General features: G+C 67.5%; 108 protein-coding genes, 2 tRNA genes and 1 pseudogene (1 of these 111 cut by a window edge). 64 read left to right on the top strand and 47 right to left on the bottom strand.

The genetic code is table 11. The features are described 5' to 3' along the window. The 5 genes in view from J0J01_RS19630 to J0J01_RS19610 are tightly spaced (at most 14 nt apart) and all read left to right on the top strand, a layout consistent with a single transcriptional unit that may run on beyond the window. Positions 1 to 697: the 3' portion of a Cof-type HAD-IIB family hydrolase gene (locus tag J0J01_RS19630; protein WP_296383654.1), read on the top strand. It extends 119 nt beyond the left edge of the window; the window shows 697 of its 816 coding nt (coding positions 120-816); the start codon falls outside the window, past its left edge; it ends in the stop codon at positions 695 to 697. Beyond that, on the top strand, positions 694 to 1410 hold the full coding sequence (gene pgl / locus J0J01_RS19625) for a 6-phosphogluconolactonase (protein ID WP_296383653.1): 717 nt from the start codon (positions 694 to 696) through the stop codon (positions 1408 to 1410). Before J0J01_RS19630 ends, pgl begins: the two co-directional genes overlap by 4 nt. 4 nt (positions 1411 to 1414) lie before the next feature. Further along, positions 1415 to 2152 (top strand): ribose-5-phosphate isomerase RpiA, encoded by a 738-nt coding sequence (rpiA, locus tag J0J01_RS19620; RefSeq protein ID WP_296383651.1) that lies wholly within the window; start codon positions 1415 to 1417, stop codon positions 2150 to 2152. Positions 2153 to 2166: 14 nt separating this feature from the next. Next, positions 2167 to 4800, top strand: coding sequence for a glucosidase (locus tag J0J01_RS19615; RefSeq protein ID WP_296383649.1), 2634 nt, complete (start codon positions 2167 to 2169; stop codon positions 4798 to 4800). Continuing rightward, positions 4793 to 6298 carry an alpha-amylase family glycosyl hydrolase gene (locus tag J0J01_RS19610; protein ID WP_296383648.1) on the top strand — a complete coding sequence of 502 codons (1506 nt, stop codon included), beginning with the start codon at positions 4793 to 4795 and terminating at the stop codon, positions 6296 to 6298. Before J0J01_RS19615 ends, J0J01_RS19610 begins: the two co-directional genes overlap by 8 nt. Here the strand turns inward: J0J01_RS19610 and J0J01_RS19605 are convergent. Then, positions 6264 to 6339, bottom strand: a tRNA-Glu gene (locus J0J01_RS19605). The genes J0J01_RS19610 and J0J01_RS19605 overlap by 35 nt on opposite strands. Positions 6340 to 6388: 49 nt before the next feature. Further along, positions 6389 to 7393 carry a methyltransferase gene (locus J0J01_RS19600; protein ID WP_296383645.1) on the bottom strand — a complete coding sequence of 335 codons (1005 nt, stop codon included), beginning with the start codon at positions 7391 to 7393 and terminating at the stop codon, positions 6389 to 6391. Between the two features lie 63 nt (positions 7394 to 7456). Between J0J01_RS19600 and J0J01_RS19595 the strand changes: the two genes are divergently transcribed. After that, positions 7457 to 8260 carry a class II aldolase/adducin family protein gene (locus J0J01_RS19595; protein WP_296383643.1) on the top strand — a complete coding sequence of 268 codons (804 nt, stop codon included), beginning with the start codon at positions 7457 to 7459 and terminating at the stop codon, positions 8258 to 8260. 15 nt (positions 8261 to 8275) lie between these two features. On the opposite strand, the gene J0J01_RS19590 is transcribed toward J0J01_RS19595, so the two are convergent. From J0J01_RS19590 to J0J01_RS19580, 3 genes are all read right to left on the bottom strand, one after another. Then, positions 8276 to 8485, bottom strand: coding sequence for a hypothetical protein (locus tag J0J01_RS19590; RefSeq protein WP_296383641.1), 210 nt, complete (start codon positions 8483 to 8485; stop codon positions 8276 to 8278). A gap of 121 nt (positions 8486 to 8606) precedes the next feature. Then, positions 8607 to 9923 carry an ATP-binding protein gene (locus J0J01_RS19585; protein WP_296383639.1) on the bottom strand — a complete coding sequence of 439 codons (1317 nt, stop codon included), beginning with the start codon at positions 9921 to 9923 and terminating at the stop codon, positions 8607 to 8609. Continuing rightward, positions 9899 to 10561, bottom strand: a complete 663-nt coding sequence (locus tag J0J01_RS19580) for a response regulator transcription factor (RefSeq protein ID WP_296383637.1) — start codon at positions 10559 to 10561, stop codon at positions 9899 to 9901. Before J0J01_RS19580 ends, J0J01_RS19585 begins: the two co-directional genes overlap by 25 nt. 437 nt (positions 10562 to 10998) lie before the next feature. On the opposite strand from J0J01_RS19580, the gene J0J01_RS19575 reads away from it, so the two are divergent. Further along, positions 10999 to 11139, top strand: a complete 141-nt coding sequence (locus tag J0J01_RS19575; RefSeq protein ID WP_296383635.1) for a Flp family type IVb pilin — start codon at positions 10999 to 11001, stop codon at positions 11137 to 11139. Between the two features lie 190 nt (positions 11140 to 11329). Here the strand turns inward: J0J01_RS19575 and J0J01_RS19570 are convergent, their stop codons facing one another. Next, entirely contained in the window at positions 11330 to 12085 is a 756-nt protein-coding gene (locus J0J01_RS19570) for a hypothetical protein (RefSeq protein ID WP_296383633.1), read from the bottom strand. Positions 12086 to 12089: 4 nt separating this feature from the next. Beyond that, positions 12090 to 13460: a guanine deaminase gene (gene guaD / locus J0J01_RS19565; protein WP_296383631.1), complete on the bottom strand. Its 1371-nt coding sequence runs from the start codon at positions 13458 to 13460 to the stop codon at positions 12090 to 12092. Positions 13461 to 13516: 56 nt separating this feature from the next. On the opposite strand from guaD, the gene J0J01_RS19560 reads away from it, so the two are divergent. Beyond that, positions 13517 to 15622: an adenylate/guanylate cyclase domain-containing protein gene (locus tag J0J01_RS19560; RefSeq protein ID WP_296383629.1), complete on the top strand. Its 2106-nt coding sequence runs from the start codon at positions 13517 to 13519 to the stop codon at positions 15620 to 15622. Here the strand turns inward: J0J01_RS19560 and J0J01_RS19555 are convergent. Next, positions 15619 to 16086 carry a DUF3828 domain-containing protein gene (locus J0J01_RS19555; protein ID WP_296383627.1) on the bottom strand — a complete coding sequence of 156 codons (468 nt, stop codon included), beginning with the start codon at positions 16084 to 16086 and terminating at the stop codon, positions 15619 to 15621. The two genes, J0J01_RS19560 and J0J01_RS19555, sit on opposite strands and share 4 nt — an antisense overlap. A gap of 212 nt (positions 16087 to 16298) precedes the next feature. On the opposite strand from J0J01_RS19555, the gene J0J01_RS19550 reads away from it, so the two are divergent. From J0J01_RS19550 to J0J01_RS19540, 3 genes are all read left to right on the top strand, one after another. Beyond that, complete coding sequence (locus J0J01_RS19550; RefSeq protein ID WP_296383624.1) at positions 16299 to 17519, top strand: ABC transporter substrate-binding protein; 1221 nt, start codon at positions 16299 to 16301, stop codon at positions 17517 to 17519. A gap of 243 nt (positions 17520 to 17762) precedes the next feature. Further along, positions 17763 to 17891, top strand: coding sequence for a hypothetical protein (locus tag J0J01_RS19545; protein WP_296383623.1), 129 nt, complete (start codon positions 17763 to 17765; stop codon positions 17889 to 17891). 120 nt (positions 17892 to 18011) lie between these two features. Further along, positions 18012 to 18437, top strand: coding sequence for a hypothetical protein (locus tag J0J01_RS19540; protein WP_296383621.1), 426 nt, complete (start codon positions 18012 to 18014; stop codon positions 18435 to 18437). Between the two features lie 26 nt (positions 18438 to 18463). Here J0J01_RS19540 and J0J01_RS19535 read toward each other — a convergent pair whose 3' ends face one another. From J0J01_RS19535 to J0J01_RS19520, 4 genes are all read right to left on the bottom strand, one after another. After that, on the bottom strand, positions 18464 to 20764 hold the full coding sequence (locus tag J0J01_RS19535; protein ID WP_296383620.1) for a molybdopterin-dependent oxidoreductase: 2301 nt from the start codon (positions 20762 to 20764) through the stop codon (positions 18464 to 18466). 31 nt (positions 20765 to 20795) lie between these two features. Further along, positions 20796 to 21362, bottom strand: coding sequence for a hypothetical protein (locus J0J01_RS19530; RefSeq protein WP_296383618.1), 567 nt, complete (start codon positions 21360 to 21362; stop codon positions 20796 to 20798). A gap of 71 nt (positions 21363 to 21433) precedes the next feature. Then, positions 21434 to 22480, bottom strand: a complete 1047-nt coding sequence (locus tag J0J01_RS19525; RefSeq protein ID WP_296383617.1) for a low specificity L-threonine aldolase — start codon at positions 22478 to 22480, stop codon at positions 21434 to 21436. Between the two features lie 10 nt (positions 22481 to 22490). Beyond that, complete coding sequence (locus tag J0J01_RS19520; RefSeq protein ID WP_296383616.1) at positions 22491 to 22832, bottom strand: DUF6476 family protein; 342 nt, start codon at positions 22830 to 22832, stop codon at positions 22491 to 22493. A 10-nt stretch (positions 22833 to 22842) separates the two neighbouring features. On the opposite strand from J0J01_RS19520, the gene J0J01_RS19515 reads away from it, so the two are divergent. Beyond that, positions 22843 to 23808, top strand: coding sequence for an RluA family pseudouridine synthase (locus J0J01_RS19515; protein WP_296383614.1), 966 nt, complete (start codon positions 22843 to 22845; stop codon positions 23806 to 23808). Positions 23809 to 23938: 130 nt separating this feature from the next. Further along, the gene (gene rpoH / locus J0J01_RS19510) at positions 23939 to 24871 is read left to right on the top strand and encodes an RNA polymerase sigma factor RpoH (protein ID WP_296383612.1); all 933 of its coding nucleotides are present in this window, start codon (positions 23939 to 23941) and stop codon (positions 24869 to 24871) included. Positions 24872 to 24915: 44 nt separating this feature from the next. Here the strand turns inward: rpoH and J0J01_RS19505 are convergent, their stop codons facing one another. The 5 genes from J0J01_RS19505 to J0J01_RS19485 all read right to left on the bottom strand — a co-directional run bounded on the left by J0J01_RS19505 (position 24916) and on the right by J0J01_RS19485 (position 30243). Next, the gene (locus J0J01_RS19505; protein ID WP_296383611.1) at positions 24916 to 25800 is read right to left on the bottom strand and encodes an alpha/beta hydrolase; all 885 of its coding nucleotides are present in this window, start codon (positions 25798 to 25800) and stop codon (positions 24916 to 24918) included. Between the two features lie 45 nt (positions 25801 to 25845). After that, on the bottom strand, positions 25846 to 27147 hold the full coding sequence (locus J0J01_RS19500; RefSeq protein WP_296383610.1) for an extracellular solute-binding protein: 1302 nt from the start codon (positions 27145 to 27147) through the stop codon (positions 25846 to 25848). 107 nt (positions 27148 to 27254) lie between these two features. Beyond that, complete coding sequence (locus tag J0J01_RS19495; RefSeq protein WP_296383608.1) at positions 27255 to 28103, bottom strand: carbohydrate ABC transporter permease; 849 nt, start codon at positions 28101 to 28103, stop codon at positions 27255 to 27257. 24 nt (positions 28104 to 28127) lie between these two features. Then, positions 28128 to 29063 (bottom strand): sugar ABC transporter permease, encoded by a 936-nt coding sequence (locus J0J01_RS19490; protein WP_296383606.1) that lies wholly within the window; start codon positions 29061 to 29063, stop codon positions 28128 to 28130. A gap of 4 nt (positions 29064 to 29067) precedes the next feature. Next, positions 29068 to 30243 (bottom strand): extracellular solute-binding protein, encoded by a 1176-nt coding sequence (locus J0J01_RS19485; RefSeq protein ID WP_296383605.1) that lies wholly within the window; start codon positions 30241 to 30243, stop codon positions 29068 to 29070. Positions 30244 to 30510: 267 nt separating this feature from the next. Between J0J01_RS19485 and J0J01_RS19480 the strand changes: the two genes are divergently transcribed. Together J0J01_RS19480 and J0J01_RS19475 are read left to right on the top strand one after the other, a co-directional pair. Then, positions 30511 to 31845 carry an extracellular solute-binding protein gene (locus J0J01_RS19480; protein ID WP_296383603.1) on the top strand — a complete coding sequence of 445 codons (1335 nt, stop codon included), beginning with the start codon at positions 30511 to 30513 and terminating at the stop codon, positions 31843 to 31845. A gap of 684 nt (positions 31846 to 32529) precedes the next feature. Next, positions 32530 to 33378: an enoyl-CoA hydratase gene (locus tag J0J01_RS19475; protein ID WP_296383601.1), complete on the top strand. Its 849-nt coding sequence runs from the start codon at positions 32530 to 32532 to the stop codon at positions 33376 to 33378. A 144-nt stretch (positions 33379 to 33522) separates the two neighbouring features. Here J0J01_RS19475 and J0J01_RS19470 read toward each other — a convergent pair whose 3' ends face one another. Continuing rightward, positions 33523 to 35217, bottom strand: a complete 1695-nt coding sequence (locus J0J01_RS19470; RefSeq protein WP_296383599.1) for a thiamine pyrophosphate-dependent enzyme — start codon at positions 35215 to 35217, stop codon at positions 33523 to 33525. A 40-nt stretch (positions 35218 to 35257) separates the two neighbouring features. On the opposite strand from J0J01_RS19470, the gene J0J01_RS19465 reads away from it, so the two are divergent. Both J0J01_RS19465 and J0J01_RS19460 read left to right on the top strand, forming a co-directional pair. Further along, on the top strand, positions 35258 to 36100 hold the full coding sequence (locus J0J01_RS19465; protein ID WP_296383597.1) for a choline/ethanolamine kinase family protein: 843 nt from the start codon (positions 35258 to 35260) through the stop codon (positions 36098 to 36100). Between the two features lie 113 nt (positions 36101 to 36213). Continuing rightward, positions 36214 to 37809: an ABC transporter substrate-binding protein gene (locus J0J01_RS19460; RefSeq protein WP_296383595.1), complete on the top strand. Its 1596-nt coding sequence runs from the start codon at positions 36214 to 36216 to the stop codon at positions 37807 to 37809. Here the strand turns inward: J0J01_RS19460 and J0J01_RS19455 are convergent. Together J0J01_RS19455 and J0J01_RS19450 are read right to left on the bottom strand one after the other, a co-directional pair. Continuing rightward, positions 37796 to 38050, bottom strand: coding sequence for a hypothetical protein (locus J0J01_RS19455; protein WP_296383592.1), 255 nt, complete (start codon positions 38048 to 38050; stop codon positions 37796 to 37798). The two genes, J0J01_RS19460 and J0J01_RS19455, sit on opposite strands and share 14 nt — an antisense overlap. 11 nt (positions 38051 to 38061) lie before the next feature. Further along, positions 38062 to 38526: a hypothetical protein gene (locus J0J01_RS19450; protein ID WP_296383591.1), complete on the bottom strand. Its 465-nt coding sequence runs from the start codon at positions 38524 to 38526 to the stop codon at positions 38062 to 38064. Between the two features lie 79 nt (positions 38527 to 38605). Here J0J01_RS19450 and J0J01_RS19445 point away from each other — a divergent pair, with 79 nt between their 5' ends. Next, positions 38606 to 39745 carry a phytanoyl-CoA dioxygenase family protein gene (locus J0J01_RS19445; protein ID WP_296383589.1) on the top strand — a complete coding sequence of 380 codons (1140 nt, stop codon included), beginning with the start codon at positions 38606 to 38608 and terminating at the stop codon, positions 39743 to 39745. Positions 39746 to 39748: 3 nt separating this feature from the next. Further along, entirely contained in the window at positions 39749 to 40276 is a 528-nt protein-coding gene (locus J0J01_RS19440; RefSeq protein ID WP_296383587.1) for a hypothetical protein, read from the top strand. Here J0J01_RS19440 and J0J01_RS19435 read toward each other — a convergent pair. Further along, positions 40266 to 41174 carry an ABC transporter substrate-binding protein gene (locus J0J01_RS19435; RefSeq protein ID WP_296383585.1) on the bottom strand — a complete coding sequence of 303 codons (909 nt, stop codon included), beginning with the start codon at positions 41172 to 41174 and terminating at the stop codon, positions 40266 to 40268. The genes J0J01_RS19440 and J0J01_RS19435 overlap by 11 nt on opposite strands. Positions 41175 to 41233: 59 nt before the next feature. Between J0J01_RS19435 and J0J01_RS19430 the strand changes: the two genes are divergently transcribed. Further along, positions 41234 to 42118, top strand: coding sequence for an alpha/beta hydrolase (locus J0J01_RS19430; RefSeq protein ID WP_296383582.1), 885 nt, complete (start codon positions 41234 to 41236; stop codon positions 42116 to 42118). A gap of 122 nt (positions 42119 to 42240) precedes the next feature. Here J0J01_RS19430 and J0J01_RS19425 read toward each other — a convergent pair whose 3' ends face one another. From J0J01_RS19425 to J0J01_RS19415, 3 genes are read right to left on the bottom strand one after another with little or no spacing between them, the layout of a single operon-like run. After that, the gene (locus J0J01_RS19425) at positions 42241 to 43236 is read right to left on the bottom strand and encodes an NrtA/SsuA/CpmA family ABC transporter substrate-binding protein (protein WP_296383579.1); all 996 of its coding nucleotides are present in this window, start codon (positions 43234 to 43236) and stop codon (positions 42241 to 42243) included. An 11-nt stretch (positions 43237 to 43247) separates the two neighbouring features. Further along, the gene (locus J0J01_RS19420; protein WP_296383577.1) at positions 43248 to 44003 is read right to left on the bottom strand and encodes an ABC transporter permease; all 756 of its coding nucleotides are present in this window, start codon (positions 44001 to 44003) and stop codon (positions 43248 to 43250) included. Further along, the gene (locus J0J01_RS19415; protein ID WP_296383576.1) at positions 44003 to 44821 is read right to left on the bottom strand and encodes an ABC transporter ATP-binding protein; all 819 of its coding nucleotides are present in this window, start codon (positions 44819 to 44821) and stop codon (positions 44003 to 44005) included. Before J0J01_RS19415 ends, J0J01_RS19420 begins: the two co-directional genes overlap by 1 nt. Before the next feature lie 106 nt (positions 44822 to 44927). Here J0J01_RS19415 and J0J01_RS19410 point away from each other — a divergent pair, with 106 nt between their 5' ends. After that, positions 44928 to 46607: a hypothetical protein gene (locus J0J01_RS19410; protein WP_296383574.1), complete on the top strand. Its 1680-nt coding sequence runs from the start codon at positions 44928 to 44930 to the stop codon at positions 46605 to 46607. Between the two features lie 49 nt (positions 46608 to 46656). Here the strand turns inward: J0J01_RS19410 and J0J01_RS19405 are convergent, their stop codons facing one another. Further along, positions 46657 to 48102 carry a protein adenylyltransferase SelO gene (locus J0J01_RS19405; protein ID WP_296383791.1) on the bottom strand — a complete coding sequence of 482 codons (1446 nt, stop codon included), beginning with the start codon at positions 48100 to 48102 and terminating at the stop codon, positions 46657 to 46659. A gap of 159 nt (positions 48103 to 48261) precedes the next feature. Between J0J01_RS19405 and J0J01_RS19400 the strand changes: the two genes are divergently transcribed. Together J0J01_RS19400 and J0J01_RS19395 are read left to right on the top strand one after the other, a co-directional pair. Continuing rightward, positions 48262 to 49233 (top strand): tripartite tricarboxylate transporter substrate-binding protein, encoded by a 972-nt coding sequence (locus J0J01_RS19400; protein WP_296383572.1) that lies wholly within the window; start codon positions 48262 to 48264, stop codon positions 49231 to 49233. Positions 49234 to 49240: 7 nt separating this feature from the next. Then, a complete protein-coding gene (locus J0J01_RS19395; RefSeq protein WP_296383571.1) occupies positions 49241 to 50311 on the top strand; it encodes an amidohydrolase family protein in 1071 nt (356 codons plus the stop codon). Between the two features lie 50 nt (positions 50312 to 50361). Here J0J01_RS19395 and J0J01_RS19390 read toward each other — a convergent pair whose 3' ends face one another. From J0J01_RS19390 to J0J01_RS19380, 3 genes are all read right to left on the bottom strand, one after another. Beyond that, positions 50362 to 51654, bottom strand: coding sequence for an adenylosuccinate synthase (locus tag J0J01_RS19390; RefSeq protein ID WP_296383569.1), 1293 nt, complete (start codon positions 51652 to 51654; stop codon positions 50362 to 50364). Between the two features lie 277 nt (positions 51655 to 51931). After that, on the bottom strand, positions 51932 to 52252 hold the full coding sequence (locus J0J01_RS19385; protein ID WP_296383567.1) for a hypothetical protein: 321 nt from the start codon (positions 52250 to 52252) through the stop codon (positions 51932 to 51934). Between the two features lie 17 nt (positions 52253 to 52269). Further along, positions 52270 to 52587 (bottom strand): hypothetical protein, encoded by a 318-nt coding sequence (locus tag J0J01_RS19380; protein ID WP_296383565.1) that lies wholly within the window; start codon positions 52585 to 52587, stop codon positions 52270 to 52272. A 162-nt stretch (positions 52588 to 52749) separates the two neighbouring features. On the opposite strand from J0J01_RS19380, the gene J0J01_RS19375 reads away from it, so the two are divergent. Both J0J01_RS19375 and J0J01_RS19370 read left to right on the top strand, forming a co-directional pair. Beyond that, positions 52750 to 53079, top strand: a complete 330-nt coding sequence (locus tag J0J01_RS19375; RefSeq protein ID WP_296383564.1) for a hypothetical protein — start codon at positions 52750 to 52752, stop codon at positions 53077 to 53079. Between the two features lie 14 nt (positions 53080 to 53093). Beyond that, positions 53094 to 53537 carry a hypothetical protein gene (locus J0J01_RS19370; protein WP_296383562.1) on the top strand — a complete coding sequence of 148 codons (444 nt, stop codon included), beginning with the start codon at positions 53094 to 53096 and terminating at the stop codon, positions 53535 to 53537. An 11-nt stretch (positions 53538 to 53548) separates the two neighbouring features. On the opposite strand, the gene J0J01_RS19365 is transcribed toward J0J01_RS19370, so the two are convergent. After that, positions 53549 to 53881, bottom strand: a complete 333-nt coding sequence (locus J0J01_RS19365) for a HigA family addiction module antitoxin (RefSeq protein ID WP_296383561.1) — start codon at positions 53879 to 53881, stop codon at positions 53549 to 53551. Beyond that, entirely contained in the window at positions 53853 to 54137 is a 285-nt protein-coding gene (locus J0J01_RS19360; protein WP_296383559.1) for a type II toxin-antitoxin system RelE/ParE family toxin, read from the bottom strand. Before J0J01_RS19360 ends, J0J01_RS19365 begins: the two co-directional genes overlap by 29 nt. A 102-nt stretch (positions 54138 to 54239) precedes the next feature. Between J0J01_RS19360 and J0J01_RS19355 the strand changes: the two genes are divergently transcribed. Beyond that, positions 54240 to 55139, top strand: a complete 900-nt coding sequence (locus J0J01_RS19355) for an MBL fold metallo-hydrolase (RefSeq protein ID WP_296383557.1) — start codon at positions 54240 to 54242, stop codon at positions 55137 to 55139. 10 nt (positions 55140 to 55149) lie between these two features. Here the strand turns inward: J0J01_RS19355 and J0J01_RS19350 are convergent, their stop codons facing one another. Next, positions 55150 to 55941 carry an enoyl-CoA hydratase-related protein gene (locus tag J0J01_RS19350; RefSeq protein WP_296383555.1) on the bottom strand — a complete coding sequence of 264 codons (792 nt, stop codon included), beginning with the start codon at positions 55939 to 55941 and terminating at the stop codon, positions 55150 to 55152. 141 nt (positions 55942 to 56082) lie between these two features. Between J0J01_RS19350 and J0J01_RS19345 the strand changes: the two genes are divergently transcribed. From J0J01_RS19345 to J0J01_RS19335, 3 genes are all read left to right on the top strand, one after another. Next, complete coding sequence (locus J0J01_RS19345) at positions 56083 to 56427, top strand: hypothetical protein (protein WP_296383553.1); 345 nt, start codon at positions 56083 to 56085, stop codon at positions 56425 to 56427. A gap of 198 nt (positions 56428 to 56625) precedes the next feature. Next, positions 56626 to 57564, top strand: coding sequence for an OmpA family protein (locus J0J01_RS19340; RefSeq protein WP_296383551.1), 939 nt, complete (start codon positions 56626 to 56628; stop codon positions 57562 to 57564). A 243-nt stretch (positions 57565 to 57807) separates the two neighbouring features. Further along, entirely contained in the window at positions 57808 to 58488 is a 681-nt protein-coding gene (locus J0J01_RS19335) for a cell cycle transcriptional regulator TrcR (RefSeq protein ID WP_296383549.1), read from the top strand. Positions 58489 to 58559: 71 nt separating this feature from the next. Here the strand turns inward: J0J01_RS19335 and J0J01_RS19330 are convergent, their stop codons facing one another. After that, positions 58560 to 59549, bottom strand: coding sequence for an NAD(P)H-quinone oxidoreductase (locus J0J01_RS19330; RefSeq protein WP_296383547.1), 990 nt, complete (start codon positions 59547 to 59549; stop codon positions 58560 to 58562). Between the two features lie 99 nt (positions 59550 to 59648). On the opposite strand from J0J01_RS19330, the gene J0J01_RS19325 reads away from it, so the two are divergent. The 9 genes from J0J01_RS19325 (at position 59649) to J0J01_RS19285 (ending at position 66581) form a co-directional block, all read left to right on the top strand. Next, on the top strand, positions 59649 to 59837 hold the full coding sequence (locus J0J01_RS19325; RefSeq protein ID WP_296383546.1) for a DUF1192 domain-containing protein: 189 nt from the start codon (positions 59649 to 59651) through the stop codon (positions 59835 to 59837). Positions 59838 to 59840: 3 nt separating this feature from the next. After that, positions 59841 to 60626 carry a 3-hydroxybutyrate dehydrogenase gene (locus J0J01_RS19320; protein ID WP_296383544.1) on the top strand — a complete coding sequence of 262 codons (786 nt, stop codon included), beginning with the start codon at positions 59841 to 59843 and terminating at the stop codon, positions 60624 to 60626. 22 nt (positions 60627 to 60648) lie between these two features. Continuing rightward, positions 60649 to 61944, top strand: a complete 1296-nt coding sequence (locus J0J01_RS19315; RefSeq protein WP_296383542.1) for an O-acetylhomoserine aminocarboxypropyltransferase — start codon at positions 60649 to 60651, stop codon at positions 61942 to 61944. A gap of 2 nt (positions 61945 to 61946) precedes the next feature. Beyond that, positions 61947 to 62735 (top strand): alpha/beta hydrolase, encoded by a 789-nt coding sequence (locus tag J0J01_RS19310; RefSeq protein ID WP_296383541.1) that lies wholly within the window; start codon positions 61947 to 61949, stop codon positions 62733 to 62735. A 105-nt stretch (positions 62736 to 62840) separates the two neighbouring features. After that, a complete protein-coding gene (locus J0J01_RS19305) occupies positions 62841 to 63560 on the top strand; it encodes an SDR family oxidoreductase (protein WP_296383540.1) in 720 nt (239 codons plus the stop codon). Positions 63561 to 63652: 92 nt separating this feature from the next. After that, on the top strand, positions 63653 to 64408 hold the full coding sequence (locus tag J0J01_RS19300) for a DUF169 domain-containing protein (protein WP_296383790.1): 756 nt from the start codon (positions 63653 to 63655) through the stop codon (positions 64406 to 64408). A 1-nt stretch (position 64409) separates the two neighbouring features. Further along, positions 64410 to 64889, top strand: coding sequence for a 2'-5' RNA ligase family protein (locus J0J01_RS19295; RefSeq protein WP_296383538.1), 480 nt, complete (start codon positions 64410 to 64412; stop codon positions 64887 to 64889). Then, positions 64886 to 65980, top strand: coding sequence for a hypothetical protein (locus J0J01_RS19290; protein WP_296383536.1), 1095 nt, complete (start codon positions 64886 to 64888; stop codon positions 65978 to 65980). Before J0J01_RS19295 ends, J0J01_RS19290 begins: the two co-directional genes overlap by 4 nt. A gap of 160 nt (positions 65981 to 66140) precedes the next feature. Beyond that, on the top strand, positions 66141 to 66581 hold the full coding sequence (locus J0J01_RS19285) for a hypothetical protein (protein WP_296383534.1): 441 nt from the start codon (positions 66141 to 66143) through the stop codon (positions 66579 to 66581). A 20-nt stretch (positions 66582 to 66601) separates the two neighbouring features. Here the strand turns inward: J0J01_RS19285 and J0J01_RS19280 are convergent, their stop codons facing one another. Genes J0J01_RS19280 through fabI form a run of 4 tightly spaced genes read right to left on the bottom strand, consistent with a single transcriptional unit; the run spans position 66602 to position 70815 of the window. Further along, complete coding sequence (locus J0J01_RS19280) at positions 66602 to 68359, bottom strand: S49 family peptidase (protein ID WP_296383532.1); 1758 nt, start codon at positions 68357 to 68359, stop codon at positions 66602 to 66604. Between the two features lie 18 nt (positions 68360 to 68377). After that, a complete protein-coding gene (locus tag J0J01_RS19275; protein ID WP_296383529.1) occupies positions 68378 to 68902 on the bottom strand; it encodes a hypothetical protein in 525 nt (174 codons plus the stop codon). Then, positions 68893 to 69963, bottom strand: coding sequence for a chorismate synthase (aroC, locus tag J0J01_RS19270; protein ID WP_296383528.1), 1071 nt, complete (start codon positions 69961 to 69963; stop codon positions 68893 to 68895). The genes J0J01_RS19275 and aroC overlap by 10 nt, the downstream gene beginning before the upstream one ends. A 15-nt stretch (positions 69964 to 69978) precedes the next feature. After that, positions 69979 to 70815: an enoyl-ACP reductase FabI gene (fabI, locus tag J0J01_RS19265; protein ID WP_296383525.1), complete on the bottom strand. Its 837-nt coding sequence runs from the start codon at positions 70813 to 70815 to the stop codon at positions 69979 to 69981. A 79-nt stretch (positions 70816 to 70894) separates the two neighbouring features. On the opposite strand from fabI, the gene pdxH reads away from it, so the two are divergent. The 4 genes from pdxH to J0J01_RS19245 are packed head-to-tail and all read left to right on the top strand — an operon-like array spanning position 70895 to position 74824. After that, positions 70895 to 71488 (top strand): pyridoxamine 5'-phosphate oxidase, encoded by a 594-nt coding sequence (pdxH, locus tag J0J01_RS19260; RefSeq protein WP_296383523.1) that lies wholly within the window; start codon positions 70895 to 70897, stop codon positions 71486 to 71488. Between the two features lie 8 nt (positions 71489 to 71496). Next, the gene (locus J0J01_RS19255) at positions 71497 to 72399 is read left to right on the top strand and encodes a cation diffusion facilitator family transporter (protein ID WP_296383522.1); all 903 of its coding nucleotides are present in this window, start codon (positions 71497 to 71499) and stop codon (positions 72397 to 72399) included. Then, positions 72396 to 73832 carry a bifunctional aminoglycoside phosphotransferase/ATP-binding protein gene (locus J0J01_RS19250; RefSeq protein WP_296383520.1) on the top strand — a complete coding sequence of 479 codons (1437 nt, stop codon included), beginning with the start codon at positions 72396 to 72398 and terminating at the stop codon, positions 73830 to 73832. The genes J0J01_RS19255 and J0J01_RS19250 overlap by 4 nt, the downstream gene beginning before the upstream one ends. Continuing rightward, positions 73817 to 74824, top strand: a complete 1008-nt coding sequence (locus J0J01_RS19245) for a hypothetical protein (protein ID WP_296383518.1) — start codon at positions 73817 to 73819, stop codon at positions 74822 to 74824. The genes J0J01_RS19250 and J0J01_RS19245 overlap by 16 nt, the downstream gene beginning before the upstream one ends. Here the strand turns inward: J0J01_RS19245 and J0J01_RS19240 are convergent. The 4 genes from J0J01_RS19240 to J0J01_RS19225 all read right to left on the bottom strand — a co-directional run bounded on the left by J0J01_RS19240 (position 74814) and on the right by J0J01_RS19225 (position 80209). Beyond that, complete coding sequence (locus J0J01_RS19240) at positions 74814 to 75311, bottom strand: cupin domain-containing protein (RefSeq protein ID WP_296383516.1); 498 nt, start codon at positions 75309 to 75311, stop codon at positions 74814 to 74816. The two genes, J0J01_RS19245 and J0J01_RS19240, sit on opposite strands and share 11 nt — an antisense overlap. Before the next feature lie 51 nt (positions 75312 to 75362). After that, positions 75363 to 75983: a helix-turn-helix domain-containing protein gene (locus J0J01_RS19235; protein ID WP_296383514.1), complete on the bottom strand. Its 621-nt coding sequence runs from the start codon at positions 75981 to 75983 to the stop codon at positions 75363 to 75365. A gap of 3 nt (positions 75984 to 75986) precedes the next feature. Continuing rightward, positions 75987 to 78881 carry an excinuclease ABC subunit UvrA gene (gene uvrA, locus J0J01_RS19230; protein WP_296383512.1) on the bottom strand — a complete coding sequence of 965 codons (2895 nt, stop codon included), beginning with the start codon at positions 78879 to 78881 and terminating at the stop codon, positions 75987 to 75989. An 83-nt stretch (positions 78882 to 78964) separates the two neighbouring features. After that, positions 78965 to 80209 (bottom strand): MFS transporter, encoded by a 1245-nt coding sequence (locus J0J01_RS19225; protein ID WP_296383511.1) that lies wholly within the window; start codon positions 80207 to 80209, stop codon positions 78965 to 78967. A 76-nt stretch (positions 80210 to 80285) separates the two neighbouring features. Here J0J01_RS19225 and J0J01_RS19220 point away from each other — a divergent pair, with 76 nt between their 5' ends. Continuing rightward, positions 80286 to 81068, top strand: coding sequence for an aspartate/glutamate racemase family protein (locus J0J01_RS19220; RefSeq protein ID WP_296383509.1), 783 nt, complete (start codon positions 80286 to 80288; stop codon positions 81066 to 81068). On the opposite strand, the gene J0J01_RS19215 is transcribed toward J0J01_RS19220, so the two are convergent. Then, the gene (locus J0J01_RS19215; RefSeq protein WP_296383507.1) at positions 81061 to 81714 is read right to left on the bottom strand and encodes an aspartate/glutamate racemase family protein; all 654 of its coding nucleotides are present in this window, start codon (positions 81712 to 81714) and stop codon (positions 81061 to 81063) included. The two genes, J0J01_RS19220 and J0J01_RS19215, sit on opposite strands and share 8 nt — an antisense overlap. An 89-nt stretch (positions 81715 to 81803) precedes the next feature. Here J0J01_RS19215 and J0J01_RS19210 point away from each other — a divergent pair, with 89 nt between their 5' ends. From J0J01_RS19210 to ssb, 4 genes are all read left to right on the top strand, one after another. After that, positions 81804 to 82388 carry a Chromate resistance protein ChrB gene (locus tag J0J01_RS19210; protein WP_296383505.1) on the top strand — a complete coding sequence of 195 codons (585 nt, stop codon included), beginning with the start codon at positions 81804 to 81806 and terminating at the stop codon, positions 82386 to 82388. Positions 82389 to 82419: 31 nt separating this feature from the next. Continuing rightward, positions 82420 to 83421, top strand: coding sequence for an efflux RND transporter periplasmic adaptor subunit (locus tag J0J01_RS19205; protein WP_296383503.1), 1002 nt, complete (start codon positions 82420 to 82422; stop codon positions 83419 to 83421). After that, entirely contained in the window at positions 83421 to 86549 is a 3129-nt protein-coding gene (locus J0J01_RS19200) for an efflux RND transporter permease subunit (RefSeq protein WP_296383501.1), read from the top strand. The genes J0J01_RS19205 and J0J01_RS19200 overlap by 1 nt, the downstream gene beginning before the upstream one ends. Before the next feature lie 109 nt (positions 86550 to 86658). Next, a complete protein-coding gene (ssb, locus tag J0J01_RS19195) occupies positions 86659 to 87147 on the top strand; it encodes a single-stranded DNA-binding protein (protein WP_296383500.1) in 489 nt (162 codons plus the stop codon). Between the two features lie 12 nt (positions 87148 to 87159). Here ssb and J0J01_RS19190 read toward each other — a convergent pair whose 3' ends face one another. Next, positions 87160 to 87768, bottom strand: coding sequence for an HAD family phosphatase (locus J0J01_RS19190; RefSeq protein ID WP_296383498.1), 609 nt, complete (start codon positions 87766 to 87768; stop codon positions 87160 to 87162). Between the two features lie 274 nt (positions 87769 to 88042). Between J0J01_RS19190 and gyrA the strand changes: the two genes are divergently transcribed. The 15 genes from gyrA to J0J01_RS19115 all read left to right on the top strand — a co-directional run bounded on the left by gyrA (position 88043) and on the right by J0J01_RS19115 (position 103714). Further along, positions 88043 to 90772, top strand: coding sequence for a DNA gyrase subunit A (gyrA, locus tag J0J01_RS19185; protein WP_296383788.1), 2730 nt, complete (start codon positions 88043 to 88045; stop codon positions 90770 to 90772). 97 nt (positions 90773 to 90869) lie between these two features. After that, positions 90870 to 91370 (top strand): pantetheine-phosphate adenylyltransferase, encoded by a 501-nt coding sequence (gene coaD, locus J0J01_RS19180; RefSeq protein WP_296383496.1) that lies wholly within the window; start codon positions 90870 to 90872, stop codon positions 91368 to 91370. A gap of 87 nt (positions 91371 to 91457) precedes the next feature. Beyond that, positions 91458 to 91532: transfer RNA gene (locus J0J01_RS19175), tRNA-Lys, on the top strand. Positions 91533 to 91560: 28 nt separating this feature from the next. Continuing rightward, complete coding sequence (locus J0J01_RS19170) at positions 91561 to 92442, top strand: ABC transporter permease (RefSeq protein ID WP_296383494.1); 882 nt, start codon at positions 91561 to 91563, stop codon at positions 92440 to 92442. Beyond that, the gene (locus J0J01_RS19165) at positions 92420 to 93205 is read left to right on the top strand and encodes an ABC transporter ATP-binding protein (RefSeq protein WP_296383492.1); all 786 of its coding nucleotides are present in this window, start codon (positions 92420 to 92422) and stop codon (positions 93203 to 93205) included. Before J0J01_RS19170 ends, J0J01_RS19165 begins: the two co-directional genes overlap by 23 nt. 6 nt (positions 93206 to 93211) lie before the next feature. Beyond that, complete coding sequence (locus J0J01_RS19160) at positions 93212 to 94357, top strand: glycosyltransferase (protein ID WP_296383490.1); 1146 nt, start codon at positions 93212 to 93214, stop codon at positions 94355 to 94357. After that, positions 94354 to 94713, top strand: a complete 360-nt coding sequence (locus J0J01_RS19155) for an STAS domain-containing protein (protein ID WP_296383488.1) — start codon at positions 94354 to 94356, stop codon at positions 94711 to 94713. The genes J0J01_RS19160 and J0J01_RS19155 overlap by 4 nt, the downstream gene beginning before the upstream one ends. Positions 94714 to 94792: 79 nt before the next feature. After that, positions 94793 to 95935 carry a polysaccharide biosynthesis/export family protein gene (locus J0J01_RS19150; protein WP_296383486.1) on the top strand — a complete coding sequence of 381 codons (1143 nt, stop codon included), beginning with the start codon at positions 94793 to 94795 and terminating at the stop codon, positions 95933 to 95935. A gap of 62 nt (positions 95936 to 95997) precedes the next feature. Then, complete coding sequence (locus J0J01_RS19145) at positions 95998 to 96996, top strand: HlyD family efflux transporter periplasmic adaptor subunit (RefSeq protein WP_296383484.1); 999 nt, start codon at positions 95998 to 96000, stop codon at positions 96994 to 96996. Next, positions 96996 to 98264 carry an ABC transporter permease gene (locus tag J0J01_RS19140; RefSeq protein ID WP_296383482.1) on the top strand — a complete coding sequence of 423 codons (1269 nt, stop codon included), beginning with the start codon at positions 96996 to 96998 and terminating at the stop codon, positions 98262 to 98264. The genes J0J01_RS19145 and J0J01_RS19140 overlap by 1 nt, the downstream gene beginning before the upstream one ends. Continuing rightward, positions 98261 to 98980, top strand: a complete 720-nt coding sequence (locus J0J01_RS19135; protein ID WP_296383480.1) for an ATP-binding cassette domain-containing protein — start codon at positions 98261 to 98263, stop codon at positions 98978 to 98980. The genes J0J01_RS19140 and J0J01_RS19135 overlap by 4 nt, the downstream gene beginning before the upstream one ends. Positions 98981 to 98986: 6 nt before the next feature. Next, the gene (locus J0J01_RS19130) at positions 98987 to 100234 is read left to right on the top strand and encodes a glycosyltransferase family 2 protein (protein WP_296383478.1); all 1248 of its coding nucleotides are present in this window, start codon (positions 98987 to 98989) and stop codon (positions 100232 to 100234) included. Positions 100235 to 100261: 27 nt separating this feature from the next. Beyond that, on the top strand, positions 100262 to 101554 hold the full coding sequence (locus tag J0J01_RS19125; RefSeq protein ID WP_296383476.1) for a glycosyltransferase: 1293 nt from the start codon (positions 100262 to 100264) through the stop codon (positions 101552 to 101554). A 131-nt stretch (positions 101555 to 101685) separates the two neighbouring features. After that, positions 101686 to 102684, top strand: a complete 999-nt coding sequence (locus J0J01_RS19120) for an acyltransferase (protein WP_296383475.1) — start codon at positions 101686 to 101688, stop codon at positions 102682 to 102684. A 193-nt stretch (positions 102685 to 102877) separates the two neighbouring features. Beyond that, positions 102878 to 103714, top strand: a complete 837-nt coding sequence (locus tag J0J01_RS19115; RefSeq protein WP_296383472.1) for a hypothetical protein — start codon at positions 102878 to 102880, stop codon at positions 103712 to 103714. Here J0J01_RS19115 and J0J01_RS19110 read toward each other — a convergent pair. Genes J0J01_RS19110 through J0J01_RS19095 form a run of 4 tightly spaced genes read right to left on the bottom strand, consistent with a single transcriptional unit; the run spans position 103654 to position 108218 of the window. After that, positions 103654 to 104592: a LysR family transcriptional regulator gene (locus J0J01_RS19110; RefSeq protein ID WP_296383470.1), complete on the bottom strand. Its 939-nt coding sequence runs from the start codon at positions 104590 to 104592 to the stop codon at positions 103654 to 103656. The genes J0J01_RS19115 and J0J01_RS19110 overlap by 61 nt on opposite strands. A gap of 13 nt (positions 104593 to 104605) precedes the next feature. Continuing rightward, complete coding sequence (locus J0J01_RS19105) at positions 104606 to 105571, bottom strand: amidinotransferase (protein WP_296383468.1); 966 nt, start codon at positions 105569 to 105571, stop codon at positions 104606 to 104608. Continuing rightward, positions 105571 to 106977: a mannose-1-phosphate guanylyltransferase/mannose-6-phosphate isomerase gene (locus J0J01_RS19100; protein WP_296383467.1), complete on the bottom strand. Its 1407-nt coding sequence runs from the start codon at positions 106975 to 106977 to the stop codon at positions 105571 to 105573. Before J0J01_RS19100 ends, J0J01_RS19105 begins: the two co-directional genes overlap by 1 nt. 50 nt (positions 106978 to 107027) lie before the next feature. After that, entirely contained in the window at positions 107028 to 108218 is a 1191-nt protein-coding gene (locus J0J01_RS19095) for a cyclic nucleotide-gated ion channel (RefSeq protein WP_296383465.1), read from the bottom strand. Between the two features lie 252 nt (positions 108219 to 108470). Between J0J01_RS19095 and J0J01_RS19090 the strand changes: the two genes are divergently transcribed. Together J0J01_RS19090 and J0J01_RS19085 are read left to right on the top strand one after the other, a co-directional pair. Beyond that, positions 108471 to 109835, top strand: coding sequence for a glutamine synthetase (locus tag J0J01_RS19090; RefSeq protein ID WP_296383464.1), 1365 nt, complete (start codon positions 108471 to 108473; stop codon positions 109833 to 109835). Then, entirely contained in the window at positions 109832 to 110995 is a 1164-nt protein-coding gene (locus tag J0J01_RS19085) for an iron-containing alcohol dehydrogenase (protein ID WP_296383786.1), read from the top strand. Before J0J01_RS19090 ends, J0J01_RS19085 begins: the two co-directional genes overlap by 4 nt. Before the next feature lie 50 nt (positions 110996 to 111045). On the opposite strand, the pseudogene J0J01_RS19080 reads toward J0J01_RS19085, so the two are convergent. Next, positions 111046 to 111154 (bottom strand): annotated as a pseudogene (locus tag J0J01_RS19080) (IS110 family transposase); the annotation flags it as partial.

Below are 111154 nucleotides of genomic sequence, written 5' to 3'. Positions count from 1 at the left end.
CATCCGCTTCGCCATCACCAGCGGCCGGCCGCCCAAGGGCATGGCCATGCTGCTGGATGCGCTCCAGCTCGAGACCCCGATCGCGGGCTTCAACGGCGGGCTTTTCGTCAAGCCGGACCTCTCGATTCTCGAGCAGAAGACGGTGCCGACCGACATCGCCGCCGCCGCGATCAAGCTGATTCGCGGCCACGGCCTCGATGTCTGGGTCTATCGCGGCAACGACTGGCTGACCACCAGGGCGGACGCGCCGCACGTCGCGCGCGAAGCCTGGACGGTCAAGTTCGATCCCACGGTCGTGAAGGACGTCGCGGAGAAGCTCGACCGGGTCGCCAAGATCGTCGGCGTCGGCGACGACCTGGACAAGGTTCGGCAGTGCGAAGCCGACGCCAAGGCGACCTTTGGCCAGCGCGCCACGGCCAACCGTTCGCAGCCCTACTATCTCGACATCACCAGCAAGGATGCCAACAAGGGCGCCGTGCTGGAATACCTGTCGCGGCATCTTGGGGTGCCGTCCGCGGAGATCGCCACCATCGGCGATCAGCAGACCGACGTACCCATGTTCGAGCGTTCGGGACTGAGCATCGCCATGGGCAACGCCCCCGACGAGGTCAAGGCGCAGGCCACCGCCACCACGGATTCCTACAAGGACGAGGGTTTCGCCAAGGCGATGGAATGCTTCATTCTGGGGGCGAAATGACAGGACGTGTCGAAACACTTCCGGATCCGGCAGCGCTGGCGCGCCATGTGGCCGAATGGATGACGTCGCTGGCGCTTGCCGCGAAGAGCCCTTTCCGGGTGTCGCTTTCGGGCGGCTCGACGCCGAAGGCGCTGTTCGCGCTGCTCGCCTCCGGTGACTTCATCGGGCAGTTCCCCTGGTCCCGGGTCGTCTGGTACTGGGGCGATGAGCGTTTCGTTCCGCATGACCATCCCGAGAGCAACTACGGCATGACCCGCAAGGCGATGCTCGACAAGGCGCCGGTGCCGCCGGGAAACGTCCATCCCATCCCCGCCGATGGCAGCCCCGACGAGGCCGCCGCGCGCTACGAGCGGACGCTGCAGGCGGCCTATGGCGCCGCGGTCCTGGACCCGGCGCGGCCGCTGTTCGACATCACGCTGCTCGGGCTCGGCGCCGATGGCCATACCGCGTCGTTGCTGCCCGGCGAGCCGGTGCTGCAGGAGCGCAAGCGCTGGGTCGCCGCGGTGTCGCACGGCCGGCCCGAGGTTCGCATCACCATGACCTATCCAGCGATCGAGAGCAGCCGATGGGTCGCCTTCCTGGTGGCGGGCAAGGAGAAGGCCGCGACCCTGAAGACGATTCGTGCGGGCGGCAGCGACGTGCCCGCGGCGCGTGTCAGGCCGGTCGGCGATCTCCTCTGGTTCGTCGATCGCGCGGCGGCGGGTGAAGGCTAGGACGATGGCCAACGAGCCGATCGTTGCCGATGCCGCTCGCGACGCGCTGAAACGCGCCGCGGCGGAGGCTGCGGTCGAGCTGGTCCAGGAGGGCATGATCGTCGGGCTCGGCACCGGCTCGACGGCGGCCTTCGCGGTCGAGGCCCTGGCCCGACGGCATCGGCAGGGCTTGCGCTTCGTCGGCATTCCGACGTCGGAACGGGCGGCAGCGCAGGCGAGGGCGGCCGGCATCCCGCTCAGCTCCTTCGCCGAGCATCGGCAGATCGACCTCACGATCGATGGCGCGGACGAGGTCGAACGCGGGACCTTGAACCTGATCAAGGGACTTGGCGGCGCCTTGCTGCGCGAGAAGATCGTCGCCAGCGCGAGCCGGCAACTCGCCATCATCGTCGACGACGCCAAGCTGGTCGATCGGCTGGGGACGCACGCCCCGGTGCCGGTCGAGGTGGTTGCCTTCGGCATGGAAGTCACCCGGGCGGCCCTCGAGGTATTCGCCTCGGAAGTCCGGCCACGCCTGTCGCCGACAGGCGAGCTGCTTGTCACCGATGGCGGCAACCGCATCCTCGACTGCCGCTTCGCCGGCCCCATCGCCGACCCGGTACGGCTCGAGGACCGCATCCGCCGCATCGTCGGCGTGGTCGAGAGCGGCCTTTTCATCGGCCGCGCCGATCCGGTGTTCGTGGCCGACAAGCAGGGAGTCCATCGTCTCGACAGCGCACGTCCGGCGGCACTGAGCGGCTAGAAGCGGGGAGCCCGATGCCTGCGCCGATCACCCCTGAGGAGCAGCGCCTGGCCGAAGCCAACGACCGCCGCCAGCGCTGGCGCAAGTGGGGGCCGTATGTGAGCGAGCGCCAGTGGGGCACGGTGCGCGAGGATTACAGCGCCGACGGCGACGCCTGGAACTACGTCCCGCACGACCATGCGCGCAGCCGCGCCTATCACTGGGGCGAGGATGGGATCGGCGGCTTCTGCGACAACAGACAGCGCCTGTGTCTCGCCGTCGCGCTGTGGAACGGCAAGGATCCGATCCTGAAGGAGCGGATGTTCGGCCTCAGCAACCGCGAGGGAAATCACGGCGAGGACGTCAAGGAACTCTACTATTATCTCGATGCGGTGCCGACCTACAGCTACGCCCGCATGTTGTACAAGTACCCGCAGGCGGCGTTTCCCTACGAGCTGCTGGTGCAGGAAAACGCGCGGCGAGACCGGCGTTGGCCCGAGTTCGAGATCATCGACACCGGCCTTTTCAACGACGACCGCTACTTCGACGTCGACATCGGGTACGCCAAGGCCGGCGCCGAAGACATCCTGCTCCGGCTCACAGTCACCAATCGCGGGCCCGAGGCAGCGGCGATCCATGTGCTGCCCCAGGTGTGGTTTCGCAACAGCTGGAGCTGGGAAGCCGGCAGCACCAAGCCGTTCCTCGAACGCGCCGGCGACTGTGTCGTCGCCACGCACGGCAAGCTCGGGATCTATGCCGTCCAGTTCGAGCGGCCGGACGACATCAAGTTCTGCGAGAACGAGAGCAATGTCGAACGGCTCTTCGCCAGCCCGCCGACCGGACGCCTCTACAAGGACGGGCTGGACGACTACGTGGTGCACGGCCGGGAGAAGGCGGTCGATGCCCGGAAGGGGACGAAGGCGGCCGGCCTCTATCGGCGGACCATCGCTGCAGGCGCCAGCACGACGATCCGGGTCCGGCTGAGTCTGGGGCCCGCCAAGGCGTCTCCCTTCGCCGACTTCGATCGGGTCTTCGAGCAGCGCAAGTCGGAAGCGGATGCTTTCTATGCCGGGCTGCAGGGTACTGTACAGGACGAGGATCTACGCCGTATCCAGCGTCAGGCCTATGCGGGCGTCCTGTGGTCCAAGCAGTTCTTCCATTACGACGTCGCGCGGTGGCTGGAAGGGGATCCGGCGCAGCCCAAGCCGCCGCGCAGCCGGCTTGCCGGGCGCAACAGCGGCTGGTCGCACGTCAACATCAACGACATCGTGTCGATGCCGGACAAGTGGGAGTTCCCGTGGTTCGCCGCCTGGGACTGGGCCTTCCACCTGGTGACTCTGGGCCAGCTCGATCTCGGGGATGCCAAGCGCCAGCTGATCCTGCTGTGCCAGCCCTGGTACATGCATCCCAACGGGCAGTTGCCGGCCTACGAGTGGAACTTCAGCGACGTCAATCCGCCGGTGCAGGCCTGGGCAGCCTTACGGCTCTACGAGGCGGAGCAGCGGCGGACCGGCACGGGCGACCGGAAGTTCCTCGAAAGGGTCTTCACCAAGCTGCTGCTCAACTTCACCTGGTGGGTGAATCGCAAGGATCCGCGCGGCCTCAACGTCTTCGAGGGCGGCTTCCTGGGCATGGACAATATCGGCGTCTTCGACCGATCGGCGCCGCTGCCAGTGAACGGCATGCTGGTGCAGTCGGACGGGACGTCGTGGATGGCGATGTACTGCCTGAACATGCTGCGGATCGCCGTCGAGCTCGCCCAGGAGGACGACGCCTACCAGGACATCGCGATCAAGTTCTTCCAGCATTTCCTGATGATCGGCGGCGCGATGACCAACCTCGGGGGCAAGGGCCTCAGCCTGTGGGACGACACCGACAATTTCTTCTACGACTGGCTGGTCATGGGCGACGGCAAGGCGACGCCGCTGCGCGTGCGCTCGCTGGTCGGTCTCATCCCGACCTTCGCGGTCGAGGTGATCGACGCCGCGCTGCTGCAGACCATGCCGATGTTCACCAAGTGGCGGGACCGCTATCTGCTCTATCGCCCGGACCTGGCGGCCCTGGTGTCGCGCTGGAACACGCCGGGCGCCGACGATACGCGCCTGCTCGCCATGCTCCGCGCCTTCCGCGGCACCAAGGTGCTGGAGCGCATCCTCGACCGGAACGAGTTCCTCTCGGACTACGGCGTGCGGTCCCTATCGCGCTACCATCTCGACCGGCCGTATGTCTTCGAAAGCGGCAGCTTCCGCAGCGAGGTCAAGTATGTGCCCGCCGAGTCCGACAATGACCTGTTCGGCGGTAACTCCAATTGGCGCGGGCCGATCTGGATGCCGCTCAACTATCTCCTCATCGAGAGCATGAACCGGTTCTACCGATTCTACGGCGATCAGTTCCGCGTCGAATGCCCGGTCGGGTCGGGCGACAAGCGAACGCTGAAGGAGATCGCCGACGAGCTGCGCAGCCGGGTGATCGGCATCTTCCGGCGCGACAAGAACGGACGGCGCCCCGTCTTCGGCGGCTGCGAGAAGTTTCAGACCGATCCGCATTTCAAGGACTACATCCTCTTCCACGAATACTTCGACGGCGATACCGGCCGGGGCCTGGGCGCCTCGCACCAGACCGGCTGGAGCGCCCTGGTCGCCAACATGATCGCCGAGCTGCATGACTAGATCGGCGCCGCGCTATCCGTCGCTGCTGGAGATCAACACGAGGGTGTGGCTGCGCCGACTGTCGCGGGAGGCGGGACGGCCGGTCACGCTCGCCACCGTCGACGATGCCCACCTGGACGATATCGCGCGCCGTGGCTTCGACTGGGTCTGGCTGCTGAGCGTGTGGCGGACGGGCGCCGCCAGCCGGGCCGTCTCGCGCAGCAATCCGGCCTGGCAGGCCGAGTTCCGGTCGGCGCTGCCGGACCTGACGGAAGACGACATCTGCGGATCGGGCTTCGCGATCGCCGCCTACGAGGTCGATGATGCCCTGGGCGGCACGGCGGCGCTTGCCGCGTTCCGATCGCGGCTGGCGGCGCGCGGGACGCGGCTCATGCTCGATTTCGTGCCCAATCATACCGCGCTCGATCATCCCTGGGTCCGGGCGCATCCCGATTTCTATGTCCAGGGCAGCCCTGGCAACGAATACCGGGTCGACACGGACGGGGGACCGCGCATCCTGGCCCACGGGCGCGATCCCAATTTCCCGGGCTGGCCGGACACGCTGCAACTCGACTATGCCAATGCGGGTCTACAGGCGGCGCAGACGAAGGAACTGGCGACGATCGCCGGGCAATGCGACGGCCTGCGATGCGACATGGCGATGCTCCTCCTGCCCGAGGTCTTCCAGCGCACCTGGGGTCTGACACCAGCGCCGTTCTGGCCGACGGCGATCGCCACGGTGCGGGAAGGGCATCCCCGCTTCACGTTCCTGGCCGAGGCCTATTGGGGCCTCGAATGGGACATGCAGCAGCAGGGCTTCGACTATTGCAACGACAAGCGGCTGTACGACCGTCTTTGCCAGGGCGATGCTGGCGCCGTTCGCGCCCACCTCGGCGCGGGGCTCGACTATCAGGATCGGCTGGCCCGCTTCCTCGAGAACCATGATGAGCCGCGCGCAGCGGCGACCTTCCCTTGGCCCAAACATCAAGCGGCAGGGATCGTCACGTGCTTCGCGCCGGGCCTGCGCTTCTTCCATCAGGGCCAGCGGGAAGGCGTGCGGGTCAAGCTGCCGGTGCATTTATGCCGCGCGCCGGTCGAAGCACCCGATGCGGAGGTTGCCACCTTCTACGACAGGCTACTGGCCGCGCTGATGTCTGACGGCTTTCGCAACGGCGACTGGACGCCGATCCCGCCGCAACCGGCCTGGGCCGGCAATCCGACGTGGCAGGACTTCATATCGTATGCCTGGCAGGTGCCGGAGGGCGGCCGCTACGTCGTCGTCGTGAATTATTCGGATCATCAGGGGCAATGCCGCCTGCGGCTACCCTTTGCCGGATTGGCCGGCCGTCACTTCCGCCTCGTCGACATGATGGGCAGCGAAGTCTACGAGCGGGAGGGCAACGCGTTAAAGGACCCGGGCCTTTATGTCGATCTCGGCCCGTGGCGCAGCAACGTTTTCAAGCTGGAAGCCCTGTCCGGGGCCTTGGCGCTCCCTACGGGATTCGAACCCGTGTTTTAGCCTTGAGAGGGCCACGTCCTAGGCCTCTAGACGAAGGGAGCAGAGACCGAAGCGGGTAGATAGTCGAAGGGGCCGTCCGGCGCAACCCCGCTAGCCGGGCTTTCGGCCGGCTATGCGCGACAGAACGCCCGGCACGAACGGATGCACGATGACGTCGGCAAAGCCTGCTCCCTGCAGGTAGCCTTTGACCTCGCCCTCGGTGTGGGCGAGGCCGGTGCTGCCCTGTATCGCCTCGTTCAGGCCCCACAGCGCCGCCGACAGGGGGCCGCGCCGGTCGTCGTGCAGGGTCTCGCCGATCAGGTGCATCTCGCCGCCCGGCACCAGGGCAGCGAAGGCCTTGCCGACGACCAGGCGGATCAGCGCCGGCTCGTATTGCGGCAGGTTGCTCGCCATCACCGCCACGTCGACGCCTTGCGGGAACGCGGTCTTGGTGAAGTCGCCAGGCAAGGTGCTCACCCGATCGGCCGCGTCGTTGGCGGCGATGTACTCCGCGGCCACCACCGCGACCGGCGGCAGGTCGAGCACGACCGCCTTCAGGCCGGGGAAGGTCCTGGTCGCCACGATCGAGTAGGCGCCCGAGCCGCCGCCGAGATCGAGCAGCAGCTTGCGGCCGGAGAGGTCGACGCTGCGGCTGAACAGCCGCGCCGCGCCCATGCCGATCGAGTAGGTGGCGGCGTGGTAGCGCCGGGCATCGTCGACCGTGAACTCGGTGTACTGGCCGAGATGGTTCTCCTGCTGGCGGCGCAGGTGATCGCCGAGCTTGCCGAAGGCCTCCCAGCGCGGCTTGGTGAACAGGATCCACGGCCCGGCATAACGCTCGCCGTCCTTGACCAGGAAGCGCTGCACGTCGGGCGCGTTGGCGAAGCGCTCGCCGTCGCGCTCCAGCAGGGTCATCGCGGTCAGCGCCGTCAGCAGGCGCTCGGCATTGCGCGCGCTGATGCCGGCCGCCCGCGCCACGCCCGCGATGGTGTCGTGGCCGTGAGCGATCGCGGTGAAGATCTCGAGCTCGACCGCCGCCATCAGCGCGGCGCTCTCCCAATAGGCCTGGGCGATCTTCTGCAGCCGTGTCGTGTCGAGTCTCGGTTGTTGCGCCATGCGGTCCCTCCAGTTGCGGCAGCATAGCGCGCCGCCTTAAGCTTGCAGTCGGAGGATTTGCCCATGGACATGCATATCGCCGCCGACCAGCCGCTGACCGGAATCGACGTCTATGCGCTGCCGCCGGAGCAGGGCGAATCGGTGCTGCGCCGCCAGCTCGCCGCCGCCTACCGCTTGGTCGACCATTTCGGCTGGACCGAGCTGATCTACGGCCATCTCACGGCGAAGGTGCCGGGCGACAAGCCGCACTTCCTGATCAATCCCTATGGGCTGAACTACGACGAGGTCACCGCCTCGAACCTGGTGAAGATCGATCTCGACGGCAACATCATGGGCGACTCGGCCCATCCGGTGAACTACGCCGGCTTCGTCATCCACTCCGCGGTGCACATGGCGCACGCCTCGCGCCATCGCGTGGTGATGCACACCCACACCCGCGCCGGCATGGCGGTCTGCGCCATCCAGGAAGGGCTGCTGCCGGTGTCGATGGTCTCGACCGCGTTCACCGGCAAGCTCGCCTACCACGACTACGAGGGCCCGAGCCTCGACCTAGACGAGCGCGGCCGGCTGCTTGAGAACCTCGGCGAGGCGCAGGCGATGATGCTGCGCAACCACGGCCTGCTCGCTACCGGTCGCTCGGTGCCGGAGGCGTTCCTGCGACTCTACCGCCTGGAGCGCGCCTGCCAGGTTCAGCTCGATGCCGCGGCGGCCGGCACGCTCAACGTCATGGGCGACAACCTCGCCGCCAAGTCGGGTGCCGACATGGACCGTTTCTCCGAGATGGAATCAAGCGTCGGCATCGGCGATCTCGAGTTCGCCGCCTTGATCCGCAAGCTCGACAAGACCGACACGGGCTGGCGCCACTAATTCAGCCTTGGCGGTTCAGGCGCCGACCATTCGCGAGCGTAGCTCGATGAGGCGCCTCAGGATGTCTTCGACCACGCCCAAATCCCAGTCGAAGAAGATGTCGACCGGTTTGGGTATCCCGGGAAGCGACAGCGGCGGCAGGGTGACCTCCACCATCCGCCGGTCGGCCGAGAGTTGAAACATCTCGGCGGGCGACTCCTCGAGCGGCATGTCTTCGTCTGCCATGGTCACCGATGGTGCAAAACAGGGAATGGGCCGACGTCGGCGAAGCGACGTTGCCGGCATCTAAACGGATCGGGGCTTAGGAGACACTTAGCGGAAACCGATTTCCCAGGGCTTGCAGCCTTCATGCAGCCGGCAGCGTGAACACCATGCGCAGGCCCTTCGGAGCCGTGGGGCGCGCGTCACGCAATGCCAGCGATCCTCCGAGCCGTTGCACGACTTCCTTCACGATCGACAAGCCGAGGCCGCTGCCGCTCTCGCTGCCGCCATTCAGCCGGATGAACGGCTCGAGGATCCGCTCGCGCTCCGCTTCGGGGATGCCTGGTCCCTGGTCCGCCACTTCTATCTGCACGCCCGCACGGGTCGAGAACGCCGTCACGTGCACGCGGGTGCCGGCCGGCGAATAGCGGATCGCGTTGTCGAGCGCGTTGCGCAGGATCAGCACGAGATCGATCTCGCGCGCCGCGACCGCCATCGGCATGAGGTTCTGGACGTCGAATTCGATCCCCTTGCGTTCGGCGAACGGCAGCAGCTTGCCGATCACGGAGCGCAGGGCATCGGCGACGAGAACCGACTCCCTGTCGGCCTCGGAGGGCGCGCGCGCATAGGCGAGCGCCAGCAGCTGTTCGAGGAGGGAGCTGGTGCGCGCGAGGCCCTGTCGCAGGGGCACGAGGCGTTCCGCCATTTCCTGCGGCGTCCGCGCGACTTCGAGGTTCTGCGCCTGCAGCGCCAGGACGGCCAACGGCGAGCGCAGCTCGTGGGCCGCGTCGGAAATGAAGCGACGCTGCGCCTCGAGGGTATTCCTGACGCGGCCGATCATGCCGTTCACGGCGGTCGCGATCGGCCGCACCTCGCGCGGAAGCCCTGACGCCGACACGAGGCTGAGATCGGTCGGCTCTCGCCGATCCAGATTCTGCGACAAGGCGGTCACCGGCTTCAGCGCGCGCTGGGTGAGGCCGTAGATGAGGCCGCACAGCACGGGAGCGAGGACGAGCAGCGGAATGGCGGTCGACATGACCGTGTCGCGGGCGATTTGCGCGACGAACTGCGTCCGCTGGGCGACAGCGAAGCGGGGGCGGGAAATCTTGGGCGTCCGCACGAAGACGCGCCAGGGCTCGCCGTTCACGCTGATCGTGTGAAGGCCGTCGGGCAGGTCTGCAGGCAGGCGGAGAAGCCATCCGTCGCCGGCGCCCAGCGGCTCGGCCACGATATTGGGCGGGCGGTACTCGGTCTGCGGCTGGGTGGGCAGCGGCACACCGTGCAAGCCGAAGGTGTGCGATACGATCTGCAGCTGCTGGTCCTGGATCTCGGAGGCGTCGCGATTTGCCGCGATGAAGGACACCGTTCCGGCAACGGCCGCCAGGAGCAGGATCACGGCCGACGCGGCCAGGGACAGGCGGATCTGCAGCGAATCGGTCAGCCGCGTCTTGGCACTATCCATCCCATCCCCCGGACGTTCTTGATGATCCGCGCCCCGAGCTTGCGGCGGACGGCGTGGATCAGGAATTCGACGGCGTTGCTTTCGACCTCTTCGTTCCAGCCGTAGATGCGCTCCTCGAGCATCTTGCGCGACAGGATGACCCCCGGCTCGATCATCAGGGCGTGCAGCAGCGAGAACTCGCGCGGCGACAGGACGATCGCCTTGCCGCCAACGCTTGCTTCGTGCGCGGCGGGGTCGAGCGACAGATCGCCGTTGGTCAGGATCGGATCGGCCGTGCCGGCCTTGCGGCGCACGACGGCGCGCATGCGCGCTTGCAGCTCGTCCATGTCGAACGGCTTCAGGATGTAGTCGTCGGCTCCCTGGTCGAGGCCGGCGATGCGCTGCTCGACCGCGTGACTGGCGGTGATGATCAGGACCGGAACCTGGTCGCCGCGCGCCCGCAGCCTGCGCAGGAGGTCGAGGCCCGACTCGCCGCTGACGCTGAGGTCGAGCAGCAGGGCGCCGTAGCTGTGCAACTCCGCCGCCGCCAGGCCATCCTCGATTGTCCGCACCCAGTCGACGGCGTGCGACGCGTCGCGCAAGGCCTGGCTCAACGCCGTACCGAGCATTCCATCGTCTTCGATCAGGAGCACGCGCATCTTTGACCTGCTGCCGAACGGCAGCGACTGCATGACTGGCCACGCCGACCCGTTGCAGAACCTATTCGGATCGGACCCGCGCGCAAGCAGATGTCGCCAATGCAACTGCGGCTAATGTTGCCAACACTGCCGCAGCAGGTGTGAATTTTTGGAGCGAGGCGATGCTGGAGACACGGCCTTGGGGGTGCCCATCCGCCCAGCAATACGCCCCGGTCCTTAGCGTAGACTTAGCGCGGCCATCGCCGAGCCGAGGCTACATTGGATACGCTTTCGCGCGCTCCTTCGGCCCCCTCGCTAAGCACCTCCTAATTCGACGGGCGTAGTGGAGGGTCGCTGCGTCAATTGCGGGCGTGGCCGCCGAGAAAACCAGACATCGGCGATTTCTCTGAAAGCCATTTGATTTGGAGATACCCATGCTGTCGATTTTCCGTCGTCTGATGAAAGCCAAAGAGGGTGCCACCGCGATCGAATACACCCTGATCGCGTCGCTGATCGCCGTCGCCGCTATCACCGCGATGGGCAGCGTCGGCACCAAGGTCAACGCGGTGCTGAGCAACGTTGCGAGCACGATGAAGTAGCGTCGGTAGGTAGCGGACGGCACCTGAGCGGAAGTCCTTCTGGGAGGAACTCTGCAACCGACCTTCCCGCGAGGGACGAGGGCGCCGATCTTCCACGGTTGGCGCCCTCGACATCGCCCGGTTGACGCCAGCGGCCTCGGCCCGGCCCGCTCCCGCCACCCCCCGTCCGCGCTTCTGTGGATAAGTCGCCTTAGAGGGACAAAGGCAGCTCGAGGTGCCGGGCATACATCATGTCGCGGTGCTCGATCAGGATCGGATCGAGCGCGGCATCGATCGCCGGCTCAGGCATCGAGAAGGCGTCCCGCAAAGCCTCGTCCATCGGGCAGTGCTCCGGCGGCAGCGGCCGGAACAGCGCCATGCAGGTCGCGCTGTAGACGTCGACGGCCGTGGGGGCCGCGCCGAGATAGTAGGGGCTACCCGACCGGCGCTGCGCTTCGAGCCGCATCGCCAGCATGCGCAACAAGGCCGCGACTCGCGCCGCGGCAGCAGCGCCGGTGGCCGGGCTGTAGCCGTACTTGCGCGCGAGATACTGGCCGGCGCGCGGGCCGAAGCCGCCGGCCCGGATGAGCTGCAGACGGCGCGTCCAGCCGAGGCCTTCCTGGCCGCAGATCTCGTGCGCCAGGCCGAACATCGTCGCGCGCTCCGCGGCATCGGCCGGCACGAGGGCGGGCTCGGGCGCCAGCCGCTCGGCGAGCAGCAGGATCTCCGCCCAGCCGGCGCGCGGCGGCTCCTTGTCATAAATCGCGATCGGGCCGCTGCGCTGGCCGGCCCATTGGCGCTGCGCATCGTCGTCGTAGGCCAGCCGCACGCCGATCCAGTCGAGGTCCTTGATATGGAAAATGCCTTTGGCGGCCTCGCCCCACGGGCTCGGCACGTTGCCGACCACGACCATGCGCAGGCCGGGCCGGGCGATCGCCTCGTCGGTGCTGAGGTATGTCACGGGCATCTGGTTACTCCCCCTTCTTGTAAAGCCGCTTGCCCATCACCCAGGTCTCGTCGACGGAGCGGTCGTCCGACACCATCATGAGGCCGAACAGCAGGTCGGCCGCCTGCTCGACGGTGCGCGGCCGGTCACCGACCAGCGACTGGCGCCAGGCGAGGGCCGACGGACCGGCCGTCCAGTCCAGCGCGACGAAGTCGGCCTCCTTGCCGGGCTCGAAGTTGCCGACCCATTCGTCGAGGTAGAGCGCCTCGGCGCCGCCCAGGGTGATCGACCAGAAGCCGCGATAGGGCGAGATCTTGTTGCGCTCGGCCTCGGCCGCGTCGGTCACCGCCGCGTTGTTGCACATGCCGATCTTGTAGCCTTCGTCGAGCGCGCCGAGCAGGGAGAAGCGGTTGCCCGCGCCGACGTCGCTGCCCCAGGCGAGCCGCACGCGCGAGCGCGGGTCGGTGGCACGGCCGATCCGGAACAGGCCGCTGCCCAGGAAGAGGTTGGAGCAGGGACAGAACACGATCGCCGCGCCGCTGCGCGAGAAGCGGCCGAACTCGTCCTCCGTCAGCCAGATGCCGTGGCCGCCGGTGAAGCGCGGCCCGACCAGCCCGTACTTCTCGTAGACGCCGAGATAGTCCGCACAATCGGTGAACTCGACCTGTACCGCGGCGATCTCGTCGCGCGTCTCGGAGATGTGCGTGTTGACCCAGCAGTCCGGGTGCTCGCTCTTTAGCCTCTGGCAGGCTTCCAGCAGCGCCCGGGAGGAGCCGAGCGCATAGCGCGGCGTGACGGCGTAGAGGCTGCGGCCTTGACGGTGGTAGCGCCCGATCAGTCGCTTGCTCTCGCGGTAGAACTCTTCCGGCGTGTTGGCATAGTCCGCCGGCACGTAGCGGTCGATGCCGGTCAGCCCGGAGATCAGCCGCATGTTGCGCCGTGCCGCCTCGTCGAACAGGCACTCGGCCGATTCGGCTGCGCTCGTGGTGAAGGCCTGGCAGGTCGTGGTGCCGGCGGCGAGTAGGTTGTCGAAGAACCGACGCGCCGCGTCTGCGGCATAGGCGCGATCCTTGTATTTCAGCTCCTCGGGGAACACCCAGACCTGCAGCCACGACAGCAGTTGCTCGCCGAACGCGCCGACCACGCGGGTTTGCGGGAAGTGGATATGGCCGTCGATGAAGCCCGGCAGGATCAGCCGGTCGGCGATCGGCGTGACCTCGAGCGCGCGATGGCGGGGCGCGATATTGTCGTAGGCGCCGAAATCGACGATCCGGCCGTCCTCGATTACCATCAGCCCGTCGGCATGGAAGCGCGCGGCCTCCTGCTCGCGGCCGACATGCTTCCAGGGATCGTCGACGAAATCGAAGAACGCGCCGCGAATACCAAGGGTCGTCATGCCGTCGAGGCTATCATTGGCCTTGGCGGGTCTGCCACTTTGGCGTCAAATCGGGCATGTCCGGCGGGCGGCGGGAAATCAGTCTGCAGCTCAGCATCACGATGCTCTTCGTGCTGCTGATCCTGCCGTCGCTCGGGCTGGTGATCGCGTTCAGCTACCGGGAGAACGCCCGCAATCTGCACAACCTGTCCAACCGCTTCATCGACCGGGCGCGCGACGAGGCGATCATCATGACCACGAACTTCCTCGAGCCGGTCGGCGCCACCTTGCGGCTGGTCGCCGGGATGGCCGGTGCGCAGCCCGCCTTCTTCCGTAGCGAGGAGAGCCGCAACGTCCTCTACCAGGCGCTGGTCTCGGCCAACCAGATCGACGCGCTCTATGTCAGCTTCGAGGACGGCTACCACCGCGTCGTGACGCGCATCGACGCCGATCGCCGGCGCAGCGATCCGCGCATTCCGCCGCGCGCCAACTGGCATTCGAGCTGGGTCGATCCGTTCGACGTCGTGCCGCGCCAGCGCCACCGCACCTTCTTCGAGACCTGGCCGCAGCCGATCGGCGGCTACGATGCGGAGTCCGACCTCGACGTCCGAACGCTCACCCAGTATCGCATGGCCCAGGCGAACAACGGGCTCGGCGTCGCCGATCCGACGATCAATCCCGACACCGGCTATCCCATCATCTCGCTCGGCTACCCAATCCACATCGGCGGCAAGTTCGTCGGTGTCGCCTCGGCCAACATCACCCTCACCGCGATGTCACGGTTCCTGGACACCCACAAGGCCAGCCGCAACAGCATCACCGTGATCGCCCGCCAGATGGGCGACGTCATCGCCCATCCGATCGAGGCCGAAGGGGTGCGCCACGACGGCGGCGTCATCCGGGTGACGAACCTGACCCAGCTCGACGAGCCTCAGGTCGTCGAGGCGGTGCAGCGGCGCGGCCAGCGGCTGGGCCGCGACCGCTTCATCTTCGAAAGCCGGGGCAACGAGTACATCGCGGCGTTCTCGGGCTTTCCGTCCGACTTCGGCAAGGACTGGGAGGTGCTGGTCGTGACGCCGACCGACGACTTCGTCAGCGGCCTGAAGCAGACCAACCGTGAGCTGCTGTGGATGATGGTGGCGCTGGCGCTCGTCGAGGGCGTGCTGATCTACGTCCTGGCCAGGCGCATGTCGCGGCCGATCAAGGTCGTGTCGGAGGCGATCCAGGGCATCCGCCGCCTGTCGTTCCCCGAGCGCCTGCCGACAGGCTCGCGCATCCACGAGATCGCCCAGCTCCAGCGTGCCACCGCCTTGCTCGACAACGCGCTGCGCTCGTTTGCGGTGTTCGTGCCGGTCGGTCTGGTCCGCCGCCTGATCGATTCGGGCAAGCCCCTGCAGCCCGAGGTCGAGCAGCGCTTCATGACGGTGCTGTTCAGCGACGTCGAGGGCTTCACCACCCTGGCCGAGCAGCTTCCGCCCGCCGAGCTCACCGAGCAGACCTCGTGCTACTTCGAGAACGTCACCGCGGCGGTGGCCGAGGAGCAGGGCACGATCGACAAGTTCATCGGCGATTCGGTGATGGCCTTCTGGGGCGCCCCGGCCGCGCTCGACGACCATGCCTTCCATGCCTGCCGGGCGGCGCTCAGGGCGCGCCATCGCATGGCGCGGCTGGGCGTGGAATGGGCGGCGGCCGGCCGCAAGCCGATGCGGGTGCGGATCGGCATCCATTGCGGCGACGTCGTGGTCGGCAATGTCGGCTCGTCGCAGCGGCTGAGCTACACGGTGATGGGCGACGGCGTGAACATCGCCTCGCGCGTCGAGGGCCTGAACAAGCAGTTCGGCACCACGATCTGCATCAGCGACGCCGTCCTCGCCCAGGTCGGCGATCGGGTCGTCTCGCGGCCGATCGAGCTGTCGTCGGTGCGCGGTCGCAGCGGCCGGTTCCTGGTGCACGAGCTGCTGGGCATCGCCGGCAGCAACGATGCGGAGCTCGCCGCCGGCGCCGACGATGCCCGGCTGTGCCGGCTCACGGCCGCCGCCTGGTCGGCGATGGCGGACGGCGATTCGGTCGAGGCGCTGCGACGCTACGAGGCGGTGCAGGCGGAATTCCCGAACGACCCGGTCGCGCGCCATATGCTGGCCCACGTCGCCAAGGCGGCGCACCAGCCGGTGGCCGGCGGCTAGCGGAGCTTGTAGAGCGCGCGCAGCGAGGAGCCGCCGCGGCCAACGATGTCGTCGATCCGCCAGCCCCGGGGTGTCCGGATCAGGAATACGGCGAGCTGCCTGGGCTGGCCCGAGTTGGTGAGGGTGACCACCGCCGCAGCGTGGCTGCCGATGCTGCCAGTGGAGACGGCATAGCCGATCGAGGCGATGCTCCAGGCCTGCGCGTCGATGAACGGATCGCCGTCGAGCGTCGGCACCTCCTTGCGCTTCTTCGCCTCCTGGAGGTCGCGCTGGATCGCCTGGGCGAGCTCGGTCGCGAAAAAGCGCTCGGTTTCCCAGTATGGCTGCCCCTTGAAGCCAGCCTGCTTGTAAGGCTCGTAGATCGATTTCAGGAAATCGAGGGCGGTGCTGCTCTGCGCCCTGGCTGCAATCGGCACGGCGAGCAGCGCCAGAGCAAGGGTGCGCCGCCGGAGACGTTTGCCCATGTCCCAGTCTAGGCGGGGGCCAAGCGGGATGTCACTCGACGTTCGTCCGTTTTCGTCGCTTGCTTCGGCGGGTCTCCCGCGGGTCTCCCCGCGGTGCTAACGTTCGATGCCGTTTCGGGCGTCCCAGCTTCTTGGTGAGAGGGTCGTCCGTGTTTTCACCTTTCAGCGTGAGGAGAGTGCATGGAGTGAACTGACGACACAGGGAGCATCACATGAAGACCAACAGGCGTACCTTCTTGGCCGGCATATCGGCCGCTACTGCGCTTTCGACGAATCGCGTGGCGTTTGGCGAAAAGAAGTACGACATGGGAGCGACCGATACCGAGATCAGGATCGGTCACACCAACCCCTACAGCGGGCCCGCTTCGTCCTACAGCACGATCGGGAAGCTGCATCAGGCCTACTGGAAGTCGGTCAACGAAGCGGGCGGCATCAACGGCCGCAAGATCAACTTCATCAGCTACGACGACGGCTACCAGCCGCCAAAGACGGTCGAGATGGTGCGCAAGCTGGTCGAGGAGGACCGGGTGCTGTGCACCTTCAATACGCTGGGCACGCCGTGCAATACGGCGATCCACAAATACATGAACCAAAAGAAGGTGCCGCAGCTCTACGTCGCCACGGGCGCGTCGAAGTGGGGCGATCCCAAGAACTTCCCTTGGACCATGGGCTTCCAGCCCGACTACCACACCGAGGGCATCATCTACGCCAAGCACATGCTGGGCAACGTCAAGGACGCCAAGATCGGCGTGCTGTACCAGAACGACGACTACGGCAAGGATTACTTCAACGGCCTGAAGGATGGGCTCGGCAAGGAGGCGGGCCGCATGGTCAAGGTCGTCACCTACGAGGTGACCGATCCGACCGTGGACTCGCAGATCATCCAGCTCAAGGATTCGGGTGCGAACGTCTTCTACAACGTGTCGATCCCGAAGTTCGCCGCCCAGGCCATGCGCAAGGCGGCCGATCTGCAGTGGACCCCCGCGCAGTACATGAACAACGTGGCGGCCAGCGTCGCCACGACCATGAAGCCGGCCGGCTTCGAGAACGTGCAGGGCGTCCTCACCGCCGCCTGGCTGAAGGATCCCACCGACCACCAGTGGGACAACGAGGCGGACATGAAGGAATGGCGCGCCTTCATGGGCAAGAACATGCCCGATGCCAACCTTTCCGATGCCAGCTACGTCTATGCCTACTGCGTCGCGACCCTGATGCACATAACCCTGAAGGAGTGCGGGGACGTGCTGACGCGCGAGAACCTGATGAAGCAGGCGGCGAACCACCGCCAGCTTCGCCTGCCGGGCCTGTTGCCGGGCATCGCCGTCACGACCAGCCCGACCGATTACTATCCGGTCCAGGCGGTGCAGCTATCGCGCTTCAAGGGCGAGACCTGGGAGCTGTTCGGCGACGTGATGCACAACGAAAGCACCTGATCTCCGGTCTCTGACCGGAAGGAAAAGCCGCCGGCAAGCTCGCCGGCGGCTGGTGTGCACCGGAGCGCCCGCAGTCTTCAAATCGCCGTGACACGACTGGCGCCAGGTCGGCGAGCGCACCACGTGCGACGGTGCAGGACGGGCGCCATGCGTTCCTTGGATCTGCTGCTACTTCTGGGTTGTTCGGCCTGCTCGAGCGTCGAGAGTGCGCGGCAGCCAGCACAGGAGTGCCGCAAATATCAGATGCCCATCACCGTCGGCGGCGTGCAGGAGCAAGCCGATGTCCTGGCTTGCCGTCAACCGGACGGCAGCTGGCGCATCACGCAAACGACGCCGGGGTTGCCCACTCAAGTCTATACGGTCCCGCTCTAAATTGCCGATCTCTACACTTCATAATGAAGCCGGCTCATACGGGGAAAGTTCACAGCAGGAGGTCCAGGTGCGTTTCCCTTTTTGAGGGTCGCGGCAGCCCTTGCGACGATTGCAGCAAGCGTGACGCCGCCGTCCACGGCCAACGCTTCGGCGCCGGAGGTCGTTTCGCAACCCGTGCCGGCGCAAGCCTCGCCCAACTGTCGCAACTTCACCATGCCGGTGCTTGTCGATGGACAGCAACGGCAAGCGGTCGGACAGCTGTGTCGACAGCCGGACGGCTCCTGGCGGGTCACCCAGAACACGCCCGGTTTACCGCTCCAGGTCTACACGCTGCCGGCACAGGTGATCTCCGTCACGCCGAATTCCTACCAATACTATTGGACAGATTCCCGGGGTTTCGGGCCGCCCTTCTTCGCCGGAGGATGCTGCATCTTCGGCAATGGGTTCCGCCATTTCCATCGCGGGTTCTTTCATGGAGGCTTCCATCACGGATTCCATGGAGGCTTCCATGGCGGCGGCCATGGCCATGGCCATCGCCATCGCTGACCTTTAACGGAGCCTGTGGAGCGGGCCTATGCGCGCGGCGCGATCTCGGGTGGCTGATGCGCCGTCACTGCCGGCGCTGGCCCGTCGAAGCGCTCGATCTCGACCAGGCAGGTCTGCGCGATGCAGCCCTGGCTGAGCTTGGACGCGCCGATGTCGAGGGTGAGCGCATTGGGGTTGCCGTGCTTCTCCAGCGGCGTGTTTGAGCCCGAGTCCTCCGGGTCGAACCACGCGCCGGTCGACAGCCGCACCACGCCGCGGCGGATGCGGTCGTTCGTCCGCGCCGCGGCGAGGCAGGCACCGCGGTCGTTGAACACGCGCACCAGGTCGCCGTCCTTGAGGCCGCGCGCGGCGGCGTCGGCGGGGTGCATCGTGATCGGCTGGCGGCCCTTCACCTTGGTTGCCTTGGCATGCGGGCTGTGGTCGAGCTGGCTGTGCAGCTTGTCGGTCGGCTGGTCCGACAGCATGTGCAGAGGATAGCGCTCGGCCGTCTTCGAGCCCAGCCATTCGATCGGCTCCAGCCACACCGGATGGCCGGGGCAGTCGTCGTAGCCGAACGAGGCGATCTTCTCGGAGAAGATCTCGATCTTGCCCGACGGCGTCTTGAGCGGGTTGGCCGCAGGATCGGCGCGGAAGCGGGCCAGCATCACCGGATCGCGGTCCTCGCCCTTGGCCTCGACGATGCCGGCTTCCCAGAATTCCTCGAAGGCGGGGAAGGTGACGCCGGCGCGGACCGACCTCTCGCGCGCCTCCGCGTACATGTGCTGGAGCCACTGCATCGTGTCGCGACCTTCGCCGTAGATCTCGCCGGCACCGAGGCGGCGGGTGATCTCGGAGAAAATCCAGTAGTCGTCGCGCGCCTCGCCGATCGGATCGCGCGCCTTTTTCATGGCAATCAGGAACGGCTCGCGGCGGGCGTAGCCGATGTCGTCGCGCTCGAGACCGGTCGTGGCGGGCAGCACGATGTCGGCCATCTTCGCGGCCGGCGTCCAGAACTGCTCGTTGAAGACGATGGTCTCGGGCTTGCGCCAGGCGCCGCGCAGGCGGTTGAGGTCCTGGTGATGGTGGAAAGGATTGCCGCCCGCCCAATAGATCAGGTGGATGTCGGGATAGGTGATCTCCTGCCCGTTGTACGGGATCTTGGCCCCGGGATTGAGCAGCATGTCGGTGAAGCGGGCGACCGGGATGAAGTCCGGCACCGCGTTGGTGCCCTGCGACAGTGTTGGGCCGGAGAAGCGCGGGGCATCGCTGCCCATGATGTTGGTCGGCCCGTAGCTGGCGCCGAAGCCGCCGCCGGGCAGGCCGATCTGGCCCAGCATGCAGGCGAGCGTCACCAGCGCCCAGAACGGCTGCTCGCCGTGATGGCTGCGCTGCAGCGACCAGTTGATGTTCACCGTCGCGCGCGTCGCCGCCATCTCGCGGGCGAGGGCGGCGATGCGCGGCGCCGGGATGCCGGTGATCTTCTCCGCCCATTCCGGCGTCTTGTCGGCGAGATAGGGCGCGAACTTGTTGAAGCCGACGGTGCAGCGGTCGAGGAACTCGCGATTGTGCAGGTTCTCGGTCAGCAGCACGTGGCATAGCGCCAGGATCATCGCGGCGTCGGTGTTGGGCCGGATCGCCAGCCATTCGATGTCGCCGCCGGTGTCGAGGTCCTCGGCGGTCGGCGTGACGTTGACGAAGCGCACGCCCTTGGCGCGCATGCCGTAGAGCCCGTCCTTCAGCCGGTGAACCATCGCGCCGCCGGCATTGATCTGCGCGTTCTTGTGCGGCGCGCCGCCGAAGGTGACGAACAGCTTGCAGTGCTCGGCCAGCACGTCCCACGTCGTGTGCATGGACATCAGATCTTCCATGCCGGCGACGACGTGCGGCATCAGCACACGCGCCGCGCCCAGGCTGTAGGAATCCATGTGGCGGACATAGCCGCCGATCGCATTCAGGAAGCGGTGGACCTGGCTCTGCGCGTGATGGAAGCGGCCGGCGCTCGACCAGCCGTAGGAGCCGCCGAAGATCGCCCGGTTGGTGTGCTTGTCCTTCACCCGCTTGAGCTCGGCCGCGACCCGGTCGAGCGCCTCGTCCCACGGCAGCTCGACGAACGGCTCCTGTCCTCTTTTGTCGCTGTTCGCTCCGGGGCCGTGCTCCAGCCAGCCCTTGCGGAAGGCGGGGCGGCGGACGCGCAGCCGCGCCACCTCGTCGGACAGCATGTGCAGGCCGATCGGCGAGGGATCGGGGTCCTTCGAGAAGGGATGCAGCTTCGCCGCCTGCCCCTTGTCGTCGTATTCGACCTCGTAGACGCCCCAATGGGCGGCGGTAAGCGTACGCTGATGGGTCATTCGACCCTTGTACTTAAATCACCGGCGGCAGTCACCGTGTCGGACGGCCTAGCGGTCCATAGCGCTTATACTGGTCGGGGAATACGACCATGAACAGCTCGCGGAACAGTTGCTCGATGCGCGGATCGGTCGGGCCGGTCGCGGCCGTCCACGCCGTCGTGTACGACAGCGCTTGGTCGTTCCGACAGTAGATCGCGTAGACATAGAAGATGCCCGGTTTGCCCTGACGGAAGCGCAAATCCCCCTCGGCGCAGACTGGGTAGGCGTTGAGATCGTTGGCAGGGTCGAACACCAGCACCAGCCGGTAGTAGGGGTGAGGCGGTGGGGAAGGCTTGGCATAGGTGAAGGTAAGGGCGGGCCTGGGCTTTGCCGCCTGCATCGCCGGCAACAGCGAGCGCGCCACAGTCTCCGGGTCCACGCCAGGAAAAGCGTTGCCCGCCAGCACCACCTGGAACTGCTTGCCGTCGGTCGCGGCGAAGAAGTCGCGGTAGTCGTACTGCGGCGAGTAGTAGTTGCCGCCGATCGTGGCGGCCATTGCTATGGCGGGTAGCGCGACCGATCCGGACAGGACCGCGGCAATCTTTGGGAAGAGGCGCATTAGAGCCTCCTGGGTTGGTCGAAGATTAGAGCTAAGATCCCAGAAAGCACACATCACATCGGCGCGAGATATCAGCGAGCGAGGGATTCCTTGGCAATAGCAAGGAACTTGTCGACCTCGGCGGGATCGGTGTCGAAGGCGGTGACCAGCCGGAACGCCCGCTCGCCCGGCCGGTCGGACGGCCATGGATGATACTGCGCGCGCCCTGCCTGCAGCGCGTCGTGGATCTTGGCCGGCAGCACCACGAAGATCTCGTTGGCCTCGACCGGATAGAGCAGGGAGGTGCCGGGCATCGGCGTCAGTCCCGCCACCAGCCGGCGTGCCATCTGGTTGGCGTGGCGGGCGTTGTCGAGCCACAGCCCGTCGGTGAAGTAGGCGTCGAGCTGCGAGGACAGCAGGCGCATCTTGGACAGGAGGTGGCCGCCGCGCTTGCGGCGGTACTCGAACTCCTTGGCGGGCGCCGGGTCGAAGAAGATCACGACCTCGGCTCCCATGGCGCCGTTCTTGGTGGCGCCGAGGCTGAGCACGTCGATGCCGGCCTTCCAGGTCAGCTCGGCGGGCGAGCAGCCCACGAATGACAGGGCATTCGCGAAACGGGCGCCGTCCATGTGCATCTTCAGCCCGTGGCGACGGGCGGAGGTCGAGAGGGCGGCGATCTCCTCCGGCGCATAGACGGTGCCGTTCTCGGTCGCCTGCGTGACGCTGACCGCCGAGGGCTGCGAGAAATGCACGACGCCGTACACCGGCTGGGCGAGCGCCTCGGCGAGCGCCTTGGGATCGATCTTGCCGGCCGCGCCGTCGACGCGGACGAGGCGCGCGCCCGTGTAGAACTCGGCGGCGTTGGTTTCCTCGGCCGCGATATGCGCGGTGGGATGGCAGAAGATCGAGCCCCATGGCGGCGAGCAGCAGGCGAGCGCCAGGACATTGGCCGCGGTGCCGACGGCCACCGGATAGGCCACGAGATCGGGCTTCTCGAAGATGTCGCGCAGGCGGCGCTCGACCTTCTGGGTCCATTCGTCGGCGCCGTAGGAATGGACGGGGCCGGTGCGGAAGGCCCGGGACACGGCCTCGATGATCGCCGGATGGGCGCCGGCCTCGTTGTCGCTGCGGAAGTTCATGAGACCGATCCTAACGCGCGGCGCCGGGCGGGAAGTCGACCGTGCCGAGCAGGGCGCCGTTGCGCGGATCGACGATGTACAGGGTGGACCGGCCGTCGGCCGCCTTGACGTGGACGGCGACGCGGTCGCCGGCCGGGCTGACCGACACGACCTGGGCGCCCGAGGGCAGGGCGATGTTCCGGGCGAAGGCGGCGGGTGTGGATGGCGCCGGGCTGGTGGAGGCGTTAGACATGCGGCGCGCTATTTCGGCCGCCACCACAATGAAGCCCACCACGATCAGTAGGCCCATCACGACCACCAGCACCTTCAGCCAGAGCGGGGCATAGGCCGGGGAAGAGGACGGGGGCGCCACAGCAACTCCAATGAACGAAGCGCAGCGCCACATCGTGACCATCGACAGCGGAGGCGAGCGGCTCGACCGCGCGCTGGCGGCTGCCGTGCCGAGCCTTACGCGCAGCCGCGTGAAGGCGCTGATCGAAAGTCGCCGCGTCTCGCTGGCCGACGGGGGCACAGTAGTAGAAGAGCCCTCCCGCAAGGTCAAAACCGGCGAGCGCTTCATTATCGACATCCCGCCGCCCGAGCCGGCCGAGCCCGAGCCGCAGGCGATCGCCCTTGATATCTTGCACGAAGATGACGATCTCCTCGTCCTCAACAAACCGGCGGGCCTGGTCGTCCATCCCGCCCCCGGAAACCCCGACAACACGCTGGTCAACGCCCTGCTCGCCCACTGCGGCGACAGCCTGTCGGGCATCGGTGGGGTGCGCCGGCCGGGCATCGTCCACCGGCTCGACAAGGACACTTCGGGGGTCATGGTGGTCGCCAAGAACGACGTCACCCATCACGCCCTGTCCAAGCTGTTTGCTGCCCACGACCTGACCCGGATATACCAGGCGCTGGTCTGGGGGGCGCCCAAGGAGAAGCGGGGGACGATCGACGCCGCGATCGCCCGCCATCCGGTCGATCGCAAGCGCATGGCCGTCCGGACGACCAGCGGCAAGCGGGCGGTCACCGACTACTGGCTGGAAAAGCGCTTCGGGCCGCCCCTGCAGCCGGTGGCGAGCCTGATGGGGGCCAAGCTCCATACCGGGCGGACCCATCAGGTCAGGGTCCATCTCGCCCATATCGGCTGCCCGGTGGTCGGTGACCCCGTCTACGGCCGGCGTCGGAACAGCACCGGCCCGGGGTCGTTGACATCATTCGGGAGGCAGGCACTTCACGCCGCCATCCTGGAGTTCCGCCACCCAAGGACGGGACGGGAGATGACCTTCGCCTCAGAATTGCCGCAAGACATGGCAAGGCTGGTGGCTGAACTGAACGGTGTTAAGTAATCCCCTAATACCCGAGGGGATTAGTCGGATTTACTTGACCCGCTGATCGTCCGACCTCTAGAGTCGGGCATTAGCAGTCGACGGGTGAGAGTGCTAAACGCCCGTTTACCGTGAGAAAGGGGGAGTCCCCATGAGTGCAGCGTCCGCAAACCTTCCCGCCCTGCCGTCGGCCCTGTCGCCGGAGGGCAATCTCAGCCGGTATCTCTCGGAGATCCGCAAGTTTCCGCTCCTGGAGCCACAGCAGGAATTCATGCTCGCCAAGGCTTGGCGCGAGCACGGCGACACCAAGGCCGCCCATCAGCTCGTGACCTCGCACCTGCGCCTGGTCGCCAAGATCGCCATGGGCTATCGCGGCTACGGCCTGCCGGTGGCCGAGCTCATCTCCGAAGGCAACGTCGGCATGATGCAGGCCGTCAAGCGGTTCGACCCGGACCGCGGCTTCCGGCTGGCCACCTATGCCATGTGGTGGATCCGCGCCTCGATCCAGGAATACATCCTGCACAGCTGGTCGCTGGTGAAGATGGGCACCACGGCGGCGCAGAAGAAGCTGTTCTTCAACCTGCGCAAGCTCAAGGGCCAGATGCAGGCGATCGAGGAGGGCGATCTCAGCCCCGAGCAGGTCAGCAAGATCGCCACCCGCCTCGGCGTCCCCGAGGAGGAGGTGGTGAACATGAACCGCCGCCTCGCCGCGCCGGACAGCTCGCTGAACGCCGCCGTGAAGGCCGAAGGCGACATGGAATGGCAGGACTGGCTGGTCGACGACACGCCCAACCAGGAGGCCCGTCTCGGCGACAGCCAGGAGCTCGGCCAGCGCAAGCACATGCTGGCGCAGGCGCTGAAGGGCCTGTCCGACCGCGAGCGCCACATCATCGTCGAGCGCCGCCTGGTCGACGAGCCCAAGACGCTCGAGGACCTGTCGGCCAAGTACGGCATCAGCCGCGAGCGCGTGCGCCAGATCGAGGTGCGCGCCTTCGACAAGCTGCAGAAGGCGATGAAGAACATGGTCGTCGACGCAGCCGCCGAATCGGCCAAGAAAGCCGAGGCGCACGCCGCCCGGACCTGAGTTGGCGCAGTTGACGGGGCCCCTCGCGCAAGCGAGGGGCCTTCTCATTTGTAGCCGATGCGGCGAAAGAATCGATCGATCTCGGCGGCAGCCGGGTCCGGCGTCTCGTAGTGGACGAAGTGGCCGGCGTCCTCGGCGATGCTCGCCTCCACATCCTCGAAGTAGTCGGGCACGAACTCGATCCAGTCGCTGCGCAGCACTGGATCGTGGCGACCCCAGAAGACGCGGGCGGGCTGCCTGATCCTGGGTGGCTTCGGCGCCGTGCCGGCCATCACGGCGAGCCGGCCGGCATTCTGCGAGACGTACCAGTTGAAGCCGCCTTGCAGGTTGCCCGGCCGCAGGAAGTTGTCGACCCAACGCTCGAGCACGCCGTCGAAGGCGTCCTTGGCGTACGACCAGTGCGTCAGGAAATGCCGGAAGTAGGCACGGCAGGCATCGCGGTTGGCGCCCACGAGTTCGGAAGCGAACGGCATCTGGTGGAAGGTCTGGTACCAGATCTCGTTGATCTGCCGCGGGTCGCGCCAGCGCGCACCGACGCCGTGTGTGCCGCAATTGAAGAAGAACAGGCCGGCGGCCCGGTCCGGATGGTTGATCGCCAGCCGCTGCATCACGTAGGCGCCGACGTCGTGGCCGACGAAGCCCGCCGTCGCGATGCCCAGTGCCGTCATCAGCGCGGCGATGTCGTCGGCCAGCACGTCGGGACCGGCCTGGTCGGTGCGGCCCTTGTCCGGGTTGCCGCTTTCACCGAAGCCGCGGAAGTCGGGCGCGATCAGGCGATAGCGGTCGGCGAGGCGCTCGAACATCGGCTCCCACGTCGCCCAGAACTCCGGCCAGCCATGCAGGAGCAGGAGCGTCGGCCCGCTGCCGGCCTCGGCAACGTGGGCGCGGAAGCCGCGGGTCTCGACGACGCTGTGCTTGATGGCGGTCATGGGCGCAGGCTAGCAAAGGTCCTGCGCCCATTCCGCAGTGGTCTGTCAGGCGTACGCCTTCGCGGCCTCGCTGTGCGCCCACTTGGCGGATTCCTCGGGCGCCATGCCCTGGATCGCCTTGGCGTACATGTCGACGACGATGTACTTGGTCACCACTTCGGCGGCCTTGCGGCTCGGCGGGCCGGCATAGCCGACCAGCCGGCCTCTGGCGGGCAAGTCGTGGAACGGCTTCAGGACGGGATCGGCGTCCCAAACCTTATGCGTCTCCCACATCTTGGTGGCGCCGCAGCTGTAGCCCTGCTGCGAGGTGAACCACGGGTCGAACGCCTCCTTGGTGTGCGCCCAGCGCAGGAAGTCCTTGGCCGCCTTCTGGTTCTTGGAATAGCCCATCAGCATGTCGGTGAAGGTGCCGGGCACGTTGAACGGTCCGGCGGCCGGACCCTTGGGGATGTCGGCATGCTGGATGTCCTCCCACATCGGCGTGCCCTTCTCGGTCTTGTAGGTGTCGGGCTTCTTCTTGGCCTCGATGTAGATCGAGGCGCCGTTGTTGGTGGTGCAGATGGTCTGGCTGAGGAAGGCGCGATTGTTGTTGGTGTCGTCCCAGGCGAGCCCGCCTTCGTCCATCGTCTCCTTCCACATCGCGACGGCGTACTTGATCGACTCGACCGTTTCCTTGCTGTTCAGGACCACGGTCTTGCCGTCGGCCTCGACCTCCTTGCCGCCGAACGACCAGAGGAAGGGATACCACCAGCCCGGCGCATCGCCGAAGGTGTGGCCCGCGGTCTGGCCGATCGGCCGCCCCTTGGCCTTGAGCTTCTTGCCGGCGTCTCGCAGCTTGTCGAGCGTGTCGGGGAAGCTGTCGTAGCCCACCTCCTTGAACCACGAGATGCGATAGGCCATCAGGCCGCCGCCGCAGGTCCACGGTACGCCGATCCATTTGTTGCCGACGGTGGCGACCTGCTTGGCGACGTCGTAGTAGCCGCCCTGCGCCTTGCCGATCTCCTCGGCTATGTCGCCGGCGTCGGCCACGCTCTCGGCATAGAGCTGCGGCCAGTTGCTGAACGCCATGATGATGTCGGCGCCGCTGCCCGACTGGATCGCCGAGGTGATGCGCGATTGCAGGTCGTTGGCGTTGACGGTCTCGACCTTGAGATTGATGCCGAGCGCCTTCTTGCACTCCTGCGTGAATGAGCCCTTGAGGAGCTGGTCGGATGCCGGCACGAAGTCGGTCCAACGCAGCCAGTGGACGGAACGCTCCTGCGCGAGGGCCGGCCCACGTCCGGTCGCGAGGATGGCGGCGAGGCCGCCGGTGGACGCCAAAAGCTTACGCCGCGCGATGCGAGTCATGTTCGCCTCCCGGGGGACTTTGTGTTTTGTAGAAAAAGAAGAACGCGTCGTGATGCGCTGGGAACTACGCCCGGCAACTGCTCAACGCTTGCTGACGGCTACGCCCGTTAACCCTTGACGGAGCCGGCGGTCAGGCCGGCGACGTAGTGCTCGACGAAGAAGGAATAGATGATGGCGACCGGGATCGAGCCGAGCAAGGCCGCGGCCATCAGCTGGCCCCAGTAGAAGACGTCGCCGCGCACCAGCTCGGCGACGGCGCCGACCGGCACGGTGCGCACCTCGGTCTTGGTCAGGAAGATCAGCGCGTAGAGGAACTCGTTCTGCGCCAGGGTGAAGGCGAAGATGCCGGCCGAGATGAAGCCCGGGCCACATAGGGGCAGGACGATCTTGATCAGCGTCTGCAGGCGGCTTGCGCCGTCGATCCGGGCGGCGTCCTCGAGATCGCTCGGCACGGTGCGGAAGTAGCCGAGCAGCAGCCAGGCGCAGAACGGCACCAGCAGGGTCGGATAGGTCAGGATCACTGACGTGAGCGTGTCGCCCAGCCCGAGCTTGTTGATGAGGTCGGCGAGCGGCACGAACAGCAGTGGCTGCGGCACCAGGTAGGTGGCGGCGATCGCGAACGAGACCAGCGCGGCGCCGGCGAAGCGGATGCGGGCCAGCGGATAGGCCAGCATGGCGCCGAAGATCAGCGAGATCGCCGTCGACATCACCGCGACGATGAAGGTGTTCCAGGTCCATTCCAGGAAGTTGGTCTCGGTGATCAGGTCGATATAGTGCTTGAGCGTCGGGTTATGCACGACCAGCGGCATGACCTTGCGGCTGTAGAGCTCCTGGTTGGTCTTCAGCGAGGTGATCGCCATCCAGTAGAACGGGAACAGCGCGAAGATCAGCGACACGCCGAGCGGCAGCCACAGCTTGAGGAAGCGGACATGGAAGCCGCGGCGCTCGACGGTCATGTCTGGCCCCTCATGATTTGCCCCTCATGATTTGGAGGGCCTGAGATAGATCGCCATGGCGAGGATCAAGAGTGCCAACGGCGGCACCATGGTCAGCGCGATCGCCGCACCCTGGCCGAACTGGCCGCCGCCCATCGCGATATCGAAGGCGTAGGTGGCGAAGACGTGGGTGGCATTCGCGGGCCCGCCCTTGGTCAGCACGTAGATCAGCTGGAAGTCGGCGAAGGTGAAGATCACCGAGAACATCGTGACGATGAAGATCACCGGCTTCATCAGCGGCAGGGTGACGTAGCGGAACTTGCCCCAGGTGCCGGCGCCGTCGATGGTCGCGGCCTCGTAGAGCTCGGGCGAGATGGTCTGCAGGCCGGCCAGCAGAGTGATGGCGTAGAACGGCAGGCCGCGCCAGACATTGACCACGATCAGCGACGCCATCGCGAGATGCGGGTTGCCGAGCCAGCTCGGGCCCGGCTTCTCGACCAGGCCGGTCGCGACCAGCGTCCAGTTCACCACGCTGAAGGCGGGATCGAGGATCCACTGCCAGGCGATGGTCGACAGCACGGTCGGCACGATGAACGGCAGCAGTAGCAGCGCGCGCGTCAGGTTCTTGAAGCGGAAGTCCTGGTTCATCACCAGGGCGAGGCCGAGGCCGCCGACCATCTTCAGCACGGTCGCGACCGCGGTGTAGACGAAGGTGTTGAGCACCACCTGCCAGAACACCGGGTCGTTCCAGGCGTTGATGTAGTTGTCGAGGCCGACGAAGGTGCCGGTGGCCGCCACCGGCCGGTTCAGCAGGCTGAGCCAGATGCCGTAGAAGAACGGATAGCCGACCAGCGCCACCAGGAAGAGGACCGGCGGCAACACCATCAGCCAGGCGAACACGCCGCCGCGCTCCAGCCAGCGTCCGAGCGAGAACGCTGGCCGCCGATGCGCTGCGACCGACGCGAGCGACTCAGCCGTCATCCGGCTAGGCCGTCTTGTAGATCTGGACCAGCTGGGCCTTGGCCTCGGCGATCACGTCCTTGGTCGACTTGCCCGCGCACGCCTTGGCGAACATGTCGACCACGACGTACTTGGCGATGGTCTCCGACTGCGCCCGGCTGAGCGGCGCCGGCCAGCCCGGCAGGTGCGCGTCCTTCAGCGTGTCGCGGTAGGGCTTGTTCTTCGGCTCGACGTTCCACATCGGCGCGTCGTCGTACTTGTGCAGGAACGGCTGGTAGTAGGTGACCGCGATGTCGAGCCATGGGCCGCACTGCTCGGGCTTCATCACCCAGCGCAGGAAGTCCTTGGCCGCCTTGTGGTCCGGCGTATGGGTGAAGATCGCGTGGCACAGCGGGTTCAGCATGGCGAAGCTGCCCTTGGGCCCCTTCGGGTTCGGCGACTGGTCGATCACCTTCGCCATCTCCGGGAAGTCCTTCTTGGCCGCCCACAGGATCGATTCGGCGTTGTTGGTGCAGGAGATCTGCTCCGACAGGAACGCCTTGTTGTTGTTGACGTCGGTCCAGCCGAGGCAGTCCTCGAGCATGGTCTCCTTGTAGAGGCGGCGGCAGTAGTCGACCGCGCGCGCCGTCTCGTCGGAATCGATCACGATGGTCTTGCCGTCGGCCTCGACCTCGCGGGCGCCGTACGACCACAGCAGCGGATAGAGCCAGCCGTGGTTGTCGCCGAAGCCGTGGCCGAGCTCGAAGCCGAACGGATGGCCCTGCTTCTTGAGCTTGATGCCGGCCTCGAGCAGCTCGTCCCAGGTCTCGGGGAACTTCTCGTAACCCGCCTGCTTGAACCAGTCGGTGCGCCAGTTCATCAGCTGGCCGATATTGCCGAACGGGATCGCCTTCCACTTGCCGCCGACCACCACGGCCTCCTGGGCGGAGGGGTACCAGCCGCCGGATTCCTTGCCGATCTCGTCGGCGATGTCGCTGACATCGACGAACTTCTCGTTGAACAGGAAGGCCCAGTTGAAGCCGATCTGGGTCATGTCGGGGCCGGTGCCGTTCTCGGCCGCGGTGGTGACGCGGGTCAGCAGGCTGCCGACGCTCACGATCTCGTAGTTGATCTTGGTGCCGGTCGCCTTCTCGTAGGCGGCCGCCATCTTGGTCTTGAAGTGGGCGTCGTAGGGCGGGATGAACGAGCTTTCGTGCATCATCGTCAGGGGCTTGGGAGCCGCTCTTACGATGGATGGTCCGGCCAGGGTGCTGGCCGCGCCCAACGCGGTAAGCTTAAGCAGATCTCTACGCGACGCACGGGATACGCTAACCATAGCTGCCTCCCTATCGGCGTATAATTGGCCGGAGCATAGCCCCTGCACATCTGGCGCGGCAAGCGCACAGCGGCTAACGTGTCGTCCTCCAAACGGAAAATTCGGTAGTCGACTGGTTGCGTGCACAAGCGTTCCTTCACGGGAGGCGATGTCATGCTGCGATCCAATAAACTGTCGCGTCGAGGAGTCGTCGCCGGTGCGGCGGCGCTCGGCCTGAGCGCACCGTTCGTGCGCGGTGCGTACGCTGCCGGCAAGTTGACGGTCGGCTTCTGGGATCATTGGGTGCCCAATGCCAATGACGCCACGGCGGCGCTGATCAAGGAATGGAGCGAGAAGGAGAAGGTCGATGTCCAGGTCGACTTCATCACCACGCAGGCCAACAAGCTGTTGCTGACCGGCGCGGCGGAAGCCCAAGCCAAGACCGGCCACGACATCCTGGCCTTCACCTCGTTCCTGCCGGCGCGCTATGCCGAGCAGCTGGTGCCCGTCAACGACCTGATGGACGAGCTGATCAAGACCAACGGCAAGGTCAACGGCACGGTCGAGTATCTCGGCAAGATCGGCGGCAAGTGGCTCGCCGTTCCGGCGACGGTGGGCAGCCAGATCAAGGGCCCGTGCTCGCGCATCGACTACATGAAGCAGTTCGCCGGGATCGACGTCCAGGCGATGTATCCCGCGGGCGAGGCGCCCAAGGCCGACAACTGGACGCTCGACACCTTCCTCAAGGCCGCCGAGGCCTGCCACAAGGGCGGCAAGCCGTTCGGCATCGGCGTCGGCAACACCGGCGACAGCACCGACACGATCGGCGCCATCTTCCATTCGTTCGGCGCGATGCTGGTCAACGAGAAGGGCGACATCGTCGCCAAGAGCGACGCCGTCCGCCAGGCGCTCGACTTCTACAAGAGGATGATGAAGTTCCTGCCGCCCGACGTCGCGGCCTGGGACGACGCCTCGAACAACAAGTTCCTGATCTCGGGCCAGGCCTCGCTGATCATGAACCCGCCGTCGGCCTGGGCGGTCGCCAAGCGCGATGCGCCGAAAGTCGCCGAGCAGTGCTGGACGCACGGCTTCCCGGCCGGGCCGAAGGGGCGCTTCGCGCCGTTCGTACCGTTCTTCTGGGGCATCTGGAACTTCAGCAAGAACATCCCGGCGGCCAAGAGCCTGGTCATGCACCTGTCGACGCCGGTGGCGATCGAGAAGATGGTGGTCGCCTCGGGCGGCTACGACCTGCCGTCGTTCGAGAAGCTGACGACCCTGAAAGTGTGGGCCGAGGCGGAGCCGCCCAAGGGCACGCTCTACCACTACCCCAATCCGCACAATCACCAGATCCTGTCGGTCGCCGCGGCTCCGGCGCCGCACAAGATCGCCGAGCAGATCAACACGGCGAGCCTGCAGTGCCAGATGGCGGTGCGGCACGCCGGCGGCGAGGCGATCGAGAAGACGCTCACCTGGGCGACCGGGGAGCTCGAAGGCTTCATGCGCAATTAACAAGTCGCCGTCATCGGCGACGGCTGGCCGCACGCAGCACCGAGCGCTGCGTGCGGCCGAGCCGATGGCCTTCTGCGGTGGTAGCGCACTAGCGCTAACTGCGCCAACTCGCTCGGAGCGCTGGGAGGGGGTAGCGGAAACCTCGGAAACTGCGCTAACCCCCTCAGAGCGACCGCACGGAATGGGGTGCGCAGCAGCGCTAGTTGCGTGAATTGCGCCGGGCTGTCTGCGGGTGTCGTGTCCGAACATGCCGCAACATAGGGCCGACCCGCCTCGCCGACCCATTATGGGCAATGGCCGCGCGAAAACGCGGCCATTTACAGGCGTGGAATCCTCTTCCATTGCCCGTAATGACGTCGCCGCTGCGCGCAATTCGGCGTCACACGAGCCCAGCATCGCGTATTGCCGGACAATCGCGGCCTGGTCGGCGGCAGGATTTTCTTTTCAGGTCGAAGAAAAAGGCGCGGCGCCGATCAGAGATATATGATCACAGCCGACAGGGCGAGGCCGATCAGGCAGCCGATGCCGAGCGTCGCCGCCAGCGTGTCGAAGTATTTGAACCAGGTCATTCGAGGGTCCGTCAGATCTCGCCGGCGATGTGTGACCTGCGGCCGGCCGATCAAGGGACCGCCGCCGATGTCCCAATTTTGTTATCCTCGTCCGCCAACCAGCGGGAGAAACGCCATGGCCGACCCCATCCTTTACGAGGCCCTGCCGTCGGGCATCGCCCGCATCGTGCTGAACCGGGCGGAGACGCGGAACGCCCAGGACACCGCGCTCCTCTATGCGCTCAACGATGCCTTCGACCGCGCCGCGCAGGACGATGCCGTGAAAGTGATCGTGCTCAGCGCCAACGGCCCGCACTTCTCCTCGGGCCACGACCTGCGCGAGGTCGACGGCCACGGCAACATGCGCAAGCACGACACCGTCGGCACCTGGTCCGGTTTCGGCAAGCCCGGCGCCGAGGCGCAGTATGCCCGCGAGCAGGAGATCTATGTCGGCTTCTGCGAGCGCTGGCGCAACATCCCCAAGCCGACCCTGGCGCTGGTGCAGGGCAAGGTGATCGCCGGCGGCCTGATGCTGATCTGGCCCTGTGACCTGATCGTGGCGGCCGACGATGCCGAGTTCCTCGACCACACCGTGGCGATGGGCGTCGGCGGCGCGGAGTTCTTCGCCCATCCCTGGGAGCTCGGCGTGCGCAAGGCCAAGGAGTTCCTGTTCACCGCCGACTGGATCAAGGCCGAGGAGGCGCATCGGCTCGGCATGGTCAACCACGTCGTGCCGCGCGCCGAGCTCGAGAGCTTCGGAACAGCCATGGCCGAGCGCATCGCCCAGAAGCCGCTGTTCGCGCTCAAGCTCGTCAAGCAGGCGGTGAACGCGGCGCAGGATGCGCAGGGCCGGCTCAACGCGATGCAGACCTCGTTCGCGCTGCATCACCTGGCGCACGCCCACAACATGATCGCGCATGGCAGGCTGGTCGATCCGACCGGCCTGATGCCGGCGATCAAGAAGCACGAGAAGGCGGCCGACTGAAACGACCGTCCGATGTCAGCGGGTGATAGACCGCGGGTCTGTTGCGCTCGAGCGGTGCTCATGACCCCTCCGTCGGCGTAAGACGCCGACGCCTCCCCATATGAATGGAGAGGAATTTCCGACTCGGACTCAACTCATCACGCTCTAGCCGACCTTCTTCACCATGACCTCGAGCAGGGTGGGGCCATCGGTCTTCGCGAGCGCGCGCTTCATCGCGGCGTTGAAGCCTTCGGCCGAATCGACGCGCTCAGCCGTGACGCCGAAGCCTTCGGCGATCTTGGTCACGTTCATCGGCGGATCGTTGAAGTCCATGCCGATCGGCGCGTCGTTGCCGTGGAACAGCTTCAGCCGGTTCTTGAGGATCTGATAGCCCTCGTTGTTCATGATCAGGAAGATCACCGGCAGCTTCTGGTTGGCGGCGCTCCACAGCGCGGTGATGGAGTACATCGCGCTGCCGTCGCCGATCACCGCGAACACCCGGCGCGTCGGCTCAGCGATCTGCACGCCGACCGCCGCCGCGATGCCCCAGCCGATGCCGCCGCTGACATTGCCGAAGAAGCTCTTGCGGTCGCGGTAGGGGTAGAAGGCGGGCAGCGTCGTGGCGCTGGTCAGGCCTTCCTCGACCAGGATGCCGTCCTTCGGCATCGCCTCGGCGATGCGCGCCATCACCCAGTCCGCCGGCAGCGGCTCGCCGGCCTTGGGCGCCTGCAGCGTGCCCAGCCGCTGCGCCCGCTGCGCGCTCCAGTTCCTCGACTCGAGCGCAGCGCGCATTCTTTGCGCCTTCTGGGCCAGCGCCGTGCCGCCCAGTGCCTTCAGCGCCGGGATCAGCGCCTTCAGCGTCTCCTTGACGTCGGCGCGCAGCGCGATCTCGGCCGGGAAGTTCTTGCCCATCTCCCAGTCGCGTAAGCCGATCATCGCCACCTTGGTGGTCTCGGGCAGCGGCTCGACCTCGCTCCACACCGACATCTGCAGCACGTCGGCGCCGACGCACAGCATCAGGTCGTGCTCCGCCAGGATGCCGCGCACCCGCTTCTGGTCGCGGTTGAGGGCGCCCAGGTAGCAGGGATGCTCGCTCGGGAAGTGCGCGCCGTGGCCGACCGTCTGGTGCCACACCGGCACGCCCAGCGTCTCAGCCAGCTCGGCCGCCTCGGCGAAGGCGTCCGACGTCACGATCTCGTGGCCGGCCAGCATGACGGGGTTCCTGGCCGACAGCAGGCGCCTGGCGAGCTGCTCGATCGCGGCATCGCTCGGCCGCACGGCAGTGTCGACGCGGGTCGTGGCGCCCATGTCGATCGCCGCCTCGTTGTTCAGGATGTCGCCAGGCAGGGAGATGAACACCGGCCCGGTCGGCGCGGTGGTCGCGACCTTGGCGGCACGGCGCAGGATGCGCGGCAGGTCCTCGATGCGGTTGACCTCGACCGCCCATTTCACGACCGGCTGGGCGATCGGCACCAATGGTGCGTAGAGCAGGGGCTCGGTGAGGCCGTGGCCCTGCTCCTGCTGGCCGGCGGTGACGATCATCGCCGTGCCCGACATCAGGGAGGTGTAGATCGAGCCGATGGCGTTGCCGAGGCCAGGCGCGACATGGACGTTGCACGACACCAGTCTGCCCGAGGCGCGGGCGTAGCCGTCGGCCATGGCGATCACCACGGCCTCCTGCAGGCCGAGCACATAGCCCATCTCGGGCGCCGAGGAGAGGGCGTGCATGATCGGCAGCTCGGTGGTGCCGGGATTGCCGAACATCTTCACCACGCCCTCATCGCTCAGCACGCGCAGGAACGCGTCGCGGCCGGCGATGGTGTTGGTGACGCCTCTATTGGAGATGGGCGCGTCGGGCATCGTCGTTTCCTCCCAGAAGATCTCCACGCTAGCATAGCGTATGGCCGATGACGCTCTTCTCGACAGGATCGCACGCCTGTCATGCTGGCGAGGCAGGGTTTCCCTGGCGCCGCTCGAGGGCGGCCTCACCAACCTCTCTTTCGTGGCCGAGGATCGCGGCGAGAAATTCGTCGTGCGCTGCGGCGGCGACATCCCGGTGCATCACGTCTTCCGCGACCGCGAGCGGGCGGCGTCGCGCGCCGCCTTCGAGGCCGGCCTGTCGCCCGAGGTCGTGCATGTCGAGCCGGCCATCACCGTGCTGCGCTTCATCGATGGCCGCACCTTCGACGAGGCGGACATGCGCGAGAACCTCGACCGTCTCGTGCCTCTGCTGAAGACCTGCCATCGCGAGGTCGGCCGCAAGCTGCAGGGGCCGTCCAACATGTTCTGGGTGTTCCACGTGATCCGCGACTACGTGCGCTCGGCGAATGCCGATGCGAAGTACCTCGCGCTGGCCGATGCGCTCGAGCATCGCCAGGTGCCGCTGCCGATCGTGTTCGGCCATCACGACCTGCTGCCCGGCAACTTCATGGACGACGGCAAGCGGCTGTGGCTGATCGACTGGGAGTACGGCGCCTTCGGCACGCCGATGTTCGATCTCGCCAACCTCTCGTCCAACGGCGAGTTCGATGCCGCGCAGGATGAGCGGTTGCTGGCGGCCTACTTCGGCGCGTCCGTCGATCCCGGGCTGAAGGACGCCTTCGCCGCCATGAAGGCTGCCAGCGCCCTGCGCGAGGCGCTGTGGGCGATGGTGTCGGACATCCATCTCAAGACGCCCGGCATCGACTACCAGGCGCATGCTCGCGAATACTTGCGCCGCTTCGAGAAGCTTTTGTCATCCTGAGCGAAGCGAAGGATCTCATGCCGGCGACAAGTGGCGATGAGGTTCTTCGCTGCGCTCAGGACGACAAATAGGCCCGCGTCTTGCATCGCTCTCCCGCGAAGTGGAGGGGTTGCATGAAACGCCGTCTGTTGACCTTATTGGCTGCCTGCGTGCTGGGCGCGTCACCCGCACTGGCTCAGGAAAAGGCGCTGCGCATCGCCATGACGGCGTCGGACATCCCGACGACCTCGGGCATGCCCAACAACGGCTTCGAGGGCATGCGCTTCCTGGGCTTTCCGATCTTCCAGGGCCTGATCGGCTTCGATCTCACGACCACCGGACCGGTCAAGCTGGTGCCGCATCTCGCCGAGAAGTGGGAGCAGGCGCCCGACGACAAGAAAACCTGGATCTTTCACCTGCGCAAAGATGTGAAATTCCACGACGGGACCGACTTCAACGCCGATGCCGTGGTCTGGAACCTCGATCGCTTCTTCAACAAGGATGCGCCGCAGTTCGAGCCGCCGGCTGCCGGCATCAGCCGCGCCCGCCTGCCGCTGCTGGTGAGCTGGAAGAAGATCGACGACCACACCGTGTCGATGACCACCACCGTGGTCGCCTCGTTCTTCCAGTGGATGGTGCCGTACCTGCTGTTCACCTCGCCGGCCTCGTTCGAGAAGGGCGGCAAGGACTGGGGCAAGGCGGCGGCGCTCGGTCCTGCCGGCACCGGCCCCTTCAAGATCTCCGCGATCGTGCCGCGCCAGTCCGTGACCCTGGTGCGGAACGACGCCTACTGGGACGCGGGTCGCAAGGCCAAGGTCGACAAGGTCATCCTGATGCCGATCCCCGAGGCCAACACGCGGCTCGCCGCGCTGCGCTCGGGCCAGGCCGACTGGATCGAGGTGCCGCCGCCTGACGGCATCCCGTCGCTCAAGCAGGCGGGATTCGTGATCTCGACCGGCTCCTATCCGCACGTCTGGCCGTGGCTGCTCAACATGGCGGCCAAGGACAGCCCGGTGAAGGACGTGCGCGTGCGCCAGGCGCTGAACTACTGCATCGACCGCAACGCCATCGTGGCGTTGCTCAACGGCACCGCCGAGCCGTCGGTCGGCTGGCTGAAGCCCGGCGACCCGGCCTTCGGCAATCCCGAGAACCGCTACACCTTCGATCCGGCCAAGGGAAAGAAGCTGCTGGCCGAGGCCGGCTACTCCGACAAGAAGCCTCTCTCGTTCAAGGTCATGATCTCGACCTCGGGCTCGGGCCAGATGCTGCCGCTGCCGATGAACGAGGCGCTGCAGGAGAACCTCAAGCAGGCCTGCAACGTCGACGTGAAGGTGGAGGCGGTGGAATGGCAGGTGCTGCTGACTGCCGGCCGCGCCACGCCGGACAGCCCCTCGCTCAATGGCGCGATGGCGCTCAACGTGTCGTCGCCGTCGAGCGATCCCGGCGCGATGTTCCGCTACTTCGCCAAGGCCAACTTCTCACCCAACGGCTTCAACTTCGAGCAGTGGTCGGACGACCAATTCGAGGAGGCGTTCGGCAAGCTCGCCGAGGCGAGCGACGATGCGACGGCCCTCAAGTACTTCGCGGCCGCCCATCAGCGGATCGTCGACAACCCGCCGTGGCTGTTCATCGTCCACGACCTGAACCCCCGCGCCTTCAGCAAGAAGGTGAAGGGGTTCGTGTCGCCGCAGTCGTGGTTCGTCGACCTGACTTCGGTCAGCGTGGAGTAGCGCGCTCGGGCCGGGCCGGGGCTGCCGGCGTCGCAGGCGCCGGGTTGGCCGGTTGCTGCACCGTGATATCGACGTTCTGGCCGCCGCCCGCCGGCGCGTTGGCGACCTGGGTGTGCAGGCCCGGCGTGCCCATCAGGATGTAGGCGCCGATCAGGACGGCGACCACGAGCATGCCGACGACGAAGTACAGGCCGCCGTTGCTGGTGACGACAGTTGTGCGATTGGGATCATAGTCGGACATCGGACTCTCCCTCACTCCGCTGAGACGCTGCCGCTCGCATCGACCCTCACCGCGATCTCGGTCCGCCCGCGCATGGCGCGTCCGCGCCAGCTGCCGTCGGGGCCCTTCACCAGGCCGCGCACGTTCTTGTAGCCGTCGAACTCGATGGCCTGCCTGGCCTTGCCGTCATCCTTGGGGTCGTTGGGGTCCGGCGGGTTGGTGCTGGAGGTGCCCAAGTCGACCGTCGGCTTGTCGCTCGACGACGAATCGATCGTCCGCTCCACGGTCGCGGTCTGGCGCGCCGGGGTCATCAGAGGTACCGGCGGCCGGCCGGCGACCAGGGTGGTTTCCGGCTTGGGCGCCGCCGGCGGCACGACCTTGGTTGCCGGCGCGGCCAGGGACCTGGACGCGCCCGGCGCCGGAGCAAGCAGGTAGCCCGCGGCCAGCATCCCCAGGGCGGCTCCGAACAGGGCGAAAGTGCGGAAAGGGACGGTCATTTGCTCTCAAAACGCCGCTCGCTGGCCCAATGTTCCCGCTGGGCCTGCTAAGCTATTCTCCTGTGGCGGAGGAGCCACAATGAACGGTGACTACGGTCCGGAAGAGGCCGCCATGCAGGCGTATCTGCGTGCCGGCGAGCGCCGCGCCGCCAGCCTGGGCAACCGCGGGCCGATCCGCTTCACGGCCGCGGGCGAGCTCCACCCCGAGATCGTCGAGGCCTACTGGCGGTGCGGCTTCTATGTGTTCGAGGGCGTGCTGAGGCCTGACGAGCTCGGCGACATCGAGCGCGACCTGCACGACATCCTCGACCGCCTGCCGGTCGAGAAGGACGCCCCGGTCGACGCCAAGGGCCGGCCGGCGCTGGGCGCGGGCTGCTCCGGTCCGAACCTGTACTGGGCGCGGCCGCTCAGCGACCCGTGGGGCGGCACCTCGGCGGCCAACGGCCGCCATCCGGTCAAGATGCACGAACCGTTAGCGGCTGCGAACCTGCCGAAGGAGGTCGTGTTCCTGATCCTGGGCTCGCTGCAGTTCTCCGAAGCGTCGCTCAGGGTCTACGGCCATCCCGGCCTGCTCGGCGTCGCGGCGGCGATCAACGGCCCGGACTTCGCGCCGTTCAACGAGGCGCTGTGGATCAAGGAGCCGGGCAAGGGCGCGTCGGTGGCGTGGCATCAGGATGGCACGACGCACTGGGACAGCCCGGACTGGGACGAGGGCATCCACGGCTTCAACTTCATGGGCCAGCTCTATGGCTGCACCGCCGCCAACGGCGTGTGGGTGGTGCCGGGCTCCCACAAGCGGGGCCGGATCGACATCACGGAGCTGGTCGCCGAGGCTGGCACCGAGCGGCTGCCCGACGCGGTGCCGATTATCTGCGCGCCGGGCGACGTCGCCATGACCAACCGCCAGGCGCTGCACGGCTCGTTCGCCAACACCAGCCCGAACTGGCGGGTGACGGTGAATTTCGGCTTCCATCGCCGCAGGTCGGTGCTGGGCGTGAAGGCCGGCGGCATCCACAACGCGGTGGCGACCTACGATGCCGACCGCATCCGCGAGCGCGCGCGGCTGATCGGCTACGGCATCGATGCCCGCCGCCAGCGCTTCCCGGACGAGACGCCGTTCGTCTATCAGCCGCACGCGCGAGAAGGACTGACCTATCGCTGGGACGCGGCGGCAAAGGCCGGCATCACGGACTACAACCTGCTCGATCTCAGCATCTGAGCCATGAAAGCCCATGCGTTCCTCGCCGGGTTGTTATTGGCAACCGTGCCGGCCGCCGCCCAGACCAATTGCGGCCAGCTACCCAAGATCTGGGAAGGCCCAGCCTACGCCGTATCCGGCGACACCCTGGCCGGCATCGACCTCAAGCCGCCGCTCAAGCTGTGGGGCATCCGGGCGCCGGCTCTCGGCAACGAGCCGGGCGTCGGGGCGATGCGCGCCCGCGCCGCGCTCGAGGACATGCTGACCTCGGCCGAGCACAAGGTCTCCTGCCGCCTGGTCGCCTTCGACCGCGAGTGCCGCGCGCTGGCGCAGTGCACCGTGACGGCCGAATGGCCGGCGGGCTCCAAGGCGCAGCCGCACGACCTGGCGGTGCGGCTGGTCGAGGACGGGTTCGCCTACGGCTTCGGCCTCGAGGCGCCGCCGCCCTGGGACAAGGACGCCAGCGCCAAGATCGCCCACTTCGAATCGATCTCGCGCCAGGCCCGCAAGGGGCTGTGGCCCCACTGGCTGGGCGAGGCGCCTAAGCCTTGAGAATGCCGTCGGCGAGGCTGTTGTCGACCGCCGTCTCGAACGGCACGCCGGGCGAGACGAAGCCGCCCGAGACCAGGCTGTCGCGCAGCCGGTCGTAGCTCTCGCGCGGCAGGATCGGGTCGGCGTTCCAGATGCCGAGCGTCTTGTAGCGGCTGCACGCCGCCTCGAGGATCGTCATCGGCAGATCGGCGAAGTAGCGCGCGATGGCGCGGGCGATGGCGGCGCCCGAGGCGCCGGCCACCCACGTCTCGGTCGCGGCGATCGCCCGAACCATGCGGGTGAGCTCGTCGCGCCGCGCGGTCAGCGTGCCGCGTCGCGCGTAGAAGGTGGTGTAGGAGGTCGGGCCGCGGCGCGCCGCCTCGTACCAGACGTGCGCGGCCTTGTCGGCGAGCAGCAGGCTAGGGAAAGGCTCGAACACCTGGACGACGTCGACCTCGCCCGCCTTCAGCGCCTCGACGTTGCGCGCCATGGTCTGGTCGGTGACGCGGCTGATGCTGGCGGGATCGATGCCGGCGAGCCGCAGGTCATGCTGCAGGCACAACCATGGCGTCGGCACCTCGCTCACCGTCGCGAGCTTCACAGACTTCAGGTCGGCCAAGGTGAAGCCGTCGCGCGGCGGCCGGCGGCCCATCAGCAGGAAGGGATCGCGGCCGACCACCTCGCCGAAGCAGACGATGTCGCAGCCCGGCATCTGGTGATAGGTCTCGTTGACCCGCATCGGGCCGCCCCAGCAGACATCGACCGCACCCTCCATCAGCCGCTTGGCGGCGTCTCCCGGTCGGGGCGCGCTGGCGAACTCGATCTCGACGCCTTCGGCATCGAACGCGCCGCGGGCGAGGGCGGCGTAGAACGGCGCGTAGAAGACCGCGCGCAGGGACTCTTGAAGGGTGATGGCCATGACGGTCGACAGGATGCGCGGGCCGCTGCTAAGCCGGCAAGGACTTTGGGGAGAGGGCCATGCCGCACATCAAAACCTCCGACGGCGTCAGCCTCTACTACGAGGAGACGGGCAGCGGCGCGCCGCTGATCTTCCTGCACGAGTTCGGCGGCCACTACCTGAGCTGGGAGCCGCAGGTCCGCTACTTCTCGCGGCGCTACCGCGTCATCACCTACGCCGCGCGCGGCTGGCCGCCGTCGGACGTGCCGGGTGACGTTGCGATGTACAGCCAGGCGCGCGCCGCCGACGACTGCGCCGACCTGATGACGGCGCTGAAGATCGACAAAGCGCATCTCTGCGGCCTGTCGATGGGCGCCACGGCCGGCATCGAGTTCGCGATCCGCCATCCCGGCAAGGCGACAGCCTTGGTGATCGCGGCGGGCGGCGGCGGCGGCAGCGTCGATCCCGAAGCCAAGAAGCGCTTCAAGGAGGAGTGCGAGGGCTTCGCGCGGCGCATCGAGACCGAGGGCATGCCGGCGATGGCCGAGCTCTACTGCACCAGCTCGGCGCGCGGCACCTACCGCACCAAGGACCCGCGCGGCTGGGCCGAGTTCAAGCAGCAGTTCGCCGACGGGTCGGCCGTGGGCCATGCCATGACCATGCGCGGCGTTCAGGGCTCGCGCGTGCCGTTCTTCGAGCGCACCGAGGCGCTCGCGAAGATCGCCGAGCCGATGCTGGTGGTGATCGGCGACGAGGACGACTCGACCCACAGCCTCGCGGTGCATCTCAAGAAGCACGTGCCGCGCTCGGGCGTGCTCGAGCTGCCGAAGTGCGGCCACACCATCAACCTCGAGGAGCCGGCCGCCTTCAATGCGGCGGTGCAGGACTTCCTGCACGCCGTCGAGACCGACCGCTGGCCGGCCCGCGAGGAGAAGAGCTACACGCTGATCCCGCCGAGTCGCTGACTCTTTCACCTCCCCCGTCATACGGGGGAGGCAGGGAGGGGGGAAGGCAAAAGGCATCGCCGTTGGGGCCTTCCCCCTCCGGCCCTTCGGGCCATCTCCCCCGTAGGACGGGGGAGGAAGCGTTATTTCGGCAGCTCCTTGACCTTGATGTTCTCGGGCCGCACCGCCTTCACCAGGTCCATGTAGCAGTACTTGGCGTAGTCGAGCGGCGCCTTGAGCTTCTTCTGGTCGGCGAGCTGCTTCTCGGCGACCTGGATCGAATCGATCGAGCGCGGCTGCCAGTCCATGTCGTACTCGACCTTGGGCATCAGCTCGGTGGTGAGCTCGGGCGGCATCTTGAGGAACTTCGACACCATCTTGATCGCCGCCGGCCGGTCCTTGCCGATCAGGTCGTTGGCCTCGATCAGGGCGCGCATGAACTTCTCGGCGGTCGCCCTGTTCTGGTCGATCCAGCCGCGGTTCATGTAGACGAAGTTGATGTTGTTGTAGATGCCCTCGGCGGTCTGCAGGATCTTGGTGCCCTTGACCGCCTGCAGGGTGCGGGTCGGCCACGGCTCCCACACCGCGAAGCCGTCGATGTCGCCGCGTTCGGTGGCGGCCAGCATCTCCGGCGCCTCGACGTTCACCATGGTGAAGTCGGACACCTTGTAGCCGCGCTTCTCGACCACGCGGCGCCAGAAGATCTCGCTGCCGGTGCCCATGGCGATGCCGACTTTCTTGCCCTTGAGTCCCTCGACGCTGTCGACGTTGCGGCCGACCACGTTCAGCCACTTGGAGAGATAGGTGCCGTCGGCGACCGCGACGATGTTCTGGTCGACCTGGTGGTTGATCACGCCCGCGAGGTCCGAGCCGTAGGCCGCGTTGACCTGGTTGTTGACCAGGAACGGCACCATCGCCGAGCCCGACGGGCCGGTGTTGATGGTGACGTCGAGGCCGTTCTTCTCGAACAGGCCGCCTTCCTTGGCGACGTAGAACTGCGAGAACGCCGGATCGACGCCGGTCGCGATCGTCATCTTGGTGAGCGTCTGGGCCCCCGCATTCCGCGATACTGCCCCGAGCGAAACGGAGGCGAGCGCCGCACTTGCCGCGCCCTTGGCCAACAGAGTCCTTCTGCGCATGATCCCCTCCCTCATGTGACCGGCGAGAAGCGGCCGGCGAACGCGTAGATGCCCCAGCGAAACAGCCGGTCGGCGAAGAAACCCAGGAAGCCCAGCACGACCAGCGCCACGAAGATCTGGTCGACCAGCATGTACAGCCGCGAATCCCAGATCATCTTGCCGAGGCCGTTGTTGGCGGCAACGAGCTCGGCCGCGATGATGGTCACGAACGAGTTGGCCATCGCAAGGCGCATGCCGGTCAGGATGTAGGGCACGGTGGCGGGCAGGCCGACGAAGAAGAAGACCTGGAACGGGCCGGCGCCGAGCGACCGCGCGGCGCGGATCTTGTTGGGCGCCACCGCGCTCACGCCGGCCGCGGTGTTGATGATGACGATGAACACCGTGGTGTAGGTGATCAGGAAGACCTTCGAGGTCTCGCCGATGCCGAACCAGATCACCGCCACGGTGATCAGCGCGGTGGCTGGGATGAAACGCAGGAACTCTGTGTAGGGCTCGAGCAGCCGGCGCACGATCGGGAAGGAGCCGATGGCGAGCCCGATTGGGATGCCGATCGCCGAGCCGAGGACGAAACCCGAGGCAATGCGGGCGAGGCTGGCGGAGGCCTGCTCCCACAGGGTGCCGTCCTCGGCCAATTCGATCCCCTTCAGGATCACCTTCCACGGCGTCGGGAACAGCACCGAGGGGATGATCCACGTCGAGCAGACATGCCAGATCAGGAACAGGCTGGCGAAGCCCAGGATGTAGGTGCCGACTCCGCGCAGGTTCATCAGTGGGCCCGCATACGCGAATTCGCGACCTCGTCGCGATTTCGCCCTAGCGAGATCGCGACCTCGTCGCGGATCATCTCGTGGACCTGGCGATAGACCTCGAGGAAGCGGTCGTGGGTGCGCTCGCGCTCGGCCTCCGACAGCGTCACCGCCACGATGCCCTTGAGCTTGGAGGCGGGGCCGGCATGCATCACGCCGATGCGGTCGGCGAGGATGATCGCCTCGTCGATGTCGTGGGTGATGAACAGCACGGTCTTCTTTGTGGCGCTGCAGATGCGCTTCAGCTCGCGCTGCATGTCGGCGCGGGTATGGGCGTCGAGTGCCGCGAACGGCTCGTCCATCAGCAGCATCTGCGGCTCGTTGGCCAGCACGCGCGCGATCTGGATGCGCTGCTTCATGCCGCCCGAGAGCTCCGACGGATGCTTGTGGTCCTGGCCCTTCAGACCGACCAGCTCGAGATAATGGTGCGCCTTCTCCTCGCGTTCGGTGCGCGGCACGCCGCGCATGCGCAGGCCGAATTCGACATTGCCCAGCGCGGAGAGCCAGCCGTAGAGCGAATCGTCGCCCTGGAAGACCACGCCGCGGTCGGCGGCGGGGCCGGCGATCGGATGGCCGTTGATGCGGATGGCGCCGGTGCTGACCGGCTCGAAGCCCGCCACCATGTTGAGCACGGTCGTCTTGCCGCAGCCGCTGGTGCCCAGCAGGCAGAAGAACTCGCCGGCCTCGATGTCGAGCGAGAAGTCGCGCACCGCGACGTAATCGCTGCCCTGGAGCGAGCGGTAGACCTTGCTGACCTCAGCGAGTTGAACGAGCGCCATGGCGCATTCATGCGGGACGGGCTGCCTCGCGGTCCAGAAGAATCACAGGCACCGCAGGTTCGCTAGACGCTCTGAAGTCGCTCCGCTAAGAAGGGGCCGGGTGCGAGTGGGGTTTACAATCAGCGACATCGCCAAAGCCCGATTCCGGCCGGTTGTCGTTGCGCGAATCGGACAGGCCGTCCTCGACCGTGAATCGACGGCCGCCGTCGCCCTGATCGCCGGCGCGATCGTCACCGTCGGCGCCTGCCTGCTGGCCTTGCCCGACCGCATGGTGTCGCGCGAGATGACGTGGGACCTGCTGTTCAACCTCGAGGGCGCCTGGCATCTGCGCAACGGGCACGTGCCCCATGTCGATTTCCACGATCCGCTGGGCGCGCTGAACTTCCTGCTGACCGCGATCGGCTTCGAGCTGGTCGGGGTGTCGCCGCGGGCCTTCATCGTCGGCGAGCTGCTGGCCGTTGCCGGCCTGTTCGCCGCCGCCCTGGTCGCGGTGCGGCGGCGCCTGCCGCTGCTGCCCGGCGTGCTGTTCGTCAGCTTCGCCTGCCTGCTGGTGCTGAAGCCGGTCAATGTCGGCGATCACGTCCATTTCTTCACCTTCGCCATGGCCTACAACGCGATGGGCTGGAGCGCGCTCACCGTGCTGAGCGTGATCCTGTTCCTGCCGCCGCGCGGCGTGCCGGAGGCGGGCTGGCTCGACACCGTGACTGGCGCGCTGCTCCTGCTGGCGCTGTTCCATCTCAAGATCACCTATTTCGCGGCCGGGCTGGCGGAGCTCGCCGCCGCCCTGATCATCGCGCCGCCGATCCAGCGGCGGGCGCTGCGCTGGATCGGGGCGGGCGGCCTGGTGGTGGCGCATGCCCTGGCGCCCCCGAATGCGCCGTACCTGGCCGACATCTTCGCCACTCTCGGCAGCGGCGCGGCGAACACCGATCCGGTCGGCGTCGTCATCCTGCTGTTCGCCAACCTCCCGGAACTCTGCCTGCTGGCGATCGGGGTGCTGATGGCCGCCTGGCTGTGGCGCTCGGGCCGGGCGCCGGTCGGCCTGCCGCTGGCGACGGTGCTGCTGATGGCCATCGCCTGCGGCGTGCTGCTGCAGAACACCCAGGAGCGCGGGCTCGTCCTTTCGACCGCGGTCGCGCTGCTGCTCTACGATCGGTTCCGCGGCGATCCCGCGACCGCCCGCCGGCCGGTGTCGAACTGGATGCTGCTGGCGCTTCTGGTGCTGCCGGCCGCCAGCGTCCTCAAGCAGTCGGTGAGCCTCGCGGGCTATGCGGTCGAGGCCGTCCACAGCACGACGCTGTTCACCTTCGAGAAGGGCACGGCGCTCGAAGGCCTGTCGGTGCCGAGGAGCGGTGGATCGCTGATCCAGGACATGCGGGCCCGTCCCGGCCGCGAGCACGACGTGTTCAGCGCGATCCGCGCCAGCGGGGTCGGCGAGGAGGAGGTCTCACAGTACGAATATGCCCAGTCGCTGCTGGATGCGGCGGCGCTGTTCGACGATCCGGCCCGCCGCGACAGCGCGATCGTCGTGCTCGACCAGGTCAATCCGCTGTCGTTCGTGCTGCGCCGTCCGCCGCCGCGCGGCGGGGCGCTGTGGCTCGACCTGAGCTTCCCGTGGCGCTCGGCCGAGGAAGCGCTGGGGGACGCGGCCCATGTCATGGTGCCGAAGTTCCCGACCTATCGCGCCGTGACCCGTGCCGCGTTCGAGCGCTATCGATCCTACATCGCCGGGAATTTTCCGGTGCACGCCGAGAACCGAAGCTGGCTGCTCTACAGCCGCCGCTGATGTCCTCGCATCCTGCTGTCGCTGAAGTGCCGCTCCGACGGAGCAGGTATCAGGTCCCACAAAACGTTCGGAAGTTCCGCTGCTCCTCCTCACTGGGCGGCAGGGCGTAGGCGGCGAATTCCGCCCGTTCCTCGAACGGCTTGGCGAGCACCGTGAGCAGCTCCTCGAACGGCCCGTAGTCGTCGCGCTCGGTCGCGGCGCCGAGCGCGGCCTCGACCTTGTGGTTGCGCGGTATGTAGATCGGATTGGCCAAGCGCATGGCCTCGCGGCGCGTCGCCCCGTCCTGCGGCTCCTGGGCGATGCGCTGGCGCCAGCGCTGCTCCCAGGCATCGAACGCTGTCGGCTCCTCGAACAGGCCGCGCGCGGTGCCCTCGCCCAGCCGGCGGAAGGCCTGGGTGAAGTCGATGCCGTTGTCGGCCAGCACGTTGAAGAAGGTTTGCGCCAGCTCGCCGTCGCTGTCCTGCTCGGTGAACAGGCCGAGCTTGCGCCGCAGCCCCGCGATCAGCGCGCGGCCGAACTGCACATTCCAGGTCGCCAGCGATTCGTTGGCGAGCTTCAGCGCCTCGTCGGCGTCCGCAGCGAACAGCGACATCAGCGCCTCGCCCAGCCGCGCCATGTTCCAGCCGCCGATCTGCGGCTGCTTGGCGTAGGCGTAGCGGCCGTACTGGTCGATCGAGCTGAACACCGTCTCGGGATGATAGGTGTCCATGAAGGCGCACGGCCCGTAGTCGATGGTCTCGCCGGCGATCGAGACGTTGTCGGTGTTCATCACGCCGTGGATGAAGCCGATGCACAGCCATTGCGCGACCAGCGCCGCCTGGCGCGCGATCACCTTTTCATAGAGGTCGCGATAGCCGGTGGCATCGGGGTAGTGGCGCGCGATGACGTGGTCGGCGAGCAGCTTCACGCCCTCGACGTCGCCGCGCGCCGCGAAGAACTGGAAGGTGCCGACGCGGATGTGACTCGACGCGACGCGGGTCAGCACCGCGCCGGGCAGCACGGTCTCGCGATAGACCGGCTCGCCGGTCGTCACCGCGGCGAGCGAGCGCGTGGTCGGCACGCCGAGCGCATGCATCGCCTCGCTGATGAGGTATTCGCGCAGCACCGGCCCGAGCGCAGCGCGGCCGTCGCCGCGGCGCGAGAACGGCGTCTGGCCGGCGCCCTTGAGCTGGATGTCGCGGCGCACGCCGGTCGTGTCGATCACCTCGCCCAGCAGCAGCGCGCGGCCATCGCCGAGCTGCGGCACGAAGTTGCCGAACTGATGGCCGGCATAGGCTGTCGCGATCGGGTCGGCACCCTCGGGCAAGTGGTTGCCGGCCAACATCGCCACGCCTTCCGGTGAGGCGAGCGCCTCGGGATCGAGCCCGAGCTGCCGCGCCAGCGCCAGGTTGAGCTTCACCAGCCTCGGCGTCGCGACCGGCGTCGGCGGCAGCCGCGCATAGAAGCGGTCGGGCAGGCGGGCATAGCTGTTGTCCAGCGGCCAGGGCGAGACGATCGTGTCCATGCCCTGAATGTAGGTCGTGCGACCGCGCTACGGAAGGGACGCGACCGCACCGCCGCGGCGTTTCGATCAGCAGGCCGTCACGGCCGATAGCGCTTGCCGGAAAAAGTAGGGTGCCTGCAGACTTTTTCGCCATCAAGCGGAGGAACGACCATGTCCCCAATCCTGATCGGGCGCCGCACGGTGCTGACCGCTGCACTGGCGGCACCGGCCGTCGCGCGGGCACAGACCTATCCCAATCGTGCCGTCCGCATGGTCAATGCCTACAGCCCCGGCGGCACGGCCGATGTCGTCTGCCGCATCCTGTGCCAGGCGCTGGGCGAGAAGATCGGGCAGACCTTCACCGTCGACAACAAGCCGGGTGCCGCCGGCACGATCGCCGCGCAGATCGTGGCGCGGGCGCCGGCCGACGGCTACACGCTGCTCTACGACGCCACCGCGCATTCGGTGAACCCGTCGCTGTTCGCCGGCAAGCTGCCTTACGACACGCAGCGCGACCTGTTGCCGATATTCCTGTCGATGCAGACCCCCAACACGCTGAACCGCAACGCCTCGTTCGAGGCCAGGACCATCCCGGAGCTGATCGCGCTCGCCAGGAGCAAGCCGGGCGGACTCGATTGCGCCTCGACCGGCATCGGCACGGTGCAGCACGTCTCGCTCGAGCTCTTGAACCAGCGCGCCGGCATCAAGATCAATCACGTGCCGTACAAGGAGATGGGCGCGGTGCGGAACGATCTGTTCGCCGGCCGCATTCCGCTGCAGTTCGGCAACGTGCCGGGCACGGTGGCGCTGCGCTCGGCCAAGGAAGTCACCTGCATGGCGCACACCGGACCCCAGCCGATCGAGGTGCTGCCGGGTATCGCGGGCATCGCCGAGGTGCTGCCGGGCTTCGAGACCTGGGAGTGGAACGGCGTGTTCGCCCCGGCCGGCACCGATCCCGGTCTAATCAAGAAGCTGAACGCGGAGATGAACACCGTGTTCAGTGCGCCGGCGACAGCGGCGCGGCTGGCCGAGCTGGGGGCGCTGACGCGGCCCAACACGCCGGCCGAGTTCGGCGCCTTCCGCGAAACCCAGATCGCCTTCTTCGCCGACATGGTGAAGGCGGCCAACATCCGCATCGAGTGAGGACGAGATGGCTGACGATCCCCTGCTGGGCCATGGCCGCCAGATCATCGTGCGCGAGGACTGGCTCGAGCTGACCGAGGAGCCGATCCTCGAGCCCGGCCTGCCGATCGTCGATCCGCATCACCATCTGTGGCAGCGCGCGCAAGGCTCGTACCTGTTGCCGGAGCTGCTGGCCGACACGAGCAGCGGCCACGACATCCGCGCCACGATCTTCGTGCAGTGCGGCGAGATGTATCGCGCGGGCGGACCGCAGGCAGAGCAGTCGCTGGGCGAGACCGAGTTCGTCACCGGCGTCGCGGCGGTAAGCGCGAGCGGCCGGCATGGCAAGACGCGCGCCTGCGCCGGTATCATCGGCATGGTCGACCTCATGCTCGGCGACAAGGTCGATCCGCTGCTCGAGGCGCACGAGGCGATCGCCGGCGGGCGATTCTGCGGCGTCCGCAATCGCACCGCCTGGCATCGCTCGCCGGAGGTGACGTCGAACCTGGTGTCGCCGCCGCCGGGACCGCTGGAGCATCCCGCCTTCCACGACGGCGCGCGGCGTCTCGCGCGCCACGGCCTGCCGCTCGATGTGTGGGCCTATCACACGCAGTTGCCGCACGTGATCGCGCTCGCCCGCGCCGTGCCGGAGCTGACCGTCGTGGTCGACCACGTCGGCGGACCGCTCGGCATCGGCCCCTTCCTCGGCAAGCACGCCGAGGTCTTTCCCGAGTGGAAGAGGCGCATCGCCGAGCTAGCCGCGCTGCCCAACACAGTGGTCAAGCTGGGCGGCCTCACCATGTACGTCACCGGCTTCGACTTCCACCGCCGGCCCAAGCCGCCGGGCTCCGAGGAACTGGCGAAGACCTGGCAGCCCTACGTCGAGACCTGCATCGAGGCGTTTGGCGTCGGACGCTGCATGTTCGAGAGCAACTTCCCGGTCGACAAAGGGATGTGCAGCTACCCGGTACTGTGGAACGCGCTCAAGCGTCTCGCATCGGGCGCCAGCGCGGCGGAGAAGACGGCTCTGTTCAGCGGCACCGCCATGCGCGTCTACAAGCTCGACCGCCTGCCGGAGGCGCTGGCTGTCGATCTCTAATCTTACGCTGGGGGCGCGCCACTGGAGTGGCGCGCCCCCAGCAGAAGACATCAGTCGCGAAACGGATCGGTCATCAGGATCGTGTCCTCGCGCTCCGGCGAGGTCGACAGCAGCGCCACCGGGCAGCCGACCAGCTCCTCGACGCGGCGGACGTACTTGATGCAGGTCGCCGGCAGCTCGCCGTAGGCGCGCGCGCCCTTGGTGCTCTCCTGCCAGCCCTCGAAGATTTCCCAGATCGGCTTGATCTTGGCCTGCGCGCCCATGGTGAAGGGGAAGCGCTCGATGCGCTTGCCGTCGAGCTCGTAGCCGACGCAGACCTTGATCTCGTCCAGCCCGTCCAGCACGTCGAGCTTGGTGAGCGCGATGCCGTCGATGCCGTTCAGCTTCACCGCCTGGCGCACCATCACCGCGTCGAACCAGCCGCAGCGCCGGCGCCGGCCGGTGTTGGTGCCGAATTCGTTGCCGCGATCGCCCAGCAATTGTCCGATGTCGTCCTTGAGCTCGGTCGGGAAGGGGCCGTCGCCGACCCGCGTGGTGTAGGCCTTGGCGATGCCCAGCACATAGCCGACCGCGCCGTTGCCCAGGCCCGAGCCGATCATCGCCTGCGCCGCCACGGTGTTGGACGAGGTGACGAACGGATAGGTGCCGTGGTCGATGTCGAGCATGGTGGCCTGCGCGCCCTCGAACAGGATGCGCTTGCCCGCCGCGCGCAGAGCGTCGAGCCGCTCCCACACGTCCTCGGCGAAGGGCAGGATCTGCGGCGCCAACGCCAGCAGGTCCTTGGTGAGCTGCGTCGCATCGACCGGCGGCTTGCCCAGGCCGTGGCGCAGCGGATTGTGGTGGGCGAGGAGCGTCGCGACCTTGGCCGGCAGCATGTCGGGCTCACCGAGATCGCCGACGCGGATGGCGCGGCGGCCGACCTTGTCCTCGTAGGCCGGGCCGATGCCGCGCCGCGTCGTGCCGATCTTGATGATGCCCGGGGCATCCTCGCGCCAGCCGTCGAGGTCGCGATGCAGCGGCAGGATCAACACCGCGTGATTGGCGATCTTGAGGTTCTCGGGCGTCACCGCGACGCCCTGGCCGCTCACCTTCTTCACCTCCTCGAGGAAGTGCCAGGGATCGACCACCACGCCGTTGCCGATGATCGACAGCTTGCCCTTGCGCACCACGCCCGAGGGCAGCAGCGCGAGCTTGTAGGTCTGGTTGCCGATGACCAGCGTATGGCCGGCATTGTGGCCGCCCTGGAAGCGCACCACGACCTCGGCGCGCTCGCTCAGCCAGTCCACGATCTTGCCCTTGCCCTCGTCGCCCCACTGGGCGCCGATCACTGCCACGTTGGCCATTGCATTTCCCTGAACATGCGAACGCCCCCCGTTTCACCGCCCAAAAAGGGGAGCGGGGGCCGGGAGGCGTGAGTTCCCTTAGCACGCATCGCAGGCCCGACGAAGGGAAAAGCCTCGCCGGAACGTGCGTTTGGCCTGCGGCGTTAGCATCGCATATTCAGGTTCCAGGGCGCGGCCCAGTTGCCCGGCAAGACCACCCATAGCGGCCTGCAGGTGCCCCCGGATGTCGGGCGAGCGGCCGATCCAGACGGCGGCCGCTCCGCAAGGTCGCTGATCGCTACTGTTGGACCCGCTCGTTCTTGGCGGGTGGGCTTTCGGCGGTCGATGGCGCTTCCTGCAGCGTCGTCGCCGAGGCGGGGTTGATCAGCAGCAGCGCCGGCTTGCCGTCCTTGTCGGTCGCGCTGACCACGTAGGAGGTCGGCAGCACCGTGATGTCCTTGTAGCCGTCCTGGCTCAGCTTCTCCCGGATCTTGTCCGGCATCGACTGGCCGTCGGCGTCGTCCTCGGCAGGGGTCGGGGTCGGGGTCGCTGCCGCTGGCAAGGCGGTGAGCGCCAGGGCAATCGCCGTCAGCGCCGGCAAGAGGAGGGGGCGGGCCACGATCGGAAACCCCCGGGCTACTGCTGGATGATCTCGTCCTTGCTGTTGTCGGGGACCTGTGCGGTCGACGGGTTGTCGGGCCCCTTCATCATCGTCGTCGAGGTCGGCCCGATCAGCATCATCACGCGCTGGCCGTTCTTGTCCTTGGCGCTGACGACGTAGGAGCCGGGCGCCACCTTGACGTCCTGATAGCCATCGGCCGCCAGCCGATCGCGGATCTTCTGCGGTACGCTCTGGTTCGGGTCCTCGTCCTTCGACTGCGCCCAGCTCACGCTCGTCACACTCGAGGTGAAGGCCACGGCCGAGACGGCCGCAAGGATCGTGCGCCATGTCATGGACGCCTCCTTGATGCGTTGCCTAGCAAACGGTCGAGAGGGACGGCTGTTCCAACGGTCCAGGGGCGATCAAATCTTTGCAGCGTTCGTGCGTGGTCTCACTTTGGGCTCGCATTCGTTCCGCTCACCCCCTCTAATGGAAGAGGTGGGAAGGGTGGTGGATTGACGTTCGTCCTGGAGCATCGACAGACCGGGGATACGCAGGTTCTGGGCGGTTGGGGCTACGCTTGGGGTGCCCTGCTGGGCCCGGTTTACCTTCTCGCCAAGGGGTTCCTTGGCCTGGCTCTGGTGATGATCCCGATCTCGGGGCTCGTGTTCACGGTCGGCGGGACCATGATCGTGCTGATGGCGTTCGCCAGCCCCTCGGCCGAGGTCACGACGATCGTCGGCTTCTTCCTGGCGGCGCTGGTGTTCGCGGTGCACGGCTATCTCGCCGTCCAGTTGCTGCGCACCGGCTACCTGCGGCAGGGCTACCGCGAGGGCTACTACTAGAGTCTACTGCCGGCGTGATCGATTTCCGCCCCGCATCGCCGGAAGACGAGGCGCTGATCGCGCGCCTCGATGCGCTCTGCTTTCCGGTCGATGCGCCGCCCGTCTTCGCCGGCGCACGCTGGCAGATCGGCTGGGACGGCGCGGCGCCCGCGTGCTACTGCGCCTGGAAGCCGGTCGAGCACGACGGCGTCGCGGTCGGCTTCCACTATCGCGGCGGCGTGCTGCCCGGGTGGCGCGGCCGCGGCCTGCAACGACCGATGCTACGCCTGCGCGAGGCCGAGATGCGCGCGCAGGGGCTCACGCTTGCCGTCACCTACACCGACGCCGACGGCGCCGCCTCGATGCGCAACCTGATCGCCGAGGGCTATCGACCCTACGCGCCGACGCCCACCACGACGCTGTCCGGCCTCGGCCGATTGGGTAGAGTGGGCTTCGTGCACTGGGAGAAACGACTCTAGCCGGGACAGCGCTAAGCCGCCCGCGGCTGGATGGTCTTGAGCTCGCCCGCAATCTGGCGCCGGCGCTCCATCAGTTCGTGGTCGGCCTGAAGTCGGATGAAGAACCCGTCGGACATCCCGAAATAGCGAGCCAGGCGAAGATCGGTGTCGGCCGTAACGGCCCGCTTGCCCTGGACGATCTCGTTGATGCGGCGCGGCGGCACGCCGATCGCACGGGCCAATGCGTTCTGGCTGATGCCCATCGGCTTCATGAATTCCTCGACGAGGATCTCGCCGGGATGCGGGTTGTGGAGCACTCCCGCCTTTGCAGGGCGCCTAACGATGGTAGTCGACGATTTCGACATCCTGTGGTCCTCCGGCGGTCCAGACGAAGCAGATCCGCCACTGGTCGTTGATCCGGATGCTGTGCTGTCCGGCACGATTACCTCGCAAAGATTCCAGTCGATTGCCCGGCGGCACGCGCAGGTCGGTGAGCTCTAGTGCCGCGTTGAGAATGCGCAGCTTGCGCAGTGCCACGTTCTGGATGTCCGACGGCAACCGTCGGCTTCCTTCGCCATGCCAGATGCGCGCCGTCTCGGTATCGCGGAAGCCTATGATCAAGCGTCTATAACGTATAGCGTCATAGTACAGCAGTCAAGTCTGCTGTTGCTCGCGCCGAGGTTTGTTCGCCATGATGGTGCAAAGCCAGATCGAGGAAACCCCATGCAGGACCGTCACATCGGCGACGTTCGAGTCACGCGCATCGAGGAGCAGATGGGGCCGGGCTTTCCGGCCAAGGACTTCTTTCCCGAGTTCGACGCGGAGACCTTCGCCGCCGAGCAGCATTGGCTGGCGCCGAGCTACTACATCCCGGAGAGCGGGCGGCTGCTCGCCTCGATCCATTCCTGGCTGGTGCGCACCGGCAAGTACACCGTGCTGATCGACGCCTGCAGCGGCAACCACAAGCCGCGCCCCGGCATGCCGCGCTTCGACATGCTCGACACCAGGTATCTCGACCGCCTGCGCGAGGCCGGCGTGCAGCCCGAGGAGATCGACTTCGTGATGTGCACGCACCTGCATGTCGATCACGTCGGCTGGAACACCAGGCTCGAGAACGGCAAGTGGGTGCCGACCTTCCCCAACGCCAAGTACGTGATGTCGACCACCGACCACGATCATTGGGCCGCGGCGGCGAAGAAGCCCGACACCGAGGAATACCAGGTCAACACCTACAACGATTCGGTGCTGCCGATCGTCGAGGCGAAGATGGCCGAGTTCGTCTCGGGCGAGCACGCGATGTGCGGCTGCTTCAAGATCAAGCCGGCGCCCGGCCACACGCCGGGACAGATCCGGCTCGATCTGGAGTCACGCGGCAAGCGCGCGATCTTCGCCGGCGACGCCCTGCACAATCCGGTGCAGGTGCCGCTGTGGAAGTGGAACAGCCGCTTCTGCGAGGATCGCGCGCTCGCCGCCAGGAGCCGCAACACCCTGCTCGGCGATTGCGTCGAGCAGGGCGCGCTTTTGATGCCGGCGCACTTCGCGCCGCCGCACGCCGCCTACGTCAAGGCCAAGGGCGACCGCTTCGAGCTGGACTGGGACTACGACAACGCCAGAGGGCGTTGAGGGGAAGGGCCTAGCGGCCCTTCCAGTTCGGCTTGCGTTTCTCGGCGAAGGCACGCGGGCCTTCGACCGTGTCCTCGCTCCGGGTCATCGCGACGAACGCCGGATAGTGGAGGTTGTGCATCGCGACCTCGAGCGTCGGCACGTCGAGCGAGCGCATCACCGTCTGCTTGGTGGCGCGCACCGACATCGGCGAGCAAGCGAGGATATCGCCGGCCCACTTCCTGGCCGCCGTCATCAGCTCGGCGTGCGGCACCACCTGGGTGACGAAGCCCAGCTCGTAGCCTTCCTGCGCCGGCACGTGCCGGCCGGTCAGCAGCATGCCCATCGCCTTCTTCAGCGGGATCATGCGGCTGAGCCGCTGCATGCCGCCGGCGCCGGCGGCGAGGCCGACCTTGGGCTCGGGCAGGGCGAAGGTCGCCTTGTCCGAGGCGACGATGATGTCGGCGGCGAGCGCGATCTCGAAGCCGCCGCCCATGGCGACGCCGTTGACCGCGGCGATCACCGGCTTCTCGAGGTCGAAGCGGTTGGCGAGGCCGCCGAAGCCCTTGGCCGGATGCACCGGGCGCTTGCCGGTCTTCTTCTGGATCTCGGCGTGGTACTTGAGGTCGTTGCCGGCGCAGAACGCCTTGTCGCCCGCGCCGGTGATGATCGCGACCCACAGCTCCGGATTGGCATGGAACTCGTCGAACGCGTCGACCAGCTCCTGGTTCGCCATGGGATGGCAGGCGTTGTAGACCTCCGGCCGGTTGATGGTGACGATCATCAGGCGGCCGTCGGTCTCGACCTTGCTGTACTCGCCCATGGATGTTCCCTCTGTGTTGCTGTCAGCGGCGGTTTATCGCAGGCACCGCCCCACAAAGGAACCAAATGCCTGATACCTGAACAACTGCCGAGGGGAAGAACGGCCTGACGAAAACACACCCCTCGTATGTTCGTGGTCCCTATGTCGTTTGTTGGTTCTCGTGTCGTCGCGGTACTCCTCGCCGCGGTCGCGCTCCCCGTTCTCTGCCAGCCTGCCTTCGCCGCCGACACCAAGCGTCCGGCCGCGCCGTCTGCTGCCGTGAAGGCGCCGGAGCCGTCGGGCGCCGAGCTTGTGGGTAAGTTGCTGCGCGAGCAGAACGGCCCGTCCGACCCCGACGTGCCGTTGCCGCAGCGCGGACTGGGCACGAGCGAGGCGCCGGCCTCGCCGTCCCTGCCGGGACCGCAGGTGTTCGGCCGGCGCGAGGAGGGCGGCGGCGTGTTCGGCTTGAAGTTTCCGATCCCTGTCGCGCGCGGCGGCGCCAATTAGCGCACAAGATGTGGGGCGGCTAATTCGCACCTCGCGGTGTGAAAAAGCCCGCGAAATCTGCACTGTTGCCTCGCGGCCACAGCGCCGCCGTGAATCCGCCGCGCTTCTTGCACCGCACCAAGGGTGGTGTTTATATGCCTCGCGGCTGGCGCTCACCCAGCCCGTCGCTCATCAGGACTTTTCGAGGGGAACAATCTTATGAAGAAGGCATTGCTCGCCGCCGCTGCTTTGGTGGCGCTGCCGGTCATGGCCCAGGCGCAGACTGCCGCGCCGGGTTTCTACGTCGGTGCGGAAGGCGGCCTGAACTGGCTGCTCAACACCTCCATCCTCGGCAGCAGCATCACCCCGCAGACCGGCTTCGCGGCGGGTGGCGTGATCGGCTACGACTTCGTCGGCCCGCGCGTCGAGCTGGAAGGCGTCTACCGCAACAACCAGCACAATGTCGGCTTCCCCGGCCGCGCCGTGAGCAACCAGATCGGCCAGCTCGGCATCCTGGCCAACCTGCTCTATGACTTCGCGCCCGGCTCGACGATCACCCCGTATGTCGGCGCCGGCGCCGGCGTCGCTTTCGTCGACGGCGACTCGTCGCTGGGCAGCACCCAGTTCGCCTACCAGGGCATCATCGGCCTGGGCTGGAACGTCGACACCAACTTCCGCATCAACCTCGACGGCCGCTACTACGGCACGACCAACCCGAGCGTCGGCGGCACCACCTGGAGCAACAACAACTTCAGCGTGATGCTCGGCCTGCAGATCAAGTTCGGCCCGGCCGCCCCGGCCGCGCCGCCGCCGCCGCCGGAAGTGAAGACGACCTCGTTCATGGTGTTCTTCGACTGGGACCGCTCGAACCTGTCGGCCCAGGCGCTGAGCACGATCAAGCAGGCGGCCAACGCCTTCAAGACCACGGGTAACGCCCGCATCACCGCGACCGGCCACACCGACAAGTCGGGTCCGGAGAACTACAACATGGCGCTGTCGCTGCGCCGTGCCAACGCGGTCAAGGATGCCCTGGTGCGCGAAGGCGTGCCGGCGACGGCGATCTCGGTGGTCGGCAAGGGCGAGAGCCAGCCGCTGGTCCCGACCGCCGACGGCGTGCGCGAGCCGCAGAACCGCCGCGTCGAGATCGTGCTCCAGTAAGACCTATCGAAACGTCAGTTTCGCGAGACGGCCGGGGCAACCCGGCCGTTTCGTTGTTTTCAGGCCCGCTTTTCGGGTTGGCGGGGGGCTGACCCGCCTCTATATCCGGGCCTAGAGCGGTTTCCGACCAGATGGAGCCGTTTGCGGCTCCATCTGGTCGGAAACGCGCGCACGGACGATAGTGTTGAGAGAGGACACATTCCGTCCGGCTGAGCCGGACCGAATGTGCTCTAGGAGAATCATATGCCGCAAGTGCTGATGCCCAAGGCGACCGCCGTCTGGCTGGTCGAGAACACGACGCTGACATTCGACCAGATTTCGGCCTTCACCGGCCTGCATCCGCTCGAAATCCAGGCGATCGCGGACGGCGAGGTGGCCGGCGGCATGACCGGGCTCGACCCGACGGTCAACGGCCAGCTCACCAAGGAAGAGATCAAGCGCGCCGAGGGCGACGCCAATGCCCGGCTGAAGCTCAGCCCGCGCGACGTGCCGGAACCCATCGCCCGCTCCAAGGGCCCGCGCTACACCCCGGTCGCCAAGCGCCAGGACCGGCCGGACGCCATTGCCTGGCTGCTCAAGGTCCATCCCGAGCTGCAGGACAGCCAGGTCGCCAAGCTGGTCGGCTCGACCAAGAGCACGGTGCAGTCGGTACGAGACCGTACCCACTGGAACATGCAGAACGTGCGGCCGCGCGATCCGGTGACGCTCGGTTTGTGCACGCTGAAGGATCTCAACGACGCGGTCGACAAGGCGCGCCGCAAGGCCGCCCGCGAGGACGCGGCGCGCAAGAAGTCGGCCGCCGCCGCCGGCGAGCCCGCGCCTGCGGCTGAGCCGGCCGAAGCGGTCGATCCGTCGGAGGCCGATCAGCCCGAAGTCGATCAGCACGACGACGAGCACGACGAACACGACGAGCACCGGCATTAGTCTCATTGGACCGCGCGCATCCTGCGCGCTCATGAATCATGAGCGAGCTGGAAGCTCGCGGTCCAAAAGAATCAAACCGCCAGCATCACCTTGCCGACATGGTCGGCGCGCTCGAGCTCGGCATGCGCTGATGCCGCGTCCTTGAGCGCGAAGGTCTTGTGGATGATCGGACGGATGGTGCCGGCCTCGAGCAACGGCCACACCTTCTCCTTCAGGCCTTGCGCCATGCGCGCCTTGCTGGCGATGCTCTGCGGCCGCAGCGTCGAGCCGGTGAGGGTGAGCCGGTTCACCATCACGAGCGCGGCGCTGACCTCGGCCTTCGCGCCGCCCAGCAGCGCGATCACCACGCAGCGGCCGTCCGGCTTCAGCAGGGCCAGGTTCTTCGGCAGGTAGTCGCCCGCCACCATGTCGAGAACCACGTCGACCTTGTCGGCGAGCGTCTTCACCTCGGCCGCCCAGTCGTTGTCCTTGTAGAGGATCGCCGTGGCGCCGAGCCTGGTGACGGCCTCCGCCTTCTGCGCGTTGCGCACCGTGGTGAAGACCGTGGCGCCGAACGCCTTGGCGAGCTGGATCGCGGTCGTGCCGATGCCGCTCGCGCCGCCATGGATCAGCACCGATTCGCCCGCCTTGAGCTGGCCGCGCTCGAAGAGATTGTGCCAGACGGTGAAGTAGTTCTCCGGCAGCGCCGCGGCCTGCAGCATGTCGTAGCCCCTGGGCAGCGGCAGGCACTGCGGCGCGGGCACCGTGCAGTATTCGGCGTAGGAGCCGCCCGGCGTCAGCGCGCACACCGCGTCACCGATTTTCCATTCGGTCACGCCCTCGCCCAGCGCGGCGATCGTGCCCGCCGCTTCGAGGCCGGGCAGGTCCGAGGCGCCCGGCGGCGGCGGATAGGTGCCGGCGCGCTGCGCCAGGTCGGGCCGGTTCACGCCGGTCGCGGCGACCTTGATCAGGACCTCGCCGGCCGCGGGCTTCGGCACCGGACGCGTCGCCGGCACCAGCACTTCCGGCCCGCCAGGCTTCGAGATCTCGACGCACATCATGGTTGCGGGAAGCGCGCTCATGCTTGGCCTTTCGGAGTCGCGACTATGGCCGCGAGCGGCCATAGCGCTTAATGGGAGGCGATGGTAGGTCTCAATTAGCCGCTTCCGTGGAGCCACGCCATGGCCTTCGAAACAGACGATCTCGATCCCCGCAACGCCAAGAAGAAGCCCCTGAACCTCGACGACATGAACATCGAGGATCTCAGGGAGTACGTCGCGACGTTGACGGCCGAGATCGAGCGGGTCGAGGCCAAGATCAAGGCCAAGCAGAGCCACGCCTCGGCCGCCGCGTCGTTCTTCAAGAGGTAGTCCATGTCGCTCGAGGGTAAGGCCGCCATCGTCACGGGTTCGACGAGCGGCATCGGGAAAGCCATTGCCGAGGCGTTCGCCGCGCAGGGCTGCAACGTCATGCTCAACGGCTTCGGCGACAAGGCGGCGATCGAGGCGCAGCGCGCCGGGCTGGCGAAGACGTGCAGCGTGAAGGTCGCCTATCACGGCGCCGACATGACCAAGCCGGCCGAGATCGCCGACCTCGTCGCCAAGACCCAGGCGTCTTTCGGCAGCGTCGACATCCTGGTGAACAACGCCGGCATCCAGCACGTCGCGCCGATCGAGAACTTCCCGCCCGAGAAGTGGGAGGCGATCATCGCCATCAACCTCAGCGCGACCTTCTACGCCATCCACCACGCGCTGCCGGTCATGAAGGCGGCCAAGTGGGGCCGCATCATCAACATCGCCAGCACGCACGGCCTCGTCGCCTCGGCGCAGAAGGTGGCCTACGTCGCGGCCAAGCACGGCATCGTCGGCCTGACCAAGGTGGTCGGCATGGAATGCGCCGACACCGGCGTGACCTGCAACGCGATCTGCCCCGGCTGGGTGCTGACGCCGCTGGTGCAGGCGCAGATCGAGGCGCGCGCCAGGGAGCAGGGCATTCCGGTCGACCAGGCGCGGCGCAACCTGCTGGCCGAGAAGCAGCCGCAGCTCCAATTCACCACCCCCGAGCAGATCGCGGGGCTGGCGCTGTTCCTCGCTTCCGACACCGCTTCCAACATGCAAGGCGCGCAGCTCGTCTCCGACGGCGGCTGGACCGCGCAGTAGGGAGAGCCCGCAAGGGATCAACATGGCCGAGCCTAAGTTCCTCAAGCCCGACACGCTGGCCCTGCATGCGGGCCAGCATCCCGATCCGGCCACCGGCGCGCGCGCCGTGCCGATCTACCAGACGACGTCGTACGTGTTCCGCGACGTCGACCACGCCGCGAGCCTGTTCAACCTCGAGGTCGGCGGCCACATCTACAGCCGCATCTCCAACCCGACCGTCGCAGTGTTCGAGGAGCGCGTGGCGGCACTCGAAGAGGGATCGGGCGCGCTGGGCGTGTCGAGCGGCCAGGCGGCGCTGCATATCGCGATCGCGACCCTGATGGGGCAGGGCGGGCACATCGTCGCGTCGACCTCGCTCTATGGCGGCACGCGCAACATGCTGGCGCTGACCCTGCCGCGCTTCGGCATCACCACGACCTTCGTCAACCCGCGCGACCATGACGGCTTCGCCAAGGCCATCACGCCGGCGACGCGGCTGGTGCTGGGCGAGACGATCGGCAATCCCGGCGGCGAGGTGCTCGACATCCCGGCGATCGGCGAGATCGCCCATGCGGCGAAAATTCCGCTGATGATCGACAACACCTTCGCCTCGCCGGTGCTGTGCCGGCCGCTGACGCTCGGCGCCGACATCGTCTTCCATTCGGCGACCAAGTTCATCGGCGGCCATGGCGTGGCGATCGGCGGCGTGATCGTCGATTCAGGCCGCTTCGACTGGGAGCGCTCGGGCAAGTTCCCGACGCTGACCGAGCCCTATGCCGGCTATCACGGCATCGACTTCACCGAGGAGTTCGGCCCGCAGGCCTTCATCATGCGCGCCCGCGCCGAGGGCGTGCGCGACTTCGGCTCGTGCCTCGCGCCGCAGAACGCCTTCTACCTGCTGCAGGGCCTCGAGACCCTGCCGCTGCGCGTCGCCAGGCACGTCGAGAACGCGCGCACGGTGATCGACTTCCTGAGGAAGAACCCGGCGGTCGAGCGCATCGCCTCGCCGGAGCTGCCCGACCATCCCGACCACGCGCTGGCGAAGAAGCTGCTACCCAAGGGCACCGGCTCGATCTTCTCCTTCGACATCAAGGGCGGGCGCGAGGCGGGCCGTCGCTTCATCGAGCGGCTGAAGCTGTTCTCGCATCTCGCCAATGTCGGCGACGCCAAGTCGCTGGTGATCCATCCGGCCTCGACCACGCACGCCCAGCTCGACGCCGAGGCGCTGACGGCGGCGGGCATCGGCGAGGGCATGATCCGGCTGTCGGTCGGTCTCGAAGATCCCGAGGATTTGCTCGACGATCTCGGCACGGCGCTGCGCGCGTCGCAGAGGGCCTGACGATGAAGCTCAGCATCGACGGCCATGCCGTGTTCGCCACCACCGGCGGCACGCATTTCGATCCGGCCAGGCCTGCCATGATCTTCCTCCATGGCGCGGGTTTCGACCGCACCACCTGGCGCCTGCAGACCCGCTGGTTCGCCCATCACGGCCGCAGCGTGCTGGCCGTCGACTTCCCGGGCCATGGCTGGTCGGAGGGTGCGCCGCTCGACAGCATTGCCGCGATGGCCGACTGGACGGCGAAGCTGATCGACGAAGCCGGCGTGAAGAGCGCGGCGCTGGTCGGCCATTCGATGGGTGCGCTGGTGGCGCTCGACTGCGCGGCGCGTCACGGCGGCAAGGTTCGGGCGCTCGGCCTGTGCGGCGTCGCCTCGGAGATGCCGGTGCATCCCGAGATGCTCGAATCGGCGAAGGCCAACACGCTGAAGGTGCAGGAGCTGATGACCTTCTGGGGCATCGGCAATGCGCTGCACAAGGGCGGCATGACCGCGCCCGGCCTGTGGCTGCGCCGCGAATCGCTGGCGGTGCTGTCGGGCAACAAGGCGGACGTCATCTACACCGATCTCGCCGCCTGCAACGCCTACAAGGACGCGCTGGCGCGCGCCGCCAGCGTGAAGTGCCCGACCGTGGCCGTGCTGGGCGACGGCGATCTCATGACGCCGCTGCCCAAGGGCAAGGTGCTGACCGCCGCGATCAAGGGCGCGGTCGGCGTCGTCGTCCCGAACTGCGGCCACTTCATGATGATCGAGCGCCCCGACGAAACGCTGGATGCGTTGAAGGCCTATGTGTGACGGTCCTGTCGTCCTGAGCGAAGCGAAGGACCTCATGGCGCTTCAAGCGGGACGCTGTGGGCAATCGCCCTTAGGTCCTTCGCGACGCTCAGGACGACAGAAGCCATGACCAGCAAAGTCGCGCTCGTCACCGGCTCGACCTCGGGCATCGGCGCGGCGATCGCGCGGCGTCTCGTGAAGGACGGCTACATCGTCGCGCTGCATTCCGCCCGTTCCGCCGAGACCGGGCAGGCGATGGCCAAGGAGCTGAACGGCAGCTACCATCAGGCCGATCTCGCCGATGAAGCAGCGACCCGCGCGCTGGCCGCCTCGGTGCTCGACCGGCACGGACGGCTCGACGTGCTGGTCAACAATGCCGGCCTGTCGATCCGCATCCCGCATGCCGACCTCAAGGCGGCGACGCCGGCGCTGTGGCGCCAGATGCTCGACGTCAACCTGATCTCGCCCTTCCTCCTGGTCGCCGAGGCCGAAGCTGCGCTGCGCCAGACCAAGGGCTCCATCGTCAATATCGGCACCCATGCCGGCGCGCGGCCCAAGGGCTCGTCGATCCCCTACGCCGCCTCGAAGGCGGCGCTGCACCACGTGACCAAGCTGCTGGCGCTGGCCCTTGCCCCCGATGTCCGGGTCAACGCGGTGGCGCCCGGGCTGGTCGAGACGCCGATGACGGCCAACTGGCCGGACTTGCTGGAAACCTGGAACACCCGCGCGCCGATGCGCCGGCCCGCCAGGCCCGAGGACATCGCCGATCTGGTGGCCGCCTTGATCGCCAACGACTACGTTACCGGGGAAATCGTCATCGCCGACGGTGGGCTCAACCTCACCTAGCCAAACGACGGAGGAAACCAATGAACGTCCAAACGCTGCCGCCGGGCTACAAGGTCGCCCCCTGGGCGCCACCCGAGCAGATCACGGCCAAGATGCTGGGCGAGGCCTCGGCCAAGCTGATCGACCTCTTGCGCATCCGCACCCAGCCGATCGGCATGAAGCTGTTCGAGAACCCGGCCGACATGGAGAAGATCCAGGGCGTGCGCAAGCCGACCGACGGCTTCAAGTTCACCATGTGCCAGATGGTGACCCAGTCGCGCTGGTACGGCTTCACGCTCGGCATCACCGTCGACAACACCCGCGGCGGCAATTGCGGCGGCGTGGTCGGCCTCAATCATCCGGGCGAGGGCTTCCTGTCGGGCGACCACATGAACGGCGTATGGTTCGGCAACAAGGAGGCCTCGGCCGCGCACCAGGCGCAGATGCCGCGCGTGCCCGACGGCACCTACAACGGCCTCGTCGTGTCGCCGCTGCGCTCGGCGCGGCTCGATCCGCCGGACATCTGCCTGTTCTACGGCACGCCCGGCCAGATGATCTATTTCATCAACGGCCTGCAGTTCCATCGCTACCGCCGCTACGACTTCACCGTCACCGGCGAGAGCGCCTGCGCCGATTCGTGGGGCCGCGCTCTCGCCACGCGCCAGACCTCGCTGTCGCTGCCGTGCTACGCCGAGCGCCGCTACGGCGGCGTCGCCGACGACGAGCTGCTGATGGCCTGCCCGCCCGACGAGTTCCTGCGCGCCATCGAGGGCATGGGCCATCTCGGCAAGAACGGCCTGCGCTATCCGTTCCCGCCCTATGGCGCGGCGATGGACCCGGCCTTCGGCATGGCCAAGAGCTACGGCTGACGTGCTCTATGTCGTCGCCTGGCCGCTGCTGAGCGAGGCGGACGACACGGCCTTGCGTCGCCTCCGGGCGCAGTACCATTCAAGCGAGGCCGAGATGATCGGCCCGCATTTCACCCTGGTGTTCGGCGCGCCGGCCGAGCGCGAGCCGGCGCTTCGCGAGGCGCTCGCAACGATCGACCGCCGCCCGTTCTGGTTCCTGATCGACCGCATCGCGCGGCACGATCATTACCTCTTTGCCGAGCCGTCCGACGGCGCGGCCGAGCTCACCGAGCTTTACGACGCGCTCAATCCGACGCCTGGCCCGGTGCCGTTCGAGCCTCACATCACGCTCGGCCTGTTCGCGCGTGCCGCCGAGGCCGAGCAGGTGGCGCGCATCGTCGGGCGCCAGCACCTGCCGATCCACGGCCGGGTCGAGGCGCTGGCGCTGCTCCAGCGCACCGACCAGGGCCTCGATACCTTGCTGACGGTGCGGCTCGAGTGAGAGTGCTGCGTCGGCTCGGCCTCGCGCTGCTGCTCGCGGTGGCGGCGCTGTTCGCCTTTGGCCGGCCGGTCGCCTGGACCGAGGCGGCGCTGATCATGTGGGACGTCGCGGCCGGCGGACAGCCGACCCTGTGGCAGAGGGTGACCGATCGGCCGCGCGAATATCCGGCGAAGTGGGCCGACGGCGAGGGCGACGTCTATGCCCCGGCCGGCCGCGTGCGCGCCGCTTTGGTGCTGGTGCCGGGCGCCGCCGTGCTGGGCCGCGACGAGCCGCGGCTGCAGGCGCTCGCCCGCAGCTTCGCGCGCGCCGGCTTCGTCGTGCTGGTGCCGGAACTGCCGGAGGTGCGCCGGCTCGCTTTGTCGAAGGTCGATGCCGACCGCGTCGCCTCGGCGCTGCGCCAGTTGCGGCAATGGCAGCCCGGCCAGCCGCTCGGCGTTGCCGCAGTCTCCTACGCGGTGGCGCCGGCGGTGATCGCCGCGCTCGAGACCCAGCCGCAGTTCATCGTCGGCATCGGCGGCTACCACGACGCGGAGGCGGCGATCCGCTTCGTCACCACCGGCGTCTTCCGGCCGCTCGGCGACGCGCGCGAGTACCGGGTGGCGCCGAACGATTATGGCCGCTGGGCCTTCCTGCTCGCCAATGCCGGCCGGCTCGACGATCCTAACGACGCGGCCGTGCTGCAGGCCATCGCCATGGCGCGCTTCCGCGGCGGCGCCGACATCCCGGCGCTCGCCGCCCGGCTCGGCCCCGACGGACAGGCCGTGCTGGCGCTGGTCGAGAACCAGGACCCCGATGCGGTGACGCCGCTGGTCGCGGCGCTGCCCGAGCGGGTGCGGCGCGAGATCGACGCGCTCAATCTCGCGCTCTACGATCTGTCGACGCTGCGCAGCCATCTCATCCTGGTGCATGGCCGCGGCGATCCGCTGGTGCCCTACAGCGAGAGCCAGGCGCTGGCCGCCGCGGCGTCGAACGCGCGCGTGTCGCTGTTCCTGGTCGACGAGCTCGGCCATGTCGACTTCAACGCCGTCACACTGGCCAATGCCTGGACGATGGGCCACGCGATCGACGCGCTGCTGAGCGAGCGGCGGTAGCGCGGGCTTCTGGGGATAACTCGTCCCTGGCGACGCGCATTATGGGCAATGGAACGGGTTTTCGACCGCGGAAAAGGCCCTGTTTTCTCGCGTCCATTGCCCATAATAGGTCCCTGAAAGGGCGGTGCGTATTCTCCTGCAGCCACTGAGGAGAACGCACATGTCAGACACTTCCGATTTTCGTCAATCCAACGGCCGCTTCGCCAAGGGCCATCCCGGCGGTCCCGGCCGGCCGCGCAATCCCGTCAGCACCACGGCGATCGAGCTCGATCGCGTCGGCAGCGAGGTCGCGCACGAGCTGATGAGCGCCACCATCGAGCGGGCGCGCCGCGGCAACCTGCGCGCCACCGAGCTGGTGCTGCAGCGCGTCTGGCCGGTGCGGCGCCATCGCCCGATCGAGCTCGAGCCGCCGTCGGGCGACGGCCTGCGCAACCTGCTGGGCGAGCACGCGACGCTCGCGCAGGCGATGATGAACGGCGACATCACCCCACAGGACGCGCAGGCGACCGTGCGCGTCTTCAAGGCGCTGCAGGAGCAGATGCGCCGCGCCGACTACCAGGCCGAAACGGTGGGCCTGCCAAAAACGGCGAAAACGGCATGAAACCGGTGACGGCCCCGGCGCTATCTCCAGAGCGGCGGCAGCGGCGGCAGGCGGACATTGCCCTGCCGCGCCGAGATGCCGAGCCGCGCCAGCGCCTCGCGGATCTCGCGCGGCGCGCGGATCGCGGGCGCGCGGACATCGACGCCGACCAGGCGCAGCACGCGGTCGACGATCTTCTGCAGCCGGTCGCTCTCGGCCGGGAAACGGCGGACGCGGATCGGCTGGCCCTCGTCGATGCCGGCCTTGGCCTTGGCGATGCTGAGCGCGAGCTGCAGCCCGCCGAGCTCGTCGACCAGCCCGGCGCGCTTGGCGTCGACGCCGGTGAAGACGCGGCCGCGCGCGGCGGCGTCGAGCTTGGCGGCGTCGAGCTTGCGCGCTTCGCCGACCTGTTTGGTGAAATCGGCGTAGATCACGTCGAGCACGCGGTTGATCGCCTGGCGCTGCGTCGCGCTCGGCGGCCGGAAGGTCGAGTACATGCCGGCGTTCGGGCCGGTGGCGAGACGCTCGACGTTCACGCCGAGCGTCGTCAGCAGCTCGGTCGCGACCGGCCAGATGCCGAACACGCCGATCGAGCCGGTGATGGTGGCGGGCTGGGCGACGATCACGTCGGCGCGCACGGCCGCAAGGTAGCCGCCGGAGGCCGCGACGTCGCCCATCGAGACCACGACCGGCTTGCCGGCGCTGCGGGCGCGCGCCACGGCGTCGGCCATGGCGTCGGCCGCCGGGTAGGTGCCGCCGGGCGAATCGATGCGCAGCACGATCGCCTTCACCTGCTTGGCGCGCGAGGCCGAATCGAGCGCGTCGACCACGTCCTCGGCGGTGGCGCGCGAATCGTCGCCGAGCAGGCCGTCGTCGCCCGAATCGGAGGTGATGGTGCCGACCGCGCGCACCAGGGCGATGACGTCGCCGTTCGGCCGCGGCCGCTTGTCGTCGCCGCCGTACTCCGACAGCGTCACCAGTTCGCGCGTCGAGCCGGCGCGCTGCCAGACCGCGTCCATGGCGTCGGTGCGATAGCCGAGCTTGTCGACCAGCCCTTCCTTCTCGGCGCGCTCGGATTCGAACGGTGCCGAGTCGATCAGCTGCTTCAGCTTGGCCGAGGGCAGCTTGCGCTCGCGCGCCACGTCGTCGATGAACTGCCCGTACAGCCCGTCGATCAGCTGCTGCAGGTTCTCGCGCGCCGATGCGGTGAAACCGGTCTCGGTGAAGGAATCGGGCGCGCTCTTGTATTCCCAGCGTTTGCCGCCCTCGACCTTGACGCCGAGCTTGTCCAGCCCGCCGCGCAGGAAGGGCGATTCGACCGCCAGCCCCATCACCGCGAAGCCGCCGCTCGGCTGCAGCCAGATCTGGTCGAGCGCCGAGGCGAGATAGTAGTCGGCGAAATGGTCGCCGTTGCCGCCCAGCCCCTCGGCGAAGCCGACCGCGAACTTGCCCTTGCCACGGAAGCGGGCGATCGCCTGGCGCAGCTCCTGGACGCGGCCCAAACCGGCAGCGTCGTCGCCGATCTCGACATAGAGCCCGACCACGCGCGGATCGTCGGCCGCCTGCCAGAGCAGTTGCACGGTGTCGACGAGATCCTGCTTGTCGCGCCACAGGCTGCCCAGCACGCCGCCGGCGCTGCGCTCGCTCGGCATGCGCCGCAGGTCGAGCGACAGCACCATGGACTCGGGCAGGGCCTTGGGCGCCAGCGGGCCGGTGGTGACGAAGATCACCGCGCCGGCGATCGCGAGCACCGTTACCGTGCCGATGGTGGCCAGCAGGCCGACGATGAACCGCCGCATGGTGTCGACAACTCCGCTTTACTGGGAACGCACGAGATTGGGCCGAAACGACTTGACGGCGTCAAGCATTGCGGTCGCGTGGGTGTCGAGCCCATTGTCGCGCACCGCGACGGCGGCCGGCATGCCGCGCACCGGCCGCAGGCTGTCGTCGAGGCTCCACATCGACAGCCGCAGGTTGGCTGCGACGAAGGCCTGCGGCGCGATGCCGAGCTGCAGGGTCGGGCGCACGCCCAGCCGGCGCACCCGCACCCATTCGATGTCACGCCAGGTGAAGCGGCAGTTCCGGCCGAAGCCCAGCAGGATGCCGTCGTGGTCGATCGTGACCTGCGGCGCGCGGTTGCCGTAGCGGTTGAAGCCGAGCCAGGCGTAGAAGGCCATGGCGGCGGCGAGCAGCAGGTAGAAGGCGAACAGCGGATTGTCGGTGCCCTTGCCCTGCGGCGAGCCGCGCGACAGCAGCATCACGGCCACGACGACCATGGCGATCGCGACGACCGCCATGCCGAGATTGTGCGGGCGGCCCCAGCGGGCCTGCATCAAGCGCATTGCGCGCGGTGGCGCAGCAGATGATCGGCCAGCACGCACGCCATCATCGCCTCGGCCACCGGCGTGGCGCGGATGCCGACGCACGGGTCATGGCGGCCCTTGGTGCGCAGTTCGACCTCGTTGCCGAACCGGTCGACGCTGCGCACCGGATGAAGGATCGAGCTGGTCGGCTTCACCGCCAGCCGGCAGACGATGTCCTGGCCGGTCGAGATGCCGCCCAGGATGCCGCCGGCATGGTTGGCCAGGAACACCGGCTGGCCGTCCTGCATGCGCATCTCGTCGGCGTTCTCCTCGCCGCTCATCGCCGCGGTGGCGAAGCCGTCGCCGATCTCGACGCCCTTGACGGCGTTGATGCTCATCAGTCCCTTGGCGAGATCGGCATCGAGCTTGTCGTAGACCGGATCGCCCAGGCCGACCGGCACACCGGAGGCTATGACCTCGATCACCGCGCCGACCGAGCTGCCGCGCTTGCGCACGTCGTCGAGGTAGCCTTCCCAGCCCTGCGCCGCCTGGCGGTCGGGGCACCAGAAGGGATTGTCGCCGGTGGCGTCCCAGTCCCAATGGCCGCGATCGATCGTCTGGGTGCCCAGTTGCACGACGGCGCCGCGCACCTTGACGTTGTCGCCCAGGACCTTGCGGGCGATCGCGCCGGCGGCGACGCGCACCGCCGTCTCGCGCGCCGACTGCCGGCCGCCGCCGCGGTAGTCGCGCACGCCGTATTTCTTGAAGTAGGTGTAGTCGGCGTGGCTGGGGCGGAACTGGTCCTTGATCTCGCCGTAGTCGCGGCTGCGCTGGTCGACATTGTCGATGTGCAGCGCGATCGGCGTGCCGGTGGTGACGCCCTCGAACACGCCGGACAGGATCTTCACCGTGTCCGGCTCCTGCCGCTGGGTGACGAAGCGCGACTGCCCGGGGCGGCGCTTGTCCATCCAGACCTGGATGTCGGCCTCGCTCAGCGGCAGGCGCGGCGGTGCGCCGTCGACGATGCAGCCGATCGCAGGGCCGTGGCTTTCGCCCCAGCTGGTGAACTTGAAGAGGGTGCCGAAGCTGCTGCCGGCCATGAACCGGCCTCCGATCTACTCGCCTTCGAAGTTGCCGAGCAATTCGGCGATCTGCTTCGCGGACGAGGTCTTGACCATGCCGACGACGTGGTAGCCGGCATCGACGTGCATCACTTCACCGGTCACGCCGGTACCCATGTCGGACAGAAGGTAGAGGCCGGCATTGCCGACCTCCTTGGGCTCGACGTTGCGCTTGAGCGGCGAGTTGAGCTCGTTCCAGCGCAGGATGTAGCGGGCGTCGCCGATGCCGGAGAAGGCCAGCGTCTTGATCGGGCCGGCGGAGATGGCGTTGACCCGGATCTTCTGCTCGCCGAGGTCCATCGCGAGGTAGCGCACGCTCGCCTCGAGCGCCGCCTTGGCGACGCCCATGACGTTGTAGTGCGGGATCACCCGCTCGGCGCCGTAGTAGGTGAGGGTGAGCAGGCTGCCGCCGTCCTTCATCAGCGGCACGGCGCGCTGCGCCACCGCGGTGAAGGAGTAGCAGCTCACGTTCATGGTCAGCGCGAAGTTGTCGGGCGTGGTGTCGAGGTAGCGGCCTTTGAGCTGCGTCTTGTCGGAGAAGGCGATGGCGTGGACCAGGAAGTCCAGGCCGCCCCACTTCTTCTCGATCTCGGCGAAGGTGGCGTCGATGCTGGCGGCGTCGGTGACGTCGCAGGGCATGACGATCTCGCTGTCGACAGTCCTGGCCAGCGGCCGCACGCGTTTCTCCAGCGCATCGCCCTGGAAGGTGAAGGCGAGCTTGGCGCCGGCGTCGTGGCAGGCCTTGGAAATCGCCCAGGCGATCGAGCGCTCGTTGGCGACGCCCATGATCAGGCCCTTTTTTCCGGCCATGAGTTGTGCGGCAGAGGTCATGGGGTCGTTCTTAGCGGGGCAGCGCGTGCGGGACAAGATGGCGGTGGTGGAAGGCCTTCCTGCCCTGCATATTGTGGTCATGATCAAGCAAACAGCCGATCCGCTGGCGCTTTTCGCCGTCTGGTATGGGGAGGCGGAGAAGACCGAGCCGAACGATCCGTCGGCGCTGGCGCTCGCCACGGTCGGGCCGGACGGCATGCCGTCGCTGCGCATGGTGCTGCTGAAGGGCTTCGATGCCGAGGGCTTCGTCTTCTATACCAACTACGAAAGCCGCAAGGGCCTGCAACTGATCACGCATCCCAAGGCGGCGATGCTGTTCCACTGGAAGTCGCTGCGCCGGCAGGTGCGGCTCGAGGGGCCGGTCACGGAAACCTCGCCGGAGGAGGCCGACGCCTACTTCGCCACCCGGCAGCGCGGCAGCCAGATTGGCGCCTGGGCCTCGGACCAGTCGCGGCCGCTCGAGGGCCGGTTCGCGCTGGAGAGGAAGGTGGCCGAGTTCGGCACCCGCTACCTGGTGGGCAAGATACCACGGCCGCCGCACTGGTCGGGCTTCCGCCTGCAGCCCTCGCTGATCGAATTCTGGCAGGATCAACCGTTCCGGCTGCACGACCGTCTGGAGTACAGCCGCCCGTCGCCTGCCGAACCCTGGGCAACCCGCACGCTCTACCCCTGAGGCCCTCGATGGCTGCCGACACCGAGCGCCTGATGAAGGCAGCGACCGTCGCCTCGACGGGGGTGGCGGTGCTGATGGTCGCGGGCAAGACCGTGGCGTGGCTGCTGACCGGCTCGGTCAGCATGCTGTCGTCGCTGGTCGATTCGGCGCTCGATCTGGTGAGCTCGTTGATCACCTTCTTCGCCGTGCGCACGGCGCTGACGCCGGCCGACGCCGAGCACCGCTTCGGCCACGGCAAGGCCGAGGCACTGGCGGGACTTGCCCAGGCCGGCTTCATCACCGCGTCGGGCGGCGCGCTGCTGCTGACCGTGGCCGACCGGCTGCTGCGGCCGCAGCAGGTGCGCGAGGAGGAGATCGGCATCGCCATGAGCGCGGTGGCGCTTCTCATCACCATCGGGCTGGTCTCCTTCCAGACCTACGTGGCGCGGCGCACCAAGTCGATCGCCATCGCCGCCGACCGTGCGCACTACCTCACCGACCTCGTCAGCACCCTGGCGGCCGGCGCGGCGATCTACTTTTCGAGCCGGTTCGAGGAGCCGATGATCGACACCGTCGTCGCGGGCCTGGTGGCGCTCTATCTGATGCATGGCGCCTGGGGCGTGGCGCGCGGCTCGCTCGACGTGCTGATGGATCGCGAGCTGCCGCAGGCCGAGCGGCAGAAGGTGATCGACATCGCCAGGGCGCATCCCGAGGTGCGGGGCGTCCACGATTTGCGCACGCGCTCGTCGGGCCTCACCAAGTTCATCCAGCTCCATATCGAGCTCGACCCGACGCTGGGTTTCGTGCCGGCGCACGCGATCGGCGACCGCATCGAGGCGGAGATCGAGCGCGCCTTCCCCGAGGCCGAGGTCATCCTGCATGTCGATCCGCTCGGCGTCGCCGAGCGTCATCCCCGCGATCCCTCGTCATGAGCAAGCCGAGCTTCGTCGTCGAGGACCAGTCGGCCACCATCGCCGCGCTGGAAAAGCGCCTGGCGCCGGCCAAGCGAATCGACACCCACGGCGCCGTGGTCTTCCTGGCGGGCGACCGCGCCTACAAGCTGAAGCGGGCGGTGAAGTTCCCCTACATGGATTTCTCGACCGCCGAGCGGCGCCGCACCATGTGCGAGGCCGAGGTCTGTATCAACCGGCGGCTGGCGCCCGAGATCTATCTCGGCGTCGAGCCGGCGGGCGACGACGACTGGGTCGTGGTGATGCGCCGGTTCGACGAGGACGGGCTGCTCGACCGCATGGCCGAGCGCGGCCAGCTCACGCCGGCGCTGATGGCCGCCCTCGGCGCGCGCATCGCCCGCTATCACGACGGCCTGGCGCCGATCCGCGACGGTTTCGGCCGGCCCGACGACTATCGCCATTCGGTCGCGGCCGACATCCGCCAGATGCGCGAGCAGGGCGAGCGGCTCGATCCCGCGACCAGCGAGACGCTGGCGCAGAAGATGCCCGCCGCGCTGGAGCCGTACATCGACGTGGTGGCGCGGCGGGTCGAGGCGGGCGCGATCCGCCGCTGCCATGGCGACCTGCATCTGCGCAACATCGTGCTGATCGACGGCAAGCCGGTGCCGTTCGATGCAATAGAGTTCTCCGAGCGCATCGCCAACATCGACGTGCTCTATGACCTGTCGTTCGCATTGATGGATCTGTGCGAACGCAAGCTGCAGCCGCTCGCCAACCGGCTGCTCAACGAATGGATCTGGCGCATCGCCGAGCTGCCGTCCGCGCCGCATCACGAGGCGCTGGCGCTGCTGCCGATGTTCTTGTCGCGCCGTGCCTCGATCCGCGCCTTCGTCGACGCGCAGGCCGCTGCGGTGAGCAACGGCGACACGTCACGCGCCCGCGACTACCAGAAGGTGGCGCTGTCGTTCCTGCACCCTCTGCCGCCGCGCCTGACGGCGATCGGCGGCCTGTCGGGCAGCGGCAAGACCACGCGGGCACTCCAGCTCGCGCCCGAGATCGGCCGCGTGCCCGGCGCCGTCGTCGTGCGCAGCGACGTCGAGCGCAAGCGCCTCGCCGGCATCGCGCTGGAGGACCGCATGCCCGCCGGCAGCTACACGCCCGAAGCCTCGGCCAAGGTCTATGCCGCGATGCGCGAGCGCGCCGAGCAGGCACTCCGGGCGGGCCACAGCGTCGTGCTCGACGCCGTCTTCGACAAACCCGCCGAGCGCCACTCGGCCGAAGCGCTGGCGCAAAGGGTCGGCGTGCCGTTCGACGGCCTGTGGCTCGACGTGCCGAAGGAGGTGGCGCAGGCCCGCGTCGCCAAGCGCAAGGGCGATGCCTCGGATGCCACGGCCGCCGTCGTCGCGCGCCAGTTCGATCAAGACCCCGGTGAGATCACATGGCGCCGCAACTGAAACCGGTGCCCCTGCTGGAAGCGGGCGAGCTGCGCGTCGATCGTGCGCTCACGGTACGTGACGCTTGCCTCGGCTGGCTGCCGTTCGGCCATGTCCTCGCACGGCTCGGCGATCCGATCGTCAGGCGCTGGATGCGGCGCTGCACGCCCTATGCCGGCGAGATCGACGACATCGCGCGGGCCCTGAAGCAGCCCGGCACCTGGCTGCTGCACGGCGCCTACCTGTTCGGCTGCACTGCGCTCGCCGACGAGACCGCCGATTGCCCGCGCCTGCGCCGAACGCTCGACTGGCCGTTCCCCGGCCTTGGCCGTCTGGTCGAGATCATGCATCGGCACGGCGACGCGGGCGAATACCTGAACGTCACTTGGCCCGGCTTCGTCGGAGTCCTGACGGCCGTCGCGCCCGGACGGTTCGCCGCCGCGATCAACCAGGCGCCGATGCGCCGGCGCATGCCGTTTTACGCGATGCTGTGGCTGGACTATGCGCTCAATGCGCTGGCGGGCCTGCGCGCGCGCGCTCTGCCGCCGGAGCATCTGCTGCGGCAGGTCTTCGACACCTGCCGCTCGTTCGACGAGGCGCTTTTTCTGCTGGAGACGGCACCGGTCGCTCGGCCGGTCCTGTTCACGCTGGTCGGCTGCCGGCCGGGCGAGCGCCTGGTCATCGAACGCGGCGGTGCCGGGTCGCGCACCTATCGCGACGACACCGCGGTCGCCAACGCCTGGCAGGAGGACCGTCCGGGCTGGCGGCCGCGCTGCTGCGGCACCGGCACGCCGGTCGACAACAACCGCCGACGCCGCGCCGCGCTCGCCGCGTGGGCGGGCCGCGACGCCGACGACGAGGCTTGGGTGGCGCATCCGGTCCTGAACGAAACCACCCGAGTGTCGGTCGAGATGTCGCCGGCGACCGGCCGCCTCGTGGTCGCCGGCTGGGAACCCGACGGCAGCGGCAGCGCGGCGCGCGCGACCGCGGTGACGCGCTATGTCAGCGCTTAGTCGCGGCCGTATAGGTCACGCCGTAGGCCGGCGCGGCGGCAAAAACCTGCCCCGCCTCGTCGATCGAGCGGGCGTAGGCCTGCGGCGCCTGCGCGGGGTCGGCGGGATCGGCGATGCCGGCTTCGGCGATGAAGCGCTCGAGCCCGGCCGGCGCATAAAGGATCAGGACCTCGGCCGGCTCGGGGGCGAGCGCCTCGAAGCTGTAGTTGAGCCCCGGCTCGGCGTGCAGCAGGGCGCCCTTGCCGAGGACGACCGTCTCGCCCTCGAGCGAGAAGCGGAGCGCGCCGGCGATCACATAGAAGGCTTCAGCCTCCCGGCTGTGGCTGTGCTCGGCCGCACCGCCGCCGACCGCGACGGTCGAGTGCGACAGGGCGTATCGGTTGGCCGTCTCGGCGGCGTCGATGATCAGGGACTGGCGCTGGCCGCCGATCCAGTAGGTCCGGCGATCGGCAGCGTGGACGACGGTGAAGCGCGGGGCGGTGGTCATGTCGCGAGCATGGCGGGGCGCCGCTTCAGCGTCTTGGATGGAACTGACCGGTCAGTGCGCCGTCCAGGCCGACTGGTAGGCCTTCGGCGTGAAGCCGTAGGTGCGCACGAACTCCCGCGTCAGATGCGCCTGGTCGTAGAAGCCGGCGTCCAGCGCCGCCCCGGCAAGCGGCGCGCCCTCGCGCAGCCGGGCCTTGGCTTTCTGCAGCACGATGACGACATGGAAGTTGTGCAGGCCCGAGCCGGTGACGCGCTGGAAGGTGCGCGACAGGTGGCCGGCCGAGACGCCGCAAGCGCTCGCCACCTCTTCAGTGTCGCTGCGCAACGTGTCGCGCCCCGCCAGCTCGGCGATCGCCCGTGCCGCGAGCGGCTGATGGACGGACGGAAGACGATCGCGCGCGTCGTCGCTTCGGACCACGAAGTCCGAGGCGAAGGACCAGCCTTCGTCATCGACCGGCTCGAAGCGATGGATCGTGCCCGCGGGAATGACGACCGTCTCGCCAGCACAAACGTCACGCGCGCCATCCGGAAGCCTCAGCCGCGCTCGTCCGGCGAGCAGCCGTACGATCTCGTCGCCGGCGTGATAGTGCAGGCGGAAACGCCAGGGCGCGCGAGGGCCCGCGATGGTCTCGATGTCGCGATCGACGGCCAGCGAGGTCCGCAGGCCGGGCAAGGATCAGGCTCGCTTCTTGGCCGCCGCGCTGCGCGGCAGCATGCGGGCGAGGTACTGGCCGGTGTAGCTGTCCGGCACCTTCACGACCTCCTCGGGCGGTCCTTCGGCAACCATCCGGCCGCCGCCGGTGCCGCCGTCGGGGCCGAGATCGAGGATCCAGTCGGCGGTCTTGATGACCTCGAGATTGTGCTCGATCACCAGCACCGTGTTGCCGGTCTCGACCAGCCGATGCAGCACCTCGAGCAGCTTGCGCACGTCCTCGAAATGCAGGCCGGTGGTCGGCTCGTCGAGGATGTAGAGCGTGCGGCCGGTGGCGCGGCGCGACAGCTCCTTGGCGAGCTTGACGCGCTGGGCCTCGCCGCCCGACAAGGTCGTCGCCTGCTGGCCGATATGGATGTAGCCGAGACCGACCTGCTGCAGCGTCAGCAGCTTGTCGCGGATCACCGGCACGGCCTTGAAGAACTCGACGCCCTCGTCGACCGTCATGTCGAGCACATCGGCGATCGACTTGCCGCGGAAGTGGATATCGAGCGTCTCGCGATTGTAGCGCTTGCCCTTGCAGACGTCGCACTGGACGTAGACGTCCGGCAGGAAGTGCATCTCGATCTTCATCACGCCGTCGCCCTGGCAGGCCTCGCAGCGTCCGCCCTTGACGTTGAACGAGAAACGGCCGGGCTTGTAGCCGCGCTCGGTCGATTCCGGGAGCTGGGAGAACCAGTCGCGGATCGGCGAGAAGGCGCCGGTGTAGGTCGCCGGGTTGGAGCGCGGCGTGCGGCCGATCGGCGACTGGTCGATGTCGACGATCTTGTCGAGATGGCCGACGCCGTCGAGGCCGGAATGCTCGCCGGCATGCTCGCGCGCGCCGTTCAGCTTCTTGGCCAGGGCCTTGTAGAGCGTCTCGACGATCAGCGTGCTCTTGCCGCTGCCCGACACGCCGGTGACGCAGGTGAAGGTGCCGAGCGGGATGCTCGCGGTGACGTTCTGCAGGTTGTTGGCCTTGGCGCCCTTGACCGTCAGCCAGCGGTTGCCGGTGTTCTTGGGCTCGCGGCGGTTCTTCGGGATCGGGATCTGGCGGAAGCCCGACAGGTACTGGCCGGTCAGGCTGGCGCTGTTCTGCATCACCTCCTCGGGCGTGCCCTCGGCGATCACCGTGCCGCCATGCGCGCCGGCACCGGGGCCCATGTCGACCAGATGGTCGGCGGCGCGGATCGCATCCTCGTCATGCTCGACCACCAGCACGGTGTTGCCGAGGTCGCGCAGGCGGGTGAGCGTCTTCAAGAGGCGATCGTTGTCGCGCTGGTGCAGGCCGATCGACGGCTCGTCGAGCACGTACAGCACGCCCGTGAGCCCGGAGCCGATCTGCGACGCCAGCCGGATGCGCTGGCTCTCGCCGCCGGACAGCGTGCCGGAGGTGCGGTTCAGCGTCAGGTAGCTGAGGCCGACATTATCGAGGAAGCCCAGCCGCTCGTTGATCTCCTTGAGGATGCGGGCGGCGATCTCGCGCTGCTTGGGCGTCAGCTTGGGATCGAGCTCGAGGAACCACTTCACCGCGTCGCCGATCGAGAACTCGGTGGTCTGGCTGATGTTGAGGCCGGCGATCTTGACCGCCAGCGCCTCGGGCTTGAGGCGCGCGCCGTTGCAGGTCTCGCACTTGGCCTCGTGCTGGAAGCGCTCGAGGTCCTCGCGCACCCACGACGAATCGGTTTCCTTCCAGCGGCGGTCGAGGTTGGGGATCACGCCCTCGAACGGCTTGGTCGTCTGGTACTGCCGGATGCCGTCGTCGTAGCGCATGGCGATCGATTCGCCGTTGCTGCCGTTCAGGATGACGTCGCGGACCTTCTTCGGAAGATCCTTCCACGGCACCGACATCTTGACCTTGAAGTGCTTGGCGATGCTCTCGAGCGTCTGCAGGTAGTACTGGCCCGAGCTGTCGGCCCACGGTGCGACCGCGCCCTCGGCGAGCGACAGGCGGTCGTCCGGCACCACCATCTCGGGATCGAAGAACATCTTCACGCCGAGGCCGTCGCAGGCCGGGCAGGCGCCCTGCGGCGCGTTGAAGGAGAAGAGGCGCGGCTCGATCTCCTCGATGGTGAAGCCGGAGACCGGGCAGGCGAAGCGCGAGGAGAAGACGGTGCGCTCGCCGGTGTCGGCGTTCTCCGCCACCGCGAGGCCCTCGGCGAGGTTGAGCGCGGTCTCGATCGAATCGGCGAGGCGATTGCCGAGGTCCGGCTTCACGACGATGCGGTCGACGACCACATCGATGTCGTGCTTGTACTTCTTGTCGAGCGCCGGAGCCTCGGTGATCTCATGAAGCTTGCCGTCGATCTTGACCCGCTGGAAGCCCTTCTTCCGCAGCTCCTGCAGCTCCTTGCGGTACTCGCCCTTCCGGCCGCGCACGATCGGCGCCATCAGGTAGAGGCGCGTGCCCTCGGCCATCGCCTTCACCCGGTCGACCATCTGGGAGACGGTCTGGCTCTCGATCGGCAGGCCGGTCGCCGGCGAGTAGGGAATGCCGACGCGCGCGAACAAGAGGCGCAGATAGTCGTAGATCTCGGTGACCGTGCCGACCGTCGAGCGCGGATTGCGCGAGGTCGTCTTCTGCTCGATCGAGATCGCCGGCGACAGGCCCTCGATCGAATCGACGTCGGGCTTCTGCATCAGCTCGAGGAACTGGCGGGCGTAGGCCGACAGGCTCTCGACGTAGCGCCGCTGGCCCTCGGCGTAGACCGTGTCGAAGGCGAGCGACGACTTGCCCGAGCCCGAGAGGCCGGTGATCACCACCAGCCGGTCGCGCGGCAGGTCGAGGTCGACGTTCTTCAGATTGTGCTCGCGCGCCCCGCGAATCGAGATGAAGCGGTGCGGCTCGGCAGCGGCGGGTAAGCGGGATGACTTGGCCATGTCCGGTGAGAATAGCGCGCGGCGGGGGAGCCGCGCATGTGGCTATCCACAGCGGAAATTTCCACCCTACCTGTCAGGAATTGTCACTCGGCTGGGGCTTCCATGGCCAGCACCCGCTCGGTCGGCCTGTCGTTCATCAGCAATTGCAGGGTGCCCGCGATCAGGCCGATCAGGACGCCGATCTTCCAGGCGAGGTCGTAGGAGCCCATCAGGTCGAACAGGTAGCCGCCGCCCCAGGCGCCGAGGAACGAGCCCGCCTGGTGGCTGAGAAAGGCGATGCCGGTCAGGGTCGACAGGAAGCGCAGGCCGAAGATCTGGACCACCAGCCCGTTGACCAGCGGGATGACGCCCAGCCACAGCGTGCCCATGGCGGCGCCGAACAGCACCACTGTGACCGGCGTCGGCGGGTACATGAAGAAGGCGGCGATGGTCGCCGAGCGCATCAAATAGAGGCCGCCCAGCAGCAGGCGCTTGGGATAGCGGTCGCCCAGCCAGCCGAACAGCCAGGAGCTCAGGATGTTGAAGCCGCCGATCAGCATCAGCACGGTGGCGCTGTAGCTCGCATCCATGCCGCACTGCGCGAGGTAGGTCGGCAGGTGGGTGGTCAGGAAGACGAGTTGCAGGCCGCAGACGAAGAAGGCCATCGACATCACGATGTAGCCCTTGTGCCGCCGCGCCTCGTCGAGGGCGTCGAGGATGGTGAGGTTGCGGTCGGCGACGCGGCTGTTGGGCAGGCGGTCGGCTTTGCTGCCGACGAAGGCGGCCGGCAGCATGGCCAGCGCGATGACCACGAAGGCCCACAGGCCGGCGCGCCAGCCCTCGGTGTTGAGGAAGTGCGCCGCGATCGGCGCGGTGATCATGGTGCCGATCGAGCCGGCGGCAGAGACGAGCCCGAAAGCGAGGGTGCGGCGGTGCGGCGCCACCACGCGGGCGGCGATGTTGGCGGTGATGCCGGAGCTGGTGCAGGCCAGCGCCACGCCGATCATCACGCCGGCACCGATCACGATCGGCAACTGGCTGGTCGCCGTCGCGGTCAGGATCACGCCGACGATGTAAATGAGGCTGCCGATCAGGGTCACCCATCGCGTGCCGTACTTGTCGGCGATGGCGCCGACGAACGGCTGGCTGACGCCCCACGCCACCTGCTGCACCGAGACGGCGAGGGCGAAGTCGGAGATGGCGATGCCGAGATCGTGCGAGGCCGGCGCCTGGAACAGGCCGAGGTTCTGCCGCACACCCATGGCGATGGTCATCATCAGCGCGGCGCCGCCCAGCATGGCGTAGGCTTGGCCGCGCGAAACCTGCGGAACGTGGAACGCGTCCTTCATGGCGCGGAGCTTACGGTGCGCGTCGGTGCGGACCAATGAATTCGCAGAGGGGCGGTATGAGCCAAAGGAGGGGCAGGTGAAGGGTGGAAACAAACGAATCTGGTACCAGAGCTTCGTCCATCCGGTGCAGCAGGCGCCGTACATGAAGCGGCTGCAGGCGATGCTCGATTCGCTCGCCTCGCCCGGCATCCGTTTCGAGGTGCAGGGCCTCGATCCGCCCGACCATGCCTTCCATACGCTGAGCGAGTTCCGCTGCGCCGCGCAGGTGATCCGCAACGCCGTGCGCGCCGAGACGGAAGGCTACGACGCCTTCGTGATGGGGCACTTCCAGGAACCCGGGCTGCTCGAGCTGCGCTCGGCCGTCGACATCCCGGTGGTGAGCCTGGGCGAGGCGAACATGCTGGCGGCGCTGAGCCTTGGCCATCGCTTCGGCCTGGTGACGGTCGACCCGGTCTTCCTGCCGTGGCACGAGCGGCAGGTGCGGGCGGCCGGCTTTGCCGAGCGCTGTGCAGGCGTCAAGGCGATCGCCGTGAACGTCGCGGGCTTCATGAAGGCCTTCACCGACAGGAAGGCCTACGCCGCCGTACGCGCCCAGTTCGAGAAGCAGGTGAAGCCGCTGGTCGAGCAGGGCGCCGAGGTGATCATTCCCGCCGGCGGCCTGCCGATGATGCTGTTCGCCAACGAGCGGCCGTTCCTGATCGACGGCGCGCCGGTGCTGCCGGGCATCGCCGTGGTTGCCAAGGCAGCCGAGATGGCGCTGGCACTGAAGGACATCGGCGGCGTTTCGATCAGCCGCCGCGGCACCTATGCCAAGGCGCCACAGGCCTCGATCGACGAGTTCGTGGCGAGGTTCAGGTGATCCGCTTCCTCATCGCCGCCACGGCGGAGCCCGGGCTGGTGAGGACCGGCACGTCCGGCAGCCGCTCGCGCAGCCGGCTGGCGGCGGGCGCCATCGAGAACTGGGCGAGCACGATCGCGCGGCAATGGGCTAACGCGCCCGCGGCCTGGGCGACGAGCGCGTCGTGATGGTCGCGCTTGCCGGCCAGCAGGGCCGCCATCGCGCCCGGCACGAACACGCTTTCCAGCGTCATCTTGGCGCCGGCCTTGGCGGCATCGGCCTCGAACTCGGCGGCCATGCTGGCGATCGACGGCTCGAAGGTCGCCAGCATGCCGATCCTGCCGCCGATCGCGACGGCTTCGGCCAACATCGCCTCGTTGGGCTTGAGCACGGGAACGGGGACGGCCCGGGCGACCCGCTCGATGGCCGGGCCGAAGGCCGAGCAGGTGAACAGGATGCCGTCGGCACCGATCGCCGCGGAATAGGCGCCCAGCGCATCGAAGCGACCGTAGATCGCATCGGTCAGCTCGGGTGTCAGGGCGCGGTCGCGGCTGAGCGAGTCGTCGAGCAGGTTCACCAGGTCCGGCTCGGGCCAGGCTTCGGCGAAGGCCGCGCAGATCGGGTCGACGGCGGCAGGGGTGGCGTGGATCAGGACAATGCGGGCCATGGCCGACGATAACATGCGGGCACGGCCTCTCCATTGCTTCACATCGGGTTCAATCATAATGTTACGGCCGTAACAATAGATCCAATACCATGTCCGCGCCGCTCTGGCTCCTCCTCACGTACAAGGTCCCGCCTGAACCGGCGCGCCTGCGCATCGCGCTGTGGCGCAAGATCAAGGCATTGGGGGCCGTCTACCTTCAGAACGGCATTTGTGTCCTGCCCCGGACGGACGAGCACTTGCGCCGGCTCAAGGTCATGGAGAACGAGATCGCCCGCATGGGCGGGGAGGCGGTTCTGCTCGAAACGGTTCCGCTCGACCGCACGCAACAACGAAAGGTGTTGGACCGGTTCAACGCCGACCGCAACGAAGCCTACCAGGAGTTCATCGAGCGCTGCGAAGGCTTCGAGGCCGAGATCGCGCGAGAGACCGCAGCCGGCAAGCTCACCTTCGCCGAGCTGGAGGAGAACGACGAGGATCTGAAGAAGCTCCGCACGTGGTTCGACAAGATCAGGAAGTTGGACTTTCACGGTGCGTCACAGGCCGAAGAAGCCGCCAAGCGCCTGGCCGATTGCAACGAACTGCTCGATCGGTTTGCACGCCAGGTCTTCGAGGCGCAGGAAGAGAACCGCACGCCGGCAATGCGCCGGGCGCAACGCACCAAGCAGGGCAAATAGGGCCATGAGGCGCTGGTATTGGATGCTGGGCTTGGTGATCGTCCTGCTCGCGGCCGGCGGGGCGCTCGAATTCTTCGGGACCGGAGCCGGTCGCGAGGCTGACCGGCCGAGCGCTCGACTTCGGCCGGCTTCGAGCGCCAATGGCGGGTCCGCGCTGACGCTCGATGCGAATGCGCAGCGCGCCGGCGGCCTCGAAACGCGGGAGCTTTCGCGGGTTCACTACCGCCAGCAGGTGCGGGCATACGGTACGGTGCTCGACCTCGAAGCCCTGACCAATCTCAGCAACAGCTATGTTGCGGCCCTGTCGGCACGGCGCATCGCCCAGGCTCGGCTGGCGGCCTCCCGGCCGGCGTTCGAGCGGGCCGAGGCGCTGCACAAGGTCCAGGGAGCGTCGGTCGCGCAGGCGCAGTCCGCCGAGGCGACGCTTCGTTCCGATGAAGCCAGCCTCGCCTCGGCGGAGTCGCAACTCGATACGCTGGCCACCACGGCGCAACAGGCGTGGGGGCCGGCGCTTGCGCGCGGCTTGATCGACCGGACGCCGGTGTTCGTCAGGCTGATCGAGCGCCGCGAGATGCTGGTCCAGGCAACGCCGCCCCCAGGGGTCGTTGTTGCCGGTCAATCGCGGGATGCCTTCGCGGAACTCGCCGACGGCGCGCGTGCTCCACTTGCGTTCGTCTCCCTCGCGACGAAGACCGATCCGCGCATCCAGGGTCTGAGCTTCTTCTTTTCGGCAAGCGCGGAAACGCGGCTGCTTCCCGGCATGAGCGTGATCGTGTTCATTCCGTCCGACGCCGTGATCGATGGCGTCGTCGTTCCGACCGATTCGATCGTGTGGTGGCAGGGGCGATCCTGGATCTACCTCAAGACGGGACCTGACCGCTTCATGCGCCGCGAGATCGCCATCGACGTTCCCACGCCGGACGGCGGCTACCTGGTCGAGAAGCTCGACGATGGCGCCGAAGTGGTGACCCGGGGGGCGCAGATGCTCCTGTCAGAGGAGCAGAAGACACCCCTACCCCCGGACAACGACTGATGGGCGGCGGCCCGCAGGCAGCCCTGATCGGCTTTGCAATCCGCTTCCGCGGTGTCGTCATCGCGCTCGTGGCCATGGTGTTCGGCTACGGCGTCTATTCTCTCGCGCAGGCGCGCTACGACGTCTTTCCGGAGTTCGCGCCGCCCCAGATCACCATCCAGACCGAAGCGGTCGGGCTCGCGCCCGAGCAGGTCGAGGTTCTGGTCACGCAAGCGATCGAGAATTCCCTCAACGGCATGCCAGGCCTGAAAAGCTTGCGGTCGATCTCGATTCAAGGCCTCTCCGCTATCACCGGCACGTTCGATCCGTCGAGCGACGTCTATCGCGCTCGACAAATGGTGACCGAGCGGCTCGCCGCGCTGGAAACCCGGCTTCCAAGCGGAATCGGGGCGCCAACGATGACGCCGCTCACCTCGTCGACCAGCCTGGTCCTGGTCGCAGGTCTCACATCGAACGAGCGCTCGCTGATGGAACTTCGGACGCTGGCCGACTGGACGATCCGGCCGCGACTCCTGGCGGTTCCCGGCGTCGGCAAGGTCGACGTCTTCGGCGGTGAGGTCAAATCGCTGCAAATCCAGGTGCGGCCCGACGACCTGACCCGGTTCGGGATCGGCCTGGATGAGGTTCTGAGCGCAGCGCGGCGTGCCACCGGAGTCCGGGGTGCCGGCTTCATCGACGGCGCGAACCAACGGATCGTCCTGCAAAGCGAAGGACAATCGATCACGCCGGAAGCCCTCGGACGAACCGTCCTGGTGAATCACGGCGGGGCAAGTGTTCTGCTTTCGAACGTGGCGACCGTCGTGAATGCGCCGCAGCCGGTCGTGGGAGCCGCCGCGATCGATGGACAAAGCGGCGTCGTGCTGAATATCCATGCCCAGTTCGGCGCGAATACCCTCGAGGTCACGCGCCTCCTCGAGAAGGCCTTCGACGATCTGCGTCCCGGTCTGACGCAATCGGGCGTCGTGCTCCGCGACGATCTGTTCCGGCCCGCCGATTTCATTCGGACCGCAACAGAGAACGTCTGGTCTTCGCTGCTGATCGGCGCGGCCCTGGTCGTCATCGTCCTCTTTCTCTTCCTGTTCGACGCCCGGACCGCCGTGATCTCCTGCCTGGCGATCCCGCTGTCGCTGCTCGCCGCGGTCCTCGTCCTCCAGCGTCTTGGTCTTGCCCTGAATACGATGGTGTTGGGCGGGCTCGCGATCGCTGTGGGTGTGGTGGTCGACGATGCCGTGGTGGACATCGAGAACATCGCGCGACGGCTGCGCGAGAATGCCCGGCTCCCGATGCCGCGTCCCGGCGCGCGGGTGGTGATGGAGGCCTGCCTGGAGGTTCGTGCCGCCGTGGTCTACGCCACGTTCGCGGTTGTTCTCGTCGTCTTCCCGATCGTGATGCTGTCGGGCGTCGCCGGGCGGCTCTTCGCACCTCTGGGAATCGCCTACGCGCTCGCGGTCATCGCGTCGTTGCTGGTGACATTGACCGCCATACCGGCGCTCGCGATGACCTTTCTCGGCGCCCGTCCTGTCGGACCCGGGCAGCCCCCGCTCGTCGCATGGCTCAAGCGGCGATACGAGCGTCTGCTGCACCATGTCGTGACGCGCTCGCGTCTGGCGATCGTAGCCACTGTGCTTGGTACCTTGCTGGGGTTTGGTTTGGTGCCGCTTCTGGGACAGAGCTTCATACCGCAACTCAACGAAGGACATTTCATCGTCCACATGACAGCTCTGCCGGGCACGTCCGCGGCTGAATCACTGAGGCTGGGCGGGCTCGTGACCAAGGCCCTGCAGACGGTGCCCGCCGTCCGTTCCGTCGCCCAGCGCGTGGGCCGCTCGCAATTGTCTGAAGATACCTCCGGTCCGCACTACAGCGAATTCGCAGTGAGCCTTCATCACCTCAGCGGCGAGGCGGAGGCGGCCGAAGGGCAGATCCGCAAGGCGGTGGAGACCATTCCCGGCGCCAACTTCGCAATCTTCACGTTCCTGTCCGAGCGCATGGACGAGGTCCTGTCCGGATACACGGCGCCGGTCGTGGTCAACATTTTCGGCGACGATCTCGATCTCCTCGATCGAAAGGCGCAGGAGGCCGCCGATGTCCTGCGGCAGGTCCGCGGCGCTGCGGATGTGCAAATCCAGTCACCGCCGGGTCTGCCCAAGCTGGTCATCAAGCTTCGACCGCTCGACGTCGAGCACTGGGGCTTCGATTCTGTCGACGTTCTCGATGCGATCCGGACGGCCTTCGGCGGCGAGACGGTGGGGCAGGTCTACGAGGGCAACAGGGTCTTTCCGGTCATCGTCATCGTCGACCCGGCGAGCCGAGCGAGTATTGCCCGCGTGGGTGACCTTCCGCTCCGGAGCCGGAGCGGGACCTATGTTCCGTTGCGGCAGCTCGCCGATATTTATCACGACAGCGGTCGCTATCAGGTCGCGCACCAGGCGGCGCAGAGACTCCAGACGATCACCGCGAATGTCACGGGGCGCGACGTGATCTCGTTCGCCCGAGAGGCCAAGGCGCGGCTCGGCGCCAAGCTGGCCCTGCCGGCAGGCTTCTATGTCGCCCTCGGAGGGCAGGCCGAGGCGCAGGCGCGGTCGCAGCGCGACCTGCTCGTCAATTCGATCATCGCCGGCGCCGGGATCGTGCTCCTGCTGTCGATCGTGACACGTCGGATGCAAAATCTCGCGCTGGTGCTCGCCAATTCGCCTTTTGCCCTGGTCGGCGGGGTTCTTGCCGTCCTTGCCTCCGGGGGCACGCTCTCGCTGGGATCGATGGTGGGGTTCGTTGCCCTGTTCGGCCTCACGCTGCGCAACTCGATCCTCATGATCGCCCACTACCAGCATCTGGTCGCCACGGAAGGACGGACGTGGGACTTCGGGACCGCGATCGAGGGGGCCGCGGACCGGCTTGCCCCGATCCTCATGACGTCGCTGGTGACCGCCCTCGGCGTGCTGCCGCTTGCGATCGGCATGAGCGAGCCGGGGCGGGAGATCGAGGGACCGATGGCCCTCGTCATGCTGGGCGGCCTGGTGAGCTCGACAGCGCTCAATCTGCTCCTGCTTCCGGCGCTCGCGCTGCGCTATGGCCGATTCGAGGCGCCGGACCTCGAGATCGAGCCCGGTCGGGAGCTCGCATCCTGAGGGCCACAACCCAAATTCGGTGGCTGCCCACAGGCGACCGGCAGTAGGTTGCCGCTCGTGAGGTAGGTGCCGGCGTCCCGCGGGCACCGGGAAAGCGAAGGAGGCCCCTATGGCGGGCAGCGTGAACAAGGTCATCCTGGTCGGCAATCTCGGCCGCGACCCCGAAGTGAGGTCCATGCAGGATGGCCGATCCATGGTGAACATGTCGGTGGCGACGTCGGACACCTGGCGCGATCGCCAGAGCGGCGAGCGCAAGGAGCGCACCGAATGGCACCGCGTCGTGATCTTCAACGAGAAACTCGCGGAGGTCGCGCAGAAGTACGTCCGCAAGGGCTCGAAGGTCTATGTCGAGGGCCAGCTCTCGACCCGCAAATGGACCGACCAGAGCGGCCAGGAGCGCTACACCACCGAGGTCGTGATCCCGCGCTTCGGCGGCGCGCTCACCATGCTCGATGGCCGCAGCGGCGAAGGCGGCGGCGCCTCGATGGGCGGCGGCGGTATGGATGACGACCTCAGCCCGCCGCCGAGCAGCGGCGGCGGTGGCGGCCGTCCGGCGACCCGCAGCAAGGCCGAGCTCGACGACGACATTCCCTTCTGAGCGGGGGGCGTTCTAGACGGCGAAGCCCAGCGCCCGAAGCTCGGCCGCGGTCTCGCCGGCCGAGCGATGATGGACGGCGCTCCAGCCGGCCGCACGGGCACCGTCTGCATTGGCCAGCACGTCGTCGATGAAGACGGCGTCCTCGGGCCGGAAGCCGCCGACCCTGCAGGCGAGGTCGTAGATCGCGCGGTCGGGTTTGGAGCACTTCACCTCGCCTGACACCACGTAGTCGCGGAACAGGCCGAGGAAGGGATGGCGCCGGGCCGCCGTGCTGCGCAGCCAGGCGTCGAGCAAGTCGGGCGCGTTCGACAGCAGGTAAAGCGGCGTGCCGGAGGCGTGCAGCTTCTCAACCAGTGCAGCCATCTCGGGGAAGGCCACGGCGCACATCTCGTCGAAACGCCCGTAGAAGGCCGCGATCAGCTCGTGCTTGTCCGGATGGAGGGCCTGCAGGGCCCGCGTGGCCTCGCGGAAATCGCCGCCATGGTCCTGTGCCTGGTGCCATTTGCTGGTGGTCACCTCGGCCAGGAAACGCTCCATTTCCGTGGGGTCGGAAATGAGCTGGCGGTAGAGGTGGCGGGGGTTCCAGTCGACCAGTACGCCGCCGAAATCGAAGACCGCCACGGAGGGCTTCTGGGAGGGCAAAACCGGGCCTTTCCGATGTCGTTTTTCGGGGCAAATTCTCCCTTTTAAATCAGGCACTTGCAAGGCAATCGCCGGCGCGATTTCTGTTGGTATTCCAGACCCCATTTGCTAGGTTGCCAAATGGCTCGCCGAACCCCTCGGCGGGCCCACGATAAGAGCCAAAAAAGCTAGGTTTCCGTTGAGCGACGATACGACCCTTCCGCCGGCGCCGCCGCCCCCCGACGCGCCCCAGCCGCCTCCGCCGCCGCACGATATCGCGCCGATCACGATCGAAGAGGAGATGCGCCGCAGCTACCTCGATTACGCGATGAGCGTGATCGTGTCGCGCGCGCTGCCCGATGCGCGCGACGGCCTGAAGCCGGTGCAGCGCCGCATCCTCTACGCGATGAAGGAGGGCGGTTACGACTCGTCGCGGCCGTTCCGCAAGTCCGCGCGCATCGTCGGCGACGTGATGGGCAAGTACCACCCGCACGGCGACAGCGCGATCTACGACGCCATGGTGCGCATGGCGCAGGGCTTCTCGATGCGCCTGCCGCTGATCTCGGGCCAGGGCAACTTCGGCTCGATGGACGGCGATCCGCCGGCGGCCATGCGATACACCGAGGCGCGGCTGGCGACCGTCGCCGAGACGCTGCTCGACGACATCAACAAGGACACCGTCGAGTTCCAGCCGAACTACGACGAGCGCGAGAGCGAGCCGACGGTCCTGCCGGCGGCCTATCCGAACCTGCTGGCCAACGGCGCCGGCGGCATCGCCGTCGGCATGGCGACCAACATCCCGCCGCACAATCTCGGCGAGCTGATCGACGCCTGCATCGCGCTGATCGCCAATCCCGAGCTGACGGTGCAGCAGCTCACCGAGTACGTGCCCGGCCCGGACTTCCCGACCGGCGCCACCATCCTCGGCCGCAACGGCATCCGCGCCGCTTTCGAGCTCGGCCGCGGCTCGCTGATCATGCGGGCCAAGACGAACATCGAGGAGAAGTCCGGCGGCCGCGAGGCGATCGTCGTCACCGAGATCCCGTACCAGGAGAACAAGGCCCGCCTGCACGAGCGCATCGCCGAGGTGGTACGCGACAAGAAGGTCGAGGGCGTCTCCGAGATCCGCGACGAGAGCGACAAGGACGGCGTGCGCCTGGTCATCGACCTCAAGCGCGACGCCATGTCCGACGTGGTGCTGAACCAGCTCTACCGCTTCACGCCGCTGCAGACGAGCTTCAGCGTCAACGCGCTGGCGCTCGACGGCGGCCGGCCGCGGCTGATGAGCCTCAAGGAGCTGCTCGAGGCCTTTATCCGCTTCCGGGCCGAGGTCATCACCCGGCGCACCAAGTACGAGCTCAACCACGCCCGCGACCGCGCCCATGTGCTGGTCGGTCTCGCCATCGCCGTCGCCAACATCGACGAGGTGATCGAGATGATCCGCCGCTCGCCCGATCCCAACGTGGCGCGCGAGCGATTGATGGCCAAGGACTGGCCGGCGGTCGACGTGAAGCCGCTGATCGAGCTGATCGCCGAGCCCGGCCGCGACGTGTCGGCCGAGGGCACCTACCGGCTGTCCGAGGCGCAGGCCCGCGCCATCCTCGACTTGCGCCTGCAGCGCCTGACCGGCCTGGAGCGCGACAAGATCGCCGAGGAGCTGACCGACGTCGCCAAGCTGATCGAGGGCTATCTCGAGCTGTTGGGCGATCGCGACAAGCTGTTCGCGCTGATGAGCACGGAGCTGCTCGAGATCAAGGACAAGTACGCCACCCCGCGGCGCACCCAGATCGTCGACAACGAGTTCGAGCAGGACATCGAGGACCTGATCCAGCGCGAGGACATGGTCGTCACGGTGACCCATGGCGGCTACGTCAAGCGCGTGCCGGTATCGGCCTATCGCGCCCAGCGCCGCGGCGGCAAGGGTCGCTCGGGCATGGCGACGCGCGAGGACGATTTCGTCACCTCGCTGTTCGTCGCCAACACCCACACGCCGGTGCTGTTCTTCTCCAGCCGAGGCATCGTCTACAAGCTCAAGGTCTGGCGGCTGCCGCTCGGCGCGCCGCAGGCCCGCGGCAAGGCATTCGTGAACCTGCTGCCGCTCAGCGAGGGCGAGACCATCAGCACGATCATGCCGATGCCGGAGGACGAATCGAGCTGGTCGACGCTCAACGTCATGTTCGCCACCGCGCGCGGCGGCGTGCGGCGCAACGAGCTCGGCGACTTCGTCAACGTCAACCAGAACGGCAAGATCGCCATGAAGTTCGAGGGCGAGGATGCCGGCGACCGCCTGATCGGCGTGTCGGTCTGCACCGAGGACCAGGACGTGCTGCTGGCGACCAAGCTCGGCCGCGCGATGCGCTTTCCGACCGACAAGGTGCGGCTGTTCGCCAGCCGCAACTCGACCGGCGTGCGCGGCATCGCCCTGGCCGACGGCGACGAGGTGATCTCGATGGTGCTGGTCGATGCCGGCAAGGGCGTCGCCAGCGAGGAGCGCGACGCCTATCTCCGCCAGGCGCGCGCGCTACGCCAGGCCGAGAACGCCGAGGAGGAAGCGGGCGGCGAGGAGACGCCGGCGACCTCGACGACAGCGCCGCCGGAGGCGGCTTTGTCGGAGGACCGCTTCAAGGAGCTGCAGGCGCGCGAGGAGTTCGTGCTCACCGCGGCCTCGACCGGGTTCGGCAAGCGGACCTCGGCCTACGAGTATCGCGTGACCGGCCGCGGCGGAAAGGGCGTCGAGCTGATGCGCTTGCCCGAGGGCGGCCAGGTAGTCGCGGCGTTTCCGGTAGGCGAGAGCGACGAGATCATGATGGTGACCGACGGCGGCACCCTGATCCGCTGTCCGGTGGCGGGAATCCGCATCGCGGGACGCGGCACGCGCGGCGTGCGCATCGTCAACGTCAGCGAAGGCGAGCGCGTGGTCTCGGCGGTCCGCATCGGTGAGGACGACGCGAACGGCAACGGCAACGGAAATGGCGAAGACCATTCCGAAACAAACGGTGGATAAGGACCGGCCGTGTCGCTAAGACTTCGCCGCTCCCATCGGTGTGCGACTCCGGGGGCCGGTGGCCTGGGAGAGGGCCGAACAAGGGGGACCAATGGGCGTGGACCGCGTCGGTGTCTATCCGGGTACGTTCGATCCCATCACCAGCGGGCACATGGAAGTGGTGCGCCGCTCGCTGCGCCTGGTCGACAAGCTGGTGATCGGGCCGGCGATCAACATCAGCAAGGGCCCGCTGTTCTCGCTCGAGGAGCGGGTCGAGATCATCAAGGAAGACATCGCGGATTATCCCCAGACCGAGCGCGAGCGCATCGAGATCGTGCCGTTCGAGGGGCTGCTGATCCATTTCGCGCGCCAGGTGAACGCCCAGGTGATCATCCGCGGCCTGCGCGCGGTTTCGGACTTCGAGTACGAGATCCAGATGGCCAACATGAACGCCCGCATGGAGCCCAACGTCGAGACCATCTTCCTGATGGCCTCCGACCGGCACCAGTTCATTGCATCGTCACTGGTGAAGGACATCGCCCGGCTGGGCGGCGACACCTCCCAGTTCGTGTCCAAGAAGGTCTTCGAGCGGCTCAAAAAGAAGTTCGCCAAGGCCTGACGCCCCGCCGTGCCGCGTTGACCGGGGCGGCCGCGACCCTTATACGGGCGCCGCGCGGGGTTTCGGCCCGCGACGCGACCCGGGAACGAGCCCATAGCTCAGCGGTAGAGCATCTGACTTTTAATCAGGTGGTCGTAGGTTCGATCCCTACTGGGCTCACCACGGGATCCAACGAGGAGATGCACGGCTCATGCCGTCGGTGAACGTCGTCAACGGCAAGCAGATCGTCGTCGAGAATCTCGGTTCCGGCGCGCGCATGGTCCGCTTCTTCGCCAAGCCCTTCCTGCAGATGTGGCACCACCGCGACCTGATCCAGGCGATCCTGCGGCGCGAGGTCGCCGAGCGCTTCAAGGGATCGATCGCCGGCTGGGTCTGGGCGGTGGTGGCGCCCTTGCTGGCGATCGCCGTCTACACCTTCTTCTTCGCGGGCCGGCTCGACCTGCCGAAGGAGTACATCATCACCACCGGCCAGAACACCAGCTACGCCCTGTTCATCCTGAGCGGCATCGTGGTGTTCAACTTCTGGTCGGAGATGGCGTTCCGCGCGCCGATGCTGCTGCACGAGTACGTCCACTTCATCAAGCAGACCATCTTCCCCAGCGACATGCTGGCGGTCATCTCGACCCTGCGCGCCACGCTCTACACCGTGATCTCGATCGTCGTGCTGATGGTCTTCCAGTTCCTGGTGGTCGGCAGCCTGCCCTGGACCTGGCTGCTGCTGCCCTTCATCTTCATCCCGTTCCTGGCCTTCCTGGTCGGCATGTCGTGGTTCCTGTGCGCGGTCGGGGCCTTCACGCGCGACGCCGGCTACTTGATGATCAACATCGTGCCGCTGTTCATGTTCGCCACGCCGGTGTTCTATGCCCGGACCCAGCTGCCGGTGCCGCTGGACTTCTGGCTCTACGCCAACGCGCTCACCGGCTATGTCGAGGTGATGCGCGATATCATGCTCGTCGGACAATTTCCCAACTGGCAGGTCTATGCCTGGACTCTCTTCACCTCCATCTTCACTTTCTACTTCGGCTACTGGTTCTTCGACAGGTATCGGAATGTCATCGTCGACGTCCTCTGATATCGTCGTCGAAGCCAAGCATCTCGGAAAGGCCTTCCAGCTTTACGCCAGGCGTAACGACTGGCTGAAGCAGGTCATGTTCGGGTGGTGGAAGTCGTACTTCAAGCCGTTCTGGGTGCTGCGCGACATCGACCTGCAGGTCCGCCGCGGCGAGAGCATCGGCATCCTGGGCCGCAACGGCTGCGGCAAGTCCACCCTGCTGCAGGTGATCTGCGGCATGACCCTGCCGAGCCACGGCGAGCTGCGCGTCACCGGCCGCATCGCCCCGGTGCTGGCGCTGGGCTCGACCTTCGACCTCGAGCTGTCGGGCCGCGAGAACGTGATGATCGGCGGCGCCGTGCTCGGGCTGAAGCGCCACGAGGTGCTGCGCAAGTTCAACTCGATCGCCGAGTTCGCCGGCATCGGCGACTACATGGACCAGCCGGTGAAGCACTATTCGATGGGCATGCGCACGCGCCTGGCTTTCTCGATCTGCGCCCATGTCGAGGCCGAGATCCTGGTGGTCGACGAGGCGCTGTCGGTCGGCGACGCGGCCTTCCAGCGCAAGTGCCTCGATTGGATCGACAGCTTCCGCAAGACCGGCACGCTGCTGTTCGTGTCGCATTCGATGGCCGAGGTTCGCCGCCTGTGCAACCGCGCGATCTGGATCGAGGACGGCCGCATCCGCGAGCAGGGCGACCCGAGCGAGGTCATCCGCAACTATCACCGCGCGCTGCTGGTGGAGAAGGACGACGTCCATCGCTTCTCGGCCGCACGGGGATGACGGCCGATGGAGGCCGGCCTCGTGGTCTGGATCGGCGGCGCGTGGTGGGCGACCGCATCGGCCGTCCAGTGGCTGAGCGCCGCCCTGGCCCGCAGCCCGCGCCGTGAGACGCCGCCTCGCCATCGCACTGCCGACTTCAGCATCGTCGCGCCCATGAACGGCGCCGCCGACGCAGCACCTGCCTACGTTGCCGCGCTCAGGTCGCTGGCGGAGCAGGGCGCGGAGGTTCTGATCTGCGTCGCCGGGCCCGACGATGGCGCGCTGGCGCCGCTGCGCGCCGAGTGGCCGGAGGCGCCGGTGCTGGTCGGCAGCGACACCACCTTCAATCCAAAAATGAACAACGTGCGCAAAGGCCTCGAGGCGGCGCGCCGCCCGGTCGTGGCGTTGTGCGACGCCGGCATCCTCCTGGAGGCGGCCACGCTCTGCCGCGCCGCTGCGCCCCTCGCGGACACGGGCGGATCGGAGACGGTCGGGCTGGTGCTGGCGCTCAAGGCGGCGGTGGCGCCGGACAACTTCGCCGCCGAGCTCGAGCGCGCCTACATCAACGGCCACCAGGCGCGCTTCCTGCTCGCGGCAGACCGCCTCGGACTCGCGGTGGCGTCCGGCGGTGTCACGTTGATGTCATTCGACACCCTGCAGCGCATCGGCAACTGGCGCGGCTTCAACCGCTGGATCGCCGACGACTACTCGGTCACCCGCTCGGTGCGCGAGCTCGGCCTGAAGACGCGGCTGGGCGATGTCATGCCGCCGCTGCCGCTCGGCCGTCGCGACGGCGCCGTGGTGTGGCGGCGCCAGGTCCGCTGGGCACGCACGCGTCTGAGGCTGCCGGTCTGGCCGCTGGTGCTGTGGGAGCCGGCGATCGGCTGGGCGGTGTCGGCCATCGCCGGGCTGGTCGCGCTGGCGGCGGCCGGCGTCGCGGCGGGCGGCTTGCTGATCGGTCTGGTCCTGCATACCGCGGCGTGGCTCGCGGCTGAATGGTGGTTCACGACGGGACGCGGTCTGTCGTTCGGTGGGCGCGCCGCGGTCGCCACATTGATCCGCGAGGCGCTGGCGCCGATCCTGATGCTGCGGGCGCTGAGCAGCCGGCGGATCGACTGGCGCGGCACCGATCTCGGCAGCGGCTGGCGTGGCCGCATGGGGACTTCTGCATGAGCATCGACACCATCAAGCTGCCCGAGCGGATGGATTCGACCACTGCGGCTGCAGCGGAGCAGATGTTGCGCGCGGCAATGCGCCCCGGCGCGCGGATCATCGTCGATGGCAGCGCGGTCGGCTACATGAGCGCCGCCGGCGTGCGCGCGTTGGCCGGCGTCCTGCACGGCGCGGAGGAGATCAGCGCGCGCGTCGTGTTCTGCCGCTTCACCGGGCCGGCGGTGGATTGTTTGGAGGTCAGCGGCTTCGCCCAGCTTCTCGAGGTCGCCGAAAGCCTCGAAGAGGCTTCTGACCGGTTGAACTCAACAGGCGGGGCAGGCTCCAACCGCTTGCACCAGCGCCGGACTGCGGGTTAATTACCTGCTCAGGCTGAGGCAAGACCAAGGGGCTTTGGGCGGGGCAGCGATGCTAGCCGCTTCGGGTGGAGATCGGGCTTTGACAATCTGGACCTGGCTGCGCCCCGTCGCGCGTCCCGTATTCGTTGGCCTTGGCTTGGCGCTCGCACTCGGCGGCTGCCAGGTGGTGCCTGGCGACGGGCCATGGATGGGCGGATCACAAGCGTCAAGCACCGAGGCGCTGCCGTTCGACGTGATCGACCTCACGCCGACCAGCGTGGTGGCGTTCCGGCCGGTGCCCAGCCTCGACAAGGCCTCGACCCCCAACACGTCCGCGGGCGCCCGGATCGCGGTGGCGCCAGGCGACGTGCTCAGGGTCCGCATCTTCGAGCCTTATGCCGGCAGCATCTTTCCCACCATCCAGCAGCCGGGTGCCGATCTCGGCACGCAACGCGTGACCGATCAGGGGACGATCAACGTGCCCTATATCGGCACCATACCGGTCGCCGGCCTGGACCTTGGCCAGATCGAGCAGCGCATCGCCGAGCGGGCGAAGGGCAAGGCGCAGGATCCCCAGGTGATCGTCGAGTTCGTCGCCGACCGCAGTCACACTGTGATGGTCTCGGGCGATGTGAAGCAGCCCGGCCGTATCTCGATCCTGGATAACGTGCGCTCGGTCGTCGATGCCATCAACCGTGCGGGCGGTGTCTATGCCAGCTCGGTGCAGGGTGGATCCCAGAGCAATCAGCTCGAGGTCGTGGTGCGCCGGAACGGCCAGGTCATCCTGACGACGCAGTGGTCCGATCTCCTCGCCGGTGCCGACATCCCGATCGAGAAGAACGACGAGATCGTGGTGCGGCCCAACGCGCGCACCTACACGGTCCTGGGCGCGGTGACGAAGGCCGGCAACGTCGAGATGACCAAGGCCAACATGAACCTGCTCGAGGCGCTGGGCTCGGTCGGCGGCCTGACCGACGAGCGCGCCAACAAGACCGGCGTATTCCTCTTCCGGATGGGAGATATCCAGAACAATCCGGGGGCAAGGGCCCGTGTTTTTCGGTTGGACCTCAGCCAGCCAGTGTCTATCTTCGTCGCTCAGCAATTCGGGATGCAGCCCCGCGACGTGGTGTATGTCACGAATGCGCCACTTTACGAGTACAATAAGATCGTGACGGCCCTTTACAGAACCTTCTCGATCATCAGCGTGACGAGGGGCACTGTGATCCCGTCCACGTCCTTCTGACGGACTGCCTTCTGGCGGACTGAACGTGCGGACTGGGCTGGGGTAACTGGAAGCGGATTCGCATGGCGCGACGGGAAAAATACAGGTGGGGTGCAACGGGTGTCGCGATCCTGTTCGTGGTCGCGGCCCTGGCTCTCTGGATTGCACCGACCCGGCAGACCAGCAGCGCGCAGGACGGCATCCGGCCGACCGGACCGCTGATCTCGCGCGGCTACACCGACGCGCCGGCCGGCACGGTCGTCATCGCCGGTGACCCGTCGAGCGTCGGCGTCCTGCAGGAGCTGCGCGTCAGCGAAGGCCAGAAGGTCAAGAAGGACGAGGTCGTCGCGGTGATGTCGACCTTCGCCAAGGCCGACATCACGGTCCGCACGACCGAGGCGCAGTTGCAGAAGCACGAGCGGACGCGCGAATCGATGGTCAACGGCTATCGCACCGCCGAGATCGCCATGCAGGAGGTGGTGGTCAAGTCGTCGGCCGAGGAACTCAAGCTCAAGAACCTCGAGATGACGCGTTCGGGCAAGCCGCCCGACCAGAAGCAGCTCGAGCTCAGCATCTCCCAGCAGAGCCTCGAGCGCGAGCAGGCCAAGCTGCGCGTCCAGAAGGAGACGCTGTCCAGCGACCTCGCCCAGACCGACATCGATATCAGCATCACCCAGGCCAAGCTCGACCAGGACCGGATCAGCCGCGAGCAGGCGCTGGTCCGCTCGCCGATCGACGGCGTGGTGGTGCAGATCTACAGCCGCCAGGGCGAGCGGGTGTCGCCCAACGGCATCGTCAAGATCGTCGACATGAGCCAGATGCGCGTGTTCGCCGACGTCGACGAGCTGCATCTCGGCCGGGTCGTCACCGACGGCAAGGTCGAGGTCACGTTCCGCGGCAACGCCACGATCTACCGCGGCACGATCGTCCGCATCGCGCCCTCGGTGAAGCGCATGCAGCGCATCGAGCCGGACGGCGGCTCCTCGACCGACGCGCGGGTCGTGCAGGTCGAGATCAAGCTCGACGACCCCTCCGGCATGCCGCAGGTGCTGGGCCGCGAGACGCGCGTCACCTTCCTCTGATGGCGCTCATCCTTCCTGCCGCCGCCTCGCCGCAGCCGCGCCGCAGGCGGTGGCCGCACTTCTCGTTCGCCCATCTGCGCGCCGCCGCCAAGACCGCGGCGGCGATGCCGCTCGGCTCCCAGCAGCTGCGCCGCCAGCGCACCAGCACGCTGTTGTCGCTGGCCGGCGTGACCGCGAGCTTGCTGGTCGTGTTCGCCCAGCTCGGCATCGAGCGCGCCGTCTACGATTCGTCGATCCGCGTCCATCGCGCGGTGGTCGCCGACCTGGTGCTGGTGCCGCCCGGTTTCAAGTCGCTGCAGATCCATGCCGAGGTGCCGGCCGCGATGAACGACATCGTCGCCACCAATCCGTCGGTCGCCGGCACCAGCCCGTTCTGGTTCGGCGTCATGTCGCTCGGCCATGCCGGTATGCCGACCTCGCGGCGGCTCGCCTGGTATGCGATCGACGTCGAGCGCCCGGCGATCGACGTGCCGGGCCTGAAGGAGAATCTCTACAAGCTGCGGGAGCTGCGGCGCATCCTGTTCGACCGCGATTCGCGGCCGTACTTCGGCGATCTGGCCGAGGTCGCCGACAAGGGCGTCGAGGTGCCGGTGCTGGGCCCGCCGGACGTGCGCAACCTGCTGCGCGAGATGTTCGTGGTCGGCACCGTGGCGATCGGGCCCAACGTGGTGAACGACGGCGCGGTCATCATGTCGGAGGGCACCATGGCTGAGGTGATGGGCAGCTGGTACTCCGAGCGGCCCGCCTTCATCGGCATCCAGCTCGTGCCGGGCGCCGACCCGGCCGCGGTCCGCAAGCAGCTCAACAACGCGCTGATCGGACGCGGCGAGGTCATCAGCCGCGAGGAGTTCGAGGCGCGCGAGAAGCAGTACTGGTCGCGCGAGACGCCGGTCGGCTACATCACCGACCTGGGCTTCGTCATGGGCCTGATGATCGGCATGGTGTTCATCTACTACGCCCAGTACCAGATCATCCGCTTCTATCTGCCCGAATACGCCATCCTGAAGAGCCTCGGCTACGACTGGTGGTTCTTCCTCTGCATGATCGGGCAGATCGGCGCGGCGATCATCACGCCGGCCTTCCTGGTCGCCTTCACGCTGGCGCGCCTGGTCTACGGCATCGCCGAGGCGACGATCCATCTCGGCATGACGATGGGCCTGCGCGAGATGGTGGTGGCGCTGGTCGCGTCGATCGTCATGACCGCGGTGTCGAGCGTGTTCGCGATCCGGCGCCTGTGGAAGGTCGATCCCATCATGCTGTTCGAATGACCATGGTCGACAGCCACGTCCTGGGTCCGGCGGTCGTCGAGGCGGTCGACATCCATCACCACTACGGCGACGGCCCACAGCGCGTCGACGTGTTGTTCGACATCAACATGCAGGTGCGCGAGGGCGAGATCGTCATCGTCACCGGGCCGTCGGGCTCGGGCAAGACGACGCTGCTCACCATCCTCGGCACGATGCGGCGGCCGTCCGAGGGCAAGCTCAATCTGCTCGGCGCCGACACCGCCGGCGTCGTCGGCCCCGCGCTCGATGCGCTGCGCAACCGCATCCGCTTCCTGTTCCAGAAGCGCAACCTCCTGTCGTCGCTGACGGCGCTGCAGAACGTCATCGCCGGCGTCTCGACCACGCCGCTCGCCGATCCGGCGTGGGACGAGCGGCGGGCGCGCTATCTGCTCGGCCTGCTCGGCCTCGCCGACAAGGCCGATTCCTGGCCCGACGAGCTGTCGGGCGGCCAGCAGCAGCGCGTCGCGATCGCCCGGGTCATGATCGGCCTGCCCGACCTGATCATCGCCGACGAGCCGACCTCGGCGCTCGACCGCGTGGCGGGCCGGATCGTCGTCGACCAGCTCAGGGATCTCGCGATGCGCGCCAAGTGCGCCGTGGTGCTGTCGACCCACGACGAGCGCATCTTCGACGTGGCGAGCCGCCGCCTCCATATCGAGGACGGCCGCTGCTTCGAAGTCCCGATCCACTACCACTGAGCCATCGTGCTGCTGTTCGCCGTCGACCTCGTGGTGCTGCTCTGCCTCGCCGTGCAGTTCGCGCTCGCAGCCTATTTCATCTGCCTGCTGGTCTGGATGGCCGAGCAGCCGGAGCGGGCCGAGCTGCCGGCGCTGCCTCCGGATGCCGAGCTGCCGCGCGTGCTGGTCCAGATCCCGGTCTATAACGAGCCGATGGTGGTCGAGCGCGCGGTGCTGTCGGCCGGCGGCCTCGACTGGCCGCGCGACAAGCTCAAGGTCCAGTTGCTCGACGACAGCACCGACCTCACGTCCGACATCGCCGTCCACGCGATCAACCGCCTGCGCAGGGACGGCATCGATGCCGAGCACGTCCGCCGCGCCGACCGCGGCGGCTTCAAGGCCGGGGCGCTCGCCGCCGGCATGGCGCTCGATCCGGCGCCCTACGTCGTCGTGTTCGACGCCGACTTCGTGGCGCCAAGCGACTGGCTGCGCCGGGCGATGGCGGCGCTGCTTGCCGAGCCGAAGGCGGCGTTCGTGCAGACCCGCATCGAATGGGGCAACGGCGAGCGGAACTGGCTGACGCGCGCCCAGCGGCTGATGCAGGACGCCCATTTCGCCGTCGAGCAGGACGTGCGGGCGCGCCGCGGCGTGCCGTTCCAGTTCAACGGCACCGGCGGCATCTGGCGCCGCGCGGCGGTCGAGGAAGCGGGCGGCTGGTCGCATGACACGCTGTCCGAGGACCTCGACCTGGTGCTGCGCACCCATCTCGAGGGCTGGACCGGCCTGTTCCTGATGGAGCCGCACGTGGTCGGCGAGCTGCCGCAGCGGCTCGAGGATTTCAGCGCCCAGCAGAGCCGCTGGTCGAAGGGCTTCGTGCAGGTCGCGCGCAAGCTCCTGCCGCAGATCTGGGGCTCGGCCTGGTCCGACGCGGCCAAGTTCACCACCACGGTCGCGCTCGGCCAGCAGCTGGTCTTCCCGGCGCTGGCGGTGGGCGTGGTCGCGCTGGTGGTGTCGATCCTGGGCCATGGCCATCTGACCGGCCTGTTCCGCTTCCTGCTGTGGCTCTGGCTGCTCGGCATGCTGGCGGTGCTGTTCGGCATGACCTGGGCCGGCTGGCGGCGGCTCTGCCGCGGCGGGCTGGCGCACTATATCGTGACGGCGTTCAGCGTGCCGGCGCTGATCGTGTATCTTGCGGGGACCAATGCCGGCGCCATCATCGGTGCCGCGTTCGGCCGCAAGACCGAGTTCAACCGCACGCCCAAAACGGGCACCTGAGTCTGGCACCTGAATCTGGCACCTGACGTGATCGCCTCCGTGGCCTGTCTCCTCGCCGTCGTGTTCGGCGCCTGTTGCCTGTTGCTGGCCGCCTTCATCGGCAGCCTGCTCTACATGGTGCTGCTGCACCATCGGCTGAAGCCGGCCGGGCTGGCCCGCGAGCGGGCGCTGCTGGCGACGCCGCTGCCGCCCGACGCCGAGCTGCCGCACGTCGTGGTGCAGATCCCGTCCTTCAACGAGGGGCCGGTGGTGCGCCGTGGCGTCGAGGCGGCGGCCAGGCTCGACTGGCCGCGCGACAGGCTGCACATCCAGATCCTCGACGACAGCACCGACTCCACGGCGGAGATCGCCCGCACCGTCGCGGCCGAGCTGCGCGACCAGGGCTTCGACGTGGTGGCGCTGCAGCGCACCGACCGCTCGGGCTACAAGGGCGGCGCCTTGCACGAGGCGATGCAGCAGACGCCGTACGACTACTTCGCCATCTTCGACGTCGACTACGTGCCGCCGACGGATTTCCTGCGCCGCGTCATGGCGGTGTTCCAGGCCGAGCCGAAAGCCGCCTTCGTGCAGGCGCGCTTCGACTTCCTCAATCCGCACGAGAACGCGCTCACCGAGATGCAGATGGTGACGCTCGACGCCCATCTCGGCATCGAGCAGGCGACGCGCTGGTGGGCCGGTCATCCGCTGCCGTTCAACGGCACCTGCGGCATCTGGCAGCGCGCCGCGGTCGAGGCGGGCGGCGGCTGGAAGGGCGACACCGTCACCGAGGATCTCGATCTGACCTATCGCGGCTGGGTCAAGGGCTGGCGCGCGGTGTTCCTGACCAGCGTCGCGGTGCCGGGCGAGCTGCCGGCCGACACCCAGACCTGGCTGCGCCAGCAGCAGCGCTGGCAGGACGGCTTCCGCCACGTCTCGCTGCGCATGTTCCCGGTGATCGTGAAGAGCCGCGACATCGGCCCGGCCGCCAAGGGAGCGGCGCTGCTCCATCTCTGCATGTCGCTCAACCAGCCGGTGCTGCTGGTCGGCGTGGTCTGCGGCGTTCTCGCCGGCCTGCTCAACCCGGCGCTGATCCCGGCGCTCCTGACCGCGTTCGTCGTCACGGTGGCGTGGGTGATCTTCTGCGCCACGACCTTCCTGCGGGCGGGCCACAACTTCATCCGCCACGGCGAGATGTCGCCCGGCCGCTTCGCCATCGTGCTGCTGCGCTTCGTCGGTGGCCAGGTCGCGATGGTGACCCGCAGCCTCTGGGTCCACATCAAGAAAGCGCTCGCGCCGCCGAAGCCGGTCGTCTTCGACCGGACCCCGAAGAAGGGCGCTTAGGTGGGACGGAACCGTTGCTGCAACAACGGTATTCCAGAGGGTGATCTTCGTCACCGCCCGATGCGCGGCGTCAGATGCAATTGATACCGGACTTATTTCAGCCGAGCTCTTGCCCCGGCTAGAATGTCCGCGTGGCGTTCAACCGTAACCTGCACGGTCTTCGGGGCCTTTTGGCCATCGGCGTCATGATCGGTCATTGCGGTATCGTCCACATTGAATCCGTATCGGTCTTCTTCTTCTTCGTCCTAAGCGGGTACCTGCTGGCAAGCCTTTACCGGAACGGTATGCGGCCGGACCAGCTCGGGCCCTACGCAATGCGTCGCGCGGCGCGCTTGGTTCCCCTGTACGCCGTCGTGCTGGTCGTCATCGCCCTGGTGCCGAACTGGCTCTATGACGCCGTCCTGCGGCCCGACGAAGCGGCCAAGTTCGAAGGCATTGCGGCGACTTTCCTCGAGCATCTGACCTTCAAGTGCGGCGACATCCATTTCTGGACGCTCTCTCAGGAAGCGGTTGGGTATGCGTTGATTGCGGCGCTCGTATTGATGCGCAGTCTGCTGGGAGTCGGCCCGTTTATTGCCTTGTGTGCGGCCGTCGCCGTATTCTTCGATTTCTTCTGGTTCATCCCTATGCCCAGCAGCGGCATCGTGCGCCCATTCTATGGCATGCATTTCGCCATCGGGGTGGCGGCGGCGCAGATCCCGACCGGTAAGCCGAAGCGATGGGCATCGGCTGCGTCGATTGTCATCCTCGGCGCCATCCTGGTCGCCGCCATGTTCGGCGAGGCCATCAAGTCGACTTGGGACGTACCTTTCTGGGAGGGCATCATCCCGCCTGAGTTGTGGGGACTGATCGCCGCCGCCGCCATTCTGGGCCTCGCGCACGGGTCTGACGTGCTTGGGCGCTTCGGCTTCTTCGGCACGATCAGCTACGGAACCTACGTCTTCCACTACTTGGTGCTGCTGATCGTGGCGAGTCTGGACGGGGCGCACAATCCTCTCGTGACCTTCCTCAAGGTTGGATCGATCACCTTCGCGCTGGCTTGGCTGAGCTATCGCTACATCGAGGCACCGTGCATTCGATGGGCCGCCTCGCTTCGCCGCTCCGAACAAAGGGCTACAGAAGGGGCTTGACCTTCTATTTCCGGGTAGCGTTCTCGCAAATGTGCCGCGCGCGTCATCTTCATGGTGTGAAGCCCCAGTGTAGAGCTCGCATCGGGTACCGCTGCTGGAACAGCGGTGTTCCAGACTGTGATCTTCTTCGCTTCCCGGACTTCTCTCACTCTCCTCTCGTCATTGCATATGCCTTCGAGAGGAAAAGACGACGATGTCCTTCGACTTCACCAAGTTCCCGTATCCCGCGCTCTATAACCCCGGCGCCGCCAGCCGCACGGAGGCGATCAGGACCGGCCCGGTTTCGTCCGGCTTCGCCGTGATCACGCTCAAGACGCCGCAACCGAAGGCCTGCCTGCCGGACATCCGCGAGTTCGCCCGGGCGCTGCGCGAGGGCACCGGCGACATCGGCCTCGGCGACATCACCGCCTATCGCCACATCGACCGTGACGAGCTGGGGGGTGCGATGCCGTTCGACCAGCCGGTCTGCGAGGGGCTGCTGAAGGCGGCGGCTTCGCGCGAGCAGACGAAGGCGGCGGCCGGCATGGTCTCCTCGCTGGTGCTCTCCAATCCGCGGGCAGACTGGGTGCTGCTCGTCGAGTTCGAGCTCCCGGAGCAGGCGCAGGACGCGGTCGCAGGATGGCGCGAGGGCCGGGACGGCTTCGACGAGCTCGCGGCGCACTCGACGGCGACCACGATCGGCGCCTTCAAGAACATGAAGCGCTACGCCAGCGTCTCGCGCGATCCGAACGTCATCCAGTTCTTCAACCTGTTTCCGAGCCCCGGCAGCGTCGACGTCGTCTGGACGGCCTGGCAGGACGCGCTGCCGTGGTTCCTCGAGGTGGCGGAGATCCGTTCGTCCTTCCCGCTGGTGGCGCTCGACGAGGAGCAGCCGATCCTGCTGGTGAACTACGCGCACTGCGATTCGATCAAGCACTTCCTGATCGGCACGCTCCACGATCCCGGCTTCAGGGAGGTCATGGAGTCCTGCTATGCGCGGCGCGACGTCACCTCGCCGATGCCGTTCTTCTGCAAGATCGTTCCGGTCTGAACGGTCCGCAGCTCCATCGCCAGGAACTCGACGAATGCCTTGGCGGCCGGCGCGGTCCGCGCGCCGGCCGGAAACAGGGCGGAGAGCGCAGTGGCGACGGGCGGCCATTGCTTGAGGACGTGCACCAGTCGGCCGGCGACCAGGTCGTCGCCGACGAGATGGAGCGGCATCTCGGCAATGCCGGCGCCGTCGAGGGCGGCGGCGCGGACGGCGGCGATGTTGTTGGTGCACAGCCGCCACGAGATCGGCACGCGCCGGCGTCCGTCGGGGCCCTGCAGCTCCCACGTCGCCGCCTCGGGCCTGATGGCGATGCAGGCGTGGCCCTTCAGGCCCTCGGGATCGGCCGGCACGCCATGCTCGGCGGCATAGGCCGGGCTGGCGCACAGGATGCGCTCGAACACCGCCACCCGCTTCACCTTGAGGCTGGAGTCGTCGAGCTCGCCCATCCGCAGCGCCAGATCGAAGCCGTTCCTCACCACGTTCACCCGCTCGTCGCTGAGCGCAAGCTCGGCGCGCACCTTGGGGTGCCGGGCGAGGAATCGCACGAGGCTCGGCTGGACCTTGGTCTGGCCGATGCCGACCGGGGCCGTGATCCGCAGCAGTCCGGCCAGCCCCGCCGGAGGCTGGCGTGCTTCCTCGACCGCCGACGCCATGTCCTCGGCGGCCTCCCGGCAGCGAGCATAGAGCCTGCGTCCGGCCTCGGTGAGGGCCAGGCCGCGGGTGTTGCGATGCGCGAGCCGCTGGCCGAGCACGGTTTCCAGCTCCCGCACCTTGCGGCTGATCGTCGACTTGGGCAGGCCGAGCGCGCGGCTCGCGCCGGAAAAGCCGTTGACCTCGACGACCTTGACGAAGATCCGGACCGCGTTGAGGTCGATCATCGCGTGCGCCCGATCAGGCCAGCACGCTCTCGCGCCACAGCGGATGGTGAGCGCAGCGCATGCCGCCGCCGACGCGGATCGGGCCGTCGAAGGGAATAGGGATCACGTCCATCTTGCGCTGGCGCAGCTCGCCGATCACACGCGCGTTGTCGGCGTCGACGATCATGCGGCCTTCCTCGAGGATCAGGCCGTTGGTCGCGAGCTTGGTCGCCTCGTCCTTGGAGACCGCGATCGCATCCCAGTCGCGCAGCGACATCGGCAGGCCGTCGACGAACTTCTCGGGACACCAGATCAGCAGGCCGGGCTTTACCAGCGCCAGGGCGCAATCGAGATGCAGGACGAAGGAGCGAAGGGCCACCGGGATCACGCGGTAGGGCGCGCCGAGCAGCGCCTGCAGCCAGTCGATGCCGGCCATATCGGAGGCACAGCCCGACATGCCGACATAGACCTCGTAGCCGTTGAGCAGCGTGTCGCCGCCCTCGAGGAACGGCCCGTCGACGCAAGCAGGCGAGCCCAGCGGCACGCTCGACCAGCGCGCGCCGCGTTCCGACACCATGCGCTGGATCAGCGGCCGCAGCCCGTAGCGCTCGCGCTGGCGGCAGAGCAGCCGCAGCGAGGCGTCGATCACATGCTCGCCGATCACGATCATGCCGTCGCGCGAGAAGAGCTGCGCGCCCTCGCCGTTGGGGGCGAGGAAGGTCCGTTCGGCGCCGCGCAGGCGCTCGGGCCGATGGACGGTGACGCCTTCGCGCGCGACCAGTTCGGCGAGGGCATCGGCCTGGCGCTCGATGCGCTCGGCCCATTCGGGATCGAGCTCGATCAGGCGGCGGCCGGCGTGCTGGCGGCTGAACTCGGCCTCTTCGGGGCGCTGCCAGCGCATCGACTCCTCGTAGAAGACCACGAAGTCCTCGGCCGGCGAGAGGCCGATCACGACCTCGCGCAGCTTGCCCCATTCATGGTGGGCACCGAAATTCGCCATCAGACCCTCGCGTAGATGTCCTCGTAGCGGACGATGTCGTCTTCCTCGAGGTAGTCGCCGGTCTGCACCTCGACGACCTCGAGCGGCTCGCTGCCCGGGTTGGCCAGGCGATGGATGCCGCCCATCGGGATGTAGATCGATTCGTTCTCGTGCAGGGTCATGATCTTGCCGTCGAGCGTTACCTCGGCGGTGCCCTTGACCACGACCCAGTGCTCGGCGCGGCGGTTGTGGCTCTGCAGGCTGAGCTTGCCCTTGGGGTTCACGGTCAGCCGCTTGGCGCGGAAGCGCTCGCCGCGGTCGATGTCCTGGTAGCTGCCCCACGGCCGGTGCATCACGACGTGCTCGGTGGCGGCGCGGTGCTTGCCGTCGGTCATGCGCTGCACGACGTCCTTCAGCCGCGGCAGGTTGTTGCGATGGCCGACCAGCATGGCGTCGTTCATCGCCACCACGACCACGTCCTCGACGCCGATCACCGCGGTCAGCGGCCCGTCGGAGCGGACGTAGGAGTTGCGCACATGGTCGATCTCGACCGGGCCCTCGGTGACGTTGCCCTCGGAATCGGCGTTGCCGACATCGAGCAGCGCGTCCCAGGTGCCCAAATCGGACCAGCGAAACTTTGCCGGTATCACCCAGCACTTGTCGGTGCGCTCCATCACTGCGTAGTCGATCGACTTGGCTGGCGCCTTCTTGAAGGCGTCGGCGTCCAGGAACACCGTCGAACCCGTCTTGCGGGCCTTTGCGACGGCTTCCTCGGCGGCGGCGGCCATCGCCGGCTCGAAGCGCGCCATCTCCGAGAGCAGCACCTCGGGCGCGAACAAGAAGTAGCTGGCGTTCCAGAACAGGCCCTCGGCGATGTAGCGCAGCGCCGTCTGCGCGTTGGGCTTCTCGACGAAGGCCGTGACCTTCTGCACCGGGCCGATCTGCTCGCCGCCGGGCCGGATGTAGCCGTAGTCGGTCTTGGGCTCGGTCGGCGGGATGCCGAAGGTGACGATGCCGCCGCGCTCCACCGCCGCCATGCCGTCGCGGCAGGCGGAGCGGAACTCCTCGTCGCCGATCACCATGTGGTCGGACGCCATCGCCAGCACGGCCTTGGCCTGCAGGGTCCGTGCATAGACCGCGGCGGCCGCCATCGCCGGGCCGGAATCGCGCCGCTCCGGCTCGATCACGATGTCGATTTCCGCGCCGATCTCCTTGGCCTGCTGCTCGGCCATGAATCGATAGGCGTCATTGGTGGCGATCACCGGCTTGCCGAACAGGCCGCGGTCGGCGACGCGCATCAGGGTCTGCTGGAAGGTCGACTGCTTGCCGAGCAGCGGCACGAACTGCTTGGGCATGCTCTCGCGCGACAGCGGCCACAAGCGCTTGCCGGAGCCGCCGACCAGGATGACGGGGGTAATGAGCGACATACGGGCCGCGATATAGCCGAAGGGCGGGGCCGGGCCAATGGCCCCGGCCGTCACGGAGTTTCCACCTTTGCCGGCGCGCCCTGGTTCTCGGCGCGCCGCCGCCGTGCCTCGCGCTCGACCGCCTCGACCAGCGACGGGATATTGGCCGCGACCTCGTAGAAGTCGCTGGCGTAGAGAACGAGCAGGGTCGTGGGCTGGGTAGTGACGACCGTGGCACTGCGCGGCAGCCGGTCGAGCAGGGCCATCTCGCCGAAAAAGCCGCCTTGCCGCAGAGCCACTGAACCGCGCGGCAGGCGGACCTCGACCTCGCCTTCGGAGATGAAGAACATCGAATCGCCCGGCTCGTCGCGGCGCACTACGACGATGCGCGGCGGATAGTGCCTCACCCGGAGCTTGCTCACGATCTCCGACAGGGTGACCGTTCCGAGCTCGGCGAACATCGGCACCCGCGTCACCTGGTCCCAGACCCGGAGATACTCGCGCCGCCGCTCCTCCTCAGAGAAGCCGGTCGCCAGGATACCGGTCAGCAGCGCCAGCACCACGATGCCGCTCACCATGACCAACGAGCCGACCATGCGGCCGCCGACGGTTTTCGGCACGACGTCGCCGTAGCCGGTCGTCGTCAGCGTCACCACCGCCCACCACAGCGATTCGGGGATGTTGCCGAACACCTTGGGCTGGAGCTCGCGCTCCAGCATGTGCGCCAGGGCGGCAGCGGTCACCAGCACCATGACGAAGATGATGACCACGCTGGCGAGCGTTGCGCGCTCGTTGGCGATCACCCGCGCCAGGGTGGTCATCGCCGGCGCGTGGACACTGAGCTTCAGGATCCAGAAGACGCAGAAGATCGGCGCCCATTCGTTGCCGGCGTGGATCGAGCTGAAGGTGATGGCGAGCACCGGAAACACCGCCAGCAGGCCGATCAGCCCGTTGATCGACAGGGCCCAGCGCAGCCGCGCCATGCCGTCCGACAGGCCGGCGAAGCGGTTCGATTCCGGCGCCGCCCACAGCCGCACCAGGTACTCGCCGAAGAAGACGACGGCGACCAGCACCACGATCGCGGTCAGCACGTCGTCGGTCCATATCGGCAGGCCGTCGATCGACGAGATCGCGATCGCCAGCAGACCGGCGGCGAGGACGGTCAGATGCAAGACGCGCCAGCGGCGCCCGCCACGGCCCATCTCGGAGTGCCGGAAGATCGAATGGACGCGTGCCCGCGTCGAGGGTGCCGTTGCCGCCACGGCGAAACTTTGGTCGCTTGGCCTTCCTATTGCAACTTGGCCCGGCCGGACGGGCCTTGTGGAGCGTCCGCGCTGGCCTCCCCGGCATCTCTGCCGCTAGAGCGGTTTCCGAGCAGATGGAACCGCTTGCGGTTCCATCTGCTCGGAAACGCGCGCACTGGCGATGCTCGGTCCACAGGGCACATTCCGTCCGGCTGATTACAGCCGGACGGAATGTGCTTTAGTCTGCCGCCCGCGAGCAGGGGAGAGGGTATGGAACCGCGTCAGGTCAAGACCGCCGCCGATGCCTTGAAGATCGTCAAGCAGCGCGGTCTCAGCCACGTCAAGGTGGGCGTCCACGATATCGACGGGGTTTTGCGTGGAAAATACCTGCACATCGACAAGTTCAAGTCGGCTCTCGCGGGCGGCATGGGATTCTGCGACGTCGTGCTGGGCTGGGACAGCAACGACCAGCTCTACGACAACGTCAGCTACACCGGCTGGCACACCGCCTATCCCGACGCCAACGTCCGCATCCTGCCGCAGACCTGCCGCGAGATCTCCACCGAGCCCGGCAACCTGATGTTCCTGTGCGAGTTCACCGGGCCGGCCGAGGAGATCTGCCCGCGCGCCGTGCTGCGCCGGACGATGGCCCGCGCGAAGACGCTCGGCTACGAGGTCAAGGTCGGCTTCGAGTACGAGTTCTTCGTCTTCGCCGAAACGGCCTTCTCGATCCGCGAGAAGGGTTACAAGAACCTCAAGCCGATCTCGCCCGGCTTCTTCGGCTACTCGGTGCTGCGCAATTCGGTGCTGAGCGATTGGTACAAGGACCTGCTCGCCATGTGCGAGACCATGGACATGGGCATCGAGGGCTTGCACACCGAGACCGGCGCCGGCGTGCTCGAGGCGGCGCTGCGCGTCGCCGACGGTCTGGAGGCAGCCGACCGCGCCGCGCTGTTCAAGCTCTTCACCAAGGTGCTGGCGCAGAAGCGTGACTGGCTCGCCACCTTCATGGCCAAGTGGTCGAAGGACTGGCCGGGCTGCGGCGGCCACATGCACATGTCGTTGTGGAAGGACGGCAAGCCGGTTTTCTTCGACGAGAAGGCGCCGCACCGCATGAGCAAGACCATGCGCCACTTCGTCGGCGGCCAGCAGGCGCTGATGCCGGAGACGCTGGGCATGGTCGCCTCGACGGTGAACGCCTATCGCCGGTTGATCCCCGGCTTCTGGGCGCCGACCGTCTCGACCTGGGGCGTCGAGAACCGCACGTGCGCGCTGCGCGTCATCCCGGCCTCGCCGAAGTCGACACGCGTGGAGTACCGCATCGCCGCGGCCGACGCGAACCCCTACCTGGCGCTCGCCGCCGCGGTCGGCTCGGGCCTGTGGGGCATCGAGAACAAGGTCGATCCCGGCGAGCCGATCGCCGGCAACAGCTACGAGAAGAAGCATCCGGCGAAATGGCAGCTACCGCGCACGTTGATGGAATCGGCGGGCCGGCTGAAGGCCTCGAAAGCGGCGCGCGATCTGTTCGGCGACGCCTTCGTCGATCATTATTCTGCAACGCGTGAATGGGAAGAGCGGGAGTTCCGCAAGGCCATCACCGAATGGGAGCTCGACCGCTACATGGAAATCATCTGATGGCGTTGGTGGGAAACTGGAACTATCCGACCTCGATCCGCTTCGGCGCGGGCCGCATCAAGGAACTGCCCGATGCCTGCAAGGCCGTCGGGCTGCGGCGCCCGCTGCTGGTGACCGATCCCGGGCTCGCGAAGCTCACGATGATCTCCGATGCCATGGTCGGCCTGCGCAAGGCCGGCCTCGAGGTGGCGCTGTTCAGCGAAGTGAAGCCCAACCCGGTGGCAAGCAACGTCGAGGCCGGCATCCGCGTGCTGCGCGCCGGCAAGCATGACGGCGTGATCGCCTGGGGCGGCGGCTCGGGCCTCGATTCGGCCAAGGCGATCGCCTTCATGGCCGGCCAGACGCGGCCGATGTGGGACTTCGAGGATATCGGCGACTGGTGGACGCGCGCCAATCCCGCCGGGATCCTGCCGACCATCGCCGTGCCGACCACCGCCGGCACCGGATCGGAGACCGGCCGCGCCTCGGTCATCACCGACGAGGCGACGCACACCAAGAAGGTGATCTTCCATCCCAGGATGATGCCGTCGATCGTGATCGCCGATCCCGAGCTGACGGTCGGCCTGCCGCCGAAGCTCACCGCCGGCACCGGCATGGACGCTTTCATCCATTGCTTCGAGGCCTACTGCGCGCCGGGCTATCACCCGTACGCGGAAGGCATCGCGGTCGAAGGCATGCGGCTGGTGAAGGAGAACCTCGCGCGCGCGGTCAAGGACGGCCGCGACCTCGAGGCGCGTGGCCACATGCTGGCCGCCTCGCAGATGGGCTCGACCGCCTTCCAGAAGGGGCTGGGCGCCATCCATTCGCTGTCGCATCCGGTCGGCGCGGTGCTCGACACCCATCACGGCCTGACCAACGCGGTCGCCATGCCCTACGTGGTGAAATTCAATCGCATCGCGATCGAGGACAAGATCGTGCGGCTGGCGCGTTGGCTCGACCTGCGCAACCCGACATTCGACGGCTTCATGCAATGGACGCTCGATCTTCGGCGCGAGATCGGCATCCCGCACACGCTGGCCGAGCTCGGCGTGAAGGTCGAGCATCTCGACAAGTTCGCCGAGATGGCCGCGGCCGATCCGACCGCCGGCGGCAATCCGATCAAGGCCGGCGTCCCGGAGATGCGCACGATGTACGAGGCAGCAGTGAACGGGAGGCTGTGATGGCGTTGAGCTTTCCTCCCCATTCATATGGGGAGCAACTGTCTTTTGGCCTAAGCGCCGGCAGGCTGCCAAGGGAGGTTGTGTCGGCTCATGGCGTTGAGGGTGACGATGAGCTTACGCATGACGGCGACGATGGCGACCTTGGGCTTCTTGCCGGCA

The sequence above is a fragment of the Reyranella sp. genome (assembly GCF_017305915.1).
Lineage (GTDB): Bacteria > Pseudomonadota > Alphaproteobacteria > Reyranellales > Reyranellaceae > Reyranella.
Note: the sequence above shows the minus strand (reverse complement) of the source record. Positions and strands in the feature narration are given on the sequence as shown.

Bases quoted from the DNA above. Each gene is read 5' to 3' on its own strand.
- pgl (WP_296383653.1), top strand. From the start codon at position 694: ATGACAGGACGTGTCGAAACACTTCCGGATCCGGCAGCGCTGGCGCGC.
- rpiA (WP_296383651.1), top strand. From the start codon at position 1,415: ATGGCCAACGAGCCGATCGTTGCCGATGCCGCTCGCGACGCGCTGAAA.
- J0J01_RS19615 (WP_296383649.1), top strand. From the start codon at position 2,167: ATGCCTGCGCCGATCACCCCTGAGGAGCAGCGCCTGGCCGAAGCCAAC.
- J0J01_RS19610 (WP_296383648.1), top strand. From the start codon at position 4,793: ATGACTAGATCGGCGCCGCGCTATCCGTCGCTGCTGGAGATCAACACG.
- J0J01_RS19600 (WP_296383645.1), bottom strand. From the start codon at position 7,393: ATGGCGCAACAACCGAGACTCGACACGACACGGCTGCAGAAGATCGCC.
- J0J01_RS19595 (WP_296383643.1), top strand. From the start codon at position 7,457: ATGGACATGCATATCGCCGCCGACCAGCCGCTGACCGGAATCGACGTC.
- J0J01_RS19590 (WP_296383641.1), bottom strand. From the start codon at position 8,485: ATGGCAGACGAAGACATGCCGCTCGAGGAGTCGCCCGCCGAGATGTTT.
- J0J01_RS19585 (WP_296383639.1), bottom strand. From the start codon at position 9,923: ATGGATAGTGCCAAGACGCGGCTGACCGATTCGCTGCAGATCCGCCTG.
- J0J01_RS19580 (WP_296383637.1), bottom strand. From the start codon at position 10,561: ATGCGCGTGCTCCTGATCGAAGACGATGGAATGCTCGGTACGGCGTTG.
- J0J01_RS19575 (WP_296383635.1), top strand. From the start codon at position 10,999: ATGAAAGCCAAAGAGGGTGCCACCGCGATCGAATACACCCTGATCGCG.
- J0J01_RS19570 (WP_296383633.1), bottom strand. From the start codon at position 12,085: ATGCCCGTGACATACCTCAGCACCGACGAGGCGATCGCCCGGCCCGGC.
- guaD (WP_296383631.1), bottom strand. From the start codon at position 13,460: ATGACGACCCTTGGTATTCGCGGCGCGTTCTTCGATTTCGTCGACGAT.
- J0J01_RS19560 (WP_296383629.1), top strand. From the start codon at position 13,517: ATGTCCGGCGGGCGGCGGGAAATCAGTCTGCAGCTCAGCATCACGATG.
- J0J01_RS19555 (WP_296383627.1), bottom strand. From the start codon at position 16,086: ATGGGCAAACGTCTCCGGCGGCGCACCCTTGCTCTGGCGCTGCTCGCC.
- J0J01_RS19550 (WP_296383624.1), top strand. From the start codon at position 16,299: ATGAAGACCAACAGGCGTACCTTCTTGGCCGGCATATCGGCCGCTACT.
- J0J01_RS19545 (WP_296383623.1), top strand. From the start codon at position 17,763: ATGCCCATCACCGTCGGCGGCGTGCAGGAGCAAGCCGATGTCCTGGCT.
- J0J01_RS19535 (WP_296383620.1), bottom strand. From the start codon at position 20,764: ATGACCCATCAGCGTACGCTTACCGCCGCCCATTGGGGCGTCTACGAG.
- J0J01_RS19530 (WP_296383618.1), bottom strand. From the start codon at position 21,362: ATGCGCCTCTTCCCAAAGATTGCCGCGGTCCTGTCCGGATCGGTCGCG.
- J0J01_RS19525 (WP_296383617.1), bottom strand. From the start codon at position 22,480: ATGAACTTCCGCAGCGACAACGAGGCCGGCGCCCATCCGGCGATCATC.
- J0J01_RS19515 (WP_296383614.1), top strand. From the start codon at position 22,843: ATGAACGAAGCGCAGCGCCACATCGTGACCATCGACAGCGGAGGCGAG.
- rpoH (WP_296383612.1), top strand. From the start codon at position 23,939: ATGAGTGCAGCGTCCGCAAACCTTCCCGCCCTGCCGTCGGCCCTGTCG.
- J0J01_RS19505 (WP_296383611.1), bottom strand. From the start codon at position 25,800: ATGACCGCCATCAAGCACAGCGTCGTCGAGACCCGCGGCTTCCGCGCC.
- J0J01_RS19500 (WP_296383610.1), bottom strand. From the start codon at position 27,147: ATGACTCGCATCGCGCGGCGTAAGCTTTTGGCGTCCACCGGCGGCCTC.
- J0J01_RS19495 (WP_296383608.1), bottom strand. From the start codon at position 28,103: ATGACCGTCGAGCGCCGCGGCTTCCATGTCCGCTTCCTCAAGCTGTGG.
- J0J01_RS19490 (WP_296383606.1), bottom strand. From the start codon at position 29,063: ATGACGGCTGAGTCGCTCGCGTCGGTCGCAGCGCATCGGCGGCCAGCG.
- J0J01_RS19485 (WP_296383605.1), bottom strand. From the start codon at position 30,243: ATGATGCACGAAAGCTCGTTCATCCCGCCCTACGACGCCCACTTCAAG.
- J0J01_RS19480 (WP_296383603.1), top strand. From the start codon at position 30,511: ATGCTGCGATCCAATAAACTGTCGCGTCGAGGAGTCGTCGCCGGTGCG.
- J0J01_RS19475 (WP_296383601.1), top strand. From the start codon at position 32,530: ATGGCCGACCCCATCCTTTACGAGGCCCTGCCGTCGGGCATCGCCCGC.
- J0J01_RS19470 (WP_296383599.1), bottom strand. From the start codon at position 35,217: ATGCCCGACGCGCCCATCTCCAATAGAGGCGTCACCAACACCATCGCC.
- J0J01_RS19465 (WP_296383597.1), top strand. From the start codon at position 35,258: ATGGCCGATGACGCTCTTCTCGACAGGATCGCACGCCTGTCATGCTGG.
- J0J01_RS19460 (WP_296383595.1), top strand. From the start codon at position 36,214: ATGAAACGCCGTCTGTTGACCTTATTGGCTGCCTGCGTGCTGGGCGCG.
- J0J01_RS19455 (WP_296383592.1), bottom strand. From the start codon at position 38,050: ATGTCCGACTATGATCCCAATCGCACAACTGTCGTCACCAGCAACGGC.
- J0J01_RS19450 (WP_296383591.1), bottom strand. From the start codon at position 38,526: ATGACCGTCCCTTTCCGCACTTTCGCCCTGTTCGGAGCCGCCCTGGGG.
- J0J01_RS19445 (WP_296383589.1), top strand. From the start codon at position 38,606: ATGAACGGTGACTACGGTCCGGAAGAGGCCGCCATGCAGGCGTATCTG.
- J0J01_RS19440 (WP_296383587.1), top strand. From the start codon at position 39,749: ATGAAAGCCCATGCGTTCCTCGCCGGGTTGTTATTGGCAACCGTGCCG.
- J0J01_RS19435 (WP_296383585.1), bottom strand. From the start codon at position 41,174: ATGGCCATCACCCTTCAAGAGTCCCTGCGCGCGGTCTTCTACGCGCCG.
- J0J01_RS19430 (WP_296383582.1), top strand. From the start codon at position 41,234: ATGCCGCACATCAAAACCTCCGACGGCGTCAGCCTCTACTACGAGGAG.
- J0J01_RS19425 (WP_296383579.1), bottom strand. From the start codon at position 43,236: ATGCGCAGAAGGACTCTGTTGGCCAAGGGCGCGGCAAGTGCGGCGCTC.
- J0J01_RS19420 (WP_296383577.1), bottom strand. From the start codon at position 44,003: ATGAACCTGCGCGGAGTCGGCACCTACATCCTGGGCTTCGCCAGCCTG.
- J0J01_RS19415 (WP_296383576.1), bottom strand. From the start codon at position 44,821: ATGGCGCTCGTTCAACTCGCTGAGGTCAGCAAGGTCTACCGCTCGCTC.
- J0J01_RS19400 (WP_296383572.1), top strand. From the start codon at position 48,262: ATGTCCCCAATCCTGATCGGGCGCCGCACGGTGCTGACCGCTGCACTG.
- J0J01_RS19395 (WP_296383571.1), top strand. From the start codon at position 49,241: ATGGCTGACGATCCCCTGCTGGGCCATGGCCGCCAGATCATCGTGCGC.
- J0J01_RS19390 (WP_296383569.1), bottom strand. From the start codon at position 51,654: ATGGCCAACGTGGCAGTGATCGGCGCCCAGTGGGGCGACGAGGGCAAG.
- J0J01_RS19380 (WP_296383565.1), bottom strand. From the start codon at position 52,587: ATGACATGGCGCACGATCCTTGCGGCCGTCTCGGCCGTGGCCTTCACC.
- J0J01_RS19365 (WP_296383561.1), bottom strand. From the start codon at position 53,881: ATGTCGAAATCGTCGACTACCATCGTTAGGCGCCCTGCAAAGGCGGGA.
- J0J01_RS19355 (WP_296383557.1), top strand. From the start codon at position 54,240: ATGCAGGACCGTCACATCGGCGACGTTCGAGTCACGCGCATCGAGGAG.
- J0J01_RS19350 (WP_296383555.1), bottom strand. From the start codon at position 55,941: ATGGGCGAGTACAGCAAGGTCGAGACCGACGGCCGCCTGATGATCGTC.
- J0J01_RS19345 (WP_296383553.1), top strand. From the start codon at position 56,083: ATGTCGTTTGTTGGTTCTCGTGTCGTCGCGGTACTCCTCGCCGCGGTC.
- J0J01_RS19340 (WP_296383551.1), top strand. From the start codon at position 56,626: ATGAAGAAGGCATTGCTCGCCGCCGCTGCTTTGGTGGCGCTGCCGGTC.
- J0J01_RS19335 (WP_296383549.1), top strand. From the start codon at position 57,808: ATGCCGCAAGTGCTGATGCCCAAGGCGACCGCCGTCTGGCTGGTCGAG.
- J0J01_RS19330 (WP_296383547.1), bottom strand. From the start codon at position 59,549: ATGAGCGCGCTTCCCGCAACCATGATGTGCGTCGAGATCTCGAAGCCT.
- J0J01_RS19325 (WP_296383546.1), top strand. From the start codon at position 59,649: ATGGCCTTCGAAACAGACGATCTCGATCCCCGCAACGCCAAGAAGAAG.
- J0J01_RS19320 (WP_296383544.1), top strand. From the start codon at position 59,841: ATGTCGCTCGAGGGTAAGGCCGCCATCGTCACGGGTTCGACGAGCGGC.
- J0J01_RS19315 (WP_296383542.1), top strand. From the start codon at position 60,649: ATGGCCGAGCCTAAGTTCCTCAAGCCCGACACGCTGGCCCTGCATGCG.
- J0J01_RS19310 (WP_296383541.1), top strand. From the start codon at position 61,947: ATGAAGCTCAGCATCGACGGCCATGCCGTGTTCGCCACCACCGGCGGC.
- J0J01_RS19305 (WP_296383540.1), top strand. From the start codon at position 62,841: ATGACCAGCAAAGTCGCGCTCGTCACCGGCTCGACCTCGGGCATCGGC.
- J0J01_RS19300 (WP_296383790.1), top strand. From the start codon at position 63,653: ATGCTGGGCGAGGCCTCGGCCAAGCTGATCGACCTCTTGCGCATCCGC.
- J0J01_RS19285 (WP_296383534.1), top strand. From the start codon at position 66,141: ATGTCAGACACTTCCGATTTTCGTCAATCCAACGGCCGCTTCGCCAAG.
- J0J01_RS19280 (WP_296383532.1), bottom strand. From the start codon at position 68,359: ATGCGGCGGTTCATCGTCGGCCTGCTGGCCACCATCGGCACGGTAACG.
- J0J01_RS19275 (WP_296383529.1), bottom strand. From the start codon at position 68,902: ATGCGCTTGATGCAGGCCCGCTGGGGCCGCCCGCACAATCTCGGCATG.
- aroC (WP_296383528.1), bottom strand. From the start codon at position 69,963: ATGGCCGGCAGCAGCTTCGGCACCCTCTTCAAGTTCACCAGCTGGGGC.
- fabI (WP_296383525.1), bottom strand. From the start codon at position 70,815: ATGACCTCTGCCGCACAACTCATGGCCGGAAAAAAGGGCCTGATCATG.
- pdxH (WP_296383523.1), top strand. From the start codon at position 70,895: ATGATCAAGCAAACAGCCGATCCGCTGGCGCTTTTCGCCGTCTGGTAT.
- J0J01_RS19255 (WP_296383522.1), top strand. From the start codon at position 71,497: ATGGCTGCCGACACCGAGCGCCTGATGAAGGCAGCGACCGTCGCCTCG.
- J0J01_RS19250 (WP_296383520.1), top strand. From the start codon at position 72,396: ATGAGCAAGCCGAGCTTCGTCGTCGAGGACCAGTCGGCCACCATCGCC.
- J0J01_RS19245 (WP_296383518.1), top strand. From the start codon at position 73,817: ATGGCGCCGCAACTGAAACCGGTGCCCCTGCTGGAAGCGGGCGAGCTG.
- J0J01_RS19240 (WP_296383516.1), bottom strand. From the start codon at position 75,311: ATGACCACCGCCCCGCGCTTCACCGTCGTCCACGCTGCCGATCGCCGG.
- uvrA (WP_296383512.1), bottom strand. From the start codon at position 78,881: ATGGCCAAGTCATCCCGCTTACCCGCCGCTGCCGAGCCGCACCGCTTC.
- J0J01_RS19225 (WP_296383511.1), bottom strand. From the start codon at position 80,209: ATGAAGGACGCGTTCCACGTTCCGCAGGTTTCGCGCGGCCAAGCCTAC.
- J0J01_RS19215 (WP_296383507.1), bottom strand. From the start codon at position 81,714: ATGGCCCGCATTGTCCTGATCCACGCCACCCCTGCCGCCGTCGACCCG.
- J0J01_RS19210 (WP_296383505.1), top strand. From the start codon at position 81,804: ATGTCCGCGCCGCTCTGGCTCCTCCTCACGTACAAGGTCCCGCCTGAA.
- J0J01_RS19200 (WP_296383501.1), top strand. From the start codon at position 83,421: ATGGGCGGCGGCCCGCAGGCAGCCCTGATCGGCTTTGCAATCCGCTTC.
- ssb (WP_296383500.1), top strand. From the start codon at position 86,659: ATGGCGGGCAGCGTGAACAAGGTCATCCTGGTCGGCAATCTCGGCCGC.
- J0J01_RS19170 (WP_296383494.1), top strand. From the start codon at position 91,561: ATGCCGTCGGTGAACGTCGTCAACGGCAAGCAGATCGTCGTCGAGAAT.
- J0J01_RS19165 (WP_296383492.1), top strand. From the start codon at position 92,420: ATGTCATCGTCGACGTCCTCTGATATCGTCGTCGAAGCCAAGCATCTC.
- J0J01_RS19160 (WP_296383490.1), top strand. From the start codon at position 93,212: ATGGAGGCCGGCCTCGTGGTCTGGATCGGCGGCGCGTGGTGGGCGACC.
- J0J01_RS19155 (WP_296383488.1), top strand. From the start codon at position 94,354: ATGAGCATCGACACCATCAAGCTGCCCGAGCGGATGGATTCGACCACT.
- J0J01_RS19145 (WP_296383484.1), top strand. From the start codon at position 95,998: ATGGCGCGACGGGAAAAATACAGGTGGGGTGCAACGGGTGTCGCGATC.
- J0J01_RS19140 (WP_296383482.1), top strand. From the start codon at position 96,996: ATGGCGCTCATCCTTCCTGCCGCCGCCTCGCCGCAGCCGCGCCGCAGG.
- J0J01_RS19135 (WP_296383480.1), top strand. From the start codon at position 98,261: ATGACCATGGTCGACAGCCACGTCCTGGGTCCGGCGGTCGTCGAGGCG.
- J0J01_RS19115 (WP_296383472.1), top strand. From the start codon at position 102,878: ATGTCCTTCGACTTCACCAAGTTCCCGTATCCCGCGCTCTATAACCCC.
- J0J01_RS19110 (WP_296383470.1), bottom strand. From the start codon at position 104,592: ATGATCGACCTCAACGCGGTCCGGATCTTCGTCAAGGTCGTCGAGGTC.
- J0J01_RS19105 (WP_296383468.1), bottom strand. From the start codon at position 105,571: ATGGCGAATTTCGGTGCCCACCATGAATGGGGCAAGCTGCGCGAGGTC.
- J0J01_RS19100 (WP_296383467.1), bottom strand. From the start codon at position 106,977: ATGTCGCTCATTACCCCCGTCATCCTGGTCGGCGGCTCCGGCAAGCGC.
- J0J01_RS19090 (WP_296383464.1), top strand. From the start codon at position 108,471: ATGGAACCGCGTCAGGTCAAGACCGCCGCCGATGCCTTGAAGATCGTC.